The sequence below is a fragment of the Microbacterium sp. LRZ72 genome (assembly GCF_033792225.1).
Classification (GTDB): domain Bacteria; phylum Actinomycetota; class Actinomycetes; order Actinomycetales; family Microbacteriaceae; genus Microbacterium.
Window position 1 is genome coordinate 1 of the sequence record NZ_JANGEX010000004.1, and the last position, 113,243, is coordinate 113,243.

A 113,243-nucleotide genomic window follows, 5' to 3' on the forward strand; every position below is an offset into this window, starting at 1 on the left:
GCGTGCGGCAGCGCCGCACCCAGGATCGCGATCGGCCAGTTGAACGGCACGATGATCGTCACCGCACCCAACGCCCGGTACGACACCTCGGTCGAGACCGGGATCTTCCCCGGCACCACCGGCAGCGTCATCGACTGCTCGACCTCGTCGGCGAGCATCAACGCCAGCTGCCACCGGATCTCGAACACCAGCGCGTCGATCCACGCCTCCATCCGGATCTTCCCGTTCTCCTGCGACAAGACCGCCGCGTCCGCATCCCGGTCATCAGCGATCCCCGCGATCGCGTCACCCATCAACCGGGCACGCTCCTGCGGCGACAACCCCGACCAGCCCGGGAACGCCTCATTCGCCGCAGCGACCGCATCCGCCACATCCGACGCCGACGCCGACGCGGCCTCACCCACGACCACACCCGGCTTACCCGGATCAGCCACACTCAACACCGCATCCGTGAACCGCTCCCGGCCCCCGATAAACAACCCCGTCCGCACACCCGCAGACGTATCCGTCATCGTCATCTCGACTACGCACCTCTCTGTGTTGTCGTCCGGCCCGCGATGGCAGTCTCTCGGCGCATCGTCTTCCGTGGAATCGGGCCACCGGGCGGCAGTTCCCCCGGCACGAATCGAGTTTACGTGCATTCCTGTTTACATGTAAATGGCTTCGTGCTAACGTCATCGCAGTCATCCCGCCGAAGACGGCCGGGAGCCGCAGGATCACGGGTTCGCGAACAGCGCAGCAGCGCCGACGGCGGGCTCGATGTCATCAACGAGGAGGCATGAAATGGTGCCAGAGAGCACGCCGGCTGAAGCCGGACAGCATTCCGTCGCGGAGTTGAAGGACCTGGCCTTCGAGCTGCGGTCCAAGCTGCTGCAGCTGTGCGGCACATACGAGGGCGCCGTGCACATCGGCGGCGATCTGTCGTCCGCCGACATCCTCACGGTGCTGTTCCACTACGGGCTCGACATCGATCCCACTGACATCGCCAACCCGCGCCGCGACCGCTTCGTGCTGAGCAAGGGGCACGCGGCGGTCTGCATGTACATCGCCATGGCGATGCGCGGATTCTTCTCCTACGAGGGCATCGTCGACACCTACGGTCAGCTCGACAGCGCGTACGGGATGCACCCGTGCAAGGTGCAGCTGCCGGGCGTCGAATGCTCGACCGGCTCGCTGGGCCACGGCCTGCCGCTCGCCGTCGGCATGGCGCTCAGCGCACGCGGCCGGGGCGAGAGCCACCGCGTCGTGACCCTTCTGGGTGATGGCGAGACCGGCGAAGGGTCGGTCTGGGAGGCCGCGATGGCGGCCAACTCCAACAAGCTGGGCAACCTCGTCGCGTTCATCGACCGCAACCGGCAGCTCATGACGAGCTTCGATGAGGAGCGGGTCGTGCTCGAGCCGTATCCGGACAAGTGGGCCGCTTTCGGCTGGAACGTCGTCCACATCGACGGCCATGACATGGGTGCGCTCGTCGAGGCGATCGACAACCTGCCTGCCACCGACTCCGACAAGCCGACCGTGGTCATCTGCGAGACGGTCAAGGGCAAGGGCATCGACTTCATGGAGCGCAACCTCGCCTGGCATGCCGGCTCTCTCGGAGCCGAAGACCTCGAGCGCGCATTCGCCGCCCTCGAAGCATCTCGTGAAAAGGAGTCCGTCTGATGCCCGTCACCTTCACCTTCGGAGATTTCCTCGGTGCCCGGTCCGTCATCGGAAGCACCCTCGCCGAGCTCGGCGAAGAGCATGACAACCTGTGGGTGCTCACCCCCGACATCGGAGCGACCCTCGTCGAGTTCCGCGAGAAGTACCCCGAGCGTTTCCTCGATGTCGGTCTCGCCGAGCAGGCCTGCGTCGGCATCGCGGCCGGACTCGCGTACGACGGCAACATTCCCGTCGTCTCCGGGATGCTGCCCTTCCTCAGCATGCGCGCGCTCGAGCAGGTGCGCACCGATGTGTGCTACCCCAACCTGCCGGTCAAGATCATCGGCACGCACGCCGGCCTGGTCGGCAACGGCGGATCGACGCACTACGCCGTCGAGGACCTCGCCCTCATGTGCGCGCTGACCAACATGACGGTCACCTCGATCGGCGATCCCCTGATGGTGGGCGAGGTGCTCCGCCAGTCCATGACGATGTCCGGTCCCATCTACATCCGGCTCGCTGTGGGCAAGAAGGACAAGGTGCTCTACGAGCCGGGGCAGCACGACGTGCAGATCGGCAAGGGCATCGTCGCGCGCGAGGGCACGGATGCGACGATCTTCACGCACGGCACGGTCGTCGCCCAGGCGCTCGACGCCGCGGACGAGCTCGCCAAGGACGGCCGATCGGTGCGCGTGGTCGACATGTTCACCCTCAAGCCGATCGACGAGGAGCTGATCGTGCGTTCGGCCGCGGAGACCGGCGGCCGGTTCATCGTGCTCGAAGACCACCTGGCCTACGGTGGGCTCGCCTCGCGGGTCGCCGACGTCGTGGCCGACCGCGGCCTGCACCTGACGGCCTTCGAGCGTCTCGGCATCCCCCAGGTCTATGCCGGGTTCGGTGAGGACGAACAGCTGCGCGACAAGCACGGCTACGGTCTCGAAGCGACCGTAGCGGCCGCGCGCCGCGCGATCGCGGCCACGCCCTGACCGGGCCCCGCCCACGTCACAACGCTCAACGGAGAGACGAATGAGAACAGTAGCGGTCACCAAGATCGGGAGCCTGCGCGCCCCCGACGAGGACGCGCGCGGACAGATCGGCGTGGTCGACATGCCGGAGCAGCCGCTCGGCCCGGAGGACGTGCGCATCCGCGTCGCGTACGCGGCGATCTGCGGCTCCGACCCGCACCTGGCCGAGGGGTTCTTCGGCACGGACGTGCCGATCGGTCTCGGACATGAGATCTCGGGCGTGGTCGAGGCGCTCGGCGAGCGCGCGACCCGCAACGGGCTGAAGGTGGGCGACCGCGTCTCGGGCAACTTCGTCCGCTTCTGCGGCACGTGCCGGGCCTGTCAGGACGGACGGCAGCAGTTCTGCGAGTACGTGCAGGAGTACAACCGCCCGGGTATGGCCGAGACGGTCACCTGGCACGAGTCCCAGGTCTACCGCCTGCCCGACGAGGTCAGCCTTCTCAAGGGGTGTCTGCTCGAGCCGACGTCGGTCGCGGTGCGCATCGCCGACAAGACGCGTGCGCGCCCCGGCGACCGCGTCGTCGTCTGCGGCGGCGGACCCATCGGTCAGCTCGCCCTGCAGGTGATGCGGATGAGCGGGGCCACCTCGCTGACGATGATCGAGCCGATCGCAGACAGGCGAGACATGGCGCTCCGCCATGGGGCCGAGCACGTCATCGACCCGGTCTCGGAAAATCAGAGGGACCGCACGGACGAGATCACCGGTGGCCGCGGCTACGACGTGGTCATCGACGCATCCGGTTCGACGCGGGCCGTGGCGGGGCTGCTCGACATCGCCGCGAAGGGCGCCACGGTCGTCTACGGCGCCATGTATCCGCACGACTTCGAGATGCCGCTCAACCTCTCGGACTACCTCTACATGAAGGAACTCACTCTCACCGGTGTGTTCATCTCGCCCTACGCCTTCCCGCGCGCGCTGCAGATCCTCCCGAAGCTCGACGTCGACGAGCTGACAGGCGCCGTCTTCGGCATCGAGGAAGCGCCTGAGGCCTTCGCCGCCCACGTCAGCGGGCGGCATCCGAAGGTCATCATCCGCTGCAACGACGGTCTCGATGAGGGGGAACGGTCATGAGCCTGATCGAAGAGCGCCGTGTCGCCGATATCGACCCCGCGCTCGAAGGAGTCGGGATCGTCAAGCGCTTCGACGGTGTCCACGCGTTGAGCGGGGCGAACTTCTCGGTGCGACCCGGCGAGATCCACGCGATGCTGGGAGAGAACGGCGCCGGAAAGTCGACGCTGATCAAGATTTTGACGGGGCTGTACTCGCCCGACGGTGGCGAGATCCGGCGGGATGGGTCGAAGGTCGAGTTCGCGAGCGTCCGCGCGGCCAACAAGGTCGGGATCGTGGCTCTCTACCAGGAGCTGTCGATCATCCCGACGATCAGCGTCGCCGAGAACATCCTCCTCGGCGAGCAGATGCCCAGTTCGTCCGGGATCGTCAGGCGGGCGGCCATGCGGCGGCGTGCGCAGCAGCAGCTCGACCGGCTGAACCAGAAGATCCCCCTGGGAAAGCTCGCGGGTGCGCTCTCCCCGGTGCAGCAGACGATGGTCGCAGTGGCGCGAGCGCTCGCGACGGATGCGCGCGTGCTGATCCTGGACGAGCCGACCGCATCGCTCACCGACCACGAGATCAACGACCTCTTCGGTGTGCTGCGCACGCTGCGCGACGAAGGTGTCGCGATCGTATACGTCTCGCATCGCCTCGAGGAGGTCTTCGAGTTGTGCGACCGCCTGACGGTGATGCGCAACGGCGAGACGATGTTGACGAAGGACGTGGCCGACTCGACGGTCAACGAGGTGATCTCGACGATGGTCGGGCGCGATCCGGGTGAGATGTACCCCGCCCGGGTGACGGCGACGAGCGATGTCGTCCTGCGGGTCGAGGGCCTCACGGGGAACCGTGTGCAGGACGCGACCTTCCAGGCGCACGCCGGGGAAGTCCTCGGTATCGGCGGCCTTGCCGGATCGGGCCGCAGCGAACTGCTCCGATTGCTCTCGGGCGCGCAGAAGCACACGTCCGGCACGATGACCGTCGGCGAAGTGAAGCTGCCGCACGCCCCGGGTGTGGGACGTGCGCTCGAAGCCGGCATCGCGCTCGTGCCGGAGGAGCGCCGTAGTCAGGGCATCATTCTCAGCGCGCCGATCCAGGACAACATCGCGCTGGCGAATCTGCGGACCGTCAGCACCCTCGGCTGGGTCTCGGGCCGCAGTGTCGTGGACCTTGCGCGCGACGGGCTGGCCAACCTGCGCATCAAGGCCCGGGGCCCACGTCAGCCGGTCGGCCAGCTCTCCGGCGGCAACCAGCAGAAGGTCGTGCTGGCGAAGATGCTCGCCCGCAAGCCGAAGGTGCTGCTGATGGACGAGCCCACGCGCGGCATCGACGTCGGCACCAAGGCCGAGATCTACCGCCTGATCCGCGAGCTGGCCGCGGGTGGGACGACCATCATCGCGGTCAGCTCCGAGCTGCCCGAATTGATCGGCATGTCCGATCGCATCCTCATCATGCACGAGGGGCGCATCTCCGGTGAGGTGCCCGCCGTCGACGCGAACGACGAACTCCTGCTTTCCTACGCATACGGAAGGGCCTGAACGATGACCAAGACCGACCCGCTTCCCCCGGCGACGACGCCGACGGAACGCCGGCCACTGTCGCAAATGCTCCTGCAGGGCGGAACGATCATCGCGCTTATCGCGCTGATCCTGTTCTTCTTCCTCATGCGGCCCGATGTCTTCTTGAGCTTCGGGAACGTGCGGAACATCCTCGAGCAGGTCGCGATCCTGACGATCATCGCCGCTGGTGCGACGGTCGTTCTGGTGCTCGGCGACATCGACCTGTCCGTGGGGACGAACGCGACACTGTCGGGAGCCACTGCCGCGGCGCTGATGATCGGCGGCACACCCGTGCCGCTGTCGATCCTCGCCGGCCTTGCCGTGGGCCTGCTCGTCGGGATGGCGAACGGATTCCTCGTCGCGTTCCTCAAGCTGTCGCCGATCGTGGCGACGCTGGCGACGATGACGACTGTGGGCGGTCTGGCGTACATCGTCACGGGCGGCACGACGCTGTACGGGATGCCGGAGAGCTTCGAGTGGATCGGGCAGAGCCGCCCGCTCGGCATCCCCATGCCGATCTTCTTCGCCGTCGCCATCGCCATCATCGTCTGGCTCGTGCTGCGGTTCACGACCATCGGGCGCCGGTGGTACGCGGTCGGCGGCAACGCCGAGGTCGCCCGGCTGTCGGGAGTCAGCGTGCGCACCACCCGGTTCCTCGCGTTCACGGTGGCCGGCTTCGTCTCGAGCATCGGCGGGATCATCCTCGTCAGCCGGCTCGGCAGTGCGAGTGCGTCGAGCGCGAACAATTACATGATCTTCGCTCTCGCGGCGGTGTTCCTGGGTATGACGATCCTCCGTTCCGGTCAGGCGAACGTCGGGGGCACCCTGGTGGGTGTGGGCATCATCGGCGTGATGAACAACGGCCTGAACGTCATCGGAGTGAACACGTATTACCAGGAGGTCTTCACGGGCCTCATCATCATCGCGGCCGTCACCTTGTCGGCCATGAAATCTCGCGACGCCTAGCTTCGGCGGCGTTCGCACCCAGCTGGGCGGGTCACTGGCCCGCGCAGGCACAGAGTACGCAATCACAAGACAAAGGAGTGGATGATGCGTAGACGAATCATTACCGCGATCGCGGCCGGAGCCGCCGCAGCGCTGGCGCTGACCGGATGCGGGAGCGACGCCGGCGGCGGCGAGGGTGGCGGCGACGACACCTTCACCGTGGTGGCCTTCACTGCCGGCTACGGCACGCCCGTCGGCAAGTCGACGATGGATGCCGCCGTCGAGCGCGGCGAGGAGCTGGGGTGGGACATCACGCTCTACACCAGCGACTTCGACTACGACGTGATCAACAGTGACGTGCAGGGCGCGATCACGCGCGGCGCCGACGCGGTGCTGGCGGGCTTCCCCGACCCGCGTCAGATCGGACCGCTCGTGACTGCGGCCGAGAACGCCGACATCCCGATCTTCTCGATCGACGGTGGCGTCGAGCCCAACTCCGACTTCGTCGTCGACGTGACGACCAAGCAGCAGCAGATCGCCGACCTCACCGTCGGGGCGCTCGATGAGGCCATGGGTGGCGTCGAGGGCAAGGATGTCATGGTGATCGGCCACGACCCGCACGTGGGCATCTCGACCCGCAGCGCGATGGCGGAGGAGCTGCTCATCGAGCAGGGCGCCAACATCGCGGGCGGCGAGATCAAGCAGGTGCTCTCGCCGGCGACCTCGCAGGAAGAGGCGCTGCAGTTCGTCACCGACTATCTGCAGGCGAACCCGGACGGGCTCGACGGTGTCTGGGTCGGCTGGGACCACGCCGCGGTGGGCGCCGTGCAGGCCATCAACGAGGCCGGCCGCGACGACATCTTCGTCACGGGTGTGGATGCCGTCGGCATCGCGCTGGCCGAGATCGCCGAGGACGGGCCGTTCTACGCCACCGTCATCCAGGACTGGCCCGCCGTGCTCGACACGGTGCTCGAGTACATGGAGACGTACCGCGAGACCGGGGAGCTTCCCGATGAGGACTTCATCGAGACGGACGTGACCCTGGTCGACCGCTCGAACGTCGACGAGATCGAACCGACCGACTGAGGCTGACGAGGGGTGGCGGGCGTTTCGCCCGCCGCCCCTTCTCTGCCCGACCACTTACGAGATCAGGAAGAAGAAGCCATGCGCCTGGAAGGCAAAGTCGCACTCATCACCGGAGGCGCGAGCGGAATCGGCCTCGCCACCGTCGAGAAGTTCGTCGCGGAGGGCGCTCGTGTCGTCGTCGCCGACATCAATCGCGATCGTGCCGCCGAGGTGGTCGCCGAGATCGACAAGACGCACCCCGGCGCGACCGCGGCGGTCGGTGTCGACGTCTCGGTATACGCCGAGGTCGAGGCCGCCGTGCAGAGCGCCGTCGACGCCTTCGGCAAGCTCGACGTCATCTTCAACAACGCCGGGATCGCTGGTGGAAAGCCCCTGCTCGATCACGATCCCGAGGTCGACTACGCGCCGATGATCCGGGTCGATCAGGACGGCGTGTACTACGGCATCCTCGCCGCCGGTCGGCAGTTCCGTCGGCAGGGAACGCCCGGCGTCATCATCAGCACGTCCTCGGTATACGGAGAGCAGGCGGCCGAGCTGTCGTTCACCTATAGCGCCGCGAAGGCGGCGGTCATCTCCTTCACCCGGTCCGCCGCCTACGAACTGGCCGAGTACGGCATCCGGGCCGTCGCCATCACTCCAGGACGCGTCGGGACGCCCATCATCAATCAGTTCAGTGACGAGTTGAAGACGACGTTCGCGTCGGAGCAGCTGCGCAACAAGATGACCGAGCCCTCCGAGATCGCCAACGTCGTCGCATTCCTCGCGTCCGACGAGGCCAACGTCATCAACGGCACGGTCGTGCAGGTCGAGGATGGCTACTCGGTGTTCAAGCAGCGGCTCGACCTGCCGGCGTTCTAAGGGGGTTGCGATGACGACCGCAGCCGAGACCGCTGACGTCGACCTGGACGTCGCCTGCCACCTGAACGTCGTTCTCGCCGACGTCACCTCTGACCTGCTTCCGGCCGCTCTCGATGCGATCGTGGGGGCCGGCTACCGGCGCGTGGTGCTTCCGCCGCTCGCAATCGGCTTGGACGAGGCGCGTGATCTCGGAGACGTGTTCACTGCGCACGGGGTCAGCCCCATCACGATCGCGGGGCAGATGCCTGGTGCCGATGTGTCGTCCGAGGATGCGTCGGAACGCGCAGCGGGTGCCGAGATGCTGCGCCACACTCTCGACGTGACGTCGGCGCTCCGTGGCGACCAGATGAACGGGGTGCCCTACGGGGTGTTCGGTCATCCGGCGGGTGCGACCACGCCGGCCGCGTTCGAGCGTGCCGCCGTCGAGGTCGGTCGCGTCGCCGACGAGGCGCACGAACGCGGCATCATGATGACGTTCGAGGTGCTCAACCGTTACGAGACGTCGGTCGTGAACACGGCTGCGCAGGCGGTCGCGTTCGTCGAAGCGAGCGGCTCCGAGAACCTGCGCATCCATCTCGACACCTTCCACATGGCGGTGGAGGAGGGTGACCTCGCCGCTGCCATCACGACGGCCGGCGACCGGCTCGGCTACCTCGAACTGGGACAGTCCGGGCGTGGCGGCCTCGATGGCGGCGCGGTCGACGTCGAGGCCCTGGTGCGGCACGCGTTCGACATCGGCTACTCCGGACGCTTCGGCGTGGAAGCGTTCTCGCGTTCCGTTCTGGCGCCCGAGGTCAGCGACATGCTCGCCATCTGGCGGTCTCCGTACGTCGATGGAGTGGGCGTCGCCAACGAGGCGATGCGAGTGATCCGGCGGGGGTTCGCCTCGAGCGTCGCCGGCCGTCGCGCCCAGCGGCTCGCCCGAGGCGCCGCGAACTGAACCGAAACCGACGCCAGCTATCAAGGAGCGCTCATGAGCACAGTGACACACGAGGGTGAGACCCTCATCGACGAGGCGGTCTTCGCGGGAAAGATCTTTATCGACGGCCAGTGGGTTGCCGGTGGCGGGGGACAGATTCCCTCCGTCGAGCCTGCGACCGGACGCACCCTGGCGGATGTCGGACTCGCCGACGCCGCTGACGTGGCCCGAGCGGCCGAGGGCGCTGCACGCGCGCAGAAAGAGTGGGCTGCCATGCCCCACCCCGCCCGCGCAGCCGTTCTGCGCAAGGCCGGCGCGCTCTGGGAGCAGTATGCCGAAGAGATCGGCGGCTGGAACACGCGCGAGGTCGGGGCGATCCCGCCCCTGGCAGGTTTCGCGCTGCACGTCACGGCCTCGGAGTGCTACGAGGCATCCGCGCTTCCCTCTGCGCCGAGAGGATCGATCCTCTCGAGCGAGGAGCCGCGGCTGTCGCTCGCCGAGCAGGTACCCGTCGGCGTCGTCGGTGTGATCTCGCCCTTCAACGTGCCGTTGATCCTCGGCATCCGCGCGGTTGCGCCCGCCCTCGCGCTGGGCAACGCGGTGCTGCTCAAGCCCGACCCCCGCACGGTGATCACCGGCGGCGTGGCGATGGTGCGCATCTTCGAAGAGGCGGGCCTGCCGGCGGGGCTGCTGCAGCTGGTGCCCGGTGGCGCCGACGTCGGTGAGGCGATGGTCGCCGACCCGCACGTGCGGGTGATCGCGTTCACCGGTTCGACGCGCGCGGGACGCAGCGTCGGGGAATCGGCGGGCCGGCATCTCAAGCGAGCCCACCTCGAGCTGGGTGGCAACTCCGCATTCCTGGTGCGAGGGGATGCCGATGTCGACAAGGCCGTGAACCTCGCCACCTGGGGCGCGTTCCTTCACCAGGGGCAGATCTGCATGACCGTGGGTCGCCACATCGTGCACGAATCGATCTTCGAGGAATACGTCGAGAAGCTGGCGGCCAAGGCCGAGAGCATGCACGTCGGCGACCCGGCGGCGGGTCAGGTGCATCTGGGTCCTCTCATCGACGAGGTGCAGCGCGATCGTGTGCATTCCCTTGTTCAGGATGCCGTCGCGCAGGGCGCGGAGCTTCGGGCCGGTGGTACGTACGACCAGTTGTTCTATCGTCCGACCGTGCTCGCGAACACCCCGATCAAGGCCGAGGCCTACTGCGAAGAGGTCTTCGGGCCGGTCGCCTCCGTGGTGCCGTACTCGACGGATGATGACGCGGTCGAACTCGCTGCGGCGACGGAGTACGGCTTGTCGCTGGGCATCGTCACGGCCGACGCGATGGCGGGGCTCGAGTTGGCGCGAAGGATTCCGACGGGGATCGTGCACATCAACGACCAGACCGTCAACGACGAGGCCAACGCTCCCTTCGGTGGTGTCGGGTCCTCCGGGACCGGATCGCGGCACGGAGGGGCGCAAGCGAACATCGACGCCTTCACGGAGACGCGCTGGATCACGATGCGGAGAGAGCCGGGCTCGTACCCGCTGTAGTCCGGGTGTGGCGTAGCGTGGTCGGGGGAGTTCGCCCCGACCACGCCAGGAGGCAGGACACATGAGGTTCACCGCGACATCCGATTGGCGGGACGGCCTCGCTTTCGACACCCCTGCCCTGGTGGCGGACGTTCTTCCCGGGGAGCCCACGCGATGCGTGGGATGCGGCTTGGATTCGCCAGTGCGAGCGCGGACCGAACTCTGGGCCGTCAAGCACCGTCACCCGAACAACCACGCGGGTATCGTGCGGTTCTACTGCATCGACCATCGACCCACCACCACGCCGCCGCCGCGATCTTCTGCCCGGACGAGCGCGGGGTCGCCTCCGGGAGCAGCCAGGCGGGCTCCCGCTCCTCGCGTGCGCGCTGCACCGGAACGAGCACCCGTGGTCTGCCCGGACTGCTTCGTGGAGGTGCCCGCGACGGGCGTGTGCGGGATGTGCGGCGAAGCCGTGGGTCAGGGCACGGCTTCGACGTCGTAGTCGAGCACGATGGCGCCGCCCGAGGCGTAGTTCTCCACGTCGGCCTGAACCGCCTGCCCTGCGGGGGAGGTGATGGCCGCCACCATGGCCTCCTTGTCGACGAAGTCCGCCTCGAAGATCGCGAAGTACGGGCTCTCTCCTTCCGCAGCGTCGACACTCAAGGTGAATCTCTGTCCGAGCGTTCCAGGAAGCTGCTTGGCAAGTGCCAAGTGGGTGCTGCGGTAGTACTCCTCGAACGCCGCGGGGTCGGTCGGGGGCGGGTAAAGGACGATGAGCTTGTGCACGGTGCCTCCGTAGGTCGGTTCCCACACATCCTCGCGCCGGCAGGGTGCCTGCGCGAGCCTCTGGCGCTCGCCGACAAGGACTGTTCGTACGCGGACAAGCTCTGGCGTGCGGTCGCACGGTCCCCCTCGCGCCGCGTTCTGCTTGTGGGTTAGTCTGCTCAGATCGGAAGGGTCCGTCCGAGGAGCAGTCACCGCCGACTGCTCACGTTGAGACGGGCGATGGTGCGCACACGTCGCCGTGGCGCGTCTTCGAGGGAGCAACGTGGCCCACAGAACTATCCAGGAGGCGCCGAGACCCGGCGTGGAATCGGCGAGCGCATCATCGCTCGGCGAATGGCGGGAGGTGGCGGGCAACCGCTTCGTCCCCCTCCAGCTCGCCGCGGACGGCTTCTTCGAAGGATCCATCCGATGGCGCTACATCGACCAGACATGCATCACGCAGATCGCCGCCAGCGCTCATCGCGTCCTCCGCACCGAGTCGCTCATCTCCGCGTCAGATCCCAAGCACTACAAGCTCAGTCTGCAGCTGGAGGGATCCGGAATCGTCGCGCAGGACGGACGAGAGACGGTGCTTCGCCCCGGTGACATCGCGCTCTACGACACGAGCAGGCCGTACACGCTGGAGTTCACCAGCGACGTGAGATGCCTCGTGATGGCGTTCCCGCAGGCGGTGTTCGATGTTCCCTCCACCCTCATCCGACGCATCACCGCGATCCGGCTGCCGGGCGACGTGGGCATCGGCGCGTTGATATCGCCGTTCATGCGGCACCTCGGTGAGAACCTGGACAGCCTTTCCGGGGTGGCAGGAGTCCGAATACTGCGCAGCGTGCTCGATCTGCTCACGGCGCTCGTCTACGCGCAGCTGTCGGAGGAGGACGACCACTGGGGCGAATCACGACGAGTGGAGATGAGGGCTTTCAAGCTCCACATCGACGCGCATCTGAGCGATCCCGGCCTGAACGCCGGGATGATCGCCCGCACCCACTTCATCTCGGTGCGATACCTGCAGTATCTCTTTCGCGAAGAGGGGCTGACTGTGTCCGGTTACATCCGTGCGCGGCGGCTTCAGCATTGCGAGACCGATCTCAGCGATCCGGCTCAGGCGTCGCTCTCGGTCTCCGAGATCGCGCAGCGGTGGGGATTCCCCGATGCCAGCCACTTCAGCAAGATCTTCAAGGCCCATTTCGGGCAGGCGCCGCGAGCTTTTCGCGATGCTCGGCTGGGTGCGTGAACACCTCGGCGCCGGCCGCTGCCACGCACATGTCGGCGTGCGCAGATGGCGAACTGCAGTGCACGAGACGACAAGACGACCGTCTGCTCGCTCGCGCAGACTGAGGGAGTCCACCGCGAGGGTGCGGGGTCCGGTGTGCAGACGCACGGGAGCCTCGAGCACGGGTGCGTCAGGCGAACACGGAGGGATCCACAGTGGTAGTGCGAGACGAACTGTACGAGGTCGGCGTTCAGCAGCGCAGAAGGATGTTCGGCGCGGCCGGTGCCGAGGACCAGGTGGATCACACCACCGATCTGAACGACAAGCTCCAGGATTTCGTGACCCGATACTGCTTCGGCGACATCTGGCAGCGTCCCGGGCTCTCGATCCCGGACCGCAGCAAGGTCACCTTCTCGATGCTCGTCGCGGCGGGCAAGCCGCACGAGATGAAGGTTCATGCGCGTGGCGCTCTCGAAAACGGAGTGACGCCCATCGAGCTGCGCGAGATCGTGGTGCAGTCGGTGCTGTACTGCGGCATCCCCGCCGCGGTCGAGGGGCTGCGCGCGCTCGAGACGGTCTTCGCCGAGATGGGGGTCGCGAGAGACCTCGACGGTGAGGCTGAAGCGACGGCGGGTTCGCAAGAGGCGAAGGCGGACCGATCGTGAGCGCCGGCGGTGAAATCGTCGGCTTCATCGGGCTCGGGACGATGGGGGCCCCCATGGCCACCAACATCGCCGCCGTCGGCTACGACATGCGTGTCTACGACGCCGATCCGGAAGCGGCGACCGCTGTGGCCGATCGCATCGGTGCGACGGCGGTGGCGGACGTGGCGGGTCTCGCCGAGTGCACGATCGTTGTGCTGATGCTCCCCACCAGCGCCATCGTCCGGTCAGTGCTGCTGACTCCCGAGGGTGGATCGCGGATCCCGTTCGAGTCGGGGGCCGTGGTCGTCGACATGAGCTCGTCCGACCCGACGGAGACGGTCGAGACGGGCCGTGCCCTGGCTGCGGCGGGCGTCGCGATGGTGGACGCCCCCGTCTCGGGCGCCCGCGAGCGTGCCGTGGCCGGCACCCTGGCCATCATGCTCGGAACGGACGACGTCGCGGCCGCCGAGCGCGCCGTCCCCGTCATCGAGGCCATGAGCCGGGCCATCTACCGGACTGGGAAGCTGGGCACGGGCCACGCCATGAAGGCTCTGAACAACTTCGTTGCAGGCGCGGCGTTCGTCGCGACGTCCGAGGCCCTCGTGGCCGGCCAGCGATTCGGGCTCGACCCGCAGCTGATGGTCGATGTCTTCAACGACTCGACCGGCCAGAGCTTCTCGACGACGCACGTGTTCGGCCCGCACGTCGTCGACCGCCGGTTCGCCAGCGGCTTCGCGCTGCCACTGATCACGAAGGATGTGCGGATTGCGCACGAATTGCAGCGCGCTGTCGGCCACGACGCACCCGTCTGCGCCGCCGTGACCGCCTCGCTCGAAGACGCGCTCGAGGCGCTCGGACCAGTCGACCACACGGCGGCGTACACGCACTGGGAATCTCGCTAGACGGCACCGCGAGGCCATCGCCCGGCCCGAGGGGAAAACAATGGAACGTTTCGTCATCGCACTCAGCCGGATCATGGCCGTCATCGCCGCCGCGGCGATCGTGGTGCTGATGTCGGCGATCGTCGTCGATGTCACTGGGCGGTACTTCACCAACAGCAGCGTGCCCGCGATGCTCGAGATCTCCGAGGGATCGCTCGTCGTCGCGATCTTCTTCGCACTGCCCTGGGCCGGAGTCACGGGTGCTCACGTCGCGGTGACGATCGTCTCGAGTCGGGTCGGGCCGGGCTGGAACCGCGTCTTCGACCTCGTGGTGTGGGTCTTCTGCTCCCTCGTCGTCGCATGGCTGACGGTTGCTTCCGGCACTCGCGCGATGAGCGCAACGCGTCTGAACGAGACCCGGATGGGTCTCGTCCAGTGGCCCGTCTGGCCCCTGAGGTGGATCATCGCGTTCGGGTTCGCGGTTCTGCTGCTCGTCTGCCTGGTGAACCTCGTCCGCTCGCTGAGGGGGCGTGCGGTGCTCGGAGCGGAGACGAGCGAAGAATCCGTCAGCACCGAGACCGTGTTCCCCCCGGTTCCCACCGAAAGAGAGTAAGGGACGCATCATGCAGATCTACCAGATCGTTGTCCTGACGCTGCTCGTCATGTTCGTTCTGCTGGCGGTCAAGGTCCCCGTCGCCGTCAGCCTCGCGGGCGCTGGTGGGCTAGGGCTTATTCTGCTGCAAGGTTTCGGGTACGCCAGCAACACTCTCGGGGCGGCTCCGTTCACCACCTCCGCGAGCTTCACCCTGACGATCATCCCGATGTTCATCTTGATGGGCATGCTCGCCGTCCATGCGAACATCGCGGACAACGTGTTCGCAGTCGCGAACCATTTCGTGCGCCGGGCCCCGGGCGGACTCGGTGTCGCGACGGTCATGGCGTGCGCCGGCTTTGCGGCGGTCTCGGGATCGAGCATCGGCACCGCCGCGACGATGGCCAGGCTGTCGGTCGAGCAGATGCGTGCGAAGGGGTTTCCCGCGAGCCTCGCGACCGGGATCGTGGCGATCGCGGGGACACTCGGGGTGATGATCCCGCCCAGCACTTTCCTGGTCCTCTATGCGGTCCTCGCCGGCGAATCGGTCGCGGCGATGCTCGCGGCGGGGATCGTGCCGGGGCTGCTCTCGGCTCTCGGCTACATCATCTACATCATGATCGTCGGGCAGCGGACGATTCGCAGGGAAACCGACCATGCGGATCTGGCGCAGGCAGTGGATGCCGCCAGGGCCGAGCTGCGCAGCAAGCGAGGTGCGAGCGGAGCCAAGGGTGCGGCACCGGTCGACACGATGACACCGGTCACATCCGATCACGATGGCCCGGCTGCCAAGCCGAGGCTGCGCTCGCTGCCTTGGCGCGGCGTGGTGTACATCGGGATCTTGTTCACGGTGGTGCTCGGAGGCATGTACTCCGGGGTGTTCACCGCGACCGAGTCTGCAGCGATGGGTGCGCTCGCCGCGCTGATGATCCTGGTCGTAGAGAACCGGCGGAAGGGGCTGCGCAGCATCCTGCGAAGTTTCCGCCGGTCGCTTCTCGATACGGGTGAGACGACCGCGATGGTCTTCTTCATCATCATCGGTTCCGCGATCCTCTCGACGTTCTTCGTCGCCGCCGGTGTGACGCAGGCCATCTCCGACTGGGTGGGCGGACTTCCCTGGCCGCCCATGCTCGTGATGGCCCTTCTTCTGCTGTGCCTCGTTCCGATGGGCATGTTCCTCGAGTCGATGTCGATCCTCGTGATCACGGTGCCCATCCTGTATCCCATTGCGACCGAGTTCGGCTTCGACGGGATCTGGTTGGGGATCATGATCGTCAAGCTGATCGAGATCGGGATGGTCACGCCGCCCGTGGGCATCCTGGCCTTCGTCGTCTCCGGTTCGACCGGGGTCAAACCGGAGACCGTCTTCCGCGGCGTCCTGCCGCTCGTATCCATCGATCTGGTCACGACGACGCTGCTCTTCCTCGTGCCCGCGATCACGCTCTTTCTTCCAACGTTCATCGCTCAGTGACCCTGGTGCGCGCGTATCGGGCTGTCGGTCTTCGCGCGCGGACCACACTCCGTTCGCCGGTGGACAACCAGAAGACGCGCGACAGGGCGAAGGTGGACGAAGACGATGTGGGCGACGTGGATGTCACCTGATCGCGAATGTTCTGACGCACGGAGAGGACGAACAACGATGTTCACACAGCATTCCAGGAAGAACCGGAGGGCTTTCACCCTCACGGCGATCGTGGCCGCGGGCCTGCTGGCGACAGCCTGTTCCGGGGTCGTCGCCGACCCTGACAACGGCGACTCTGCAGGGGACGGAGGTGAGCCGGAGGTTGAACTCACCCTCGTCACGGCCGCCATCGACGGCACGCCCAACGCCGCTGTCCAGGACTGGTTCCTCGACGAGGTCGAGGAACGGAGCGACGGGGCGATCGCCTTCGAACGCACGGAAGCGTATTCGCTCTGCGCCGCGCCCGAGATCGTCGAGTGCGTCCGCGACGGTCGCGCAGACATCGGTGTCACCATCCCCGACTACACGCCGCAGTACTTTCCGACGACGAGTGTCGTCAGCATCCCCTTCATCGGACAGAACTGGCAGGCGATCATGCAGTCGCTGTACGACCTGCACCAGGAGAACCCCGATGCCGAGGCCGTCATGGAAGGCAATGGTCTTCATTACCTGGCCACCTGGCCCGTCGGCCGCCTGCTTCTCGGCACACACGAGCCGGTCACCGATGTGGCGGGCCTGGACGGACTATCGGTGCGCGTGTCGGGACCGCTTGCCCAGGAGCTCTTCGAGGGGGCGGGAGCGAGCATCGTCGCGCTCCCCGCGAACGAGACGTACGAGGGTGTCGAGCGCGGTCTCGCCGACGCCGTCGCCGCAGGTATGGACTTCCCCGTCAACTACAAGCTCAACGAGCTGCTGGAGTACTGGACCGACCCCGGCTTCGGCCAGTACTCGGCGTTCGGGATGTGGCTGTCCAACAGCGCGTACGACGAGCTCACGGACGAGCAGAAGGCTGTCTTCGACGAGGTCGCCGAAGAGCTGAACGCCGGCGCCGGAGCCGAGGCTTACAACGAGACAGCGGCCGCACAATGCCCGCAGATGCTTGAGTCGAGCACGGTCGAGGATCTGACCGCCTGGGACGAGTCGGCCACCGCCGCCTGGGAGGAGGAGACGGGCGATCGCATGCTCGAGTCGTGGGTCGAGCTCGCGAGCGGGCAGGGCCTGGAGAACGCACAGGGCGTCCTCGACGACTACCTCGAGGGTCTCGACACCTACTCCGGCGTCGAGGTGGAGGACGCCACACTCGAGTGCGTCGCGGCATTCGCCGACCGCTGACCTCATCCGCCCCGGGGATGGCTTGCCGGCCTTCCCCGGGGCGCCCCAACGACCGGGGCGGCTTACGCCGCCCACTTGGAGATCGATCCCCGAGGAGGGAATGAAATGAGTACGAGTACTGACACTTCGGCGCTGCTCGACGCGATCACGGTCGCGCCCGAGCACGGCCGGGCGGTGCCCGACGCGGCATCCGGCGAGACGATCGGATACGTGCGCGAGCAGACGGCCGCCGATCTCGATCGTGCCATCGACCGCGCCCGTGCCGCACAGCCCGGCTGGGCCGGTCTCGGCCACGAGGAACGCGCGCGACTGCTGCATCTCGCCGCCGACGAGGTCGACGCGCATGCCGAGGAGCTTGCACTGATCATCGCGCGGGAGCAGGGCAAGCCCCTGAACGGCCCGGGCGCCCGCTTCGAGGCGGGTGGTTGCGCCGTCTGGATCCGCAGCGCGGCAGACACGGTACTCGAGACCGAAGTGCTCTTCGAGGCCGAGGGCACGCGGTCCGAGCTGCACTACGTGCCCCTCGGCGTCGTCGCCGCGATCGGACCGTGGAACTGGCCCGCGCTCATCGCGATCTGGCAGATCGCGCCCGCACTCAGAATGGGCAACACGGTCGTGGCCAAGCCCAGCGAGTACACGCCGCTGAGCGTGCTCGCCGTCGTAGAACTCATGAATCGCCACCTGCCCGCCGACGTGCTCCAGGTCGTCACGGGCGGGCGCGAGGTCGGCGCCGCCATCGCAGCGCACCCCGGCGTCGACAAGGTGATGTTCACCGGTTCGACCAAGACGGGGCGCGAGATCGTCAAGGGATCGGCGAACAACCTCGCCCGCCTCACGCTCGAGCTCGGCGGAAACGACCCGGGGATCGTGCTGCCCGGCAGCGACGCGAAGGCGATCGCCGAGGGGCTCTTCTGGGGTGCGTTCATCAACACCGGACAGACGTGCGCCGCGCTGAAGCGCCTCTACGTCCATGACTCGGTCTACGAGGATGTGGTGGACGAGCTCTCGAAGATCGCCGCGTCGATGCAGCTCGGCCCCGGCACGAGCGAGGACAGCCAGCTCGGTCCGCTCTCGAATCGACAGCAGTTCGACATCGTCACGCGGCTCGTCGAGGACGCGCGCGCGCGGGGGGCCCGGATCGTCACCGGTGGGGAGGCGGCTCCCGAGCTCGGAGCGCATTTCTATCGGGCGACCATCGTGGCCGACATCGACGACGGCGCGCCTCTCGTGGACGAGGAGCAGTTCGGCCCGGTTGTGCCCGTCATCCGGTACACCGACGTCGAGGACGCGATCACGCGCGCGAATTCCTCTGAGCAGGGGCTCGGTGCGTCGGTGTGGGGCGACCCCGTCGAGGCGCGCCGTGTCGCCGAGCGGATCGACAGCGGCACGGTGTGGATCAACCAGCACGGCACTCTCAACCCGATGGTCGCATTCGGCGGGGTGAAGGGCTCCGGATACGGTCTGGAGTTCGGCGCGCACGGGCTGAAGGCGGTAGCCGCCCCGAAGGTCATCACGATCTGATTCGCATGGGCTGAGCGAGGTGCGGTGCGCCCCGCTCAGCCCATGCGGGGCGGGGCCAGCATCTCGGGCACCAGATTCTCGACGGCGGGGGCGCCGAGCAGTGCCATCGTCCGTTCCAGCCCGGTCTGCAGCATCCGCCCTGCGCGTACGGCGCCGGCCTCGCCTCCCGCCATCAGCCCGTATACGTAGGGTCTGCCCACGAACACGGCGTCCGCGCCCGCCGCACGTGCGGCGGCGATGTGCGTCCCCGAACGGATGCCGCCGTCCACGTACACTTCGGTGCGATCGCCGACGGCGTCCCGCACCCCCGGGAGGGCGTCCCACGTCGCGACCGCGTTCTCGAGCTGTCGCCCCCCATGGTTGGACACGATCACGGCGTCCGCTCCCCGCCGCACCGCCTCCGTCGCATCGGCGGGGGAGAGAACTCCCTTGACGACCAGGGGGCCGGACCAGATCGACCTCATCCACGTCAGGTCGTCGAACGTCGTCGAGGGATCCAGGATCCGATTCGACTGCTCGGCGAACCCGCCCCGCTCGACATCGAGGGCGGCGAACCCCAGCGGCTCGCTCGCGAGCGTGCGGGCAAGCCAGCGGGGATGCAGCGCGAGCCGTGCCGCGGAGCGCAGGGGAAAGCTCGGTGGAAGCGTCATTCCGTTGCGGGCATCGCGTAGCCGCTGCCCCGCCACCGGCACATCGGCCGTCAGGACGAGGGCTCGATAGCCGAGTTCGGCGGCATGCCGGACGAGGGCCTCGGACGCGACGCGGTCCTTCCACAGATAGAGCTGGAACCAGCGATCCGCTTCGGGCGCCGCCTGCGCGACCGCCTCAAGGGATGACGACGTCATCGTGGAGAGGATGTAGGGCACGCCGAGTTCGCGCGCCGCACGGACGGCTGCCAGCTCGCCGTCGGGGTGCGCGAGCCGCGTCATGCCGACGGGAGCGAGGCCGAACGGCGAGCCGGCGCGCGTGCCGAGGAAGTTTGCACCGGTGTCGATCCGCGAGACGTCGCGAAGCACCCGGGGGAGGAGCGACACCCCGCGGAACGCCTCCGTGTTCCGGCGCACGGTGACTTCATCGCCTGCGCCCCCGTCGATGAAGTCGAAGATGGGGCGAGGGGTTGACCGGTGAGCGAGAGTGCGCAGGTCTGCAATCGTATGCGTTGTGGTGAGGGCATCGGAGGCTGCCGAGCGCCGTCCGGGCCATTGAATCATTCCCGCGATCTCGGCCAAGCGCAGACGGCGGGGGCGAAGCGACGGCGCGGCGCGTTCTCGGGAGCTCACCGCGCGAACACCTTGCCCGGGTTGAGGATGCAAAGAGGGTCGAAGACCTCCTTGATGCGGCGCTGGAGCTCCCACTGATCATCCCCGAGCTCGTCGGCGAGCCACCTGCTCTTCAGCACCCCGACTCCATGCTCGCCCGTCAGAGTCCCTCCCAGGCGCAGCGCCGAAGAGAACATCTCGCTCGCCGCCGCCCACACGACATCCGGTACTTCGGGTCCTTCGAACACGAAGCTCGGGTGCAGATTCCCGTCTCCCGCGTGCGCAACGGTCGGGATGACAAGGCCGAATTCGCGCTCGATGCGCGCGATCTCATCGAACATCGCCGGAAGGGCGCTGCGCGGTACAGCGATGTCCTCGAGGAGCGTGTCGCCGAGTGCCTGCATCGCCGCATGAGCCGACCGGCGGATGGCGAGCAGGCGCTCACCCTCCGTCGGGTCGTCGGACATCACCGTCTCGCCGCCGCGTGCCCCGAGGACGGCGGCAATGGCCTCGGCCTCGTCCGCCGCGGCCGGGCCGTCCGTCTGGATCGTCAGGTGCGCGGTGCCTTCGGCGGGTCGGACGAGTCCGAGGAGGTCGTGGACGGCCGCAAGGGCGGCGCTGTCCATGAGCTCCATGAGCGCCGGCTGCAGGCCCGCCGCGGTCACCGCCGCTGACGCCGCAGCGGCGGAGCGGACGTCCGGGAACGTTCCGAGGATCGTGCGTTCGGCGCCGAGGGTCTTGCGTCTCAGCTTGAGAGTCGCGCGCACGATGACCCCCAGAGTTCCCTCGGAGCCGACCATCAGGGCGGTCAGATCGAGCCCCGTCACTCCCTTGACGCTACGGTGGCCGAGTCGCAGCAGGCGTCCGTCGGGCACGACGACATCGACGCCGAGCACGGCTTCGCGCACGGCGCCGTACTTGGCGCAGAGCAGCCCCCCGGCGCCGGTGGCGATGTTTCCGCCGACGGTGGATATCTCTCGGCTTGCCGGATCAGGCGCCCACCACAGGCCCTGCTCCGCCAGGACGGCGTTGAGTTCGCCGTTGAAGATGCCCGGGTCGACGACCGCGAGCAGATCGTCCGGCCGGATCTCGTGAATGGACGTCATCCGCAACGTCGAGAGCACGATCTGGCCGGCCCCTGCGATAGCGCCGCCCGCCGCCCCTGTGCCGGCGCCGCGCGTGACGACGGGTGTGCGGGTGTCCGTTGCGATCCGCATCGTGGCCTGCACGTCCTCGACGCTCTCGGCCGAGACGACGGCCAGGGGCGATGCGCCGGAGCGATGGCCGGAGGCATCCGTCCGCGTCGTTTCAAGATCGTCGGGATCGACGCTCACGCGCACCCCCAGCGCGTCTCGCAGACGGGCGACGACCTCGTCGCGACCCCCATCGGTCCCTCGCATGGGGCTCAGCCTACGTGTCGCCTCACGCGTACCCGCGGCCGTGCGCGCACAGACAACAATCGGTCGGTCGTGTCATGTGTGAAGGCGGGATGCTCTCGTAGAGTCGGACACGTTGTGGCTTTTCGCGTGCGCATCGAGGGGGATGGATCATGCACATCGGATCGATCGAGCAGGACGGCGACCGGAGGGTCGTGGTGCGAGAGTCCGACGACGTCGGTGTCGTGCTTCCTGCGGAGTATACGGACGTGGAGAGCGTGCTGCTCTCGCCCGCGGAACGCTGGCGTGAGGCCGCCGCCACTGCGATGCACGAGGGCCCCCGCATCGCGCTGGCCGATGCCGCATGGCTGCCGCCCGTGCACCGACCGGGCAAGGTGCTTTGCGTCGCGCTCAACAACAGCGCGAATCCCGACCGGATCCTCTCCGGCCCCGACACGCCGGCGATGTTCGTCAAGCCGTCCTCCTCGCTCATCGGGCACGCCCGCCCGATCCGGCTGCGTGCCGAGTTCGGCCGCGTCCACCCCGAGCCGGAACTCGCCGTCGTCATCGGGCGAGGCGGGACGGATATCGCCGCGGAGGATGCACTCTCGCACGTGTTCGGCTACACGATCATCAACGACCTCACCTCACCGACCATGCGTGGCGAGGACACCTTCCACTATCGCGCGATCCACCCCGATCCGACCGCCGACGACGGCATCCGCTACGTCGAGAGCTGGGTCAGCTATCCCGCGCGATACAAGGGCACCGACACGTTCGGCCCCATCGGGCCCTGGGTCGTCACATCCGACGACATCCGTGATCCGCATTCGCTGCGCATCACCTGCAGCCACGACGGACGCCTCGTGACCGACGACAACACAGCCAACCTGCGCTTCAGCGTCGCGGAGGTGGTCTCCTTCGCATCGAGCTATCTCACCCTCGAAGCGGGCGATGTCATCGCCATGGGTACTGCGCTGAAGCGCTCCGCGGCCGGAGGGGCCGTGCAGAACGTCGATCTCACGGCGCTGGGGGGTGTGGTCGAGGTCGCGATCGAGGGCATCGGCACGCTGTCCAACCCGGTGCAACGCCGATGAACGCTCCCGATCTCGAGACGCGGGCGGCGATCGCGGACCTCAATGCGCGGTTCGCCTGGGCGCTCGACCTGCACGATTACGATGCCCTCCGCGACATCCTGACCGAGGACGTGCACTACGTCAGCGTCGGTCGCGAACTGCACGGCGTCGACGAGGTCGTCGCGTCGTTCCATGCGCGGACAGGAGTACGGACGACGCGGCACGGCCTGGGGAACCTGCTCCTCGCGGCCGAATCGGCCGGCGTGGTGCATGGGCGCAGCAGCTGGCACACCTTCGCCAGCAATGCCGATCCGCCCGTGGGCGTCGACCTCTACATGGTCGCCGACTTCGATGACGTCTATCGCCGCATCGACGGGCGGGGATGGCGGATATCGGCGCGCAGAATCCGTCCCGTCTTCCGTGTCTCCGGCCTCGCGCCGGATGCCGCGCCGACCCCTCAGTGAAAGCAGGAGAGATGACCACTCACCCCACCGAGCCCATCCGCGACCTCGCCCATCTGGGCCATCATGCTGTCTTCACGCCCGAACCCGAGGCGACATTGTCCTATTTCACCGAATTGCTCGGGATGAACGTCGTAGCCGTCGACGGCGACGCGCACTACCTGCGGGCTTTCGGGGACTACGAGAGCTGGTCGTTGAAGATCGTGGCCTCGGATGCCGCGGGTCTCGGGTACGTGTCGTGGCGCGTCGTGAGCCCGCAGGCACTGGAACGGCGCGTGTCGTGGCTCGAGGCGAACGGACACGGCGGGCGGTGGGTGGAGCCCGATCACGGCATCGGGCCGTCCTACGAGTTCTCTGATCCCGACGGGCATCTCTTCCGTCTCTACTACGAGACCGAGCGATACACGGCCCCGGCAGGCGAGGCCCCCGTCATCCCGACGAACTTCCAGAGGTACGCCGGGCGGGGGGCGAACGTGCGGCACGTCGACCACGTGAATCTCCTCGCGCGCGACGTGCGCGCGTGTCGCGCGTTCTGGGAGGAGGGATTCGGGCTGCGGACCTACGAGATCATCCGACTTCCCGATGATTCGGAGGCGGGCGCCTGGATGAGCAGCTCGATCCAGGGTCACGAACTGATCTACACGCAGGAGAAGACCAGCGGCAGCGGTCGCCTGCACCACTTCGCGTACCTCGTGGACACGCGCGAAGAGGTGTTGCGCGCCGCCGAGATCATGGCGGACGCGCGGGTCTACATCGAGGCCGGACCCTCTCGCCATACGGCGATCCAGGGGTTCTATCTCTATACGCGCGAGCCGGGTGGAAACCGTATCGAAGTGGCCAACGGCGGGTACCTGGTGTTCGCACCGGATGCGCAGCCCTATGTCTGGACTGCGGAGGAGTGGGCGAAGAAGCCGGGGTGGGGAGCGCCGATACCGCCGGAATTCCACATCTACGGGACCCCCATCGTCGAGGACTGACGCACGCGCGGACTCGGGAGCGGTGGGCGGCCTCGGCTTGTTGCGCGGAAGTCAGACGACGACCGCGTCGGCTCCCGACACGGGGTGACCGCCCATGCGGGCTCGGGAGAGAAACGTGTGGAGGGCGTTGTAGCGGGCTGATCTCGGTGCCCCCAGGGGGCGGGCGAGGCCGACGACGGTCGTCGGCACGGGATCGATGATCTCTAGAACGCGCACCTCGTGCCCGTCGTAGGTGAGGGGTGTCGCCGGACGCTGGAACATGACGGCGTATCCGATCCCGTAGCCGACGAGGCATCGCACGGCCTCGAAGCTGCTCGTGACGTGCCCGATCGTCGGTGACAGACTCAGCTGCTCGAAGATCCCGCGCGTGTTCTGCCGGGTGGGCGGGACGTCGAGGACGATCAGGGGTTCGCTGATCAACTCGCCGAGCGAGACCGCGCCCCGGTTCGCCAGCGGGTGGTCGTAGGGAACGATCACGTGCGGGCGGTATTCGAGCACGGGCTCGAAGGTGAGTGCGTGCGGCACGTCGACGCTGTAGAGCAGCGCGGCATCCACCCTTCCCTGACCGAGCTGCTCGTGCAGTTCACCCGCTGATGCGGCCTTGAGCTCGATCTGCACGTCGGGGTAGTCCCGTCGGAACTTCTCCACGATCGGCGGGAGGAAGAACGGCGTGAGGGTGGTGAAACACCCCACGGTAAAACGCCCCGAGACCGATCGCGCTGCCCGTAGTGCATCATCCGACAACGCCTCCGTCCTGCTGAGCACGCTTCGCGCATGCGTGAGGATGCGGCTGCCCGCGGGGGTCAATGTGACGCCACGTCCTTTGCGGCGGATCAGCAGCTGGAGGTTGAGGTGACGCTCAAGGTCATCGATGGCGAGAGTGAGAGCCGACGGCGTGACGCGGCAGCGTTCGGATGCAGCGGTGAGGGACCCTTCGCTGGCCACCGCTTCGAAGTACTCCAGCTGACGAAGGGTGAAGGAGGGGTAGCCCATGTATTTAAGTATTCCTCATTTGAATAGTTGAATAGTTATGGTTTACGAAATTGCCGTGCGCGTCAAGACTGAAGACCATGCCGGCCCAGGTGCCGGCCGTCACATTCAAGGAGGAAAACGTGCCGAAGAATCTCGAAGAGGCGATTGCCGAAGCCGGGAGCGCTCAGTCGCTTCTGTGGGAGTCGCAGAGCCCGCCCGCAGTCGTGCCGCGTGTGGTGCCCGAGTTCACCAACTGGCGGGACGAGCAGCTTGCGTGGCGCAGGACGGCTGTGCTCTACGACCAGTCCCACCACATGGCCGACCTCAACATCAAGGGCCCCGACGCTCTGAAGCTGATCAGCGACCTCGCCATCAACAGCGTCGCGAACTTTCCCGTCGACATGGCCAAGCAGTTCGTCGCGGTCAACCATGACGGGTATGTGATCGGCGACAACATCCTCTTCCACCTCGAGGAAGACGAGTACCAGGCTGTGGGCATCCCGCCGTCGATCAACTGGATGCACTACCACGCCGTCGCCGGCGACTACGACGTGCGCGTCTGGCGCGACGACAACTCCCTCTACCGCAAGGGCGACCCGGTCGTCTACCGCTATCAGGTGCAGGGTCCCGGTGCGCTCGAGGTCATCCGCGAGGCCACGGGCGAAGAGCCGCCGAAGCTGAAGTTCTTCCACATGACGCGGTTCCAGATCGGCGGCAAAGAGGTTCGCGCCCTGCGTCACGGCATGGCGGGGGAGCCCGGCTTCGAGCTGTGGGGCCCCTGGGAGGACAACGAGGTGGTGCACGCCGCCATCCTGAAGGCCGGCGAGAAGTACGACCTCACGCAGGTGGGCGGTCGGGCGTACCACACCAACGCTCTGGAATCGGGTTGGCTGCCCCGCCCCCTTCCCGCGATCTACACCGACGAGCGTCTGGCGGACTACCGCCGCTGGCTCACGGAGAACGCGTACGAGACGACCTCGCCGCTCGGCGGCTCCTACTTCTCAGAGCGGATCGAGGACTACTACGTCACGCCGTTCGACCTGGAGTACGGTCGCCTCGTCGCATTCGATCATGACTTCATCGGTCGCGAGGCGCTCGAGAAGATGATCGCGGACGGGACGTCGAAGGCCCACCAGAAGGTGACACTCGTGTGGAACGGCGAGGACACCGGTGCTGCATTCGCCTCGATGTTCCAGGAGGGTCCCGGCGCGAAGTACTTCAATCTTCCGATGGCCCTGTACGACACCTTCCATTTCGACCGGGTCGAGATCAACGGCAAGCAGGTCGGTGTCTCGACATGGACGGGGTACTCCTCGAACGAGCGGGCCATGCTCTCCCTCGCCGTGGTCGACGCTGACGTCGCGGAGCCGGGCACCGAGGTCACGGTGGTGTGGGGCGAAGACACTCCGTCATCGAAGGCGCAGGTCGAGGACCACGTGCAGGTGAAGATCCGCGCGACGATCCAGCCGGCACCTCTGACGGAGAAGGCACGCACGTCCTACCGCGCTGACGCATAGCGCACAGGCAGGAAGGAGGGGCCGAGGCGATCGCCTCGGCCCCTCCTTCCTGCCATTCGTGTCAGCCCTGAGTCCGGCTATGCGCGCAACAGCACGATGTCCCTCCGTGCCACGTTGAAGGTCTGCGGCTGGACGGGGACCTCTTGGTCGACGGGGATCCGGGCGACGATGTCAGTGCCGGAGGCCGTGACGAGGTGAAGCATCGTCTCGTCGCCGATGTAGGCGTGTCGGGTCGGGGTGCCTTCGAAGACGACGGCGGCGTCGGCAGCTGGACCGGTGCGGAGGACGCCGCTGCGGAACGCGATGGCGTCACCCTTCTGTGCGCCGTCCAATCCTGTGAACTGCAGCTCTCCCGCGCTGCCCGAGGTCCCGTCGGGCGAGACCTGATCGATCTCGAGGATGTTCTCGTAGCCGATGAAGTCGGCGACGTAGCGGCTGGACGGCGCGGAGAATATCTCGCGGGGGGTGCCCGCCTGCTCGATGCGGCCGCCATTCATGATCACGACGCGGTCGGAGATCGCAAAGGCCTCCTCCTGATCATGCGTGACGTAGATCGACGTGTGCTCGAACTCGTTGTGGAGTCGACGAACCTCGTCGCGCATCTTCACGCGCAGCTTGGCGTCGAGGTTGGACAGCGGCTCGTCATACAGCATCACCTCGCCGGCTGCCACGAGACCGCGGGCGAGTGCGATCCGCTGCTGCTGACCCCCGGAGAGCTCGTGCGGGTACCGGTTTGCGTATGCAGACATACCCACGGCATCCAACGCCCGCTCGGCCGCCGCCTTCTGCTCGGCGCGCGTGCCCTGCTTGTGGCGTTTGAGGGGGAACGTCACGTTGGACAACGCCGACATGTGGGGCCAGATCGCATAGCTTTGGAAGACCATGCCGACGCGCCGTTTGTGGGCAGGCACCGACGCCGCGCGGGCGGTGTCGACGACCTTCTGCGGGCCGATGCTGATCCGCCCCGATGTCGGTGTCTCAAGGCCGGCGACACAGCGCAGCGTCGTCGTCTTCCCGCAGCCGCTGGGGCCGAGCAGCGTGACGAACTCTCCCTCCTTTATGTGCAGGTCGAGCCCGTGCAGCACGCGCGTGGAGTTGAAGGTCTTCTCGAGGCCTTCGATCAGTATTTGTCCCATGGGATCTCCCTCGTTCGGGTGGCGTGCTAGAGCGCGCCGCCGTGCTGCTCGATCAAGTGCTTCGTGGCTTTCTTGACGAATCTGACCTGTTCTCGCACGATGCGCGAGGCGTTCTCGGCGTCACGGACCGTAATGGCCGCGACGAGTTCCGGGATGAGCGGGTGCCCGAGCTTGTCTTGCCACACTTCCGCTTGGTAGGTGTCGCGCCATACCGTGGAGATGCTCAGCTGGCGGAACTGCGAGACGAGCTGCCGGGAACCGGCGAGGCCGACGATCGTGCAGTGCAGGTTCAGGTTCGCCGCGAGAAATGCGTCAAGCTCCTCGGAGGTCTCCGGCTTTCGCGACACAAGGTCTTGGGCGATCCGGACGATCTCGGCGATCGTCTCCTCGGGCGCGTCAGCCAGGTACTGCTCGATGACGCCGGATTCGATGCTCTCGCGGGCGCCGTACAGGTTGTCGATCATGGCCGCGGAGACAGGGGTAGGGGCGAAGCCTCCTGCCGCGGTGCGTGTGACGAGGTCCTCCGTGGCCAGCCGAACGAGTGCGTTGTAGACGAAGGTCGGAGCGCTGCCGGTGTGGTCCGAGAGTTCGTCGACGGAGATCTCCTGACCGATCGGGGTGTGGCGCCGCAGGACTGCGGATCGCACTCTGTCGTAGGCGGCGGCCTCGTTGGATGGTTCGAGGGAGCCGAACTGGCCTCGGAAGTAGGCGAGCGGCTCTCCGGGACGCGCTTGAGCGTCGATGACCTCACCGAGGAACACGGTGTGCGTGCCTCCGCTGGCTGTCTCGACCACTCGGCACTCGATGGTAGCCAGCACTCCGTCGATGAGCGGCAGTCCTGAGTCGCTCACCGAGTGCGACACTGTGGCGAACTTGTCGGCTCCCTTGCGGGCGAAATGTGAGGCGATCTCACCCTGGTCGACGGCCAGGATATTGATGGCGTAGCGGCCCGCGGCCGCAACGTGGTCGTGTGTCGAGCTCGACGTGTTGAGGCAGACGAGCATCATCGGTGGATCCATCGACAGCGACGAGACGGCTGAAGCCGTCGTCCCGAAGAGGTCGGGTCCGTCCTGGGTCGTGATGACGGTGACGCCAGAGGCAAAGTGTCCGACCACGTTGCGGAAGACGTCCTGGTTCATGCTGTTGCTCATTGCGTCCTCCATCGTCGGGGGGGGGGTCACGTGTTGACGGCGCGGCCAGGTCCGTAGACCTCCGCGCGCGGGCTTGCCATCAGCTTCCCCAGCAGTCCCAGGAGGATCTGCTGCTCGGGTGGTGAAAGCGGCTCAAGCCATTCCAGAGTGAGCTGGAGGTGGCGTGCGTACGTCTCTTCGGTGTGGGCGATGCCTTGGGGCGTGAGCGAAAGGACGATCGAGCGCTGATCGTTCGTCGACCCCACACTCGTCACGTAGCCGCAGTCGACGAGAATCTTGCGCGCAGCGGATACCGACGCTCGGCTCATCGAGGCGAGCTGTGCAACCCGGTGTGGTTCCATGGGCCCTCGAACCCATAGCGAAAAGCAGACGCGGAAGCTGGCCCAGGTGAGCCCTTCAGGTAGCAGAACCTCTTGTTCAGCGTCGACCGCCATGAGCCTGTTGACGCGACGCATGAGCAATCCGATGGGCACGGCTTGGCTTCGCCCGAGCTCTCCGAAGCGTTCTCGCGCGCGGTCCTCTGCATCAGCGACGAAGGACTCGAACGTGTGCTGGCCGTGGCCACCCGGTGACTCAGCCACGCCGAGCACCGTCCAGGCCGATCACTTTCAGCTCGCAGAAGGCGTCGAGTCCCGCAGCCCCGCCTTCCCGGCCGATGCCGGACTCCTTCGTGCCCCCGAAGGGCACGGTGGGGTCGGGCATGGGGGTGCGGTTCACCCATGCCATCCCCACATCCAGGCGTCGAGTGAGCGGACGTGCTTCCCGCTCATCCCCGGTCCAGATCGTTGCGCCCAATCCGTACGGCCCCCCATTCAGCGTCTCGACGAGGTCGTCAAGATCGTCGTAGGCGATGAGCGGCACCACGGGGCCGAACTGCTCCTCATCCACCAGGGCGCTTCCGGCCCCGAGGCCGGTGACCACCGTAGGGCGGATGTAGAGACCGTGCTCGGGATCCTCCGCGCCACCGGTGAGCACGTTCGCCCCCTCCTGGCGGGCGCTGTCGATGAGCGAGACGACACGCTGGTACTGATCCCTGTTCGTGAGTGCCGGATGCGTGGCCTCGGCGTCATAGGGGCTGCCCACCCGGCTCGCGTCGGCGAGAGCGACGACCCGTTCGGTGAGCCCGTCGATCATCTCCGCGGGTACATACACCCGCTTGGTGGCCACACAGGCTTGGCCGCTCGAGGAGAACGCCGAGCGGAAGATGTGAGGGGCGATGGTGTCGAGGTCGGCGTCGGGAAGGATGATGGCAGGATCGTTTCCCCCCAGCTCGAGCTGCACGCGGGTGAGGTTCCTCGCGGCCGCAGCCATCACGGCTTTGCCCGCTCGCCTGGAGCCCGTGAGCGTGATCATCCCCGTCTTCGGGTTCTCCACGAGGAGCGCGCCGATTTCGGCGCCTCCGGTGACGACCTGGAAGACATGCGGGGGAAATGCCTCTGCGGCGAGTGACTCGAGCAGGAGGGCTGACAGAGGGGTGTACGGAGAGGGCTTGGCGACCACGGTGTTGCCCGTGAGTGCAGCCGTGGCGAGTTTGTTGACCAGCATCAGCAGCGGCATGTTCGCCGGAGTGATGGCCAGGACGACACCGATCGGCTCGCGCACCAGGTGCAGGCGCCCCGTCTCGTCTTCGCGAAGGGTCTCCGAGGGAATCGGCGTCCGTGCGGCCAGTCGCAGCGACCCCATCGATGCCCGGACCTCCATGGTCGCCGCGGGCAGGAGCTTGCCGTTCTCGAACGAGATCAGATTGATCAGCAGGTCGGTTTCGCCCTCGAGAACGTCGGCCAGCGCAGCCAGTGCGCGCCGGCGGGCGTCCTCGTCTCTGCTCCATTCACGCTGGGCGTCCGCGGCGGCTTCCACCGCGGCATCCGCGTCCGCGGGGGTCGATTCGACGTGCGAGAAGCCCCAGTTCGGACGCCAGGGCACGCTGACCCGGACGGCCCCGGGTGTGTCAGATCCGACGATAAGTCCGCGCGTGGCGAGGGTCTCGTTCAGCCGCTGGTACCAGTCCTCTGCGGCGCGCTCGTCGTGCATGGTGATCCTTCTTCCGTCGGGTCAGCGGGCGATGTCGGGGTTGCGGCGCAGGAAGCGATCGGCGATCGCGAGAACCGTGAGAAGGGTATTCGCCGATGCGACAGTCGGCATCACCGAGGCGTCCACGACGCGGAGTCCGTCGACGCCCTGCACTCGCAGATCCGGGTCGACGACTGCGTCGCGGTCGCCTGCGGCGCCCATCCGCGCTGTCGATGTCAGATGCATCGTGTCCTTCACCGTCGCGCGGAGTTCTTCGTCCGACCGAGGTGCGTTGACGGGACTCTGAGCGCGTGACGTGAAAGCCGGGTGCGACATCAGTTCCAAGGTTCGGGCGACTCCGTCGCTCGCTCGCGCCAGGTCTCTCTCGTCCTCGAACATGCGGAGTTCGAAGTGGGGATCCTGCAGCGGGTCGGCAGAAGCGAGGCTCATGTACCCGGTCGTGAGCGGCTGTTCGATCGAGATCGCGACTCCCGCCGTGGGCTGACCGAACCAGTAGTTGTGGTTGGTCGCCAGCAGCATCATGTCGTTCTCCCTGCCGCCGGACATGCCGGAGGAATACCGGACGATGACGTTGGTCGGCCGGTTGCCGACGCACAGCTGCTCGCTCTCCGGCACGCTGACCTCGGCGAAGACCACGGGGTGATCCTGTGCGTTGTACCCCACGGGCAGGTCCGCGACGAGGTCGACGCCGAGGCGCGCGATGTCGTCTGCCGGTCCGATGCCGGAGCGCCAGAGAATCGGCGGGCTGTGCACCGCGCCGGCGCAAAGGATCACCTCGCCACGGGGGCCGACCCGGTATTCGACGCCGTCGGCGTCGACGACGCCGACGGCGCGATCGTTCTCGAAGAGCACACGGTCGACGGTCGTCTCGCCCTGGATCGTGAGGTTCGTGCGTCCGCGGGCTGTGTCGAGCCAGGCGTGGTTGCTCGACACGCGCAGTCCGTCGCGGATGTGCATAGCGAACGGTGAGACGCCGGACGACGTCGGATCATTGTGGTCGGGAGACCAGTCGTGTCCGGCATCGAGCGCAGCGTCGCGCAGCGCCTTGTCGATGCCTCCCCACCCGGTCTCGGGCTCGCGGTAGACAGGGAAGGGGCCGTCGGTGCCGTGCCACGGCGCATCGGGGAAGTCATGCTCGTCTTCGATCGCGATGTAGCTCGTTAGCATTTCCTCGGGGCCCCACCCGCCGGCTCCGAGTGCCTCCCAGTGGCGGAAGTCATCCGGCACTCCGCGGATGGCATAGAGACCGTTCACGGTGGAGGAGCCGCCCAGGCCCCGTCCGCGGCGGTAGGAGAACACATCGTGCCCGGCCCCTCGTCGAGCGGTCGGGCCGTGAAAGTAGAAATGCGGGCTGCGCATCGTGGGCGGGGTTGCCAGCTGCATACCCAAGCCCCGGGTGCGGTCGCGAAACTCCTCCGGTGTGTCCTTGCCGAGGTAGTCGGTCCCCGCTTCGAGTACCAAAACGCGCCGGTCGGAGTCCTCGGTCAAGCGGTTCGCGATCACTGCGCCCGCGGATCCGCCGCCCACTACGATCACGTCCCACATGTCGTCGACTCCTTCGTCATTACTGGCGCGCCTGCCCGCCGCATCGCGGTCGGCATCACTGTAGTCCGCTGATCATATTTAGTAAAGCAATGTCCTAGTTCGGGGGCGGTAGTCATCCAACAATCCCTTTATTTCAGTGGTTTCCGTCCGAGAAGTAGTTTCCAAGGTTGACTAAATCGACCACACTCCCTAGCGTCTACCTCAGTTCTCGCCGCGTGTGCCGGCCCGGTGATCGGGTCGTCTTCGGCAGGACGCACGCAGCGCAGCGCAGCACAGAGCGGAATGACAATGACGTTTGATCGACGAACGCCCCTGCAGGCGGGGGCTCGGCAGCCCGAGGGCGCAGGTCGTCCTGGCTGCGCGCTGTTTCTCGGCGCCGGCCGACGGCCGCGCGCGCGACGAGGGCGTTGCCTCGCCGTGCGGTTCGGCCGCCACGGCGGCCTCTCCCGAGCGCACGCCGAGCATGCTCGGCGGTCCCGCTCCCCCCACAACCGACCCCAAGGAGTATCACGATGACCGCCTCAATCTCAGACAGCACGATTGCGGACCTGCTCGAGCGGGTCGACAGGCTGGAGTCCGTGCAGGCGATCACCAAGCTGCACAACGACTATGTGCGCAATCTCGCCGTGCGCAACTGGTCAGCGGTGGCCGATGCGTACACCCACGACGCGATCTGCGACATCCGGCATCACGGCGTGCACAAGGGCCGCGACGCGATCGAGGAGATGTTCACGCAGGACCTGCTCCCGGTGGTGCACTCCAAGGACGGCTACATCCTCTCTTCGCCCAACATCACGGTCGACGGCGACACGGCCCACGCGATCTGGACCTGGCACCGCCTCCAGGCGGACTTCAAGACCTCGTTGGGGTGGACACGGATCTGGGGGCCGTGGTCAGAGGGGGCGTATGACGTGGAGTACGCACGTGAAGCGGGCGAGTGGAAGATCTCCAAGCTGTGGTTCCGCGTGCACGCGCCCGACCACGACGACGAGATCGCCGCGGCCAAGGCGGCCGGCGGCGTGGTCGGCGCGCGCAGGGCCGAGCTGTGAGGAGAGCCGCCCCTGCGCGTGCGGTCAATTCGGTTCGTGCAGCCTTTCTGAACCCACAGCTGAGTGCGGTGATCGTGTGCGCGATCTGCTTCATCGCCCCAGCGGTGATGGTGATCCAGGGGGCGTTCCGTACCTCTGCCTTCGGGGAATCCGAGTGGACGACCAGTGCTGTGACGGGCGTCCTCACTCGGCCGCGCACGTGGGAGGTGGTCTGGACCACGGTCGCGATGGGTGTGACGACCGTAGTGATCTCGACCCTTCTGGCGGCAACTTTCGCGGCGATCTACACCCGGACCAACACACCGTTGCGCCGTCTCATCCTGGTGATCATGGGGCTCGTGGTGGCCACCCCCGGGCTGTTCTTCGCCATTTCGTGGGGCTTGCTCGGCAACCCTCGGATCGGACTGATCAACGAGGGACTGGCGACGCTGTTCGGCGAGGGCGGACGTGTCATCGACATGGAGTCGTGGTGGGGCGTGGTCTTCGCCTCGGCGTTGAGGCTGGTCGCTCTTCAGTTCTTCCTCCTGCTCGGCCCCTTCCTGGCGATGGACAACTCTCTCGACGAGGCGGCGCAGATGAGCGGCGCGAGCCCGACGCGCGCGTTCTTCCAGATTCAGCTCCCCGTGTTGCTGCCGGCGATCTCCGGCGTCATGATCCTCGCCTTCATCCTCTTCCTGGAGGCCTTCGATGTGGCCCAGGTGTTGGGGGTGCCCGCCGGCATCTACGTCATCCCGACCGAGATCTACGCGTATCTCTCGCAATCGACAGGACCGCAGTATGGCGAGGCCAGCACCGTTTCGATGATGCTCATGGTGGTGCTGCTGATTCTGGTGCTGGTCCAGATCAAAGTCCTGGGGCGGCGTTCGTTCACCACCGTTGGCGGCAAGGAGGCGCGCGGGCTGCTGCGCGACGTCGGCGGGTGGAAGTGGCTTTTCACGGGGCTGATCGTGGCCTTCACCTTGCTCGCCGTCGTTCTGCCGCTGGTCCAACTCGTGGTCGTGTCGCTCTCGCCCTTCCTCGGCTCGCAGGGTGTGTACAACTTCGACAACTACGCGCAGATCTTCGCCTCTGATCAGATGCTCGAGGCGTATGGGAACACAGCGCTGATCGCGTTCTTCGGCGGGCTGCTCGCCGTTACGGCGTCGATGATCCTCAATTGGGCGGCGCGATTCCGCAGGGGCCCGCTTGCCCGTGTCATCGAGTTCAGCCAGTGGATCGGATTGGCCATGCCGGGCCTGGTGCTCGCGCTGGGTGTGCTGTGGCTGTTTCTCGCGCTGCCGTTCCTTCATGGGTTCTACGCGACCCCGGTGATCCTGATGTTCGCGCTCTTCATCATCACGATTCCGATCGCCAGCCGGGCCACGGGTGGTGCGATGGCGCAGATCCCGCGTTCACTCGAGGAGGCGGCGTGGACCAGCGGCGCGTCGAAGGCGCAGGCGCTGTTCATGATCATCGGGCGACTGATCCTGCCCAGCTTCATCAGTGGCTGGATCCTCTGCTTCGTCATCATCTCCGGCACCCTTTCGGCTCCGCTGCTGCTGTCCGGTCCCCGAGCGACATTCCTCTCTGTCGAGGTGTTCGAGCTCTACTCCGAAGGCCAGGCGCCGGTTGCCGCCGCCGCTTTCGTGCTCTTGATCCTGGGCTTCGTGGTGCTCTATGGCATCGCGGTTCTCGTCCGCCGCCTCGCCGCCGGGCCGAGAGCGCGAACACCGAGGGCCTCGTCCGCTGCTCCTCCGTCTGCCGATACGAGCGCGACGAAAGCCATCGCCACAGGAAGCCGCCGGGGCTGACCCAGACCATCAGAAGGAAGGCATGACATGAGGCAGATGCACTTGACGACGTTCGTGATGCCACTCGGATACCACCGCAACAGCTGGTGTCGCCCTGGGAGCAGGGCTGAGGAAGTTCCCGGGTTGGATTTTCTGACGGATATCGCCCAGATGGCCGAGGCCGCGAAGCTCGACGCTCTTTTCTTCGGGGACGTCGCGCACGCCACGGCGACGCTTCGCGGGGACACCATGATGAACGGCTTTTACGAGCCGATGACCACCCTCTCCGCGCTGGCCGCGGTCACCCGGAACATCGGTCTGATCGGCACTCTGTCCACCTCGCTGAACGAGCCCTACAACGTGGCCCGTCTCCTTGCGTCGCTCGATCACCTCTCGGGCGGGCGGGCCGGCTGGAACATCGTCACCAGCGCGGACGGCTATCGCAACTTCGGGATCGACGCGGCTCCCGACCCCGCCGAGCGTTATCGCCGTTCGGAAGAGTTCGTCGGCGTCGTCGAGGCGCTGTGGGACAGCTGGTCCGACGATGCGGTCATCGTCGACCGTGACAACGCACGCTGGCTCGATACTGCCAAGCTGCGCAAGATCGACTTCTCCGGCGAGTACTTCGATGTCGAGGGTCCGTTGAACATGCCCCGTCCGCCACAGGGGCGCCCTGTGCTCGTCCAGGCCGGTTCCTCCGGCCCCGGCATGAATCTCGGGAGTTCCGCCGCGAATGTGATCTACACCGCTCAACCGGATCTTGCGCAGGCTGTCGAGTTCTACGCGAACATGAAGGAACTCGTGGCAGGCAAGGGCCGGGCGCCCGAAGACGTGAAGATCATTCCCGGCATCGTCCCCGTGGTCGCCGATACTCAGGCGGAGGCGGACGAGCTGACCGCCGAGCTGAGCTCGTACCTCGACGTCGAGCAGGGCCGTCTGCAGATCGCGGGCGACCTGAACGTCGACCTGAGTGACGTGGAACTGGACGACCCGATCCCGGCAGAACGCTTCGAAGGAATCGGCGCCCTGTCGAGCCGCCAGGGGATCTATCGGCGCAAGTCCGTGGAGCAGGGGCTCTCGCTGCGGTCATTGATCTTCGACCGGGCACGGTCGACAGGTCATCAATGGGTCGCTGGTACGCCTGCGACCATCGCGGACCGGATGCAGGGTTGGTTCGAGGGGCGCGCGTGCGATGGCTTCAACCTGAACTCGCCCTTCAACCCCGAGGGCTTCGAGCGCATCTGCACGAAGCTCATCCCCGAGCTTCAGAACCGGGGGCTCTTCCGCACCGAGTACGCGGGACCGACTTTGCGTGACCACTTCGGCATCGCGCGGCCCGACAACATCTTCTGAGTGCACGCGAGCCGTTCAAGGAGGAACGCCATGACTGAGGACACAACGCCCGGCGTCATTACGCGACCGGGGAACGACCCGGCGACCGTGGTGGGGAAACCACCTCCGCCACCCCTGAGGCACGAGACGATCGCGTACGAGGGTATGGTCCTCGAGAAGGACGCGGCCGTCACGTTGCGCGACGGTGTGACGATTTACCTGGATGTCTATCGTCCCTCCGAGCACGCCACGGACCTTCCCGTCCTGCTGGCATGGGGCCCCTACGGTAAGCACTGGGTGTCTGATCGCACGTTCGCGGGCTCCGGCGTGGACCCGGCGTGGATCTCGCCCTTCACAGGGTTCGAGTCGCCGGACCCGGTCTACTGGACCCGTCACGACTACGCCGTGGCACTCGCCGACCCCCGCGGGCTCTGGCACTCCGAAGGAGACTTCCCGCACAACGGACCACAGGAGCGCGAGGACCTTTTCGACACGATCCAATGGCTCGGTGCTCGCCCGTGGTCGAATGGGAGTGTCGGGATGCTCGGCGTATCATACCTCGCGGGGAGCCAGTATCAGGCCGCCTCGATGCGACCCCCTGCGCTGAAGGCGATCAGTCCGTGGGAGTGTTTCGCCGACTGGTACCGGGAGTTCGCGACACACGGGGGAATCCCCGAGACTGGATTTCGTGATCGTGTTTCCCAGAACGTCTCCTACGGCTTGGGTCGCACCGAAGACACCGGCGAGAATCTTCGAGCTCACCCCTTCGACGACGACTACTACGAGCAGAAGTACGGCGCGTTCGAGCACATCGACGTCCCTGCCTACGTCGTCGCCTCATGGAGCGATCACGGGCTGCACTCGCGCGGCACTCTCAACGCGTACGCGCAGATGGGCTCAGAGCGCAAGTGGCTCGAGGTGCACGGCGAGAAGAAGTGGCGCTACTTCTACCAGCCGGAAAGCGTCGAGCGCCAGCGTGCGTTCTTCGATACCTTCCTGAAGGGCGAAGAGCGGGGTATCCACGATTGGCCCGCGATCCGTGTGGAACTGCGGGACACCGGCGATCCGACCGAGAGCACCTGGCGGGAGCTGCCCGCGTGGCCGGTCGAGGGTGAGGTCCGGCGATTGTTCCTCGATGTCCTCGACGGCGCGCTCGTCGAGGACATTCCGGCGGATGAGTCTTCGACCACCTTCGACCCGATGACCGACGCCGCGAGCTTTCGTCACGAGTTCGCCGAGGACGTCGACGTGGTCGGCCCGATGGCCCTGACGCTGTGGCTGAGGGCAGACGAGGCGACGGATGCCGACGTGTTCGTCGTCGTGAAGAAGCTCACGGCAGACGGCGCCGAGGTGCAGTTTCCGTTCAATGCGCTCTTCTCCGACGGCCCAGTGGCGCTGGGCTGGCTTCGCGCCAGCCATCGTGCCCTCGACGAGGGGCGCTCGAGCGCACTCGTGCCCTACCACCCGCACGACGCGGAAGTGCCGCTCGTGCCGGGCGAGCCGGTTGCGCTGGACATCGAGATCTGGGCGTCGGGAACGCGCTTCCACAAGGGGGAGTCGCTCGCGGTGACGGTGCAGGGCCGTGACTACATCAAGCGTCCGCCGGCGGAGGGCGTGCCGCCGCTCCAGATCTTGCACGAAGACCTGCGCAATCGGGGTACTTGGACGGTCCTCTGCGGGCCTCAGCACCCGAGCCAGCTGCGCCTTCACATCGACCCGGCCGCCAGCGTGTCGCAGTCGTAGCCGGCACAGTCCATCGGGGCGCGATGCCCCGGTACGAGAAAGAAGCAGAAGGAGAAAAGCACATGTCAACGAAGAATGTGAGCAAAGGGGCGCTCCTCGCAGTGGGGGCACTGGTCCTGGCGGGATGCTCGGGGTCCGGCGACGGTTCGGGAGGGTCCGCTGACGGCGGGCCGAACTGGGAGCCACTTGCCGTGACAGACGAGGCGCAGGCCGAGATGCAGGAGCTCTACGACGCAGCGCTCGAATCAGGTGAAACCACGGTGATGTTGTACGCCGGTCATCACGACGAGTTCATCCCGGTCTACGAGGCGTTCGAAGAGGATTTCCCGGGCATGGAAATCGATACTGCGACCTACGTCGGAGCGGAACTCGCCGCCACACTCGAGGCCGAGGCAGAGACCGGACAGCATGAGGTGTCGGTCGTCTCGAATCCCAACGCCGACCGATACGCGGACTTCGCAGCCCCCTACGTTCCTGCCACGTTCGAGATCAATCCCGACCTCGAGGACCGGATCGCGACCGATCAGGTCCTTGGTGAGGGCGACCTCTACACGGCGGCGTGGGCGCTGATGTTCAACATGTCCTACAACACCGATCTCATCGACGAGGACGAGATGCCCGAAACCTGGGCGGACCTCGCGGAGGCGGAGTGGGACGACAGGATCACCTTCATGAACCCGATCACCCCCGGCGGCGTGCAGACGATCGTAAGCCAGCTGCTTCTCGGCGACGTGCTCACCGAGGACGACGTGCGCGCGATCGCCGCGAACGGCCGCGCCGTTGCCAGTGATCAACTCGCGTTGCAGTCGATCAGCAGCGGTGAGTACCCGGTTCAGCCCTTCTCGGCGGTGACGTCGATCCTGTTGGCGGCAGAGAATGGTGCGCCCGTCGAGTCGTATTTCCCCGACGAGAACAACGTGATCGCGACGGAGAAGTGGATGCTGGTGAAGGATGCGCCGTCGCCGGACGCGGGCAAGTTGTTCCTGAACTACCTGCACACGAAGCAGACGCAGGAGATCGTGATGGAAGCGGGGAACTTCCCGGTCAATCAGGATCCTGACCTCGAGTCCCCGTACGGGTACCCGGCTCTCCAGGATCTGAACTTCCTGCCGCTGGTACCGCAGAGTGAACTCGCCCCGGCGATCGTGGGCAACGCGGAGTTCTTCGAGTCGGTCTTCGGCGACTGATCATGCTCGATGAGGGCGCCCGCCGGTATCGGTGGGCGCCCTCATCGCGCTCTGGTTTCCCGCTCATCTATCGGCCTGCTCGTCCGACTGGCGTTCTCCCGTCTCCGACTCTTCTTCCTGCCCCCGGTGCCGCATCATGTGCCGGCACTCCTGCGGCGAACGCCGACTCTTGCCGCAGCGGCGCTCACCGCCGCCGCGGCGCTCGTTCTGAGCGGCTGCACCGATTCCGGGGCCAGCCCGACTTCCGCACCCGGCGACGAAGACGGCGGCGAGGCCCGCAGCGTCCGGGTCGCGGCGCTGCCGATCGCCGAGACCGGCGCCCTCTGGGCAGCCATCGACGAGGGCATCTTCGCCGACTACGGCCTGGAAGTCGAGGTCGTGCCCGCACAGGGAGGGGCGCAGGCTATCCCCGCGCTGCTCTCGGGCGACATCCAGTTCGCGGTGGGTCAGGCGTTCGGCCCGTTCCGCGCGGACCTGCAAGACCTCGGCGTGGTGATCTTCAGCAACTACGCCGCGAGCCTCCCCGACGGGCAGGACGTGAACGCCGTCGTGGCGCTCGGGGACTCAGGTATCGAGGGTCCCGCGGATCTCGAAGGCAAGCGCGTCGCGGTCAACAGCCTCGGCGCCGCCGGCGACGCGACGATCATGCAGGCCGTCGAAGACGCCGGCGGAGACCCTTCGACGATCGAGTTCGTCGAAGTCGCTTTCCCCGACGCCCAGGCACAGCTCGAGGCCGGCAACATCGACGCCGCGTGGGTGCCGGACCCCTTCATGTCGCAGGTGGTCGGTGCCGGGGGGCGCGATCGTCGTGCACCCGTACCAGGCGACCATCCCGGGCCTGACGGTGCTGACCAACTTCACCACGCAGGAGCTGCTCGACAGCGACCCCGAGCTCGTGGCCGACTACGCGGCGGCCATGAGCGAGGCGCTCGAGTTCGCGCAGGGCAACGAGACGCCGTAGCAGCAGCAGTACCTCGTGCGGGGCGCCTTCGCGGGCGCCCCGCACGAGCCGCAAGGAAAAGACGCCCCACATGTCCGCACCCCCCGCTGAGAGCGCCGCGGCGCCGACGGCTCGCCGGCCCCGGCGCCCGAACCGATCCCTGCGAAGGGCCACTTTCTCCTCGTCTGGCAGCTCGTCCCGACGCTCGGCATCATCTCGCCCCAGTTCCTGCCGTACGCCACCGAGACGCTGGCCCGCCTCGCGAACGAAATGCGCGATCTGGAGTTCTGGCGCGACGTCGGCCGCACGATGACCGCTTGGTTCATCGGCCTCTTGATCGCCACGGTGGCGGCCGTCGTCCTCGGCACGATCATCGGTCTCGTGCCGTTCCTCCGGCGCGCCACGCACACGACCGTCGAGTTCCTCCGCCCGATCCCGTCCGTGGCTCTGATCCCGCTGGCCGTGCTCGTCTACGGCATCCAGCTCCCCGCCGCCCTCGTCATCATCGTCTTCGCCAGCTTCTGGCAGCTGTTCGTGCAAGTGCTGTACGGCGTCGCCGACGTGGATGCGGTGGCCCGCGACACCGCGCGCAGCTACGGGCTGCCCGCCGGATCGCGCATCAAGGACCTGGTGCTGCCCACCGCGCTGCCGTACATCATGACCGGCTTGCGCCTCGCCGCCGCCGTCGCCCTGATACTCGCGATCACCGCCGAGATGGTGATCGGAACGCCCGGACTGGGCCGCTCGATCGTCTTCGCGCAGTCGGCGGGAGATTGGGTCGGGGTGTACTCGCTCGTGATCGTTGCGGGGCTCCTCGGGCTGGTCGTGAATCTGATCTTCCGCTTCATCGAGAGGCGTTCGCTGTCGTGGCATCAGTCCATTCGAGGGGAGGAGCTGCTGTGACTCTGTACACGAGCACGGTGGTGCGCCCGCGGCGGCGCTCCCGCGTGTGGACGAAGATCGGCGAGAACATCGCCTTCGCCCTCGGACTGCCGATCCTGCTCCTGGTGCTCTGGGGGGTGTGGTCGACGATCTCGCCGGCGCAGTTCTTCCCCGGTCCGCTGACGATCCTCGAAGCCTTCGTCGACACGTGGGTGGGACCGGCCTTCGTCACCGACGTGCTTCCCAGCCTCGGCCGCCTCGCGCTGGCGATCGTCCTCTCGATCGTCATCGGAATCGCGGCGGGAACGATCATCGGCCTCGTACGATGGCTGCGGGATCTGCTCGAGCCGCTCCTGGAGTTCTTCCGAGCGATCCCGCCGCCGGTGCTCATCCCCGTCGTCACACTCCTGATGGGGATCACCGACAGCATGAAAGTGGTCGTGATCATCGCGGGCGCGATCTGGCCCGTGCTGTTGAACACCATCGAGGGTGTGCGGGCGACGGACAGCGTGATGACCGAGACGGCGCGCTCGTTCGCCCTCACGCGTGCGGAGCGCATTCGGTACCTCGTGGTGCCGGCGGCGAGCCCGCGGATCATGGCCGGCGTGCGTCAGTCGATGTCGGTCGCCCTGATCATGATGGTGATCTCGGAGATGTTCAACTCCTCCTCCGGGCTCGGCTATCGGATCGTGTACTTCCAACGGAATTATCTGATCGCCGAGATGTGGAGTGGCATCGTGCTGCTCGGCCTGATCGGCATCCTGCTCGCAGTGATCTTCAGCGTGACCGAGCGTCGGGTGCTGCGCTGGTACCACGGAATCAAGGAGGTGGAGCGTGCCTGAAACGCTTCTGCACGTCGAGAACCTGAAGAAGGTCTACGAAGCATCGACGGGAGACGTCGAGGCGATCGGTGACATCAGCTTCACCATGAAAGCGGGCGAGCTGGTGGTCATCGTCGGGCTTTCGGGCTGTGGCAAGACCACGCTGCTGAAGTGCATCGCCGGGCTGTTGGCGCCCACCTCCGGCCGCGTCGAGCTGCATGGCACCCAGGTCACCGCGCCACCGCCGAACATGGCTCTGGTGTTCCAGGAGTATGGTCGCAGTCTCTACCCGTGGCTCACCGTTCGCGGCAACGTCGAGCTGCCGCTGAAGCACAAGAAGCTCAGCCGAGCCGACCGTGAGCGCCTCATCGATGACGCGCTGCTCGCGGTCGGGCTCGAGAACGCGGCGAAGAGTTATCCCTGGCAGCTCTCTGGCGGGATGCAGCAGCGGGTCGCCATCGCGCGCGCGGTGGCATACCAGCCGGAGGTGCTCATCATGGATGAGCCGTTCGCGGCCGTCGACGCGCAGACCCGCGCGGATCTCGAGGACCTCGTGCGCCGGCTTCACCTGGAGCGAGGGATGTCGATCCTCTTCGTGACTCACGACATCGATGAGTCGGTGTACCTGGGGGAGCGGGTCGTCGTGCTGTCGAAATCGCCCACCTGGGTGCAGGAGGACCTCACGATCGACCTCGCCGCCGACCGCGACCAGATCACCACCCGCGCGCTGCCCCGATTCACCGAACTGCGCACGCATGTGTACGAGCAGATTCAGCGTGCCAAACGCGGCGAGGCCGTGCGGCCGGGGGCGTGAGCAACACGACGGGGCCGGGGTGGCCGCGCCGGCAACGCGCGCGACCCTGGCTCGGATGACCCGGGGCGGGTTCCTCAAGAGGGTCCGCCTCGGCCGCGAGATCGGGTTCTCGCTGTCGGACGATGCGGCGGTGGTGCTCCGCGAGGCCGCGGAGAGGGTGCACGCGCAACGGCCGTTCGACCCGAAGGGGAGCGGCTGGACCCTGGTCACGTTCTCGGTGCCGGAGGCGCAGCGGAGGGTGCGGCATCGCCTGCGCTCGAGCCTGTCCTGGGAAGGTTTCGCCCCTCTGCGGGACGGCCTGTGGCTGGCGGCGGGAGAGGTGAATCTGGATGCTGCGCTCGAGCCCCTCGCCGACGCGCTCGTGCCACACGCCGTGACGGCTTTTCGAGCCGTCGATCTGCCCGCATATCCGGTTTCCCGTTCCGTTCGCGAGGCGTGGGACGTCGATGCGATCCGGGCCGAGCATGAGGAGTTCATCTCGACCTGGAGTCGCGACTCCATCCGGTGCCTCTCCGAGCTGTCGGAGTTCGTCTGTCTCATCGCGGACTGGTTGAGTCTGCTCAGATCCGACCCGTGTCTGCCGCCGGAGTTCCTCGAACAATCGTGGCCTTCTGAGCGTTCGGTCGCTTTGTACCATCTCCGTCGCGCGCAGCTTGCGACGGCGGCTCGAGCGCAGTTCTCGGCGGCCGCGGACCGGCCGCGCGAACTCGTCGAGGACTGACGCTCGCCATCCGGCTCTCAGACGCTCGCGCCGAAACGCGCCCGCAAGTCCGCCTTGCGCACCTTTCCTGAGGCCGTACGTGGCAGCTCGTCGACAACCACGACGTTCTTCGGGATCTTGTAGCGCGCCAGCTTGCCGTCCAGATGGGCGCGCACCGCGTCCGTGTCGGCTTCCGCGCCGTCACGCACGGTCAGAACCGCCCAGGGTGACTCGCCCCACTTGTCGTCCGGCACGCCGATGACGGCGACGCCCGTCACCCCGTCGATGTCGCTGATCAGATTCTCGACCTCGGCGGGGTAGATGTTCTCGCCGCCCGAGATGATCATGTCCTTCAGACGGTCGGCGATATAGAGGTAGCCGTCGTCGTCGAGGTAGCCGAGATCCCCGGAGCGGAACCAGCCGTCGGGGGTGAACGCCTCGGCCGTCGCCTCCGGCAGATTCAGATACCCTGCGAACACGTTGGGCCCGGCGATCTGAACCTCACCGACCTCGCCGGTCGGCAGCGGCGACCCGTTCTCATCGGCGACGCGAACGTCGGTGAAGAACTGCGGCAGCCCGACGCTGCCCTGCTTGACGCGTGACATCGTCGGCGGAAGGGTGGTGCCCCCGGGCGACGTCTCGGTCATCCCGTAGCCCTGCGCGAACGACAGCCCACGATCCTCGTAGGCGTTCAGGATGCGGGTGGGCACGGCGGATCCGCCGCAGGTGAGCTTCTGCAGCGACGACAGATCGGCGTCGTGCCAGTGCGGATGGTCGGCCATCAGCTGATACGTCGTAGGGACGCCGCTCAGCATCGTGATGCTGTGCCGTTCGATCAGCTCGAGCGCTCTGCCCGGCTCGAACCCCTTCTCGAGCACGAGCGTGCCGCCCTTGAGGATGAGTGGCAGCGCGCCCATTCCGAGGGAGGCGACGTGGAACAGGGGCGAGATCATCAGCGCGACATCCGTCGATACGACGTCGTAGTCGATCACGCAGTTGAGCGAGACGAAGGTGAGGTTCTGGTGCGTGAGCACCGCGCCCTTCGGCTTGCCCGTCGTGCCCGACGTGTAGATGATGGCGGCCGGGTCGTCGCGCTGCATGACGGTCGACGCAGGCAGCGGCTCCTTCGATGCGAGCAACGTCGTGAGCCCAGGCGCATTGCCCGTTCCCGCCCCCGTGCGGATCGTCGTCGGTGCTTCACCGCCGGAGAAGATGGCGGCGAGGCGGTCGTCGAACTCCGGGTCGTGGACGACCAGGCGCGCTGCGCTGTCGGTGAGCACGTATGCGATCTCCGGCGGGGCGAGCCGCGTATTGACGGGGACGAAGACGGCGCCGAGCTGGACCGTGCCGAACAGGACCGCCAGGAGGTGGGGGCTGTTCTCGCCGACGTAGGCGACGGTGTCGCCCTTGCGGATGCCGTGGGCGGCGAGCAGCGCCGAGACCCGTTCCGCCGTGTCCGCGAAATCGGTGTAGGTCCACGCTCCCCCATCGAAGACCAGCGCGAGCTTGTCGGGGGCGCGCAGGCGCCGGCGGGCGAGCCACCCGCCCAGACCGAGTTCGTTCATTTCGTATTCCTTCGTTGGAAAGCTGGTGCTGGGCGGGCGTCCGGGGGGCGCCCGCCCCTGGTCCGTCAGGCGTAGAAGCGCTGCAGGCTGCGCGCGACCACAGCCGGCTTGGTGCCGCCCTCGATCTCGATCGTGGCATCGACGGCCATCTGGATGCCGCCGCCCGCCTCGGTCACCTCGGCGACGCTCGCGCTGAGCCGAATGCGCGAACCCGCCGGCACCGGCGAGACGAAGCGCACTTTGTCGAGTCCGTAGTTGACCTTGGTCGTCGCACCCTGCACGTCGAGCAGGTCCACCCAGAGCGGGATGAACAGCGCCAGCGTGAGGAAGCCGTGGGCGATGGGCGCGCCGAAGGGGCCGTCCTTCGCCCGCTCGGGGTCAACGTGGATCCACTGGTGGTCGTCGGTGGCGTCGGCGAAGGTGTTGATGCGCTCCTGAGTCACTTCGAACCAGTCCGAGTGGCCCAGGTCCTTGCCGACGAGGGTGCTGAGGTCGGCGAATGCGACGGTCGTAGTCATGTGCGTCTCCTTTGTGATGGGTATGTCGGTCAGGCGAAGGCTGACTGGCCGGTCAGGGCGCGCCCGACGATGAGCGCGTTGATCTCGTGTGTGCCTTCGTAGGAATACACCGCCTCGGCATCCGCGAAGAAGCGGGCGGCGCCGTGTTCGAGCAGGATGCCGTTGCCGCCGAGCACCTCGCGGGCGAGTGCGGCCGTCTCGCGTGCGCGCAGCGCGGTCCACATCTTGGCCAACGCGGAGTTCTCGTCGCGGTGCTCGCCGGCGTCCTGCCGGGCCGACAACTGCACGACGGTCCCGAGCGACGCGGTGAGATTCCCGAGCATGCGCGCGAGCTTCTCCTGCACAAGCTGGAACCCGCCGATCGGACGGCCGAACTGCTCGCGCTCGCGGACGTACGCCACCGCAGCATCCAACGCGCCGGCCTGCAGCCCGGTCGCGATCCACGCCACGTCCGAGCGCATGGCGCCGAGGATGCGCGAGACGTCGCGCCAGCCGTTCACGCCCTGCAGGCGCGCCGACTCAGGCACGCGCACTCCCTCGAGCAGCACACGGAAGTTCTGCATCGGGCGTAGCGAGACCTTGCCGTGGATCGTCTCGGTTCGAACCCCCGCGGCGTCCCGGGGGACGAGGAACGCTCTGACCTGCCCGTCGTCGGTGTCGCGCGCGAAGACCGCCAACACGTCTGCGGTGGCGGCGCCGCCGATCCACATCTTGGCTCCGTCGAGGACCCATTCCCCGCCCCGGCGCTGGGCTCGAGTCGCCATGCCGCCGGCGATGTCCGAACCGTGATCGGGCTCCGTGAGGCAGAAGGCTCCGCGCAGGTCGAATGACGTGACGCGCGGATCGAGCTCCGCGGCCTGCTCTGGCGAGCCGCCCAGGCGCACGGCGGTGCGGAACAGGCCCGACTGGGCGTTGTAGAGCGTGGCGACCGAGACGTCGGTGCGTGCGAGGACGAAGTTGCGAAAGCCGGCGAACATGCTGCTGTCCGCCTCGCTCGACTCGACGCCCTCGGGGTGCATGAGATCCAGCGGAACGAGCGCATCCAGGACGCCGGAGGGCATCGTCGCGCTCTCCCACGCGTCTGCCAGCAGAGGGTGGATGTCGCTCTCGAGGGTGCGTTGCAGCTTGTGCAGTGTCGTGCGCGCCGCCTCGGTGAGATGCGTGCCCGCGAAGTCGTACGGGTCGAAGCCGAACACGCTGTCGGCCGCGAGGACCGGCATGCTCAGCCTCCCAGCCCCAGCAGCCGTGCGGCGTTGTGCTTCATGATGCCCGGCATCACCTCGGGCTTCAGGGCCGTCTGCTCGACGTCGCGGCGCCACCGGTCGGGGGTGAGCAGTGGGAAGTCCGATCCGAACAGCACTCGCGTCTTCAGCAGCGAGTTCGCGTATCGAACCAGTTCGCCCGGGAAGTACTTGGGGCTCCACCCCGACAGGTCGATCCACGTGTTGTGCTTGTGCGTGGCGACCGAGAGCGCCTCGTCCTGCCACGGCACCGAGGGGTGGGCCATGATGATCTGCAGGTCGGGGAAGTCGGCGGCGACGGGATCGAGCAGGATCGGGTTCGAAAGTCCCAAGCGAAAGCCGCGACCACCCGGCATGCCCGCGCCGATCCCGGTCTGGCCGGTGTGGAACAGCGCCACGACGCCCGCCTCTTGCAGGGCCTCGTACAGGGGGTAGTGCGCCTGGTCGCTCGGGTCGAACCCCTGCACCGTGGGGTGGAACTTGAAGCCGCGCACGCCATGGTCCTCGATCAGACGGCGGGCGATGTCGATGGCCGCGGGTCCCTTGCGGGGATCCACCGAGCCGAACGGGATCAGCACGTCGTTGTTGCGCGCCGCGCCTTCGGCGATCTCCGCGCTCGACAGCGGTGGCTGCCCCAGCTGCGTCTCGGAGTCGACGGTGAAGACGACGGCGGCCATGTTGCGCTCGCGGTAGTAAGCGGCTACGCCGTCGATATCGGGCTTGTCGACATCCGCGGTGAAGTATTTCGCGGCGGCCTCGACGAGGTCGGGCGGCAGAGAGGAGTGTCCGTGCGCATCGACCTCGATGTGCACGTGCACGTCGATGGCCTCGATCGCCTCGACGTCGATGGCGGGTTCGTACCGGGTCATGTCATTCCGATTCGGTGGTCTTCTGCAGTTCTTCGGGCAGCGGCGGGAACGTCTCGCCGACCCCCTGGAGTGACCCGCCGAACTCCTCGTCGAACGATTCGTTCAGCGCGGCGTAGCTCCATCCCCCGTCGCGGTATGCGGTGACGACCGGCTGCGGGTGGGACCAGAGCTGCATCCGGTCGCCGCCGACGCCGATGGCCTGACCGGTGACGCCGGCTGCAGAATCCGATGCCAGGTATGCGATGAGTCCTGCGACGTCGTCGGACGTACCGAAGCCGAGGTCACGCCGGAAGAAGGCCGGCATCGGCTCGCCCTTCGCGTCAGCCTCCATGGCCGCCGCGAAGTACGGGATCGTCTCGGTCATCGCGGTCGCGGCGACCGGAATGACGGCATTGGCCGTGATGCCGGCCTTCTTGAGCTCCAGAGCCCACGTGCGCACCATGCCGACGATGCCGGCCTTGGCCGCGGCGTAGTTGGTCTGGCCGAAGTTGCCGCGCTGCCCCGTGGGCGAGCCGATGCAGACGATGCGGCCGCCCTGGGCCTGTTCGCGCATGCGTACCGCGGCCTCACGCACGCAGGTGAACGTGCCGCGCAGGTGCACGTTGATGACGGTGTCGAAGTCCTCGTCGGTCATCTTCCAGAGCGTCTTGTCACGCAGGACACCGGCGTTGGTCACGAGGATGTCGAGGCGTCCGTAGTTGTCGAACGCGGCGTCGACGAGCTGCGTGGCGGTCTCGGTGGGCCCGACCGGCGCGACGACGGCGACGGCGGTGCCGCCGGTCTCCGTGATGGACGCGACCGCGGCATCGGCGGTGGACTGATCCACGTCGTTGACGACGACCGATGCTCCTTGACGGGCGAGCTCCTGGGCGTATGCGAGCCCGAGGCCCCGGCCTGAACCCGTGACGATGGCGACCTTGCCGTCGAGTGACATAGTGATGCTCCTTCGTTGAACTCACTCCAGGAAACCAGTATCGATTGACGATGTCAATGATTGACGTTGGCCACGTTTTGTTAGGATCGGCGCATGACGAGTGAGGGAACGCCGGGTCCGGCGACCGCCGCCGACCTTGCGGGCGACATCAGCTTTCTGCTGGCGCGGGCGAACGCCCTCTCGGTCGCCTCGGGCAACGCCGCGCTGGCGCCCTTCGGGCTGAAGGTGCGCTCGTACGCGGTGCTGGCGCTCGCCGCCCAGGACACCCGCCCCTCGCAGCGCGAGATCTCGGAGTACCTGCGCCTGGATCCGAGTCAGGTCGTCGCGCTCGTCGACGACCTGCAGAACCGGAGTCTCGTCTCCCGCCAGCCCGACCCCGCGGATCGCCGCGCGAATGTGGTGCTGATCACTTCCGAGGGCCGGGAACTCTTCGGGGCGGCCGAACGCTCCGTGGCCGAGGCCGAACGCGTTCTGCACGGGGAACTCGACGAGCGCGAGCGCGCGCAGCTGTCTGAGCTGCTGGGCCGTCTCGCATTCCCGCGCGACGCCCGCGGCTGACGCACCCGCGCTCTCCACCCCAGCATCCGGGCCTCCTGCGGTCCCGCCGCCCCCACGCACCGTTGCGGCTGCACTTTCCTGCGCCGGCTGCACCTTTTCGTGGCGCCCGCGCCCAAAACTGCCGCCGCAACGGGGAGCGGAAGATAGCGGGAGGTGCAGGGAGGGGTGCGGCTCGGCGGGGACTCAGCGCTCGAGCACGAATCGGGAGCGTCCGACCGCGAACCCGATGCCCGCCTGGGTGAGGAGCGTTGCCAAGAGGAGCCCCAGGGACGCCTGCCATCCCCCCACCGCGCTGTGCAGAGCACCGAACGTGATCGGTCCGGCTGCGCCGATGATGTAGCCGATCGACTGGGCCATCCCCGACAGTGCGGTCGCCGTCGCGTGGTCGCGGGCTCGGGAAGCCATCAGCGTCAGCGACATGCCCAGGGCGGCGCCCGTGGAAAGGCCGGCCAGCATCCCCCAGAGCGTGAGCGTGGACGGCGCCGTCAGAAGGCCGATGGTCCCCGTGATCGCCAGTGCCGGCAGCATCCCCGGCACCCAGCGCTCGAGGCGCCCCCGCAACAGGGTCGGGAGCGTGAGCGAGCCGACGATGGTCATCAGCTGGAACAGCATGACGTCGAATCCCGCGACCACCTCGCTGCGGCCCTCGGAGATGGCGATGGGAGCGAGCCAGGTGACCAGCATGTAGAACGCCGCCGACTGCATGCCCATGTAGCCACCCACGAGCCAGGCGGTCCTGTCCGCCCAGATCCCCGTGCGCGCGCGGGGACCCGGTGCGCGGATGTCGTCTCGGCGTGGATTCCGTCGCTGGGCGATCACCCACAGGATGATCGCGAACGGCAGGAGTGCGCCCGTCGCCAGCAGCGCCACACGCCATCCTGCCTCACCGCCCGGCGTGGGCAGGTGCGAGATCGGCACGACGATCCCGGATGCCACGGCGCCCATGCCACCGAGCAGGGCGGTGTAGACCGAGGTGACGACCGGCACGCGTGCGGCGAAGTCGCGCTTGATCACCGCGGGCATGAGCACGTTGGCGACCGAGAGCGCAGCGCCGATCACGACGGTGCCGGCCCACAGACTGGCCGTGGGTCCGGGCAGGGATCGTAGGACGGTCCCCGCGGCCAGGGCCACGAGCGACCACAGCACGACGCGCGTCAGGCCGAATCGCTGGCTGAGATCGTGCGCGAACGGCGAGACCAGGGCCCAGATGACCAGGGGCACCGATGCCAGCGCGCCCAGGGTGGCGGCCGCGAGCCCGGTGTCGGCCTCGATCTGCTCCAGCAGCGGGCCGATCCCGGTGATCGTCGCGCGCATGTTGGCCGCGATCAGGCACACCGCCAGGAACAGCAGTATGCCGGGACGCGGGACGTCCTCGTGTTGATCGCTCACGAGGACGTGACTATACCCCGCGCGCGGCTTCCCGGAAGCTGCCCCGACGCGTTCAGGACTCGAAGGGCCATCCCGTGTAGGCCTCGGCGAGGTACGCCCGCCCCGCCTCGGATTCCACCACGCTGCGCAGCTCGCCGGTCTGCCGCAGGCGGTCGAAGTCGGTGGCGTCGGGCGCGACGTGCAGCATGCTCGTCATCCACCACGAGAAGTGCTGCGCCTTCCAGATGCGCCGCGAGGCGGTCTCGGCGAAGGCGTCGATGAGACGCTCGTCCCGCTCCGTCAGCAGCGCACGCAGGGCCTTCTCCAGCAGCAGCACATCGGCCACGGCGAGGTTCATGCCCTTCGCGCCCGTGGGCGGAACGGTGTGGGCGGCGTCGCCGATCAGCGCGACGCGCCCCCGGCGCAGCTGGTGCGCGACGAAGCTGCGGAAGCGCAGCACGTCGCGCTGGAAGATCGGTCCCTCGTTGAGGGTGGTGCCGGGCACGCGCGACTGCAACTCGTGCCAGATCTGCTCGTCCGAGAGGGCGTTCGGGTCGGCCTCGGGGTCGCATTGGAAGTACATCCGTTGCACCGTGGCGCTGCGCTGGCTGATCAGGGCGAACCCGTTGGCGGAGTTGCTGTAGATCAGCTCCTCCGAGCTCGGCGGCGCCTCGCACAGGATGCCGAACCACGCGAACGGGTATTCGCGGAAGTACCCGCCGGTCTGCGAGCCGGTCACCGCCGTGCGGGCGACGCTGCGCGATCCATCCGCGCCGACGACGAACTCCGCCTCGATCTCGAGGGCGGCCCCCTCGGCGTCGGTGGCGATGACGCGCGGGCGGTCGGATGTCGCATCCTCGACACTGGTCCCCGTGACGCCGAAGCGCAGGTCCTGGCCGGCGTTCAGGCGGGCGTTGATGAGGTCCTTCAGCACCTCGTGCTGCGGGTAGAGCCAGACGCTGCGCCCCGCAAGGGCGGCGAAGTCGATGCGATGACCCTCGCCGTCGAAGCGCAGCTCGATGCCGTCGTGCTTGTTACCGACGGTGAGTACGCGGTCTGACGCACCGGACTCGTGCAGCACCTGCACGGTGCCATGTTCGAGGATGCCGGCGCGGATCGTCGTCTCGATCTCGTCGCGGGTGCGCTGGTCGATCACGACCGATTCGATCCCGGCACCGGCCAGAAGGTGCGACAGCAGCAGCCCGGCCGGCCCGGCGCCGATGATGGCGACGCGGGTGCGGATGGTCTCGGTCATGGGTCGTCTCCTTCGACGTCGATGGATGCTGCATTCCAGCATCCCGGGACCGACAGCCGCACCGCACAAGATGCCCATTCAATGGGTATGCAGATGGATTCAGGGCCGGGATGCCGCCAGCGCCGCCTCGATCCCGTGGGATGCGAGCCGCAGCTCCTCGATCGCGCCTCCCGTCGGCGCCTCGCGCGGCAGCACGACCGCGAGCGCGGCGATCACCGGACCGCCGTGGCCGTCGCGCACGGGCACCGCGACGCCCGTCGAGACCTGCTCGATCGACCCGGGGGCGATCACGTGGCCCTCGCGGCGGATGCGGACGAGCGCGGAGCGGATCTGCGCGGCATCCGTGACGGTCTCGGGTGAGAGCGCGCGCAGGGGACGGGCGAGCACGCGCTCGCGCACCTCCTCGGGAGCGTGCGCGAGCAGCACCAGCCCGGCAGAGGACGCGTGCAACGGCAGTCGCCCGGCGACCCGGGTGATGTTCGCGCCCGCCTGGGGGTGCGAGAGTCGCTCGAGGAACAGCGCCTCCTCCTGCTCGAGGACGGCCAGCTGGGTGTGCTCGCGGATGCGGGCCTGCACGCGCTCCATGTGCGGCAGCGCCACCTGCCGCAGGCGCAGCGCGAGTGATCCTCGCAGCGCGAGCTCCCACAGGCGCAGCCCCAGGCGCACCCGGTTCTCGTCGTCGCGTTCGAGCAGTCCGGCCTCGACCAGGTCGGCGACCAGTCGCTGCGCGGTGCTCGAGGGCAGCCGGGCGCGCCGGCCGATCTGTGCGGCGGTCTGCACCGTGCGGTCCGCGTCGAAGGTCTCGAGCACGCGCACGACCCGATCGGTCATCGAGTCACCGGAGGGCGAGTTCGCCATCGCCCCAGCATCCCACTCCTGCACGATGCCGCATCCCGTACCACGCGGCGCGACGAACCACCGTTCGCGCGAGGCCCGCGCTACGCGGGTGGTCTCACGCGAACGGTGGTTTTCTCGACGCCATGGCACGCGGGAGTAGCCTCGAGGCGACGGGTGAGGAGGGCGCGTGGACGATGGCGACGCGGTGGGCATCCTCGCCCGAGCCATGCGCGTGCTGTCGTGCTTCACCGACGACGAGCCGGCGCTCACGGCGGCGCAGGTGGCGGAGCGGTCGGGGCTGGCGTCGTCGACCCTGCATCGGCTGCTCGGGCAGCTGATGGAGCACGGGCTGCTCGCCCGGGCGCCCGCGCATCGATACACCGTGGGAGTGCGACTGTGGGAGCTCGGGGAGCTCTCGCCCCTCGCGTTGCGGCTGCGTGAGACGGCTTTGCCGCACATGTCACGGCTGTACGAGGCGACGGGCGAGAACGTGCACCTGGCGGTGCTGGATGCGCCGCGTCCCGAGCGCGCCGCCGCACTCTACGTCGGTCGTGTTTCCGGGCAGGCGTCCTACCCGACGCTCAGCCGCATGGGCGGGCGGCATCCGCTGCACACGACGGGTGTGGGCAAGGCCCTGCTCTCGACGCGCGACGAGGCGTGGCTCGCCGACTACTTCTCGGTGCCGCTCGAACGCGAGACCACGCACTCCATCACCACCGAGGCGGGGCTGCGGGCCGACCTGGCTCGCGCCCGGGCCCGGGGCTACGCCGTGACGCGGGAGGAGATGACGCTGGGCAACCTGTCGGTGGCGGCCCCGCTCGGACGCATCGGGGGGCTGCCGCCGACGGCCATGGGCATCGTGGTGCGGCTCGAGGGTGCGGACGAGCGGCGCCTCGGCGCACTGGTCACGCAGGCGGCTGCGGACCTGACGCGCTCGCTTCGCCAGCCCTGATTCCCACTGAGTGGGATTCGATCATGGATGCCGCCGCTACGGCCCCCATGCTGGAAGCACGTGATTGTCGAAGGAGACACGATGTCCACCACCTCGAATCAGGCGGCGGCCCCAGAGTCGCTGCTGGCCGGCCCCGATCAGGCGTCGCAGTCCCAGATCACCGACGAGATCCGCGCGATCCACGCCGATGCGAAGCGCCGTGCGGATGCCGGTGAGGACGTACCCGCGACGCTGTACGACTTTCCGCCGTACCGCTCCAGCATCCTGCGCCACCCCACCAAGAACCCGCGCCTGGTCGACCCCGAGACGATCGAGCTGTACTCGCCCGCCTTCGGGCAGCGCGACGTCGCGGCGATCGAATCCGACCTGACGCTGCAGCACCGTGGCGAACCCCAGGGCGAGCGCATCACGGTGACCGGCCGGCTCATGGACTCGTGGGGTCGTCCGATCCCGAACCAGCTGATCGAGATCTGGCAGGCCAACGCGGCCGGGCGCTACATCCATCAGCGCGACCAGCATCCCGCCCCCCTCGACCCGAACTTCACGGGTGCCGGGCGCATGATCACGAACGACGACGGCGAGTACTTCTTCACGACGATCAAGCCGGGCCCGTACCCGTGGAAGAACCACATCAACGCCTGGCGGCCCGCGCACATCCACTTCTCGGTGTTCGGCCGTGGCTTCACGCAGCGGATCATCACGCAGATGTACTTTCCGGGCGACCCGCTGTTCGCGCTCGACCCGATCTACAACACCATCCGCGACCAGAAGGACCGCGACCGCTTGATCTCGGTGTACGACCACGACCTCACGGTCCCCGAGTTCTCGATGGGGTATCGCTGGGACATCGTCGTCGACGGTCCGGATGCCACGTGGTTCGAGTCCGAGGGAGAGCACTGATGAGCGAGCGCGACATGATCAACGACCCGTCCGGCGGGATCAGCGACCGTCCCTCGGTCACCGAGGCGTTCCGCGCCGAGGGTGAGCGACGAGCGCACCGCGCGGTGACCCGCAGCCGTGGTCCGGCGACCCACGCCCCGACGTCGGGTCAGACGATCGGTCCGTTCTTCGCCTTCGGCCTCGACTACGACCGCAAGCACGAGGTCGCCGCACCCCACAGCCCCGGCGCCATCGTGCTCGGCGGCGGGGTCTACGACGGGCAGGGGGCGGCGATTCCCGACGCCATCGTCGAGATCTTCGCGGCCGACACCGACGGCTCCGTGCCCCGCGCCCGCGGCGCCCGGCGCCGCGACGACCACACCTTCACGGGCTTCGGTCGCGCCGCGACGACCGACGACGGCCACTACGAGTTCTGGACGCGCAACCCGGGAGCCGACGAGGGCAAGGCCCCCTTCTTCGCCGTGGTCATCTATGCCCGGGGCCTGCCGAACAAGCTGCACACGCGCATCTATCTTCCCGAGGACGAGCAGGCGCTGGCCGCCGATCCGCTGCTGACTCAGCTGAGCGACGACGAGCGCGCTACGCTCGTCGCAACGCGCACGCCCGAGGGGTACCTGCACCACGACATCTGGCTGCAGGGCGAGAAGGAGACCGTCTTCATTGGCTTCTGAGGCAGCACCCGAGAGTGCATCCGGCCGTGCGCCGGAAGCGCTCGATTCGGGGTTGCTCTCGCCGGTATCGGCCGGTCTCGATGACGTCGTCTCGGATGCCGCCGTGCTCTCCGCGCTCGTCGCGGCGGAGGTCTCGCTGACGCGGGCGTATGCGGCGGCGGGACTCGCCCCCGCGTCGGTCGCCGAGGCCGTCGCGGCGCGGTTCGGGTGGGACGAGGCGGGAGCGCGCTGCCGCGGGCACGGGCTGGATGCCGGTGAGCTCGCGCGCGCCGCCGTCGTCGGTGGAAACCCCGTCATCCCCCTGGTCGGGATGATGAAGGATCGTGTGCCCGCGGAAGAGCGGGCCTGGATCCATCGCGGCGCGACGAGTCAGGACATCGTCGACTCGGCGCTCATGAGGGTGGCCGCCGACGCGGCGGACGAGGTGCTCGCCTCGCTCGGCCGTGCCGAAGCGGCCCTGCGTTCGTTCATCGGAGAGCACGCCGACGACGTCGCCGCCGCGCGCACGCTCACTCAGCACGCCGTCCCGACCACGGTGGGCCTGCGCGCCGCGAACTGGCTGCGCGGCGTCTCGCGCGCGCGGGCGGCGCTCGCGGGCGCACGCGCCGCGCTCCCCGCTCAGCTGGCCGGCGCAGGCGGAACGCTCGCCTCGTTCGTTGAGATCACCGGTTCCGTCTCCGCGACCGAGGAGCTCGTGCGCTCCTTCGCCCGCTCCCTCGGGCTCGCCGCCCCCGACGCGCCCTGGCACACCACGCGATGGCCGGTCACAGAGCTCGGCGACGCCCTGGTGCAGGCGGTGGATGCCGCGGGCAAGATCGCCGCGGACGTCGCCACGCTCTCGCGCACCGAGATCGGCGAAGTCGCCGAGGGCACCGGTGGCGGCTCCTCGGCGATGCCGCAGAAGCAGAATCCCGCGCGGGCGGTGCTGATCCGTTCGGCGGCACTGCGCGCGCCCGCGCTGTCTTCGACCCTCCACCTCGCCGCCGCACTCGCCGTGGACGAGCGGCCGGATGGGGCCTGGCACGCCGAGTGGCCCACGCTGCGCGAACTGCTCCGGCTCGCCCTCGGCGCGTCGTCGCACACGGCGCAGCTCGTCGCCGGCCTGCGTGTCGACCCCGACGCCGTGGCCCGCAATCTCGCAGCCACCCGAGGCCTGATCCTCTCGGAACGGGTGTCGATCGTGCTCGGCCCCCTCATCGGCCCCGAGCGGCTGAAGGAGATCGTCGCGGCGGTCGGCCGCGGCGACGACCTCGCCGACCGCATCCGGCGGCTTCCCGAGGCGGCCGCGCTCGACGTCGACGCGCTGCTCGATCCCGCGGGGTACACCGGGCTCGCGGCATCCCTCACCGAGAACGTCCTCAAGGAGCGCTCATGACCGTCCCCGAGATCCGACTCACCGCACCGGAGGGGCCGGCGCAGGCCCCCCTCGTGGTGCTCGGCCCCTCTCTCGGCACGTCGACCATCCTCTGGGAGGACGTCGTCCCGCTGCTGCGCGGGCGCTATCGGGTGACCGCATGGGATCTGCCGGGGCACGGTGTCTCCCCGGCGGCGACCGCAGGCTTCACCGTCGGCGAGATCGCGGATGCCGTGGCCGCCGCGGTGCGCGACCATGCAGGCGCCGGCCCCGTCCTCTACGCCGGAGTATCGCTCGGGGGAGCCGTCGGTCTGGAACTGCTGCTACGGCACCCGGACCTGGTGGGCGCCGCGGCCATCGTCTGCTCGGGCGCGAAGCTCGGCCAGGAGCAGGCGTGGCACGAGCGCGCCCAGACCGTGCGCAGCCGGGGCACGGGCGCACTGGTGATCCCCTCGGCCGAGCGCTGGTTCGCCCCGGGATCGCTCGAGCGGCGCCCCGAGATCGGCGGGCGGCTGCTGCATGCCCTGCGCGACGCGGATGACGAGAGCTACGCCCTCTGCTGTGAGGCGCTCGCCGCCTTCGACGTGCGCGACGGGCTGGGCGAGATCGCCGTGCCGGTCCTGGCGATGTGGGGCGAGCACGACGCCGTCACCCCCGAGACGTCGGCCGCCGAGATCGCCGCGGGCGTGCAGAACGGCCGCGCGGGGCGCATCGCGGATGCCGCACACCTGGCCCCCGCCGAGCAGCCCGAGGCGTCGGTGGCCGAACTGCTCGACTTCTTCGATGCGGCCACAGGAGGCGCGAGATGACCCGACCCGACGGCGATGGACTGACCGACGAGCAGCGCTACGACCAGGGCATGGGGGTGCGCCGGGAGGTGCTCTCGGACGCCCATGTCGACCGGGCTGTGGCGAACACCACCGAGCTGACGGCCGACTTCCAGGACTTCATCACGCGCGTCGCCTGGGGCGACGTCTGGTCCCGGCCGGGGCTCGATCGGCGCTCGCGTTCGGTCGCCGTCCTGACGGCGCTGATCGCCCTCGGGCACCATGAGGAACTCGCGATGCATCTGAAGGCGGCGCTGCGGAACGGCCTGACCGTGGACGAGATCCGCGAGGTCATCCTGCAGTCGGCGATCTACTGCGGCGTGCCGTCCGCGAACACGGCATTCCGGATCGCGACCGAGGTCTTCGCCGCCGACTCCTGAACGCACGTGGCGTCCCGATTCACGAGCCGACCCGGAACACCCGGAGCTGGAGGGCGAGGGTCGAGTAGTAGCCGACGAGGGTCGTCAGCTCGAAGATCGTGGCCTCGCCGAGGTGGACCTGCGCGGTCGACCACAGTTCATCGGATAGATCGCCCGCGAGGAGCTCGAGCACCGTACGCGCGATCATCTCTTCGCTGCCGGTGAAACGGCTCGCGTCCGAGCGTCGGGTCGCCTCGATCTCGTCCGGGCTGAAGCCGGCGGCCCGCGCGATGGCCTCGTGGGATTCGCGTTCGAAGTCGCAGTCCCAATGGGTGGCGACGAGCAGGATGGCGAGTTCTCTTTCGCGGGGTGCGAGCTCCGCGCGGTATCGGATCGCCGCGCCCAGCCCCTGCAGCGCACCGCCGACGCCGGGGGAGCGCAGCAGCGCGTCGAAGGGGCCGCGCAGTGAGCCGTCATCGGCGGTGAGGGCGAAGTGCTGGGGGCCCTGGGCGCGCGGACCGGTCATGATGTCGTCGTAGAGCGCCCGCTGCTCCGCCGACATCCGATCGGGCCGCAGAGGTTGCAGTCGGTGACTCATCCCGGGTTCCTCTCGCAGGCCGATCGTCGCCGCCAACCCTATTCCCATCGCCCTCGCTAGGCTGGCGCCGTGACTTCGACCCCTCGCGCCGTCGGACGGGACGATCGCATCACTCTGCGCTTTCTCGCCACCCCCGCTGACACTGCGGCAGGGGGACGATCGGTAGCGGCCGGCAGCGTCATGGAATGGATAGACAAGGCCGGGTACGCGTGCGCGGTCGGCTGGGCCGGCGCCTATTGCGTCACGGCATACGTCGGCAACGTGCGCCACCGGCGGCCGATCCCACCCGGCAGCCTGATCGAGGCCGAGGCGCGGCTCGTTCACACCGGACGCACGAGCATGCACGTTCTCGTCACGGTGTCCTCGAGCGGTGTCGACGAACACCGCTATCGTCCCGCCACGACGTGCATCCTCGTCTTCGTGGCGAAGGGCGCCGACGGGCGCACCGCCGAAGTGCCGGTGTGGCAGCCGCGCTCCCGCGCCGACCACAAGCTGGCCGCGGCGGCTGCGGACCGCATCGCCGCGCGCGCCGAGATCCGGCAACTCATGCTCGAGCAGGTCCACAGCGACGACACCGCTGCGCCACGGGCGACGATGCGCTTTCTCGTGCCGACCGGCGTCGTCAACTTCGGCGGCAAGGCGCACGGCGGCACGGTGATGCGGTGGATCGACGAGGCCGCCTACGCGTGTGCCGCCTCCTGGGCGAAGGACGGCGAGACGTCGAGCGCTGCCGTCGCCGTCTACTCGGGCGGCATCCACTTCTTCGCTCCCGTGCGCATCGGCGACCTCGTCGAGGTGGACGCCCGACTCATCCATACGGGCGGGCACAGCATGCACATCAGCATCCGCGTCTCGTGTGCGGACCCGCGCGAACCGGGCGAGTGGGTGCTCACGACGCAGTGCATCAGCGTCTTCGTCGTGCCCGGCGCCGCGGGAGTGGCGCTCCCAGTACCACGGTGGCAGCCGCGCACCGAGGAGGACCGCGGTCTCGACGCGCACGCTCGCGAACTGATCGCGCTGCGTGAGCACATCGTCCCCATTCCGGCGTCACTCTCGCTCGAGCCGTGATGCCACAGGGGCCGGGCGGCTGCTGCGGTGACGCTGGTGCGTGGCCGGAGGGCGCGCTAGAATGGACGCTATACGAACACCTGTGCGCATAGCGAACAGGTCTGAGGAGGACGTGTGATCGACAAGACCGTTCCCACCGTCGATGAGGCGGTCCGTGACATTCCCGACGGCGCGACCGTGATGATCGGCGGTTTCGGGCGGGCCGGCCAGCCCGTCGAACTGATCGACGCCCTGATCGCCCACGGAGCCGGCGACCTCACGATCGTGGGAAACAACGCCGGCAACGGCGACACCGGGCTCGCGGCCCTGCTTGCCGCGAGGCGCGTGCGCAAGATCATCTGCTCCTTTCCCCGTCAGAGCGATTCCTGGGTCTTCGACGGGCTGTACCGCGCGGGCGAGATCGAGCTCGAACTGGTGCCGCAGGGCAACCTCGCGGAGCGCATCCGCGCGGCGGGAGCCGGGATCGGTGCGTTCTTCTCGCCGACGGGCGTCGGGACGCAACTGGCCGAGGGCAAGGAGGAGCGCGAGATCGACGGGCGTCGCTACGTGCTCGAATACCCGATCAAGGCCGACGTCGCGTTGATCAGCGCCCTCCGGGGAGACAGATGGGGCAACCTCGTCTACCGCGAGACCGCGCGCAATTTCGGGCCGATCATGGCCTCGGCGGCCGCGACGACGATCGCCCAGGTCGACGACACCGTGCCCCTCGGCATGCTCGACCCCGAGTCGGTCGTCACACCGGGCATCTTCGTCGACCGTGTCGTCGCCGTGGGTTCGCGCCGGTGGGTGGAAGACGGCGAATTCATCGGCGGCGTCGACCTCGAAGGGCGCCCCCTCGAGATGGTCGCCGACACGAAGGAGGACGTGAAGTGAGCACCCGGATCAGTCGCGACGACCTTGCGCGGCGCATCGCCGCCGACATCCCGGAGGGTGCATACGTGAACCTCGGCATCGGGGCGCCGACGCTCGTCGCCAACTTTCTGCCCGCCGACCTGGAAATCATCCTGCACACCGAGAACGGCCTCCTCGGCATGGGGCCGGCGCCCGAGGAGGGGCGCATCGATCCCGACCTCATCAATGCCGGCAAGCAGCCGGTCACGGCCCTGGCCGGCGCCGCATACTTCCACCACGCCGACTCCTTCGGGATGATGCGGGGCGGTCACCTCGATGTCTGCGTTCTCGGGGCTTTCCAGGTCGGACAGAACGGCGACCTGGCCAACTGGTCGACGGGCGCCCCCGGCGCGATCCCCGCCGTGGGCGGCGCGATGGATCTGGCCATCGGCGCCAAAGACGTCTACGTCATGACCGACCTGCTCACCAAGCAGGGCGAATCCAAGCTCGTCGAGGCCTGCACCTATCCCCTCACGGGCGTGGGGTGCGTGAGCCGGGTCTACACCGACCACGGCATCTTCGACGTCACGCCGGATGGGTTCGCCGTGCGCGAGGCGTTCGGTGAGAACACGGTCGAGTCGCTCGCGGAGCTGACCGGACTTGCGCTGGTCACGGCGATTGAGCGAGCGCAGCGAGACGAAACCGAGGAGGCTTCATGACCGGCACCTACATCTACGACGCCGTGCGGACCCCGTTCGGCCGAGCGGGAGGCGCATTGGCCGGCGTCCGCCCCGACGACCTCGCCGCCATCGTCATGAAGGCGGCGGCCGAGCGCACGGGCCTGGATCCCGCCCGCATCGACGACGTCATCTTCGGCGACGCCAATCAGGCCGGTGAGGACAACCGGAACGTCGCACGCTTCGGTGCGCTGCTGGCGGGCTTCCCCTCGTCGGTCCCGGGCGTGACGGTCAACCGCCTGTGCGGTTCGGCTGTCGAAGCCGTGATCCAGGGGTCGCGCGCAATCGACGCCGGCGACGCCGGCGTGATCCTCGCGGGCGGTGTGGAATCGATGAGCCGAGCCCCGTTCGTGGTCGAGAAATCGCCGAAGCCATGGCCGGCCGGCAACCAGACGATGTGGAACACCTCGATCGGCTGGCGCATGGTCAACCCGAACCTGCGCGAGGACTGGACGATCAGCAACGGCGCGTCCGCCGAGAAGCTCGCGGCGATCTACGAGCTCTCACGCGAAGACCAGGACGCTTTCGCGCTGCGCAGCCACCGGCTGGCGGCCGAGGCGTGGGATGCCGGGGTCTACGATCGCGAGATCGTGCAGGTCCCGGGGGCGGAGATGCCCCGCGACGAGGGGATCCGCGGCGACACGACGCTCGAGAAGCTCGGCGGGCTTCGCGCGTTGTTCGCGAAGGACGGATCGGTGACGGCGGGCAACGCGTCGTCGATCAACGACGGTGCATCCGCGGTCCTCCTGGGTGCCGAGGGTGTGCTGGCGGCGGAGCCGCTGGCGCGAGTGACGGGTCGGGGCGTCTTCGGCAACGATCCCGATGTGTTCGGCGTCGCGCCCGTCGAGGCGGCCAACAGGGCCCTCGCCCGCGCCGGCCGAACCTGGGCCGACGTCGACTTCGTCGAGCTGAACGAGGCCTTCGCCTCGCAGTCGCTGGCCTGCCTGAAGCTCTGGCCCGAACTCGATCCCGACAAGCTCAACATCCACGGCGGCGCGATCGCGATGGGGCACCCGCTCGGCGCATCCGGCGGTCGCATCATCGGCCACGCGGCCCACGAGCTGGCGCGCCGCGGCAGCGGGGTGGCGGTCGCCGCGATCTGCATCGGCGTCGGTCAGGGGCTCGCCGTCGTGCTCGAGCGGTGACGCGGGGCGTTTCGTCTCGCCTCCGGCTCGCTCAACGACCGGTCCCTTCTGGGCGTTGAGCGAGCGAAGCGAGCCGAAACGCCGATGAGAGGATGACGCGGTGAGTACCGAGAAGCTCGACGGCGTGGACGCCGCGACGTCCGGCGATTTCGTGCAGTCGCTCGCCCGGGGACTCGCGGTCATCCGTGCGTTCGACGCCGAGCACCCCGAACTGACCCTCAGCGAGGTCGCTCGGCGCGCCGGCCTCACGCGCGCGGCCGCGCGACGGTTCCTGCTGACGCTCGTCTCGCTGGGCTACGTGCGCACCGCCGACGAGGCGGGACGCTCCTTCGCACTGACGCCGCGCGTGCTCGAGCTCGGGTTCAGCTATCTGTCGTCGCTGTCGCTGCCCGAGATCGTGCAGCCGCATCTCGAACGGCTCTCGCGCGACGTCGACGAGAGCGTCTCGGCCGCCGTGCTCGACGGGAACGACATCGTCTACATCGCGCGAGTGCCCACCCGCCGCATCATGAGCGTGCGCATCACGATCGGATCCCGGTTTCCCGCCTACGCCACGAGCATGGGACGTGTGCTCCTGGCGCCCCTCGCCGGGGACGAGGCGCGGGCCGTGCTCGACGCCGCGCCGCGCCGCTCCTTCACTCCGCACACCCTCGTCGGGATCGATGACCTGCTCGCCGAGCTGCGCCGCGTCGCCGAGCAGGGATGGTCGCTCGTCAACGGCGAACTCGAGGAGGGGCTGCGCTCGCTCGCGATGCCCCTGCACGATCGCGCGGGACGGGTCGTGGCCGCGGTCAACGTGTCGATGAATGCGTCGGCCGGCGGCCCTTCGGAGACCGCGGCGCGGTACCTGCCCGCGCTCCGTCAGTCGGCACAGGCCATCGAACGCGAGCTGCACTTGCTCTAGCCTCGCGACTGCCGAGAACGCGCCTATGCCCCGAAACTCTCACGAAGACCGCGGCGGGCCCGCAACGAAGTGACGTCCGTGGGGGTGAACCGCTCGTGTCGCGACGTGGTGGACTGGCCGTGGCCGTTGAAAAGAAGCGCATGCCCTACGCCATCGCCGACACCGTCGAACCGTTCACCCTCCCGCGTGCGTCACCCTCGATCCCGCCGCCTCCGAGGCGACCGTCGTCGTCTGGACGTGCAATCACTGCCCTTACGCACTCGCGTGGCACGACCGCATCCAGCAGGTCGCCCGCGACTACGGCGAGCGAGGCGTGCGTGTGATCCAGATCAACGCGAACGACGCGGTCAGCCACCCGCATGACTCCTTCGAGGCGATGGAGAAGCGGGTGGCGGCGGGTGAGTTCGCTTTCGACTATCTGCGCGATGACGAGCAGACGATCACGCGTCAGTGGGGGGCGACCGTCACGCCGGATGTCTTCGTGCTCGACGCCGCAGGTCGCGTCGCTTACCACGGTGCCCCGGACGCCGACCACGACGACACCGCACAGGGGGCCGCCTACCTGCGCCGGGCCCTCGACGACGTGCTTGCGGGCGTGCCGGTCTCGCAGCCTGAGACCACGCCCCGGGGATGCGGCATCAAAGGGGCTGCGGGCACGCAGCCTCCTGCGCATGGCTGAGCCGCGTATCGTCCTCTGGAGCTGGTCCGGGTGCCCATCTCACGAGGATGCGCTCGCGCGCGTGTCATCGGTCCTGGCGGAGCTGGGGCGGCCCGATGAGCCCATCGACGTGCGCTGGGTCGAGACTCAGGCGGATGCCGAGGCGCACCGGTTCGTCGGATCGCCCACCGTGCGCGTCGACGACCTCGACGTGGTCGAGCCGGACGAGCAGCCGTACGGCCTGACGTGTCGTGTCTACCGCAAGGCCGGTGGCCGCTTCAGTCCGCTGCCGGACCGCGACGTGCTGCGGGAGCGCCTGCGCGAGCTGCGGGGGGAAAGTTCACCGCACGCCCTTCATGAGCCGGAGCACCGGTCGCACCGACAGCAGCAGGGCGATGCCGACGACGATGGCCAGGATGCCGAGCAGCGAGAAGTAGGGCACCTCGTCGTTCTCGGTGAAGAACTGCGCCAGCCAGCCGGCGATCGCCGTGCCGAGCGCCACCGACAGGAAGAACAGCGCCACCATCTGCGTGCGGAACCGCTCGGGCGCGAGCTTGGTCGCCACCGACAGGCCGACGGGTGAGAGCAGCAGCTCGGCGATCGTGAAGACGAACAGGATGCCGACGATCGCCACCAGGGGCGTGGAGTGCTGGCCGCCGCCGGCGAAAGGTAGGAAGAGCAGGAAGGCGATGCCCATCACGATGGCGCCGAGCGCGAACTTGACGGGCGTCGAGGGCTGACGCCGGCCGAGCTTCAGCCAGAGCGCCGAGAAGACGCCCGAGAGGATGATGATGAACACCGGATTGATGGACTGCACCCACGACACCGGCATGGTCCAGCCGAAGATGTCGCGGTTGAGCTGTTCGTCGGAGTAGATGGTCAGCACCGTGAACTGCTGCTGGTACAGCGACCAGAACGCCACGCTCGTGATGAACAGCGGAATGAACCCGAGCACGCGGGAACGCTCGACGACCGTGATCTGCCGACTGCCGAGGATGACGACGAAGTAGGCGACGGCGGCGATCAGCGTCAGGCCTATCACGAGCACCGAGAGAGTGCCGGCCTGGATCCATCCGAGCAGCACGGCGACGGTGACGGCGGCGACGCCGGCGACGGCGATACCGACCACCGTGGCGTAGCGCGAACGGGGCAGAGGGTTCGGCACCCGCTTGGACTCGGCGGGCAGCCCGCGGCGGCCGAACGAGTACTGGATCAGCCCCAGGGCCATCCCGACCGCGGCGAGCCCGAACCCCCACTGGAAGCCCAGGCTCGTCTGCAGCAGCCCGGTCAGCAGGGGGCCGAGGAACGCGCCCAGATTGATGCCGAGGTAGAACAGCGAGAAGCCGGCGTCGCGGCGCGGATCGTCGGCCGCGTAGAGCGTGCCGACGACCGACGTCGCGTTGGCCTTCAGCCCGCCCGAGCCGATCGCGATGAGCACCAGCCCGACCCCGACACCGGTGAAGCCCGGCAGCAGCGACAGGGCGATGTGGCCGAGCATGATGATCGTGGCGCTGATGAACAGCACGCGTTCGGCTCCGAGCAGGCGGTCCGCGATCCAGGCGCCGAGGATCGTCGACAGGTACACCGCGCCGCCGTAGGCGCCGACGATGCTCGCGGCGACGGGCTGCGGCATCCCGAGCCCGCCGTCGGTCGTCGAGTAGTACAGGTAGATCAGCAGGATTCCCTGCATGCCGTAGAAGCTGAAGCGCTCCCACATCTCGACGCCGAAGATGTGCGCCAGTGCCCACGGCTGGCCGAAGAACCGGGCGTCGCCGGGCGCGGCCCCGGATGCTGTCTCGGGATCGCTCGCGGTCTGCTGCTCTGCCTCGTCCGCGGGGGGCTGCGTCATTGCGCCAGATTAGTCGGCGGGCGTCGCGGGATGCTGCTCCACACTCGCGTGGCGAGGGATGAACAGCGTGAGCACGAGCGCGAACAGCGCGGCCGAGCCGGCGATCCAGAACGACAGCTCGAACGCCGCGGCCGTCGGCACGGGGACTCCCTCGAACGGCACGGACATGAACGCGAGCACGCCGCCGAGCACGGCGGCCGCGCTGCTCGTGCCCACGGAGCGGAACAGGGCGTTGAGTCCGTTGGAGGCGCCCGTCTCGTCGGCGGGCACCGACCGCATGATCAGCAGGGGCATCGCGGCGAAGCTCAGCCCGATGCCCACGCCGACCAGCATGTTGGCCATGACGATGTGCCAGACCTCGGTGCCGAGCGCCAGCGCGACCACATAGGCCAGCACCACCGCAAGCGCGCCGAGGGTGAACAGCAGGCGCGGGCCCACCGTGCGGGCGAACCAGCCCGAGAGCGGCGAGATGAGCATCATGATGATGCCCGAGGGCATCACCACCAGGGCCGCGCCGATGAGGGAGAGGCCGAAGCCCACCCCGGAACCGGTGGGCAGCTCGAGCAGCTGCGGGAACAGCACGTTGCTGCCGAAGAGCGCGAAACCCATGCCGATCGACGCCAGGTTGGTCAGCAGCACGGGGGTGCGCGCGGCGACCCGCAGATCGAGCAGCGGCTCGCGGGTGCGCAGCTGGTAGCGGCCCCACACGAGCAGGACCAGGATGCCGCCTATTCCGCAGCCGAGGGTCGGGGCCGAGAGCCAGCCCCACTCGCCTCCGCGTGAGACGGCGAGCAGCAGCCCGGTGAGGCCGGCCGCCAGCCCGAGGGCCCCCACGAAGTCGAAACGGCCGGGAAAGCGGAGGAGGCTGACCGGCACGATCCACAGCACCAGGGCGAACACGACCACGCCGATGCCCGCCGACATCCAGAACAGCATGTGCCAGTCGGCGCGCGCGGTGACGATCGCGCTGAGGGGCAGCCCGATCGCACCGCCGACGCCCATCGTCGCCGAGATCAGGGCGACGGCGGTGCCGAGATGGTCGCTGTGCACGATGTCGCGCAGGATCGCGATCCCCAGCGGCACGACGCCCGTGACAGCCCCCTGCAGGGCGCGCCCGATGACGATGCCGATGATGCTGGTCGAGAGCGCGGCGATGACGGAGCCGACGACGAGCAGGGCGAGCAGGATCAGCACGATGCGGCGCTTGCCGTACATGTCGCCGAGCCGCCCCGAGATCGGCGTCGCGACGGCGGCCGTCAGCAGGGTCGCGGTGACGACCCAGGCGGTGTCCTCCCGCGGGGCGTCGAGCAGTTCCGGCAGCTGCGCCTGGATCGGGACGACGAGCGTGAACATGAACGACGCGCACAGGCCCCCGAGGGCGAGGACCGCGACGACGGCCCACTGCGGGTAGTACCGGGTCAGGCGCTTCCGTCTGCCCGCATCGCCTGAACCCACCTCCTCACGCTATCGCCCCCCGGAGGGCGGGGCCGACCACGCCGAACCCGCAGACGGCCGGCCGGCGAGCGGTCGCCCGGTCAGGCGGGCCGCAGCCGGCGCAGGTCGGGGCGTCCGCCGAGCCGACCCACGGTGGCTGCCGCGGCGGCGGCTGCCAGCCGCCCGGCGTCCGGTGGATCCCATCCCTCCACAAGTCCCGTGACGAGTCCGGCGAAGAAGGCGTCGCCCGCCCCCGTCGGGTCCACGACCTCTTCCGAGCCGTGCGGGAGCAGCCGGTCGCCGCCGGGCCAGGCGACGAGGTCTCCGACCGCGGGCACCGCCACCGCCACCACGCGCGGACCCGCCGCGAGCAGGCACGCCGCGGCGTGTCGGGCATCGTCGATCGTGTCGACCGGCGCGTCCACGAGTTCAGCGGCCTCGGCGGCATCCGCCCGCACGACATCGGTGTGCGCGAGCAGCTGTTCGCGGTCCGGTCCTCCCGTCCCGCCGTCGACGGCCACGAGCGCACCCGTCTCGCGCGCCGCGCGCGCTGCCGGCAGCAGTGCGTCGACCGGCTGCTGCAGCTGCAGGCAGACGGCATCGGCGCGTTCGATCATCTCGTGCGCCGGCGAGAGGTCGGCGGCGGTCAGCAAGGCGGATGCCGGGATGTGCTCGAGCAGGCGACGTTCTCCGGCGGCGGCGACGACATCGATGAACAGGGATGTCGTGCCGCGTCGTGCCACCGCCCGCACGTCGATCCCGTCGCCGTGCGCCTGCTCCAGGACCGCGTCGCCCTCGGCGTCTTCGCCGACCACGCCGACGAGGGCCACCTCGGCACCCAGCTGACGCAGACCGACCGCCTGATTGGCGCCTTTGCCGCCGAGAAGCTCGGACCTGCGGGTGATGCGGGCCGGGTCGCGCGCGGCGATCTCGCCGTCGATCCTCAGCACCAGATCGCGGCCGATCGGGCCGAGGACCACGAAGCGCGACGGGGCGGGCATGGCACCACTGTAGGCGCGAGCGGCGGCGGCTGAGGGGGCCGTCCATGCTAGGAAGGACGCACGCCGATGACACGCGACGACGTCGCCGCGGGACCGGCGGCCGCCGGGAGCGGCAGGAGCAGCAGGCGCGGCAGCGCAGCTTCACGGCGCTCTCGCAACGATGGGAACGAGGAAAGATCATGCGCGCGAACGATGCACAGCCCGGGCGGAACGACGACGCGGGAGCGAGGGGTGCGGGGCGGCCCGAACGCGGTGGCGGTGGCGGGGGCGGCCGGCGCCGTGGGACGCAGCTGGTCTTCGAGGTCGTGCGCACGGAGCGGCTCTCGTCGAACCTCGTGCGCGTGCACCTGGGCGGCGACGCCTTCGACACGTTCATCGCGAACGCCGACGCGGAGCGCCTGGCCAAGACCGACAAGTACGTCAAGCTGCTCTTCGCCAAGCCCGAGCTCGGGCTCGAGCCGCCGTACGATCTCGATGCCCTGCGCGAGCGCCTGGCGCCGTAGGACATGCCTGTGCGCCGCACCTACACCGTGCGCTCGGTCGATCGCGACGCGCGCACGCTCGCGATCGACTTCGTCGTGCACGGCGACGAGGGCGTCGCCGGCCCATGGGCCGGCGCGGCATCCGCGGGGGATCGCCTGACCTTCTCGGGTCCAGGCGGGCAGTACGCACCGTCGGATGAGGACGTCGAGTACCTCTTCGTCGGTGACGAGTCCGCCCTCCCCGCGATCGCGGCGGCACTCGAGGCGCTGCCCGAGGCGGCGTACGGGCGCGCGCTGATCGAGGTGGGCGGCCCGGACGGCCAGATCCCCGTGACCGCGCCGGCCGGGGTCGAGGTGACGTGGCTGCATCGGGTCGGCGGCGACGGCGCAGCGGCCGCCGACTACGGGGTGCCGCTCGTCGAGGCGGTCGCCGCCCTGCCCCGGCCGACGGGTCCGGTGGATGTCTTCGCGCACGGGGAGCGCGAGGCGATGAAGAAGCTGCGCGGCATCTTCCACGAGGAGTGGGGCATGGAACGACGAGCGCTCTCCCTGTCGGCCTACTGGGCAAGGGGCGGTCCGAGGATCGCTTTCAGGAGGAGAAGCGGGAGCCGGTCGGCCAGATCTTCGACGCGTGAGGTGACGTCGACGGGCGCCGGTGTCAAGGGGGTCGTGGCCGTCCCCCGCGCGACGTAGTTTTCCCCGCATGAAGGCACTCACGTGGCAAGGAAAGCGCTCGCTCGCCGTCGAGGAGGTCCCCGACCCCGTCATCGAGCAGCCGACGGACGCGATCATCAAGATCACCTCGACCGCCATCTGCGGATCGGATCTGCATCTCTACGAGGTGTTCGGTCCGTTCCTCGACGCCGGCGACATCCTCGGCCACGAGCCGATGGGCGTCGTCGTCGAGGTGGGCTCGGGCGTCACGGAGCTGTCGGTCGGCGACCGCGTCGTGATCCCCTTCACCATCTCGTGCGGCACCTGCTTCATGTGCCGCAACGGTCTGCAGTCGCAGTGCGAGACGACGCAGGTGCGCGAGTATGGCAGCGGCGCGTCGCTGTTCGGCTACACGAAGCTGTACGGTCAGGTGCCCGGCGGCCAGGCCGAGTACCTGCGGGTGCCGCTCGCCGACTACAACCACATCCGCGTCGGTTCGGAACTGCCCGACGACCGCTACCTGTTCCTCAGCGACATCCTGCCCACAGCGTGGCAGGGCGTCGAGTACGCGAACGTGCCCGAGGGCGGCACGCTCGCCGTGATGGGGCTCGGGCCGGTCGGGCAGTTCGCCGCGCGGGTCGGCGTGCATCGTGGCTACCGCGTGCTGGCCGTCGAGCCGCAGGCGGAGCGCCGCGCGATGGCGGAGCGTCACGGCGTGACGACGTACGACCTGACCGACACCGTCGTCGACGAGCTCCGGGACCTCACGGACGGGCGCGGCCCCGACGGCGTCGTCGATGCCGTCGGGTTGGAGGCCCACGGCAACCCCGGCGTCAAGCTCGCACAGGACGCCATCGGCCTTCTGCCCGATGCGATCGCGCAGAAGTTCATGGACAAGGCCGGGATCGACCGACTCGCCTCGCTACACGCCTCGATCGACTTGGTGCGCCGCGGCGGCACCGTCTCGCTGAGCGGCGTCTACGCCGGCGAGGCCGACATCCTGCCGATGAAGACGATGTTCGACAAGCAGATCTCGCTGCGGATGGGGCAGTGCAACGTCAAGCGGTGGACCGACGAGCTGCTCCCCCTGGTAGAGGACCCGACCGATCCGTTCGGCGTGATGGATCTCGTGACCCACCACGCCCCGCTGGCCGACGCCCCGCAGCTGTACGAGACGTTCCAGAAGAAGGAGGACGGCTGCATCAAGGTCGTGCTGCAGCCGTAGACGAGTAAGTCCGGGTTCAGTGGTCGTCGGTGATCGCCAACGGACTACCGGCGCAGGACACGAGGCCTCCGAGCGATGGAGCACATGCGGGAGGCGCTCAGAACGGCGCCGCTCAATACGGCGCCGCTCAATACGGCGCCACTCAGTACGGCGCCACTCAGAACGGCGGCGGCTCCGCCGGGTCACTGAAGCGCACCATCGATGGAGGTGTGTCGATGTAGATCAGCCCGCCCGGCGACGTCCATTCGAGGACGCCGTGGTCGTGTTGTTTCACTTTCCAGGGTGTTTCGCCTTTGACGGTGTGGTGTCGTCGGCAGAGCGCCGCCAGATTCCGCACTTCGGTTCTGCCGCCTGACGCGTAGTCGTGGGTGTGGTCGTAGTCGCACCGGTGGACGGGTTGTCGGCAGCCGGGGAACCGGCAGTGCTGGTCCCGCACCCGCAGGTGCCGTTTCATGTCTGCGGAGGGTGTGTATCGGTCGACGGCGAGGATCCCGCCGCTGATCGGGTCGGTCAGCACCCGCTCCCACCCGGGGGCGCGGCCGGCGAGTTCGCGGGCGGTGTCGATGTCGACCGGCGCCCGCCCCACCAGCTCGGCGGGTTCGTCGGTGATCCCGGCCAGCGCGGTCGCCGAGACCGTGACGTTGACGACCGCGGTGATGGATCCGAGCCCGCCATAGCCGTCGGCGAGTCCTTCCCCGGTGTCAATATCCGGAGTGGAGGTGAGGAGGGTGTCGGCGGCGATGTCCGCGCGGATCTGATCCACGGTCCGCGGATCGTCTGGGTCGGCGTTCTTGATCTCTTTCGCCTGTTCGGTGAGGCGGTCCTGGATGCCGCGGACAAGGGTGATCGGTTGCACGATCAGGATCCCTCCCATCCCGTCCTCCAGGTCCTGCACCGACGTGCCCCGCGTCGCCCGCGCCTCCTGGTGCCGCTCGGTCAACGACCGCGGTTGCAGGTCCTCCGACAACCGCCCGAGCGCAGCCCGCAACCGCCCGGGCGTCGTCACCGCCGCGCGCTCCAAAGCCTCCCGTTCGAACATGGCCCGTGCGGCCCCGTCCTGGATCGGCATGCCGTGGTCGACGATCGCCGTCACATGCCCCCGCGCCACAGTGCCCTGCTCCCACGCGTCCAGCGTGGTGGGGAAGTGCCGGGCGATCATCGCCGCCTCGTCCATCCGCCGCTGCACGGTCCGGTCGGGCTCCCGCGCCGCCGCCCCCAGCTCCGCCGCCAACGCCCGCACCGGCAACTCCGCCTCCCGCGCCGCCGCAGCGCGCAGCGCCGCCACCCGTTCCTCGGCGAGGGTCTCGGCCTCGGCCAGCACCCGCGCCACCCCGGCCTGCGCCGCCGCTTCGGCCCGACACGCGGCCGCATACCGCTCCGCAAGGTCCCGCGCGGCGAGATCCGTCTCGGCCTCGAAACCTGCCCCGACTTTCGTATTCATGTTCGAACTCTACGGGTGGCCTCGGACATTGAACCCCGGAAAGACGGCGTTCTCTGGCGACCCGTCAAAACTTCTTCATGAAACTTCTCTCATCTGCCGTCGCGAGCCGGCTCACCGACCTGCCCCGCCCTCGATACCCGCCGAACCCCTCCGCTGGCGGCGCGGGATCGCCAACGCCGGCGGTGCTGTCGAGGATGCCCTCCGCACTGACAACCTCGTGATCAATACGGCGTAGCCGCAGTTGTAGCCTCCCGCAGACCATGCTCAACCGCATCAAGCCAGGCCCTCACGTTTCGCCTGGCCTCGGCGGTGTCGGGGTAGCGGCAGCGCAGGTGCAGGCCGTCCTCGCCGATGATGAACCAGATCATCACGCCATCGGTGCGGATGACGGCCGAGACGTATTGGATGCCGCGTGCGGACGGCGCGGCGGGCAGCCTGCGCGTATCGAGCCACGAGATGGCGAACATGCCGGGAGTGGCCGGCATCCCTCCCCAGGGCTCGAGCAGGGGTGCGAGGGGGTAGGAGCCGAGCGTCAGCGCCTCTTTGATCGCGGCGGCGCAGGCCCGCGGTGCAGGGTCGGCGCACTCGATGACGGAGTTGGTGATGTACCACCCGACGGAGTCGTGCCAGCGCGGTTCATGCCGGCTGTGCACGGGGAACACCGCACGCAACGGGGCGCCGGCCAGCTCGCGCGTGACCGTCGCGAGCACCGACATTGCGTACGCGCTGACCCGGGTGTCGTGCTGCGCCGCGCGCTGCTCGAGGGCGCGGGTCTGCGCCGCGTCGAGCACGTCGCGCACCTCGACGATCTCGTCGTGCGCGGTGGCCACGTCGCCGAGTGGCAGGGGGAAGGTGGGCATCCGGCCGCCTTCGGCCTCGAGGATGGCGGCCCAGCGCGCGTGCACCTCGCCGGGAGCCGGCGGCATCCGGTCGAGGTGTGCCGTGTGCTCCGAGAACGGGGCGACCTCGGGTGCCGCGGGCTCGGTGTCGCCCTCGATAGCGGCGATGCGCTCGAGCAGGTCGCGTGCCAGTAGAAGAAGCGACCACATGTCGACGTGTGCGTGGTCCGAGCCGATGACCACGGCGGGCGCCTCGCCCGATCCCTCGGCGGGCTGCACGATGCACAGGGCGTGCGACGGTCGCTCGAAGGGGGCGCAGAGGCGATCCAGCACGGCGCGGAGCGCATCGCGTGTCGACGCTCCGTCGGGCACGGGATGCTCGACCCACTGGCCCTCGCCGAGTTCGATCTCGTGCAGGGCGAGCACCCCGCCGAGCGTGCGCGAGAAGGCGGTGCGAAGCGTGCCGTGCCGCGCGATCATCTGCGCCCAGGCCCGGGCGAGCACCGGGGGCGACACATCACCCGGTGGATGGAACGCGATCGCCATCCACGAGCCCGGCCGATCACCCTCGCCGACGTGGCGGCGCTGGTCGAACGACAGTGGCAGGGCGCGCCCGACCTGCCCCGACGGCCGGGGCGAATAGCTCCACAGCCGGCCCGGCGGCAGAGACATCTGTGCGACGTTGGTCAAGCGCATCGCGCGTAGTCTAGAGGCCCGATATCACCCGCTTGTGACGACCCGGAGGCGCCGTGCCCACACTCGAGGTAGCGGATGCCGCCATCGACTACGACGTCACCGGCGAGCGCGGCCCCCTCGTCGTGCAGCTGCACGGGCTCACCTCCAGCCGCGCCCGCGACGCCCAGCTCGGGCTCGACCTCGGGCGGGCGCTGCGTGACCACCGCGTGCTGCGCTACGACGCCCGGGGGCACGGCGGTTCGACCGGGCCCCGGCATCCGCCCGCCTATCGCTGGGAACGGCTCGCGGATGACCTGCTGGCCCTGCTCGATCACGTCGCGCCCGGCGAACGCGTGCACGGCGTCGGCCCCTCGATGGGCACGGGAACCCTGCTGCACGCCGCCGTGCGCGATCCCGCGCGCTTCGCGAGCCTGACGCTCGTCGTTCCCCCGACGGCCTGGCAGACGCGCCGGTCGCAGGCCGAGACGTACCTGAACGGCGCCGATGTCGTTGAGCGGGAGGGGATCGGAGCGTTCGTCGAACTCGGCAGCACGGCCCCCGTGCCGCCCGCGCTCGCGCACGCCCCCGCGACGCGTCCGACTGTGGCGGACCACCTGCTTCCGATGGTGCTGCGCGGTGCGGCGGCGACCGACTTTCCCGAGCGCGAGGCGATCACGGCGATCGACGCGCCCACGCTGATCCTCGCCTGGACGGGTGATCGCACCCATCCGATCAGCACCGCGAAGCACCTGCACGAGCTGATGGCGGGCAGCCGGCTCGAGATCGCCCGCACCCCCTACGGCGTGATGGCGTGGCCGGGGCTCTTCGCCGAGCACGTGACGATGTCGTCCTGACGTCGCGCCACGGCGCCCCGTGTGGGGCGCCGAGAGGGGCGCCGGTAGGATGGGGCGGATGCCGCGGCCGCAGCCGCCTGCGCGATTCGCGCCCCCTCCCTCCGACACCTCACCTGGAGCCACCGTGGCCGAACAGTCCCGTCTCGACAAAGTGATCGCCCTCGCCCGCCACCGCGGGTTCGTCTTCCAAGCGGGCGAGATCTACGGCGGGTCGCGCTCCGCGTGGGACTACGGTCCGCTCGGCACCGAGCTCAAGGAGAACGTCCGCCGCGAGTGGTGGAAGACGTTCGTCCGCTCGCGCGGCGACATGGTCGGGCTCGACTCCTCGATCATCCTCCCCAAGCGTGTCTGGGAAGCGTCCGGCCACGTCGCGACGTTCACCGATCCCCTCGTTGAGTGCCTCAGCTGCCACAAGCGCTTTCGCGCCGACAACCTCATCGAGGATTTCGAGGCGCGCAAGGGCCGCCCCGCCGAGAACGGCCTCGCCGATGTGCCGTGCCCCAACTGCGGCAACCGTGGCGAGTACACCGAGCCGAAGGCGTTCTCGGGCCTGATGAAGACCTACCTCGGCGTCGTCGATGACGAGTCGGGCGTGCACTACCTGCGGCCCGAGACCGCACAGGGCATCTTCGTCAACTTCACGAATGTGCTCACGGCCGCCCGGCGCAAGCCCCCCTTCGGCGTCGGTCAGGTCGGCAAGGCGTTCCGCAACGAGATCACGCCCGGCAACTTCATCTTCCGCACCCGCGAGTTCGAGCAGATGGAGATCGAGTTCTTCACCCCGCCCGACGAGGCGGGCGCGTGGTTCGAGCACTGGGTCGAGGCCTGCTGGGACTGGTTCGTCGAGCTCGGCGTCGACCCCGCGCACATGCGCCGCATCGACGTTCCGGAGGAGGAGCGCGCGCACTACTCGGCCGGCACGATCGACGTCGAGTACCGCTTCGGCTTCCCGGGCAAGGAGTGGGGTGAGCTGATGGGCATCGCGAACCGCACCGACTACGACCTCAAGAGCCACTCCGAGGCCTCCGGTCAGAGCCTGTCGTTCTTCGATCAGGCGTCGGGCGAGCGGTACACGCCCTACGTCATCGAGCCGTCGTTCGGGCTCACCCGCGCCATGATGGCGTTCCTCGTGGACGCCTACCGCGAGGAGGAGGTGCCGAACGCCAAGGGCGGCACGGACACCCGCACGGTGCTCGCGCTCGACCCGCGTCTGGCGCCGGTCAAGGTCGCCGTCCTGCCCCTCTCTCGCAACGAGCGGCTCTCGCCCCTCGCCCGCGAGGTGGCCGAGAGCCTGCGCGGCGACGCGAACATCGATTTCGACGACGCGGGCGCGATCGGGCGCCGGTATCGCCGACAGGACGAGATCGGCACCCCGTTCTGCGTCACGATCGACTTCGACTCGCTCGATGACCGGGCCGTCACGGTGCGCGAGCGCGACACGATGGCCCAGGAGCGGGTCGCCATCGATGCGCTCCCCGGGTATCTGTCCGACCGCCTGCGGGGCGCCTGACCGGTTGTGCTCGACGCGGGCAGGCCGCGTTCGCGCGTCAGCCGGTGACCGTCAGGTGCGCGTATTCGCCCCCGCCGTCGGTGACGTAGCGGAACGAGCGAGCCAGGATGCCGCGCAGCACGTCGAGGTCGACTGCCGACACGTCCTGCAGGTAGAGGCAGCCGACGCCGGTCTTGTGCGGGCCGAGCGCGTCGAGCACCTCGCGGTGAGCGTCGATGCCGTCGAGCAGGTAGATCGTCGACGCCTGCTTTCGGGGCGCGAAGCCGATGATCGGAGAATCGCCCTCGTTGCCCGTCGGGTAGCGGTAGTGGCACCGGCCGAAGCCGATGATCGAGCCCCAGAGCTCGGGCTCGTGGCCGCTGACCTCGCGCATCAGGTCCACGAGCGCGACGGCGTCACGACGCCGCGCCGCCGACCCCGCCTTGGCGATCAGCGCCCCGACATCGCCACCGGTCGGCTTCATCGGGCCTCCCCTCGAGCCGCGGCGTTCTTCATCGCCTTCTTGTAGCTGCGCACCCGCACGAGCGACTCCGGTCCGGTGATGTCGGCGACGCTGCGGTAGGCGCCCTCGTCGCCGTATGGGGCGGATGCCTCGCGCCACCCCTCGCCCTGATAGCCGTACTGCTTGCCGAGCAGAGCCAGGAAGATCTTCGCCTTCTGCTCACCGAACCCGGGGAGCGCCTTCAGGCGCTGCAGCGTCTCGCGCCCGTCGGGATCGCCGATGGTCCAGATGTTCTCGGCGCGCCCCTCCCAGTCGTCCCTGATGCATACGCACAGCGACTGCACCCGCGCCGCCATCGAGCCGGGGAAGCGGTGGATCGACGGCGTCTGCTTGAACGCCTCCGTCAACTGCTCAGGATCGAGCGCGGCGATCGTCGACGCGTCGAGGTCGCCCACGCGCGCACGCATCTTGTGGGGGCCCGCGAACGCCGTCTCCATCGGAACCTGCTGGTCGAGCAGCATCCCGATGATCAGCGCCAGCGGTTCCGCGGTGAGCAGCTCGTCCGCGGCGGCGTCGCCGGTGATATGGAGGGTCATGACCCCAGTGTCGCACTGAGAGGCGCCGAGCACACGGATCGCGCGTGCGCGACCGGGAAGCTCACGCGCTGGCGGCGTCGCGTCCTTCGGCGTCGCCGCGCTCCTGCGGCATCGCCGGGGTGATGCCGAACAGAGCGTCGAGAGCGGCGACATAGTCGGCAGCGCGGCCCTGTGTCGCGAGCTCCTGGGCGCGTACGGTCGGCGTGTGCACGAGCCGGCCGACGAGATGCCGCAGAGCCTGCTCGGTGCGGCCGTCGTCGTCGCGCAGGCGCTCGATCTCGCTCTCGAGAATGCCGAAGACGTGTGCGCGCAGTGCGACGACCGCGGGGGTGAGGTTCTGCCGCTCACCGACCTGCGCGAAGCGCGCCGCAGCGTCGCGAACGATCTCGCGTGCGGCGTCGGTGGCCTGCAGCTCGTCGAGCGGGGCGTGCAGGCGGATCGTCTCGAGGTCGAGCAGATCGACACCGGCGACAGTCGCGACATCGGGGTCGACGTTGCGCGGCAGGCCCAGGTCGACCACGAGAGTCCTGCCGCCGCCATACGCCCCCGGCATCGCCGGGCATGCCGACGCGGCTTCGGCGGCGGCCGGCATCTCCTCCGCCAGCGCCCCGCGCCCCTCGGTCAGGACCCGGGCGTCGAGCACGTGATGATCCGCGCTCGTGCAGGTGATGACCAGGTCGGCCGCGGCCGCGGTGCGGGCAAAGCCGGCGGCATCCGTCCACGCGAGGCCGTGCTTGGTCGCGAAGCGGTGACCGCGGCCGGACGGGGAGTGCACGGTGATGTGGTCGGCGCCGCGGTCGCGCAATGCCGCGAGGGTCGCGGCAGCGTAGGCGCCGGTGCCGACCAGAAGCACCTGCAGGTCCGACCAGTCGGTGACGCGGCTGTCGGCCAGGTCGAGCGCCAGGCGCACGAGCGATCGCCCGGCGCGGCTGAGTGCGGTGGCGTTCTTGACGCCGCGCTGGGCCTCGCTGGCGCGCTGGAACAGCCGCTCGAGTTCGGGGGAGGACGTGCCGTGGCGGCGTGCCTCGCCGAGCGCGCGCCGCACCTGACCGGCGATCTCTCCCTCGCCGACGACGACGGACTCGAGCCCGGATGCCACCGAGAACAGGTGCTCGGCCACGGGTGGACCGGTGACGACGCGGTAGGACCCCTCGAACTCGTGGGCATCGACGCCCGTCGCGGCTTCGATGGCGAGCAGGGCGGCCTCGACGCCGACGGCTTCGACCGCCGTGACGGGGTCGTCCATGTCGAGGTAGGCCTCGAAGCGGTTGCAGGTCGCCAGAACGACGGCTCCGCGCACGCACGCGTCGTGCTCCGCAATCAGGGGAGCGATGTCCGACGTGTGCACGCTGAGCCGTTCCAGCAGATCGAAGTCGGCGGTCTTGTGACTCGCCGTGACGCACAGCAACACGCACTCAATAGTACCGGCTCCGCGGCTGCCCGCGGCCCGGACCGGGATGGGAGGATGGGCAGATGCCAACCGATGACGCGCCCCTGCTGCGGGCACTGTCCGGCGACCGACCCGAACGTGCTCCCGTGTGGTTCATGCGGCAGGCGGGGCGCTCGCTGCCCGAGTACCGCGAGCTGAGGGTCGGCACCCGCATGCTCGACGCCTGCCTGAACCCCCAGCTGGCGGCCGAGATCACGCTTCAGCCAGTGCGGCGGCACGGAGTCGACGCGGCGATCTTCTTCAGCGACATCGTCGTTCCCCTGCGTCTGGCGGGCGTCGCGGTCGAGATCGAACCCGGTCGCGGGCCGGTGTTCGCCGAGCCCGTCCGCTCCGTCGCGCAGATCGACGCGCTCACCGCGATAGATCCCGCCATGGTCGCCGCGGCGGCGCAGCCCGTCCGTGACGCGATCGCCCTCATCACCGCCGAACTCGGCGACACCCCCCTGATCGGATTCGCGGGTGCGCCCTTCACCCTCGCGGCCTACCTGGTGGAGGGGGGGCCGTCGAAGGAACACCTGCGCGCCCGCGCCCTCATGCACGCCGAACCCGACGCCTGGAATCGCCTGGCGAACTGGCTCGCGCTGATCGCGGGTGAATTCCTGGGCGCGCAGGTGGATGCCGGCGCCTCGGCCGTCCAGCTGTTCGACTCGTGGGCCGGCTCGCTTTCGCCCGAGGACTACCGGCGCTTCGTGGCGCCCCACGCGCACACGGCGCTGGCCGCCGTGCGCGGCCGGGTCCCGCTGATCCATTTCGGGGTCGGCACGGGCGCGATCCTCGCCGACATGAGGCTCGACGGCCTCGTGGATGCCGTGGGCGTCGACTGGCGCACGCCGCTCGACGCCGCGGCCGAGGTGCTCGGGCCGGACGTGACCGTGCAGGGCAACATCGACCCGGCTCTGCTCCAGGCGCCGTGGCCGGTGCTCGAAGCCCACGTGCGCGATGTGCTGCGCCGCGGTCGGCACGCGCGGGCGCACGTGGTCAACCTCGGCCACGGCGTGCCGCCCGAGACCGACCCGGACGTGCTGACCCGCCTCGTGCGCCTGGTCCACGAGGAGCGCGGGTGAGCGCCGACGCTACCGCCGACCTGCTGCGGCGGGCGCACGACAGTCGCATCATCGTGATCGGCGGGGGGATCGCCGGGCTGGTCGCCGCGTGGGACTGCGCCAAGGTCGGTCTGCGGGTGAGCGTGCTCGAGGCGGCGGACGAGGCGGGCGGCGCGATCCGCACGCGCGTGGTGGCCGGTGTGCCGCTCGACGTCGGCGCCGAGAGCTACGCCACCCGGGGCGGGCACGTGCGCGCGCTGCTGTCGGAGCTCGGGCTCGACGGCGAGATCGTCAGGCCGCGGGGCGGTCGGGCCTGGCTGGCCGGAGTGCCGCGCGTGGGAGCGGCTCCGCTGCCGGCCGGGGGGCTGCTCGGCATTCCCGAGAACCCCTTCGCCGATGACGTGCGCCGCGTCATCGGCTGGCGGGGGGCGTGGCGCGCATACGTCGACCGCCTGCGCCCGGTGCTGACGATCGGTCACCAGCACAGCCTGGGGACCCTCGTCTCGTCGCGGATGGGGGCGCGGGTGCTCGAGCGTCTCGTGGCGCCGGTCGTGCAGGGGGTGTACTCCGCCCGGCCGGAGGAGATCGATGTGGATGCCGCCGCGCCCGGGCTGAACGCGGCCCTCACGCGCGTCGGCACGCTGTCCGGCGCGGTCGTCGCGATGCGCGGCGACCGCGACCCGAAGCTCGCGCCCGGCGCAGCCGTCGAGGGGCTGCGCGGGGGCATGGGGCGCCTGGTCGACGCGCTGGTCGAGCGCATCCGCGAACTCGGCGGCGAGGTCGTCACCGGCGCACCGGTGCGGAGCATCGCGCGCGGCGAGGACGACTGGGTCGTGCGCCGCGAGGCGGATGACGCGGCCGAGCGCCGCGGCGATGCCGTGGCTACCCCGGCCGAGGCGCTCGAGGATGTGCGGGGCGACGCCGTGATCGTTGCGACCGGAGAGGAGGCGGCGCGCCGCCTCCTCTCGCCCCTGGTGCCCGCGCTCCCCACCGACGCCGGGGTGCATCCGGTCGTAGAGGTCGTCACCCTCGTGGTCGACGCGCCGGCCCTCGATGCCGCTCCCCGCGGGTCGGGGGTGCTGACGGTGCCGGGCAGTCACGTGGCCAAGGCGCTCACCCACGTCACGGCGAAGTGGCAGTGGGTCGCCGACGCGTTTGGGGAGAGTGGCCGGCATGTCGTGCGGGTCTCCTTCGGTGCCCAGGGCGAGGCGCCGGCGACGGCGGCGCTCTCAGATGACGACGCCTTCGACCTTGCGCGCGAGCAGGCCTCCGTGCTGCTCGGTGTGTCGCTGCCGGCCGATGCCGTGGTCGACGCCCATCGGGCGAGCTACGCCCAGAGCCAGCCGGCGTCCGCCATCGGTCTCGCGGAGTCGGCGGCTCGTGCACGCGCGAGCGTCGCGGACGCGGGGACCATGGCGGTCGTGGGAGCCTGGCTCGCGGGCACCGGCCTGGCGAACGTCGTGCCCGATGCGCTGGCCGGTGCCGAACGCATCCGCACCGAGGTCCTCTGGCGATGATGCACGCAAAAGTCAAGGGTGGATGCCGAGAAAGGCATACGGGTCTACGCTGGTGACCTGACCGAAAGCAATCCAACCGGCCACGAGCGGGAGGAGACCCCATGCGGGGCAAAGTAGGACTGGTGATCGGCCTGGCGGCGGGCTACGTGCTCGGAAGCCGTGCCGGACGAGAGCGGTACGAGCAGATCAAGGCGCAGACCGACAAGGTCTGGAATCTCGACGGCGTGCAGAAGCAGGTCGACAAGGCCAAGGACCTCGCAGCAGACGCGGCCAAGGCCGTGCCGGGTGCCCTGTGGGACGGCGCGAACAAGGTGACCCGCGCCGTCACGCAGAAGGGATCTGCGGGCGAGAAGCTCGACGCGGCCGTCGACGCCGGCAAGGAGTCGAGCGCCGAGGTCAAGAAGGCCGCCGCCAATGCGCGCAAGGACGCGGAGAAGGTCGCGGATGCCGCTGAGCAAGCCGCGGACGAGGCGGCGAAGGCCGCCGAAAAGGCGGAGCGGTCGTCGTCGGGCGAGAACTGACCATGGTCGGTCCCGGCAGGATGCGCGATCGCGCGGATGACAGCCTGCTCACCCTGATCGGCGACGTCCCCGAGCTCGTCCGCAACCTCGTGCTGGCGGAGGTCGCGCAGGCCAAGGCGTGGGTGGCGAGCACGGCCAAGGACTACGGCATCGGGGCAGGCTGGCTCGTCGGCGCCCTCATGGTGCTGTTCTGGTCGATCCCCGTGTTCGGCACCGCGGCGATCGCGGGACTCGCGGTCGCGTGGCCCGTCTGGCTGTCGGCCCTGGTGATCGGCGCCGCGATGATCCTGATCATCCTGGTGCTCGTGCTGCTCGGCCTGGCTCGGTTCAAGAAGGCGGCGGCGCGGGAGAACCCGCTGCAGGCCGCCAAGGAAGACGTCAGCATCGTCCGAGAGGCCCGCGATGAGTACTGATCCGACCCCCGCCCCCGACGCCGTTCTCGTGGCGCAGCCGCGCACGGTGGTCCCGCCCCTCGACGATCCAGTGGCGCGGGCACGTGCGGAGCTGAAGGCCGCGCTCGCCGCGATCGAAGAGAAGGCGAACGTGCCACGCCGCATCGCTTTCGCGACCGACCGGTTCACCGTCAAGGCCCGTGCGTTCGCGCGCCGGCAGCCGGTCCTGGCGATCGGCGCCGCCGTCGGCGCCGCAGCCGTCGCCGGCGTGGCCGTCTGGGGCGCGGTCTTCGTCTACACCGCTCCCCGTCGGTGAACGCCGCCGGGCCCGAGGTGGGGCTTTCGCGGCGTTTGGAGATCGGCCTGCGTCGGACGAGACTGGACCCATGACCGAGAGTCACGCGAGCGTTCCGAATCCAGATTCTCCGCAGGCGGCGCCGGATGCGGCATCCCCGTCGGGATTCACGCTGTGGGCGGTCTGGCGGCGCAACCCCGCCGCGGAGGTCGCCGAGACGGACGCCACCGAGCTGGAGGACATCGTCGGCCTGGTCGAGGACGGCGGCGTCTCGGTGCGCGGCTTCTACGACGTCAGCGGTCTGCGTGCCGATGCCGACCTCATGGTGTGGCTGCACGGCGACACCGCCGAGGGGCTGCAGCGCGATCTGCGGCGACTGCGCCGCACGGAGTTGCTGCGACCGCTGCTGCCGACCTGGAACGCGATGGGCGTGCACCGCGACGCCGAGTTCAACCGGCAGCACGTACCGGGATTTCTGCGCGGCCTGCCCCCGCGGGACTGGCTGTGCCTCTACCCCTTCGTGCGCTCGTACGAGTGGTACCTGCTTCCCGAGGAGGACCGGCGACGGATGCTGGCCGATCACGGGCGGCGCGGCGCCGCGTTCACCGGCGTGCTGGCGAACACGGTCGCCTCCTTCGCGCTCGGGGACTACGAGTGGCTTCTTCCCCTCGAGGCGGATGACGTCGTCGAACTCGTCGACCTGATGCGCGACCTGCGCGCCACGGAAGCGCGCCGGCACGTGCGCGAAGAGGTGCCCTTCTTCACGGGACGCCGGCTTCGTCTGGATGAGGTGCCCGAGGTGCTCCAGTGACCCTGCGTCTCGGCACACGACGCAGCGCGCTCGCGACGGCGCAGTCGGCGCAGGTCGCGAAGGCGATCACGGACGCGACGGGCACGCCCGTGGAGCTGGTGCCGATCGTCTCGGAGGGCGATGTCTCGCGGGCATCACTGTCGCAGATCGGCGGAACCGGGGTGTTCGCCACCCGCCTGCGTGAAGCGCTCGCGGCGGGCGAATGCGACCTGCTCGTGCACTCGCTCAAGGACCTGCCGACGCAGCCGGCACCCGGCCTTTCGATCGCCGCGGTCCCGCCGCGGGCAGACGCGCGGGACATCGTGGCCACGCGGGGTCCCGCCTTGATCGAACTGGGCGAGGCCGCCGAGGTCGGCACCGGCTCACCCCGCCGCATCGCCCAGCTGCGTCGTCGGGCTCCGCGTGCGACGCCTCGCGACATCCGGGGCAACGTCGAGTCGCGACTGGGTCGCGTGCGAGACGGCGAGCTCGCGGCCGTCGTCCTCGCCGCCGCGGGCCTGGCGCGGGCAGGGATCATCGAGCTTCCGGCCCCGGGAGAGACGCTCGCTGCGGGCAGCGAAGACTGGGCAGGGTTGCGCTTCGAGGCCCTGGGCCTGGCCGAGTGGCCGACCGCGGCCGGTCAGGGCGCCTTGGCCGTGGAGATCCGCGAGGACGCGTCGGAGGACGTGCGCGCGGCCGTGTCGGTGCTCGAGCACGAGGCGACCCGCATCGCCGTGACCATCGAACGCAGCCTGCTCGCGGGACTGGAGGCGGGCTGTCACTCGCCGGTCGGCGTGCATGCCGTGGTGGACGGCGATGAGGTGCGCGTGCGCGCGGTGGTCTACGGCGTCGGCCACGCCGACCGCGTCGGCCTCGATCTGACCGAGTCGCTGACACAGGGGTATATTCAGGGATCGGGCGACGGCGAAGGCGCGAACGTCGCCGACAGTGCGGACCCGACCGCGCGTGCAGCGCTCATCGGGTCGGCGATCGCTCGTCGGCTGCTCGAAGAAGGGGCGGCTGACCTCGTATCACGAGAGTCTGCTTCATGAATTCGACACCCACTGGACCCAACGCGATCCCCAAGCCGTTGAGCGGCTGGCGGGTTCTCGTCCCCCGCGGGGGGCCGTGGGGCGATGGCGTCGCCGCCACGCTGCGGGCCCAGGGGGCGGTGCCGGTCGTCGCGCCCCTCATCAACTTCGCACCGACGAGCGATCAGGCGGCGCTGGACGCGGCCCTCGCCGACCTCGAGGACGCCCGGTTCGACTGGCTCACCGTCACCAGCGCGACCACCGTCGACGTGCTCTACGCGCACCGTGTCTCGATCCCGGCGACGACCAGGGTGGCGGCGGTGGGAGAGACGACCGCCGCCGCGCTCCAAGCCGTCGGCTACCGCGTCGACCTCGTGCCGGCACAGGACAATTCGGCCGCCGGAATGGCGGAACAGCTCATCGCGCTCGAACCCGAGCCGCGTCGCGTGCTGACCCTGCGCAGTGAGATCGCCAAGCCCGTGCTCACCCGCAAGCTCACCGAGGCCGGACATGACGTGCGCAGCGTCGTCGCGTACCGCACCATCGGGGTGCCGGTCACCGAGCGCATCGCGCGGGACGTGGGGAACGGCCGGATCAACGCGATCCTCGTGACGAGCGGCTCGGTCGCCGAACAGGTGCGCGAGCAGTTCCCCGAGATCCCCGACGCGACGGTGATCGCCGCGATCGGGCCACGGACGGCCAAGGACGCCCGGCGCGCGGGCCTGCCGGTGAACGTCATCGCCGAGCAGCAGACGGTCGGCGCGCTCATCGATGCGGTCTCTCGGCTCGCCCTGCCGCACGCCGCCGACGAGTTCCAGCTGTGAGCTTTCCGGAGCGGCGCCTGCGACGCACCCGGCACTCCCCGGCGATGCGCCGGCTCGTGCGCGAGAGTCACCTCGTTCCCTCGCAGCTGGTGCTGCCGATGTTCGTGCGCGAGGGGTTGAGCGAGCCTGCCCCGATCGGGTCGATGCCGGGAGTCGTGCAGCACACGCTCGATTCGCTGCGCACAGCGGCGGTCGAGGCCGCCGAGGCCCGCATCGGGGGGCTGATGCTGTTCGGCGTGCCCGCGACCCGCGACGCCTGCGGGTCGGGCGCCGACGCGGAGGACGGCATCCTGAACGTGGCCACACGCGCGGTCGCAGCCGAAGTGGGCGATGAGCTGGTCGTGCAGACCGACCTGTGCCTCGATGAATTCACCGACCACGGGCACTGCGGCGTGCTCGATGCCCGGGGCCGGGTCGACAACGATCAGACCCTGCGACGGTATGAGGCGATGGCGCTCGCGCAGGCGCGAGCGGGGTCGCAGCTGCTGGGTCTGTCGGGGATGATGGACGGCCAGACCGCGGCTGTGCGCGCCGCCCTGGATGCGGAGGGTTTCACCGACACCGGCATCCTCGCCTATGCGGCGAAGTACGCGGGTGCCTTCTACGGCCCGTTCCGGGAGGCCGTGGATTCGCAGCTGACGGGCGACCGCCGCACGTACCAGCTCGACCCGGCGAACGGGCGCGAGGGCGTGCGCGAGGCCGTCACCGACGTGGCCGAGGGGGCGGATGTCGTGATGGTCAAGCCGGCGCTGCCGTACCTCGACGTGCTCGCCGAGGTGCGCCGGGCCGTCGACGTGCCGGTCTGGGCGTACCAGGTCTCGGGCGAGTACGCCATGATCCACGCGGCCGGCGCCAACGGCTGGATCGACGGGCGGGCGGCGATGTTCGAGGCGCTGCTCGGCATCCGGCGTGCCGGCGCCGATGCGATCCTCACCTATGCCGCCGTGGATGCGGCGGGGTGGCTGCGCGAGCAGCTCTGAGCCGTCCGGGCGTTTCGTCTCGCTGCGCTCGCTCAACGACCGGCGACTGCGCGGGCGTTGAGCGAGGAGCGAAGCGACGAGTCGAAACGCCTTCCGGCGGGACGCGCGAGAATGGAAGCATGACCCACCGCAACGACGACCTGTTCGCACGTGCCCGCACGCTCATCCCGGGGGGTGTCAACTCGCCGGTGCGGGCATTCGGATCGGTGGGCGGCTCTCCCCGCTTCGTCGCGTCGGCACAGGGAGCCCGGGTGACCGACATCGACGGCGAGGAGTTCGTCGACCTGGTCGCGTCGTGGGGCCCGGCCCTCCTGGGGCACGCACACCCGGCCGTCGTCGAGGCCGTGCGCGAGGCCGCCGCGCGGGGCCTGTCGTTCGGGGCCCCGACCGAGGGCGAGGTCGAACTGGCCGAGCTGATCGCCGAGCGGGTGTCCGTCGGCGACGACCGCCCGATCGAGAAGGTGCGGCTGGTCTCCACCGGCACCGAGGCGACCATGACCGCGATCCGGCTGGCACGCGGCTACACCGGTCGTGATCTGCTGGTCAAGTTCGCCGGGCACTACCACGGCCACTCCGATGGGCTGCTCGCCTCGGCCGGCTCCGGCCTCGCGACGCTCGGTCTGCCGGGTTCGGCGGGTGTTCCCGCGCCCGTCGCCGCGCAGACCCTCGTCGTGCCCTACAACGACCTCGATGCGCTCCGCGAGGTCTTCGCCGTGCACGGCGACCGGATCGCCGCCGTCATCGTCGAGGCCGCGGCGGCGAACATGGGCGTCGTGGCGCCCCTGCCCGGCTACAACGCGGCCCTCGCCGAGGTCGCGCACGAGCACGGCGCCCTCGTCATCCTCGACGAGGTGCTCACCGGCTTCCGCGTGCACCCGGCCGGGTACTGGGGGCTGCAGGCATCCGCCGGCGAGCGGTACGCACCCGACCTGTTCACCTTCGGCAAGGTCGTGGGCGGGGGCATGCCGCTGGCCGCGCTCGGCGGTCGTGCAGACGTGATGGACCGGCTCGCCCCGCTCGGTCCCGTGTATCAGGCGGGCACCCTGTCGGGAAACCCGCTGGCGGTGGCGGCGGGGCTGGCGACGCTGCGCCACGCCGACGCCGACGTCTACGCGCGGGTGGATGCCGCGGCATCCACGATCGCCGATGCGCTCGGCGGTGCGCTCGCCGCCGCCGGCGTCGCGCACGTGGTCCCCCGCGCCGGCAACCTGTTCGGGGTCGCGTTCACCGACCGGATGCCGCATGACAACGAGGGCGTGCAGGCCCAGGAGGCCTGGCGCTACCCCGCCTTCTTCCACGCCATGCTCGACGCGGGAGTCTCGCTGCCGCCGAGCGTCTTCGAGGCGTGGTTCCTGACCGCCGCGCACGACGACGCCGCTCTCGAGGTGATCGTCGCCGCGCTGCCGGCCGCGGCCCGTGCGGCGGCCGCCGCGGCGCCTTCCGCACCGTGAGCGCGTCTCGACGCGTCGTCCTGCTCGCCGGAGGTGTGGGCGGGTCGACGTTCGCCCGGGGCTTGCGGGAGCACCTGCGGCGCACCGACCCGCACGCGCGCATCACGATCGTCGCCAACACGGGCGACGACATGTGGCTGACGGGTGTGCGTCTGCAGCCCGACGTGGATTCGCTGCTCTACGCACTGGCGGGTGTGAACGACACCGAGCGCGGCTGGGGACGCGCGGGCGAGAGCGAGCGTGTCTCGGCGGAGCTGCGTGCGTGGGGCGCGGGCTGGCCGTGGTTCACCCTGGGCGACCTCGACCTGGGCACCCATCTCGCGCGCACCGGGTGGCTGCGCGAGGGGGCCGGTGTGGCCGAGGTCGTGCGTCGGCTCTGCGGCCGATGGCCGATCGGCGCCGAGATCCTGCCGATGACCGAGGCGGAGGTCGACACGATCGTGACCGTCCGCGACGGTGCGGACGAGCGGCCGATGCATTTTCAGGAGTGGTGGACCAGATATCGCGCCTCGCTCGAGCCGGTGCGCTTCGACAATCCGGGCGTCGCCGAGGCTGAGCCTGCGCCCGGCGTGGCGCGGGCGATCGCCGACGCCGACGTCGTGGTCGTGGCGCCGTCGAATCCGGTGGTCTCGGTCGGGCCGATCGTGGCCGTGCCCGGCATCCGGGTCGCCCTGCGTGAGACGGACGCCCCCGTGGTGGGTGTCTCGCCGATCATCGGCGGACGCGCCGTGCGCGGGATGGCGGAGGTCTGTCTCGCGGCGATCGGCGCGGAATGCTCGGCATCCGGCGTCGCCCAGCTCTACGGTGCGCGCGACGACGGCGGGCTTCTGGACGCCTGGCTGGTCGCGGAGGAGGATGCCGGGGCCGCCCCGGCTGTCGATGCCCTCGGCATCCGCGCGGGTGTCGCTCCCCTGTGGATGCGGGACCTCGAGACCTCGGCGGCGCTTGCGGCGGCGGCGCTCGAGCTCGCTCGAAGGGGTTCTGCCGGTCGTTGAGCGACGAGCGCCGCGAGGAGTCGAAGCGTCACTCGCGTGTCGTTGCTTCGACTCGCTGCGCTCGCTCAACGACCGTGTGGCGCGGTGGCCTCGAGCAGGCCCGCCGTGCGTGGACCCAGGCCCAGGCCGCGGGCCTGATCGAGATGGGCCGCGGTATCGACGTCGCGCCGCAGCGACGAGGTCGCGGGGATGTCGAGGGCGCGGCATCCCGCAGCGACGTGGCGATGCAGCGAGTCGGGGCCGAAGGCCGTGATCAGCTCGACGCCCGCCGCCGCCGTGACGAGCGTCGAGCCGACGCCCTCGGCATCCGGCGCGACCGCACGGGGGAGCGACTCGGCCTGCGCCAGCGCCTCGTCGAGGTCGTGCGCAGTCAGCGCGGGCAGGTCGCCGAGCAGCGCGGCGCGCGGCCGGTCCGTGCCGGCGTGCCGCGCACCCCGAGCGATCGCCGCGTTCAGCCCGTCGCCCCCGTTCTCGGGGAGGACGCGAACGCGGGGGACCGAGGCGAGCGCGGCCGCGACATCGGCATCGTCGGTCACGACGACCACCCGAGCCACGTCGGCGGCCGCGACGATCGTGTCGAGAGCGATCGCGCGCGCCAGCCGCTCGCGGTCGACCCCGCCGACGCGAAGCCGGGACTTGCCGCGGACCGCGGGCTTGACCGGAACGATGACGACCCAGTCGAGGCGATGCGCCAGGTTCATCCCTCCGCTCGCGCCCGCAGTCGCGGCAGGATCTCGGTGCCGTACCGGCGCAGGAACTGCTCCTGGTCGTGGCCGGGGTCGTGGAAGACGAGGTGCCGGAAGCCGAGATCGAGATAGCGTTCGATCTCGGCGACGTGCTCGTCGGGATCGTCCGACACGATGAAGCGCGAGGCGGCGCGCTCGATCGGCAGCTCGGCGGCCAGCCGCTGCATCTCGAGCGGGTCGTCGACGCCCATCTTCTCCTCGGGCGAGAGGGCGAGCGGCGCCCAGAAGCGCGTGTTCTCGAGCGCCTCGGCGCGGACGGGGTGGAAGGAGACCTTCACCTCGATCAGACGGTCGACGTCGTCGCGGGTGCGTCCGGCTTTGCCGAGCCCGTCGTCGAGCGCGGGCAGCAGCGTCTCGGTGTACAGCTCGGGCTTCTTGCCGCTCGTCGTGATGTAGCCGTCCGCGATGCGGCCCGCCAGCCGCGTCGCGGCGGGCCCCGAGGCGCCGATGTAGATCGGCACCGGATGATCGGGCCGGTCGTAGATCGTGGCGTTCGACGTCGAGTAGTAGGTGCCGTCGAAGGTGACGCGGTCCTCGGTCCACAGCGTGCGGATGAGCCCGATCGCCTCCTTCATCCGCTGGAAGCGCTCGGGCGGGTCGGGCCAGTCGAGCCCGAGCGTGACCTCGTTGAGGGCCTCACCGGTGCCCACCCCGAGGATGACGCGGTCCGGGTACAGCGCGCCGAGCGTCGCGAACGCCTGCGCGACCACACCCGGGTGATAGCGGAAGGTCGGGGTCAGCACCGATGTGCCGATCAGGATGCGGGAGGTGCGTGAACCGAGCGCCCCGAGCCAGGGGATCGCGGCGGGGGCGTGCCCGCCGTCGTGCATCCAGGGCTGCAGGTGATCCGAGACGAAGACCGAGTCGAAGCCCACCTCCTCGGCCAGCACGGAGTACTCGAGCAGGTCGCGCGGGGAGAACTGTTCGGCGGAGGCCTTGTAGCCGAATCGGATGGGAACGCTCATGTTGCTCCTTCCAGAAGTCCCGCGGGGGCGGGGTCGAAGCCATCGGATTCGAAGTCATCCGGGCCGATGCGCGCGAGCCGATCGCGGAATGCCGCGACGGTGCCCGGCCAGAGCAGCGTCAGGCGGCCGCTGCGCTCGTCGACGTACCAGTTGCGGCATCCGGAGGCGAGCCAGGGCGTGCCGGCGCTGCGGGCGACGATCTCGCGCGTGTAGGCCCGCTCGGCTTCGGCTCGCACCCGCCGGGGCGAGCTGCGGCGTTCGTCGAGGCAGCGCACGACGAACGCCGCCTGCTCCTCGGCCATGAGCACCGCGGAATTGTGCCCGAGCGACGCGTTCGGCCCGTTCAGCACGTAGAGGTCGGGGAACCCGCTCACCACCGTCGAGCCGAGCGAGGTCATGCCGTCCGCCCAGTGCTCGGCCAGCGTCAGGCCCCGTTCGCCCTCGACGAGGTCGGCGTAGGGCTGGCGCGTCGTCTCGAACCCCGTCGCGAGCACGAGCGCGTCGGCCTCGTACGCCGCGCCGCTCGCCGCGATCAGCGTGTGGCCCTCGACGCCGACGAGAGCGGACGGCTCGAGCGCGACGGCGCCGGATGAGAGCGCGGGATAGAAATCGTCCGAAAGCAGCACCCGCTTGCATCCGAACGGATACCGCGGAGTGAGCGCATCGCGCAGGGCGCCATCCGGTACCTGGTGCTGCAGGTGCGCCAGTGCCGCGCCACGTGCCGATGCCGAGGCCTCGGCATCGCCCGAGCGCGAGGCGAAGCGCGCTTCGCCCTCGTCGAAGAGGTGCTCGCGCACGCGGGCCAGCGCCTGCGGATCCTCGGCCAGCCGGCGTTGCTCGTCCGCCCCGACGGCGGCGCCGCCCCGCGGCATGATCCAGGCGGGCGTGCGCTGGAAGAGCGTCACGCTCGCGCCGCGGCGCACGAGCTCGGGCACGAGCTGCACGGCGCTCGCGCCGGTGCCGACGACGGCGATGCGCCTGCCCGCGAGTGGCATCGTGTGGTCCCACCGTGCGGTATGCACGACGGGACCGGGGAACGCCGCGATCCCCGGCACGCCGGGCAGGCGCGGCTGTGTGAGGCGCCCGCACGCCAGCACGAGGGACTGCGCCCGCAAGGTGCCCGCATCCGCCCCTCCGGTCTCGATGCGCCACGCGCCGCCGGTCCAGCGGGCGCGCCGCAGCGGGGTGTTCAACCGGATGCGGGGCGAGAGCCCTCGCGCCCGGACGACGTCGCCCAGGTACTCCTGGATCTCGGTTCCCGGCGCGTACGTGTGCGACCAGCTCGCGCGGGGATGGTCGGAGAAGTGGTACAAGTGGGCGGGCACATCACAGGCGATGCCGGGGTAGGTGTTCTCGCGCCACGTGCCGCCCACATCGTCGGCGCGTTCGAGCACCGCGAACGACTCGTGCTGGGCGTTCTGGAGGGCCAGCGCCATGCCGAGTCCGGCGAAGCCCGCGCCCACCACCGCCACATCGACATCGACATCGACGTCGGTCATCGTGCACCGGCCGGTGCGTCGCGGTAATCGGTGGCGCGGCGGCGCAGGGGGCGGGAGAGAGCACCGGCCAGCCGTTCCGCTCGGTCGAGTGTCAGCTCGTGTCCGTGCTCCACACCCGCCCGCGGCAGCACTCGCCCATCGAGCAGGGTGCCACCCAGGTCGTCGGCCCCGGCGCGCAGAAGCGCCCGCACCGTCGGGTGGTCCAGGCGGGTCCACGGCACCTGGATGTGCGCGATCGAGCCCGAGAGCATCAGGCGCGAGACGGCGAACATGGCGCGGTGCTCGTCGGCGGCCGAGCGCCCGGGCACGAGGGCGGCGCCGTGGCCGGGCAACGGGATCGGCACGAACTCGGTGAAGCCCCCGGTCTCGGACTGGATCGCGATCAGTCGTCGCAGATGCGCGATCCGCTCCTCGGCGGTCTCGGCATGCCCGTAGAAGAGCACCGAGGTCGAGCGGAATCCGGCGCGGTGCGCCGCCGTGACCACCTCGAGCCAGCGGTCGACCGGGATGTCGTCCGGCGCGACCAGGCGGCGGATGCGGTCGTCGAGGACCTTCACGCCGGTACCGGGCACGGTGTCCACGCCGGCGTGCGCCATGGCATCGAGTGCACCCTCGAGCCCGAGCCCCGTGCGGCGGGCCAGGTCGTCGATGTCGGCCGGCCGGAAGGCGTGCAGGTGGATGCCGGGTGCCGCTGTGCGGATCGTCCGAGCGATCTCGAAATACGCCTCGGGTGCCTCGGTGGCGGCCGTGTTGCCCTGCACGCAGAGCTCGGTCGCACCCAGCTCGACGGCGTCTCGGGCGATGTCGGCGAGCGCCGCGGCGTCATAGGTATCGGCTTCCGCCGTGCGGGACGCGCGGTACAGGCTCGAGGAGACGTTGCGGTTGACCACGATGCTCACGGCCTCGCCGACGGTGAACCGGCGCAGCTGATCGGCGGTCTCGGTGAGCGCGTCGAGCGCGGTGTCCCGCGCGGTCAGCAGCTGCACCCACTCGACGTCCTCGAGTGAGGAGGGGTCGGTGGCGGCGCGATCGAGCAGCCTCCCCGACGGCTCGCGCTCGGCGGATGCCCCGGTGGCCGCACCTGTGCCCGCGGGGGCCTGTGCGACGCGAGCCTGTTCGCGACTCGCGAGTCCGGTGGCCGGGTCGGCCAGCGCGAGCGTCGCGGGCAGGCACTCCCCGTCGATCCACCGCTGCGCGTCCCGGACGTACTCGGGATGGGCTGTCAGGCGCTCGCGCAGGTCGAAGCCGAGCTCGGCGGTGCGAGCGCCGAGGTCGTCGAGCTGCGGCCAGGGGCGCTCCGGGTTGACATGGTCGGCGGTGAGGGGCGACACGCCGCCCCAGTCGTCGGCGCCCGCCCGCACGAGCAGACCGAGTTCGCCCGGATCGGAGAGGTTCGGGGGAACCTGGATGCGCATGTCGGGCCCGAGCACGAGGCGCGCCACCGCGATCGTCGTCGCGTAGTCGAGCAGCTCGGCGTCGGGGGCGCCGCGCATCGCCGTCCGCGGCTTGGCGCGGAAATTCTGCACGATCACCTCTTGGATGTGGCCGTGCCTGGCGTGGGCGTCCCGGATCGCGAAGAGCGATTCGGCGCGGTCCCGAAGGGTCTCGCCGATGCCGACCAGGATGCCGGTCGTGAACGGCACCCGTGCCACTCCGGCATCCTCGATCACCTGCAGGCGCACCGCCGGGTCCTTGTCGGGCGAGCCGTGATGCACCTGGCCGGGCTCCTCGTAGAGCCGCCGCGAGGTCGTCTCGAGCATCATCCCCATCGACGGGGCGGCGGGCCGCAGCGTGCGGATCTCGTCGAGGGTCATCACGCCGGGGTTCAGGTGGGGCAGCAGGCCCGTCTCGTCGCGAACGAGACGGGCCATCGCACCGACGTAGTCGAGCGTGGAGGCGTAGCCGTGTTCGTCGAGCCAGGACCGCGCCTGGGGCCAGCGGTCTTCGGGGCGGTCGCCGAGGGTGAACAGCGCTTCTCTGCACCCGAGGGCGGCGCCCCGGCGCGCGACGGTGAGCACCTGCTCGGCAGTCATGAACAGCGGCTTGTGCGCGCGCTGCAGCTGCGCGGGGGTGTCGACGAAGACGCAGTAGTGACAGCGGTCCCGACAGAGCGTCGTGAGGGGGAGGAAGACCTTGCGCGAGTAGGTCATGACACCGGGACGGTCGGCCCGCGCCAGTCCCTCATCACGCATCTCGCCCGCGCGCGAGAACAGCGTCTCGAGTTCGGTGCCGCGGGCCGCGAGGAGGCTCTCGGCCTCGGCGTGGGTCAGGTGGGCGGTCGCCACGGATTCCATCGTTCCATTCTCGCCCGAGGGGAGCCCGAGCGAACCGGGTGGACACGGTCGGTGCGCAGGTGACACAGAAACGTCATGCCGGGGAAACACCGAGGGACTCGCCGGCATGGGCGGCGGCGAGACCCTCGGCGTAGGCCTCGGCGGCCCCCTGACGGAACATGTCCTTCTCGGGGGGACGCACGATCGAGCGCGCCCCCGGCAGATCGAGGTCGCCGACCAGGTCCGGCCGCCCGCGCACGACGGCGACGGGACGGCCCGAGGCCTTGCCCTTGACCAGGTCACCGGCGGCGGCGAGTTCATCGGCGACGCAGGGCAGCGTCGCCACGAGCGGGCGCCCGTGCGCGTCGACCCCGCCGCGCAGATCTTCGAAGACGCGCACGCCGGCCGCGCCGATCGCGCTGTCGGTCTGGCCCTCGCGCCAGGCGCGTCCGAGCGTGTCGGAGATGAGCACGCCGATCCGCGCACCGAGTCGCGCCCGCAGCCCCGCCGCGAGCGCGCGCGCCGAGGCATCCGGGTCGCGGGGGAGCAGCAGCACGGTCCCCGCCGGTGTGTTGCTGGCGTCGACGCCGGCGGCGGCCTGCACGATGCCCAGGTGGTTCTCCACGATGCGGGTCGTGTGGGCGCCGTCGGTGCGCGAGGCGACGAGACGCACCGTCTCGGCGGTGATGGCGGCCTCGCGGTCGTCCGCGGCGACGACGCGTCCCTCGGCCTTCGAGACGATCTTCGAGGTCACCACCAGGATGTCGCCATCGCGCAGACGGTGCGCATCAGCGGCCGTCACCCGCACGACCTCGGCGACCAGATCGTGACCGGGCTCGATCTCGCGGATGCCGTCGAGGGCCCAGATCTGCAGCATCCCCCGACTCTACGCTCAGGGCGGGACGGCGCTCGGCGCGAGGTCGGAGGATCGTTGCGCGTCTGTGAGCGAAAGCGGCCACGACGCCGAGGGCGAGTACGGCAGACTGGGAGCATGGTGACCCTGCTGCTCGATTCGGACCGGCTCGAGGTTGCGCTCTCGCCCGTCGAACGGCTGCTCACCCGTCGCCGCGGAAACGTTCACGTGGCGCGCGAGCACATCGCCAAGGCCATGCTCACCGACGACATCTGGATCTGGCTGCGCGGTGTTCCGAGCCCGGGCACCACGGTGCCCGGCGTCATCGCGATGGGCACGTGGTCCACGGGCGCCGGCGACGACTTCGCGGTCGTCCGCAAGCGCCGACCGAGCGTGATCATCGAACTCGACGGTCACGACGAGTTCCACCGGCTGCTCGTGACCACCCGTCACGGTCGCCAGCTGCTGCACGCGCTCCGGCTCGAGGGTGCGGCACAGCCCGAGGACGTCGCTGACGTCCCTCCGCCCGCGTGACCTGCGCGTCGCTCAGGTGACGTCGCGAGTCCAGGTCGTGATGTAGCCGATCAGGAGCAGCACCAGCGCGTACGCGACGAGGACCAGCCCTCCGCCCCACCAGACGAGCGGTTCCGTGCCGCCGGCGCCCATCACGTCATAGATGCTCGTGCCGACGAGGGCATCGCTGGCCGCACCGGGCAGAAAGCGCGCCGCTTCGGCGAGCCCGTCGACGAAGCTCGCTGCCAGCCGCAGCAGCGGCTCGAGGAACTGCGTGAACGCGAGCACCACGACGACGGCGACGACCTGATTGCGCACGAGCGTGCCCACGCCGATGCCGACGAGCGCCCAGAGGGTCAGTGCCAGCACCGTGCGTCCGATCAGCGCCCAGGTGTCGCCGGTGCCGAGTGTGGTGTCGAGGCCGAAGGCGGCGAGCACCCCCGCGGCCGGCCCGACCGCCGAGACCACGGCGACCACGCCGAACAGGGCGCCGGCGAGCAGGCCCATCAGCACCTTGCCCCACACGACGGTGCCGCGACGGGGCACGGTCAGGAAGGTCGGAGTGAGTGTCTGATGCCGGAACTCCGTCGTCACCATGAGCGTGCCGATCAGCAGCGGGAACACATATCCGAACGACCCGGCCAGGCTGTACAGCACGGGTGCGAGGCCCTCGCTCGGCACCTGCGCGTCGGTCGCTCCGGGCAGCGAGCCGGATGCGGAGGCGCCGAAGATGGCGGCCATTCCTCCGGCGGTGCTCCCGACGTAGACGACGAGCACCAGCGCCAGGATCCACCATCCTGCCGTGGAGAACAGCTTGGTGCCTTCGGAGCGGGTCGCGGCGAGGAGGCTCATCGGTTCTGCCCTTCGTCGTCGTCGGCATCATCGGTGTCGGATGCGGGCGGCACGATCTCGATGACGCCCGTGGAGGCGACGGAGAAACCTCCGTGCTCTTCCGATTCCGATTCCGATTCCGGCTCCGGCTGCGGCTGCGGCTGCGCGGATGCCGTCTCCGGTCCGGCCTCGTCCGGCTCTCGTTCGTCGGGCTCGCGTTCGTCGGGCTCGCGTTCGTCGGGCTCCGTCGCGTCGGCTGCGGCGGCGCCCTGCTCGGCCGGCTCGTCGGGCATCGCGAGGATCTCGATGTCGGGATCCTCGCTCGGCAGCATGTCGTCGAGGTCCTCGTCGTCCGAGGTCTGCACCGGGGGCGCGGCGGATTCGGTGGCCCCGTCGGCCACAGGCTCGGCCACGGCATCCGACGCTCTCTCGTCGGCGTCGGTGTCGGCGTCGGCGTCGGCGTCGGCGTCGGTGTCGGGCGGTGTGTCGTGCTCGGGCTCGGTCACCGCGGCGACCGGGGCGCCGTCGGCAGGGGATACGGATGCCGAGGCATGCGTGCGCACGCCATTGACCAGGTCGAGGAAGACCTCTTCGAGCGACGGTCCCCGCCGGTGCAGGCTCGACAGCGGCACCCCGGCCTCGAGAGCCACGCGACCCACCTCGGCAGGGTCGCCGCCGCGGATGGTCAGTCCCGAGCGCAGCACTTCGGTGTCCCACCCCGCCGCGGTGAGGGCCGCCGCGAGGGCGGCGCGGTCGGGGGCGTCGACGACGACCGACTGGTCGGCCGGGTCGGCGAGCTCATCGACCCCGCCGTCGAACACGAGGCGGCCGTGCGAGATGATCAGCAGCCGTTCCGCCGTCTGCTGCACCTCTGAGAGCAGATGAGAAGAGACGAAGACGGTGCGCCCCTGCCGCGCGAGCGTGCGCAGCAGCCCGCGCATCCAGATGATCCCCTCGGGGTCGAGGCCGTTGGCCGGCTCGTCGAGCACGAGCACCCCGGGGTCGCCGAGCAGGGCGAAAGCCAGACCGAGTCGCTGGCGCATGCCCAGCGAGAACCCGCCGACCTTGCGCCCGGCGACGTCGCTGAGGCCGACGGCATCCAGCGTCTCGTCGATGCGCGTGCGCGGCAGCCGCGCTGCGTCGGCATAGATCTTGAGGTGGGACGCGGCGGTGCGGCCCGGGTGGAAGCTGGCGGCCTCGAGCGCCGCACCCACGCTGCGCAGGGGCGATTCGAGGTCGGCGTAGTGCTTTCCTCCGATGCGCGCCGCTCCCGACGATGCACGAACCAGACCGAGCAGGATCCGCATCGTGGTCGTCTTGCCGGCGCCGTTCGGGCCCAGGAAGCCCGTCACGACACCCGGCTCGACCCGCGCGGAGAAATCGGTCACGGCCGATACGGCGCCGAAACTCTTGGTGACGCCGGAGAACTCCAGCACCTCTCCTGAGGGCATGCCCAACCTCTCGTTCGCGGACCTTGCCCTCTCATCCTGCCGGAAAACGGCCGCTGATCGCGCATTCCGCGTTCGCGGCGTTCGTCCAGGCCGCCGCCTGAGGGCGGTAGCGTGCGAGGGTGTCGAACCACGTCGACGGCCATGAAGGCGTCCGCATCCGCAGCGCACGCGGCCTCGGCCGGCTCACGCTCGACCGGCCGCGCGCCATCAACGCGCTCGACCGCGCCATGGTGGGCGCCCTCACCGATGCGCTCGATCGATGGCGCGACGACCCCGACGTCGAGCGCGTGCTGATCGACGGCGCGGGCGAACGCGGGCTGTGCGCGGGGGGCGACGTGCGCGGCGTGGTGCAGCTGATCGCCGCGGGCAGGCTCGAGCAGGTCGCCGACTTCTTCCGCGCCGAGTATGCGCTCAACGCCCTCATCGCCGGCTATCCGAAGCCGATCGTCGCGTTCGCGGACGGCGTCACGATGGGGGGCGGCATCGGTCTGGCCGGACACGCATCGGTGCGCGTCGTCACCGAGCGCTCGCGGCTCGCGATGCCCGAGACGCGCATCGGCATGTCCCCGGACGTCGGCGGCACCCGTCTGCTCGCCCGCGCGCCCGGCCGACTGGGCGAGTACCTCGCGCTGACCGGCGCGACGATGGATGCCGCCGACGCCATCCACGCCGGGTTCGCCGACCACCTCGTGCCCTCCGAGCGTCTGCCCGACGTGCTCGACGCGCTCGAGACGCGTGCCGATCCGGCGGGCGCCGCCGAGCTGATGATGCTGTTCGACGAGACCCCGGATGAGGCGGCGCTCGCCCGGGCGCGGCCGTGGATCGACGACTGCTTCTCCGCACCGACCCTCGCGCAGATCATCGAGCGTCTGCGGGCGCGGCCCGAACCGCAAGCCGGCGCCGCTGCCGATGAGCTGGCGCTCATGTCGCCGACGGCGCTCGCCGTCGCGCTCGACGCGGTGCGCTCGGCCCGACGGCTGCCCCACCTGCGAGCCGTGCTCGAGCAGGAGTACGCGATCATGATGTGGTTCGCCGCGACGCAGCCGGATCTGCCCGAGGGGGTGCGCGCGCTGCTGGTCGACAAGGACCGCTCGCCCCGGTGGAACCCGCCCCGCATCGGTGATGTCGCCTCCGACGCCGGCGCGCAGGCGATGGCGTTCGTACCGGCCCTCCCGCTGTGGTGAGAGTCTCGTCGTGGTGATGGACCCGCCGTCCCGGCGACCGGGCTCCGCGCGCGGATCGCTCTAGAGTGAGCCTCATGGAGGGGTCCGATGCGCCGCGTCCGCCGCGGCGGGGGTATTCGCTGGGGCTCGCGCTCGACTGGTTCTTCTTCGTCTTCGCGGGGGCCGCCGCGATCTGGCTGGCCTACCTCAGCCTGACCGAGTCGTTTCAGGTCGGGTGGTGGGGCATCCTCGTCGGGATCGTGTTCTGGGTGATCCTGGCCTACCTCGTGCTGCCGCGGCTGCACCGCATCCTCACGACGATCTACGTGCCCGACTACTTCATCGGCCGGGCGCGGACGAGCGACGGCCTGCTCGGCGACCCCGTGAACCTCGCCTTCCTGGGCGAGGGGGAGCAGATCGACGAGGCGATGCGGCGGGCCGGCTGGACCCGCGCGCACGAGGTCACGTTCGCCTCGTCGTGGCGCATCGTGACATCGACGCTGCGGCGGCGCAGCTATCAGGAGGCCCCGGTGAGTCCGCTGTTCCTCTTCTCCCGCCAGCAGGACGTCGCGTACCAGCAAGAGGTCGACGGCAACCCGGCCAAGCGCCATCATGTGCGCTTCTGGCGCTGCCCGGAAGGATGGATGCTGCCCGGCGGCATCCGCGTGGACTGGCTCGCGGCCGGCACGTTCGACACCGCCGTGGGGCTGTCGCTGTTCACCCTGCAGGTGACGCACCGCATCGACGCCGACACCGACATCGAGCGCGACCACATCGTCGCGACCCTCACGCGTGCCGATCCCGAGATCGCCGTGCGGATCATCGAGGACTTCTCGACCGGGTACCACGCCCGCAATGGCGGCGGCGACAGCATCCGCACCGACGGCGATCTGCCGATCGTCGACGTGCGCACCGTGCATGTGCCCGCCGCGGCGGTCCCGCCGGGTGTGGAGGTGCCGGCGTGACGGATCCCGGAAAGCGCCCGGCGTTCGAGTCGCCGATCGGCCTGGTCTCACCCGTCGGTCACGACCCGCAGATGGCGCGGCCCGCCGCGACCAAGGCGGGCGCGGCGCTCGTCGCGCTGCGGGCACTCGCAGGCATCGCCTGGCTCATCGCCCTGGCGGCGAGCTGGCCCGAGATCGTCGGGGAGCTCGACGAGGACGGGATCGAGCTCGACGCGGAGTCGACCCAGATCGCCCTCATCCTGATCATCATCGGGTACGGCCTGGTCATCGTCGTGGATGCCGCATTCGCCGTGCTGATCTATCTGGGCTTCAACTGGCCGCGAGTGATCGTCATGCTGGTCTCGACGTTCTCGATCACGATCGGCTTCACGCAGTGGTGGCTCGGCGGCCAGGAGATCCATCTGACCACGACGCTGCTCACCCTCGGGCTCGACATCCTGCTCCTGCTGGCGCTGTCGAGCCGCAGCGCTGCTGCCTATGCCCGCCGCAACCAGCGCCGATAGTCCGCAGCCGGGATAGCCTGGACTGCGCCCGCGTCGCGCAACGAAGAAGGGGAGGCGGATGTTCGACAGTCCGCTTTCGGCTTCGGCGTACGAGGTGCTCGGCGTCGCCCCCGATGCCGACGAGGAGTCGCTGCGCCGGGCCTATCGCTCCAAGCTGCGCTCGAGCCACCCCGACACCGGGGGCAGCGCGGCCGCTTTCGTGCGCGTCCAGCGCGCCTGGGATCTCGTCGGCACCCCGCAGGCACGCGCCGACTACGACCGGGGCCACGGTTTCGCGGCTTCCGCTCCCGCCGCACCCGGCGCCGCGTCGTGGCGCCCGGCATCCGCCCCCGACACGAGGCCGAAGGCGCGCGTGCACGGCCACCCGGGCGGTTGGCGCCGTGAGCGCTACCTGACGCTGATGCGGGAGTGGGTCGGCCGCGGCGCCGACCTGGACGACCCCTACGACCCCGCGCTCGTGCGGCGCGCCCCGCACGAGATCCGCCGCCTGCTCGCCGATGCGCTCGCCGAGGAGGACACGGCGATGACCGTCGCCGAGCTCGGGATGGGGTTCACGATCTGGCACGACGTGGCCGCGGGCAAGCCGGGCGAGACGGCGGACGCGAAGCTCGACCACATCGTGCTGGGGCCGAGCGGGCTCTACGCGGTGCTGTCGGAGGACTTCGGCGGCCCCGTCGGCGTGCGTCGCGGCGAGATCGTCGGCGACGGGGTGGACGGCACGCCGATCGCGTCGCTCGTGCGCCGGATGCGCACGGTCGGACGCCTGGCCGGCGTGCGGTTCGGTGGAGCCATCGTGGTGCTGCCCGACGAGGACCTCGAGCAGACGATCGTCGAGGTCGGCAAGGTGAAGGGTCATCCCGTGGTGATCTGCACTCGCTCCGCGCTCTCGTCGGTGCTGCGCCGGGGCATCGGGGGAGCACGCGACGTCGGCGGCAACGAGCTCTTCGACGTGCGCAGCCGGCTGCAGCAGGTCGTGCGCTTCGTCTGAGGCCGGCACCCGGCCCCGGCATCGCGTGGTCCTCTCCCGCCCTTCCCGCCGGTCGCCACAGGATGCTGTCTGCGCGGGGGTGAGGGGACATTTCCTGGTGACCCGCGGGGTGCGTGCGGCAGCGGGGAGGTGCGAGTGGCGGTGCGGGGCGCGCTCGGCCATCATTGGCCGCATGAGCGCATCCCCCCAGCCGCCCGCCCCCGACGACACAGAGGTCCTGCGCGAACGCATCGCCGCACTCGAAGCCGAGAACGCCCGCCTCGCCGAACGTGCGGCCTCGTCGCCGGGTGATGACGGCTCCGGCCCGCCACGCCGGTCGCGGCGCGACGGATGGCGCGCCTTCGTCTCGGCGGTGTGCCTCATCCTGGCGGCCGTCATGGTCCCCGTGTCGATCGCGGGCTCGTGGGTGCGGGCGGAGCTCGTCGATACCGATCGCTTCGTCGCGACGTTCGCACCGCTCGTCGATGACCCGGCCGTGCAGTCCCTCGTGATCGACGAGGCCACCGGCGCTATCCGCGAGCAGCTCGACATCGACGCCGTGACGAACGACCTCTTCGACGGCCTCGAGACCTTGGATCTGCCACCGCGGGCACTGACCGCGCTCGACCTGCTGCGCGAACCCGCCGTGCAGGGCGTCGAGAGCATCATCACCGAGGCCGTCACGCGGGTGGTGGTGTCGGACGTCTTCTCAGACGCGTGGGCGGCAGCGTTGCAGGCCAGCCACCGCGGACTCGTCGCCGCGGCCACGGGCGGCGATGAGGGTGCCGTCGTGATCGGCGACGACGGCACGATCGGCCTGCAGCTCGCGCCGATCATCGCCGAGGTGAAGGACGGCCTGCAGCAGCGCGGCGTGGGCTTCGCCGCGATGATCCCCGAGGTCGACACGACGATCGAGCTCGCGCAGAGCGACACCCTGGTGACCGTGCGGACCGTCTATGGCCTCGCTGTGACCGTCGGCTGGTGGCTGCCGTTCCTCGCGCTCGCCCTGCTCGGTGCGGGTGTGCTCGTCGCCCGGCGTCGCACATCGGCGCTCATCGGCGCCGGAGCCGCCGTGTTCTTCGGCGGGGCGACCCTCGCCCTCGGACTCGCCGTGGGCGGTACGGTCATCGGCCTCGCCGCCGCCGAGGCCGGAGTGCCCGGGCCCGCGCTGGCGGCGATCTACGAGCAGGTGATCGCCTCGATGCGGCAGACCGCCGTCGTGATCACGGTCATCGGTCTGGTGGTCGCGGTGCTCGCCTGGACCCAGGGACGCTCGCGGGGTGCCGTCGCGGTGCGAAGGACGGGGCGTGCGCTCACCGATCCGGTGCGCGGGGCGCTCGTCTCACGCGGGGTCGACACGGGCTCCTTCGGTCGCTGGGTCGATAGTCAGCGGGTCGTCGTGCGGGCCGGAATCGCGGCTCTCGCCGTGCTCTGGCTGTGGCTCTGGAGGCCGCTCGAGGTCAGCGACGTGATCGTCGTGCTCGTCGTGGCGCTCGCGGCGTGGTGGGTGAGTGAGGTGGTGCGACCGGCGTCGGCCGTGGCTGTCGAGAGAGCGTGACGCAGTGGGAGGGGTTGCTCGTGAGAACGCAGTGTTAGGGATTTATAGCAGTTTTATTCATTTTCAATAAAACACCCTAAAACCAATAACATCGTAGTGTGCAAGCGCTCACCAACCCATACACGCCCAATGCTGGTGCTGAACCGCAGGCGGTGGTCGGTCGTGACGACCAACTCGGCTCATTCGACCTTCTCCTCGCGCGTATCGAGCGGGGCCGCACAGAGCAATCGATGATCATCACCGGGCTGCGTGGCGTCGGCAAGACCGTGCTGCTCGGGCAGTTCCGCGCGAAGGCCCTCAAGCGGGACTGGGTTGTGGTCGAGCTTGAGGTGAGCAAGAACGACGAGACGCACTTCCGCAGCGCTCTTGCAGCGAAACTGCGAACGGCGCTGTTCGAGCTTTCCCCGAAGGCACGGTGGACGGATGCCTTCAAGCATGCCGCGGCGGTCCTGCGATCCTTCACCGTCAGCTTCGACGCATCCGGAACGTGGTCAGCGGGACTGGACGTTGACGCAGCGGAGGGTTTCGCTGACCACGCGAACCTCGCTCTCGATGTGACGGATGTGTTCGTCGCGCTTGGCGAGGCCGCTCAGGAGAAGGAGCGGGGGGTGGTGCTGCTCCTGGATGAGGTCCAGTTCCTCAGCAAGCAGCAGCTCGAGGCCACAATCGAGGCGCTGCACAAGATGGTGCAGCGGAAGCTCCCGGTGACCCTTGTCGGTGCTGGGTTGCCGCAGATCGCGGAGCTTGCCGGTGACGCGAAGTCGTACGCGGAGCGACTGTTCAAGTTGCCGTCAATCGGCAACCTGTTAGAGGAGGACGCCAAGGCAGCGTTGACCAAACCGGCTGCGGACGAGGGCGTCGCATACGACGCTGATGCGCTTACCGCGGCTTTGGATGTGACCGGGGGATACCCCTACTTCCTCCAAGAGCTGGGCTATGTCGTCTGGACGGTGGCGGATGGCCCCGTCATCTCCCGCGCCGACATCGTGACCGCCGGCCCGGGGTACGAAGCCAAGCTCGACGAGTCGTTCTTTCGCGTCCGACTCGACCGTGCAACCGAGATGCAACGCGCCTACCTTCGCGCGATGGCAGGACTCGGCTCCGAACCGCAGAAGGCCTCGGACGTGGCAGACGTCATGGGGCGCACTTCTCAGAACCTCGGCCCCACGCGGGCGGAGCTTATCAACATGGGGCTGCTCTATACCCCTGAGCATGGCTACGCCGCGTTCACGGTCCCCCACTTCGACAAGTTTCTCATCCGCGCGATTCCAACCCTCGAGGTACCGGCGTTGAAGCCACGGAAGCCAAAGGACTGATCGCGTTCAGCCCGCGAGCCCCAGCAGCTCGAGCGGGTGCGTCAGCCGCCACCACGGCGAAGGATCGGCGACGGGCTCGGCGAGCACCGCGTCCACCTGAGCGCTGTCGGCCGGACCTGCCACACGCAGCGAACCCGCTGTGTCGCCCTCGTCTCGCTCATCCTGCAGGGCGACGGTGGGCGTGGCGGATGCGGTGCCCCCGTTCCACAGCACCACCGACGCATCCTCGCCGGTCACGACATCCACCGGCGCACCCCACCGGGTGCTGATCCGGCCCACCACCGTGCCGGCAGGCACCGCGACCGTCGGCTGCACCTGGGTCGAGAGCTCGGCCAGCACGGCGCGCGCGGCATCGAAACGACTCTCCGAGTCCGGTTGGCCGAGCACCGCGACCACCGTCTGCACGACGGTGTCGCCGACGGCGACCTCCTGCGCGGCCAGGAGGTTGTAGTCCTCGAACAGTGACCCGGTCTTCACCCCGACGACGCCGGGTTCGTCGAGCAGGATGTTCGTGTTCTCCACGGTGCCCACCTCCGGCAGCTGCACCTCGGCCGCGGCGACGATCTCGGCGATCACGGGCTCGGCCAGCGCGCGCTGGCCGAGCGACACGGCGGCGGCTGGGGTCGCGGTGTTCGCGGGGCTGATTCCCGAGGGGTCGACGACCTCGATGTCGACGAGACCGTGCGTCGTCAGCCACTGGGTGGCCGCCAGTGCGTATGCCTCCTCGGTCGGGTAGACCAGGCCCGCCAGGTAGTCGGCGTAGTTGCCGGCGGAGCCCACGAGCATGCCCTGCATCAGCTGCACCTGCGTCAGCGACGCGGTCTCGGGAAAGGGCAGTGCAGACTCCCCGGCGGCGAGATAGTCCCAGTAGGACTGGCGTTCGGCGGCGTCGAACGAGAACGAGGGCCCGGTCTCACCCTCGTCCAGGGGAAGCTCGTCGAGCACGACGAGTGCCGTCACGAGCTTGGTGATGCTCGCCATCGGAACGACCGCATCCGAACTCGACACCGTGGGTCCGAGTCCCGTCGCGGCTGCGGCAGCCGCACCCGCCTCGGGCCAGGCCGGATCGCTGGCCGGCGCCGCGGCGCTCTCGACCGCGAACGTCTCGACCGTGGGGGCGACGGATGCCAGGGGCCAGAGCAGCATCGTCACCACGTAGGCCGCGATCACCGCGGTCGTCGTCGCTATCGGCAGGAGCACCCCGGGGCGCCACGGCGAGCGCCGGGGCCACCGCTCGACGAGCGGGCGCGCGGGTTCCGGCGGCTGCGTCTCGGTCAGCCGGCCGACGGAGTCCTCCGAGACCCAGGCGAGAGCGCGCCCGCCCCTGGAGGAGGAGCCGTCCTCGCGCTCCAGGACATCGGGGCTGCGTTCGGCCAGCGCGACGCCCGCTCCCGTGTCCGTGCCGGGCGAGGACGACCCGTCGCGCAGGGCGCGACGGGTCAGTGCGTGCTCGGGAGGGGGGTCGCTCGAGGTCACACGCCTAACCTATCCGTCCCCTGCCGCTATACTCGTCGTGTCCACACGGGAGTCCGGTATGCCGGGCTGAGAGGAAGCGAACCACGCTTCGACCGTCGAACCTGATCTGGGTCATGCCAGCGCAGGAAGGAGATTCAATGAACACGTCTGTCCACACCCCGAATCCCACGCGTGAGCGTCGCGGTTTCGCTGCCATCACCTGGCGGTGGCGCGTCGTCGACATCGTCGTCGCCAGCGTCATCGGCGTCGCATGCGCGGCGCTCTTCCTGGTCTGGAACATCGGGTACGAGGGCCCGAGCGCGCTGCTCACGCCCCTGCTCCCCGGCCTGCAGGGCCTGCTCACCGGCCCCTGGCTGATCGCCGGCGTGCTGGGCGCGCTGATCATCCGCAAGCCCGGCGCCGCGCTCTACACCGAAGTGCTCGCGGCCGTCATCTCGGCGCTCGTGGGCAATCAGTGGGGCCCGCTGACGATCGTCTCGGGCATCGTGCAGGGACTCGGGGCCGAGCTCGTCTTCCTGCTGTTCGCCTACGCGATCTGGCGGCTCCCCGTCGCGATCCTGGCCGGTGCCGGAGCCGGACTCGCCGCCGGTATCAACGACCGCATCCTCTGGTACGCCGGCGCCGATGCCCTGTTCACCGTCGTCTACATCTGCGCCACCACCGTCTCGGGCGCGATCATCGCCGGACTGGGAGCGTGGCTGATCGCACGGGGACTCGCTGCCACTGGTGCCCTGGGCCGATTCGCCGCGGGGCGCGAGGTCAGTCGTCGCGTCTGAGATGCCCGGCATCCGTCGCGCCGACGGCGGCACCCGCACGACGCCGGCGGGCGTCGTCGCCTCCGGCTGGGGGTGGCGCTACGCCTCCCGGCGGGCATGGGCCGTCGCCGGGGCGACGCTGCGCATCGAGCCCGGCGAGCGCGTGCTGCTGCTGGGTGCCTCCGGCTCCGGAAAATCGACGCTGCTGCATGCCCTCGCCGGCGTGCTCGGCGGCGACGACGAGGGCGAGTCCACCGGCATCCTGACCATCGACGGTCGTGAACCGGGCGACGTGCGCGGTCGTGCGGGGATGGTGCTGCAGGATCCCGACAGCCAGGCCGTCATGGCGCGCGTGGGTGACGATGTCGCCTTCGGGTGCGAGAACCTGGGCGTGCCGCGGGACGAGATCGCCTCGCGGGTGCGCGAGTCGGTGCGCGCCGTAGGGCTCGACGTGCCGCTCGCCCACCCGACATCCGCACTGTCGGGCGGGCAGAAGCAGCGCCTGGCGCTCGCCGCGGCAGTGGCGATGCGTCCCGGCCTGCTGCTGCTGGACGAGCCGACAGCGAACCTCGACCCGGCGGGTACGGCGGAGGTGCGCGACGCGGTCGCCGAGGTCCTTGAGACGACGGGGGCCACGCTCGTCGTCGTCGAGCATCGCCTCGATGTGTGGCTGCCGCTCGTCGATCGCGTCATCGTCCTGGGGGGCGGTGGTGTCCTCGCCGACGGGTCGCCCGCCCAGGTGCTGGGCGAGCACGGGCGCTCCCTGGCCGCGGGCGGTGTGTGGGTGCCGGATTTCCCGCCACGGCACCCCGCACCGCCCGTGCGATCGCCCGGCGGCGCCCTCGTGCGCGCCGACCGGCTTCAGGTGTCGCGCTCGCGCGGTCGGCCGATCGCCGGCCCCCTCGATCTGGAGGTGCGGGAGGGGGAGGTTCTCGCGATCACCGGCGCGAACGGGGCGGGAAAATCGACCCTGGGGCTCACTCTCGCGGGGCTGCTGCGGCCCGAGGCCGGAGCGGTCGTCGCTTCGCCCGCTCTTGCCGCGGGCGCGAAGGGGCAGCCCACGCGGTGGTCGTCGCGTCAGCTGCTGACGCGCATCGGCACCGTGCTGCAGGACCCCGAACACCAGCTGCTGGCTACGACGGTGCGCCGCGAGCTCGAGGTGGGCCCGCGGGCGCTCGGCCACGACGAGGTGGCCGTGACGGCACGCGTGGACGATCTGCTCGCCCGCCTGCGTCTGGACCACGTGGCCGATGCCAATCCGTACACCCTCTCGGGCGGTGAGAAACGCCGGCTCACGGTGGGGGCGATGCTCGCCACACGACCGCGCGTGCTCGTCCTGGACGAACCGACGTTCGGGCAGGATGCCGTGACCTGGCGAGAGATGGTCGCGCTGATCGCCGACGTGCGCGACGACGGTGCCGCCGTCGTCGTGATCACCCACGACGCGGACGTGCTCGCGGCCCTGCACGCGCGGCCTTACGCGCTTGCACCCGCCGGCGGTGCCTCGTGAGCATCCAGGCGCTCGACCGCCCCCGGGCGCGGCGGGGTCCCGTCGCCACGGTCAATCCGGTGGCCAAGCTCGGGGCGGCGCTGCTGATCGCCTTCCCGCTCGTGCTGACGATCGACGTGGTCTCGGCGCTGACGGCCCTCGTGCTCGAGACCGTGCTGTTCGTGCTCGCCGGCGTCGGGTGGCGGGAGTTCTGGCTCCGCACCGCACCGGTGTGGATCGCCGCGCCCCTGACGGCGCTCACGATCGCGCTGTACGGCGCGGCATCCGGGGATGTCTACGTGGAATGGCTGTTCGTGCGGGTCAGCGAGGGGTCGCTCGACCTGGCGCTGGCGACCCTGTTCCGCATCCTCGCGATCGCTCTGCCCGGCGTGGTGCTGTTCATCTCGGTCGACCCCACGGACCTGGCCGACGGGCTCGCGCAGCGCGTGCGGCTGCCGGCCCGGTTCGTGCTCGGGGCCCTGGCCGGCATGCGGCTGCTCGGCCTGCTCGTCGACGACTGGCGGGCGCTGGCGCTGGCCCGCCGGGCGCGAGGCGTCGCCGACGCCGGTCGGCTGCGGCGCGGCATCGGCATGGCCTTCGCGCTGTTCGTGCTGGCGATCCGGCGGGGCACCAAGCTCGCCACCGCGATGGAAGCGCGCGGGTTCGGGGCGCCCGGACCACGCACCTGGGCCCGGGTCTCGCCCTGGGGCGCCGGCGAGTGGTGGCTGCTCGCCGCGGGTGCGGCGATCTCGGCCTGCGCCGTCACGGCCGCGCTGCTGACCGGCTCGTGGAACCTCATCCTCGGTCCTTCCTGACCCGGGCACCTCCCCGGGGCAGGACGGGGCGGGACAGGACGGGACAGGACGGGACAGGACGGGACGGGCAGGACGGGACGGGGCAGGACGGGATGGGGCAGGACGGGACGGTGCGGCATCGTGCGCGTACCCTGGGTCGGGATGCTGCGGTGCGTCGCACCGCGTGTGCCGCCGACGAGTCACGTTCGAGGGAGAACCGCATGCACGCCGACAGGACCGGCGCCCTGGTGGCCGGTGGGGCCAGCGGGCTCGGCCTCGCCACGGCACGACGACTGGCCGCCGACGGGGCGGTCGTGACCGTGCTCGATCTGCCCTCGTCGTCCGGCGCCGAGGTCGCGGCCGAGGTCGGCGGGATCTTCGTGCCGGTCGATGTCACGAGCGACGAGCAGGTGCGCGCCGCCGTGGCGCAGGCCGCCGCGCAGGCCCCGCTGCGGGTCGCCGTCAACTGCGCCGGCATCGCCCCGCCCGCGAAGCTGCTCGACCGCGACGGTTCGCCGACGCCGATCGAGGACTTCGAACGGGTCGTGCGCGTCAACCTGCTCGGCAGCTACACCGTCACCGCGCACGCCGCCGCCGCGATGGCGGCCAACGAGCCTTCAGCCTCCGGCGACCGGGGCGTCATCGTGAACACCGCAAGCGTCGCGGCGTTCGACGGCCAGGTCGGCCAGCCCGCCTATGCGGCAAGCAAGGGGGGAGTGCATGCGATGACCCTGCCGCTCGCCCGCGAGCTGGCGCGCCACGGCATCCGGGTCATGACGATCGCGCCGGGCATCATGCAGACCCCGATGCTCGCGGGGCTGCCGGAGGCCGCGCAGCGTTCGCTCGGCGACCAGGTGCCGCACCCCTCGCGGCCCGGGCGCGCCGATGAGTACGCGGCGCTCATCGCGCACATCGTCGCGAACACCTACCTCAACGGCGAGACCATCCGACTCGACGGAGCGATCCGGATGGCGCCGCGATGAGGCCGGCGACTCGCCATTCGACCACTGGCCGCGAGGAGCTGTCATGAGCGACCCGATCCTGCTGAACATCCACGACGGGCTCGCCCGGATCACCCTCAATCGTCCCGAGCGGCTGAACGCGTTCGACGAGGCCATGGCGCACGCCTGGGAGCTCGTGTGCGTCGATGCCTCCCACAGCGAGGATGTCGGGGCGATCCTCATCGAGGGCACCGGGCCCGCGTTCTGCGCGGGGGGAGACGTCGTGGCGATGTCGGAGACGGTGCGCTCCGGGCGCGAGGTCGCTGGCCTGGCCCGCCACATCCATGCCGGGATCCGGGCGCTGCTGCGCTCGCGCGTGCCCGTGGTGGCAGCCGCGCACGGCACGACCGTCGGCGGCGGTCTCGGAATCCTCCTCGCGTCGGACTACGCGATCGTCGGCGTGGACTCCCGCCTGGGCAGCCGATACGCGAACGTGGGTCTGACGCCCGATCTGTCGGTCTCGGCGCAGCTGGCCCGCGCCGTCGGCGAGCGCCGCGCGCTCCAGCTGCTGCTGGGCGATCGCCTGCTCACCGCCGAAGAGGCGCGCGAGTGGGGACTCGTGGCCGAGGTCGTCGACCCGGGCGAGGTGGCGAGCCGCGCCGAGGCCGTCGCCCGCGGGTGGCTCGAGGGGGCCACCGACGCGTACGGCGAGGCGAAGCGCCTCGTGCGCAGCGAGCGCGAACGCACACTGGCGCAGCAGCTCGACGAGGAGGCCCGCACGATCGGCGCCGCGTTCGACACCCCCGACGCCAGGGCGCGCATCGCCGCGTTCGTCCGCTCATCCGCACGAAAGGACGCCCCATGACGCACGACGGCTCCGCCCCGGCTGATTCCCCGGCCGCCACCCGCTCCCTCGCCGGCCGCACGATCCTGATGTCGGGCGGCAGTCGCGGCATCGGCCTCGCGATCGCGCTGCGCGCGGCCCGCGACGGCGCGAACATCGCCCTGCTCGCCAAGACCGACTCCCCGCATCCGCGCCTGGAGGGGACGGTGCACACGGCGGCGGAGCAGATCGAGGCGGCCGGCGGACGCGCGCTGCCGATCGTGGGCGACGTGCGCGACGACGATGCCATCACCGAGGCGGTGCTGAAGACCCAGGGCGAGTTCGGCGGCATCGACATCGTCGTCAACAACGCCAGCGTCGTCGACCTCTCGGGCTCGCAGGAGCTGACGGCGAAGAAATACGACCTGATGCAGGACGTCAACGTGCGTGGCACGTTCATGCTCAGCCGCACCGCCGTGCCGATCCTGCGCGAGAGCGAGAACCCTCACATCCTCTCGCTCTCGCCGCCGCTGAACATCACACCCCGCTGGCTCGGCGCCCACACGGGCTACACCCTCGCCAAATACGGCATGACGATGGCGACGCTGGGCCTCGCCGCCGAACTGGCCGACGCCGGCATCGCGGCCCACACGCTGTGGCCGCGGACGACGATCGCGACCGCCGCGGTGCAGAATCTGCTGGGCGGCGATCGGGTCATGGCGGCGAGCCGCACCCCCGAGATCTACGCCGACGCGGCATACGAGGTGGTCACCCGGCCCGCCCGGTCAAGCACGGGACGGTCGCTCATCGTCGAGGATGTGCTGACGGAGGCGGGGGTGACGGACTTCGCCCGCTACGCCGCCGTGCCGGGAACCCCGGACGAGGCCCTGTATCCCGACATCTTCCTCGACTGAGTCCACCGCCGGAGAGTCCTCGCCGCCGGGTGTCCGGGCCGGCCGCGTCGACAATTCAGTCTCGCGGCGGTGGCCACTGGCCGGGGCCCGCGAGAATACGCGGCCGTCGCGGGGCGGGTCCCCGCGGAGACTGGATTGTCGGCGCCGCCGTCGGCGCATCCCGCACAGGCGATCGGGAGCGTGACGCGGCTACCCTGGTGTCCATGACCGATTCCCCTCCCGTGCGCACGACGAAGCCCCGTCAGGTGCGCCCGCAGACCGAGGGCTGGTCGCAGAAGAAGGATGCCGAGGGTCGGCCCCTGCTGCAGTTCGCCTCGCCCAAGCGCGGCAAGCCGCCGGTGCACCTGGCCGATCTGACCCCCGCGCAGCGCGTCGAGAAGGCGACCGAGCTGGGGTTGCCGGGCTTTCGTGCGAAGCAGGTCGCGGCGCACTACTTCACCCACTTCACATCGGACCCGGCGCGGATGACCGACCTGCCCGCCGCACAGCGCGACGAGCTGGTCGCGGGCCTGCTGCCGCCGCTGTTGACCGAGGTGCGGCGCCTGCAGACCGACGACGGCGACACGATCAAGTTCCTGTGGAGGCTGCACGACGGCGCCCTCGTCGAGTCCGTGCTGATGCGGTACCCGGGCCGCATCACGCTGTGTGTGTCGAGCCAGGCCGGCTGCGGCATGAACTGCCCGTTCTGCGCGACCGGACAGGCCGGCCTGACCCGCAACATGTCGGCCGCCGAGATCATCGATCAGATCGTCCGCGCCAACGCCGTGATCGCCGCGGGGGAGCTCGGCGGGCGTTCGACCCGCTCCGCTCGCTCAACCGCCGGGAGTGGGCTCGAGCGGGTCTCGAACATCGTCTTCATGGGCATGGGGGAGCCGCTCGCCAACTACGCCCGCGTGATGCAGGCGGTCCGCGTGATGATCGCCGCGCAGCCGGAGGGGCTCGGGATGAGCGCCCGCGGCATCACGGTCTCGACGGTCGGGCTCGTGCCCGCGATCGGAAAGCTCGCCGATGAGGGCATCCCCCTCACGTTCGCGCTGTCGCTGCACGCCCCCGACGACCAGCTGCGCGATGAGCTGATCCCCGTGAACTCCCGCTGGAAGGTCGATGAGGCTCTGGATGCCGCGCGCGCCTACTTCGAGAAGACCGGGCGGCGCGTCTCGATCGAGTACGCGCTGATCAAGGACATGAACGATCACCCGTGGCGCGCCGACCTGCTCGCCGAGAAGCTCAACGCGCGCGGGCGCGGATGGGTGCACGTCAACCCGATCCCGCTGAATCCCACCCCCGAGTCGGTCTGGACGGCCTCGGAACGGCCCGTGCAGAACGAGTTCGTGCGCCGGCTCAACGCCGCCGGCATCCCCACCACACTGCGCGACACGCGCGGCAAGGAGATCGACGGAGCGTGCGGTCAGCTGGTCGCGACCTCGGAGTGAGGAGGGCGTTTCGTCTCGGTTCGCTCGCTCGACGCCCGGCTCCGCTCGCTCGACGCCCGGCCTTCGGCTGCTGCGTCGGCGGATAGCGTAGGGGCATGGTCAACTATCGCTACCTCGGCAACAGCGGTCTCAAGGTCTCGGAGATCACGTACGGCAACTGGGTGACGCACGCGTCACAGGTCGAGAACGAGGCGGCGATCGCGACCGTGCATGCCGCCCTGGACGCCGGGATCACGACCTTCGACACCGCCGACACCTACGCGAACACCGCCGCCGAGACGGTGCTGGGTGACGCACTCAAGGGCCAGCGCCGCGAGTCGCTCGAGATCTTCACGAAGGTGTACTTTCCGACCGGCCCGCAGGGGCCGAACGACACGGGCCTGTCGCGCAAGCACATCATGGAGTCGATCAACGGCTCGCTGACACGGCTCGGCACGGACTACGTCGACCTGTACCAGGCGCACCGCTTCGACTACGAGACGCCCCTCGAGGAGACCTTTCAGGCCTTCGCCGATCTGGTGCGGCAGGGCAAGGTGCTCTACATCGGCGTCTCGGAGTGGACGGCGGAGCAGCTGCGCGAGGGGCACGCCCTGGCGAAGGACCTCGGCATCCAGCTCATCTCGAACCAGCCGCAGTATTCGATGCTCTGGCGCGTGATCGAGGGGCGGGTCGTGCCCACGTCCGAGGCGCTCGGCATCTCGCAGATCGTGTGGTCGCCGATGGCGCAGGGTGTGCTCTCGGGCAAGTACCTTCCCGGTCAGCCCCTGCCGGCAGGCTCCCGCGCGACCGATGAGAAGAGCGGCG

General features: G+C 69.6%; 110 protein-coding genes, 2 pseudogenes and 1 riboswitch (1 of these 113 running past the window's edge). Of the genes and pseudogenes, 76 read left to right on the top strand and 36 right to left on the bottom strand.

Translation table 11 applies throughout. From position 1 onward, the window contains the following. The coding region (locus tag M4I32_RS05930; protein ID WP_319033556.1) for an aldehyde dehydrogenase family protein at positions 1-512 on the bottom strand (512 nt) is incomplete at its 3' end. Between the two features lie 271 nt (positions 513-783). Here M4I32_RS05930 and M4I32_RS05935 point away from each other — a divergent pair. From M4I32_RS05935 to M4I32_RS05975, 9 genes are all read left to right on the top strand, one after another. Then, complete coding sequence (locus M4I32_RS05935) at positions 784-1,662, top strand: transketolase (protein WP_319033557.1); 879 nt, start codon at positions 784-786, stop codon at positions 1,660-1,662. After that, a complete protein-coding gene (locus M4I32_RS05940) occupies positions 1,662-2,627 on the top strand; it encodes a transketolase family protein (RefSeq protein WP_319033558.1) in 966 nt (321 codons plus the stop codon). The genes M4I32_RS05935 and M4I32_RS05940 overlap by 1 nt, the downstream gene beginning before the upstream one ends. 40 nt (positions 2,628-2,667) lie before the next feature. After that, positions 2,668-3,738 (top strand): zinc-dependent alcohol dehydrogenase, encoded by a 1,071-nt coding sequence (locus M4I32_RS05945; protein ID WP_319033559.1) that lies wholly within the window; start codon positions 2,668-2,670, stop codon positions 3,736-3,738. After that, positions 3,735-5,255: a sugar ABC transporter ATP-binding protein gene (locus tag M4I32_RS05950; RefSeq protein ID WP_319033560.1), complete on the top strand. Its 1,521-nt coding sequence runs from the start codon at positions 3,735-3,737 to the stop codon at positions 5,253-5,255. Before M4I32_RS05945 ends, M4I32_RS05950 begins: the two co-directional genes overlap by 4 nt. Before the next feature lie 3 nt (positions 5,256-5,258). Next, positions 5,259-6,242, top strand: coding sequence for an ABC transporter permease (locus M4I32_RS05955; protein ID WP_319033561.1), 984 nt, complete (start codon positions 5,259-5,261; stop codon positions 6,240-6,242). An 84-nt stretch (positions 6,243-6,326) separates the two neighbouring features. Then, entirely contained in the window at positions 6,327-7,307 is a 981-nt protein-coding gene (locus tag M4I32_RS05960; RefSeq protein WP_319033562.1) for a sugar ABC transporter substrate-binding protein, read from the top strand. A 78-nt stretch (positions 7,308-7,385) separates the two neighbouring features. After that, positions 7,386-8,165: an SDR family NAD(P)-dependent oxidoreductase gene (locus M4I32_RS05965; protein ID WP_319033563.1), complete on the top strand. Its 780-nt coding sequence runs from the start codon at positions 7,386-7,388 to the stop codon at positions 8,163-8,165. A gap of 10 nt (positions 8,166-8,175) precedes the next feature. After that, complete coding sequence (locus M4I32_RS05970) at positions 8,176-9,105, top strand: sugar phosphate isomerase/epimerase family protein (protein ID WP_319033564.1); 930 nt, start codon at positions 8,176-8,178, stop codon at positions 9,103-9,105. Positions 9,106-9,138: 33 nt separating this feature from the next. Then, positions 9,139-10,626 (top strand): aldehyde dehydrogenase family protein, encoded by a 1,488-nt coding sequence (locus tag M4I32_RS05975; RefSeq protein WP_319033565.1) that lies wholly within the window; start codon positions 9,139-9,141, stop codon positions 10,624-10,626. 456 nt (positions 10,627-11,082) lie between these two features. Here M4I32_RS05975 and M4I32_RS05980 read toward each other — a convergent pair whose 3' ends face one another. Next, positions 11,083-11,391: an EthD family reductase gene (locus M4I32_RS05980; RefSeq protein WP_319033566.1), complete on the bottom strand. Its 309-nt coding sequence runs from the start codon at positions 11,389-11,391 to the stop codon at positions 11,083-11,085. Between the two features lie 262 nt (positions 11,392-11,653). Here M4I32_RS05980 and M4I32_RS05985 point away from each other — a divergent pair, with 262 nt between their 5' ends. The 8 genes from M4I32_RS05985 (at position 11,654) to M4I32_RS06020 (ending at position 19,033) form a co-directional block, all read left to right on the top strand. Then, positions 11,654-12,622, top strand: a complete 969-nt coding sequence (locus M4I32_RS05985; RefSeq protein WP_319033567.1) for a helix-turn-helix domain-containing protein — start codon at positions 11,654-11,656, stop codon at positions 12,620-12,622. Positions 12,623-12,822: 200 nt separating this feature from the next. Continuing rightward, positions 12,823-13,266 carry a carboxymuconolactone decarboxylase family protein gene (locus tag M4I32_RS05990; protein WP_319033568.1) on the top strand — a complete coding sequence of 148 codons (444 nt, stop codon included), beginning with the start codon at positions 12,823-12,825 and terminating at the stop codon, positions 13,264-13,266. Next, positions 13,263-14,147 (top strand): NAD(P)-dependent oxidoreductase, encoded by an 885-nt coding sequence (locus M4I32_RS05995; protein ID WP_319033569.1) that lies wholly within the window; start codon positions 13,263-13,265, stop codon positions 14,145-14,147. Before M4I32_RS05990 ends, M4I32_RS05995 begins: the two co-directional genes overlap by 4 nt. Positions 14,148-14,187: 40 nt before the next feature. Continuing rightward, entirely contained in the window at positions 14,188-14,739 is a 552-nt protein-coding gene (locus M4I32_RS06000) for a TRAP transporter small permease (RefSeq protein WP_319033570.1), read from the top strand. A 10-nt stretch (positions 14,740-14,749) separates the two neighbouring features. Then, positions 14,750-16,189, top strand: a complete 1,440-nt coding sequence (locus M4I32_RS06005; RefSeq protein ID WP_319033571.1) for a TRAP transporter large permease — start codon at positions 14,750-14,752, stop codon at positions 16,187-16,189. Continuing rightward, entirely contained in the window at positions 16,186-16,320 is a 135-nt protein-coding gene (locus M4I32_RS06010) for a hypothetical protein (RefSeq protein WP_319033572.1), read from the top strand. The genes M4I32_RS06005 and M4I32_RS06010 overlap by 4 nt, the downstream gene beginning before the upstream one ends. Before the next feature lie 37 nt (positions 16,321-16,357). After that, positions 16,358-17,512 (top strand): TRAP transporter substrate-binding protein DctP, encoded by a 1,155-nt coding sequence (gene dctP, locus M4I32_RS06015; RefSeq protein ID WP_319033573.1) that lies wholly within the window; start codon positions 16,358-16,360, stop codon positions 17,510-17,512. Between the two features lie 105 nt (positions 17,513-17,617). Beyond that, entirely contained in the window at positions 17,618-19,033 is a 1,416-nt protein-coding gene (locus M4I32_RS06020) for an aldehyde dehydrogenase family protein (protein ID WP_319033574.1), read from the top strand. 35 nt (positions 19,034-19,068) lie between these two features. Here M4I32_RS06020 and M4I32_RS06025 read toward each other — a convergent pair whose 3' ends face one another. Beyond that, entirely contained in the window at positions 19,069-20,244 is a 1,176-nt protein-coding gene (locus M4I32_RS06025) for an alpha-hydroxy acid oxidase (protein WP_319033575.1), read from the bottom strand. A gap of 65 nt (positions 20,245-20,309) precedes the next feature. Further along, the gene (locus M4I32_RS06030; protein WP_319033576.1) at positions 20,310-21,692 is read right to left on the bottom strand and encodes an FAD-binding oxidoreductase; all 1,383 of its coding nucleotides are present in this window, start codon (positions 21,690-21,692) and stop codon (positions 20,310-20,312) included. A 149-nt stretch (positions 21,693-21,841) separates the two neighbouring features. On the opposite strand from M4I32_RS06030, the gene M4I32_RS06035 reads away from it, so the two are divergent. From M4I32_RS06035 to M4I32_RS06045, 3 genes are read left to right on the top strand one after another with little or no spacing between them, the layout of a single operon-like run. After that, complete coding sequence (locus M4I32_RS06035; RefSeq protein WP_319033577.1) at positions 21,842-22,765, top strand: fumarylacetoacetate hydrolase family protein; 924 nt, start codon at positions 21,842-21,844, stop codon at positions 22,763-22,765. Next, the gene (locus M4I32_RS06040) at positions 22,762-23,208 is read left to right on the top strand and encodes a nuclear transport factor 2 family protein (RefSeq protein WP_319033578.1); all 447 of its coding nucleotides are present in this window, start codon (positions 22,762-22,764) and stop codon (positions 23,206-23,208) included. The genes M4I32_RS06035 and M4I32_RS06040 overlap by 4 nt, the downstream gene beginning before the upstream one ends. Positions 23,209-23,219: 11 nt before the next feature. Beyond that, positions 23,220-24,182: a VOC family protein gene (locus tag M4I32_RS06045; protein WP_319033579.1), complete on the top strand. Its 963-nt coding sequence runs from the start codon at positions 23,220-23,222 to the stop codon at positions 24,180-24,182. 51 nt (positions 24,183-24,233) lie between these two features. Here the strand turns inward: M4I32_RS06045 and M4I32_RS06050 are convergent, their stop codons facing one another. After that, positions 24,234-25,175: a LysR family transcriptional regulator gene (locus tag M4I32_RS06050; RefSeq protein WP_319033580.1), complete on the bottom strand. Its 942-nt coding sequence runs from the start codon at positions 25,173-25,175 to the stop codon at positions 24,234-24,236. Positions 25,176-25,294: 119 nt separating this feature from the next. Here M4I32_RS06050 and M4I32_RS06055 point away from each other — a divergent pair, with 119 nt between their 5' ends. Further along, complete coding sequence (locus M4I32_RS06055; protein ID WP_319033581.1) at positions 25,295-26,671, top strand: aminomethyl transferase family protein; 1,377 nt, start codon at positions 25,295-25,297, stop codon at positions 26,669-26,671. 77 nt (positions 26,672-26,748) lie between these two features. Here M4I32_RS06055 and M4I32_RS06060 read toward each other — a convergent pair whose 3' ends face one another. The 5 genes from M4I32_RS06060 to M4I32_RS06080 are packed head-to-tail and all read right to left on the bottom strand — an operon-like array spanning position 26,749 to position 32,534. Next, positions 26,749-27,807, bottom strand: coding sequence for an ABC transporter ATP-binding protein (locus M4I32_RS06060; RefSeq protein ID WP_319033582.1), 1,059 nt, complete (start codon positions 27,805-27,807; stop codon positions 26,749-26,751). Between the two features lie 26 nt (positions 27,808-27,833). Beyond that, on the bottom strand, positions 27,834-28,958 hold the full coding sequence (locus M4I32_RS06065; protein ID WP_319033583.1) for a flavin reductase: 1,125 nt from the start codon (positions 28,956-28,958) through the stop codon (positions 27,834-27,836). A gap of 26 nt (positions 28,959-28,984) precedes the next feature. Continuing rightward, positions 28,985-29,539 carry a MarR family winged helix-turn-helix transcriptional regulator gene (locus tag M4I32_RS06070; RefSeq protein ID WP_319033584.1) on the bottom strand — a complete coding sequence of 185 codons (555 nt, stop codon included), beginning with the start codon at positions 29,537-29,539 and terminating at the stop codon, positions 28,985-28,987. After that, entirely contained in the window at positions 29,532-30,989 is a 1,458-nt protein-coding gene (locus tag M4I32_RS06075; RefSeq protein ID WP_319033585.1) for an aldehyde dehydrogenase family protein, read from the bottom strand. Before M4I32_RS06075 ends, M4I32_RS06070 begins: the two co-directional genes overlap by 8 nt. Before the next feature lie 21 nt (positions 30,990-31,010). Continuing rightward, complete coding sequence (locus M4I32_RS06080) at positions 31,011-32,534, bottom strand: GMC family oxidoreductase (protein WP_319033586.1); 1,524 nt, start codon at positions 32,532-32,534, stop codon at positions 31,011-31,013. Between the two features lie 512 nt (positions 32,535-33,046). Here M4I32_RS06080 and M4I32_RS06085 point away from each other — a divergent pair. The 11 genes and pseudogenes from M4I32_RS06085 (at position 33,047) to M4I32_RS06135 (ending at position 43,792) form a co-directional block, all read left to right on the top strand. Further along, the gene (locus tag M4I32_RS06085) at positions 33,047-33,583 is read left to right on the top strand and encodes a nuclear transport factor 2 family protein (protein WP_319033587.1); all 537 of its coding nucleotides are present in this window, start codon (positions 33,047-33,049) and stop codon (positions 33,581-33,583) included. Next, positions 33,490-35,373, top strand: a complete 1,884-nt coding sequence (locus tag M4I32_RS06090; protein ID WP_319033588.1) for an iron ABC transporter permease — start codon at positions 33,490-33,492, stop codon at positions 35,371-35,373. Before M4I32_RS06085 ends, M4I32_RS06090 begins: the two co-directional genes overlap by 94 nt. A 36-nt stretch (positions 35,374-35,409) precedes the next feature. Further along, positions 35,410-36,705, top strand: a complete 1,296-nt coding sequence (locus M4I32_RS06095) for an LLM class flavin-dependent oxidoreductase (RefSeq protein WP_319033758.1) — start codon at positions 35,410-35,412, stop codon at positions 36,703-36,705. Positions 36,706-36,735: 30 nt separating this feature from the next. Then, positions 36,736-38,427 carry a CocE/NonD family hydrolase gene (locus M4I32_RS06100; RefSeq protein ID WP_319033589.1) on the top strand — a complete coding sequence of 564 codons (1,692 nt, stop codon included), beginning with the start codon at positions 36,736-36,738 and terminating at the stop codon, positions 38,425-38,427. Beyond that, on the top strand, positions 38,346-39,614 hold the full coding sequence (locus M4I32_RS06105; protein ID WP_319033590.1) for an ABC transporter substrate-binding protein: 1,269 nt from the start codon (positions 38,346-38,348) through the stop codon (positions 39,612-39,614). The genes M4I32_RS06100 and M4I32_RS06105 overlap by 82 nt, the downstream gene beginning before the upstream one ends. Before the next feature lie 9 nt (positions 39,615-39,623). Then, a pseudogene (locus tag M4I32_RS06110) lies at positions 39,624-40,343 on the top strand (ABC transporter substrate-binding protein); the annotation flags it as partial. Positions 40,344-40,422: 79 nt separating this feature from the next. Further along, positions 40,423-40,575: a hypothetical protein gene (locus M4I32_RS06115; protein ID WP_319033591.1), complete on the top strand. Its 153-nt coding sequence runs from the start codon at positions 40,423-40,425 to the stop codon at positions 40,573-40,575. A 249-nt stretch (positions 40,576-40,824) separates the two neighbouring features. Continuing rightward, entirely contained in the window at positions 40,825-41,457 is a 633-nt protein-coding gene (locus tag M4I32_RS06120) for an ABC transporter permease (RefSeq protein WP_319033592.1), read from the top strand. Then, complete coding sequence (locus M4I32_RS06125; protein WP_319033759.1) at positions 41,454-42,278, top strand: ABC transporter permease; 825 nt, start codon at positions 41,454-41,456, stop codon at positions 42,276-42,278. Before M4I32_RS06120 ends, M4I32_RS06125 begins: the two co-directional genes overlap by 4 nt. Further along, positions 42,271-43,071, top strand: coding sequence for an ABC transporter ATP-binding protein (locus M4I32_RS06130; RefSeq protein ID WP_319033593.1), 801 nt, complete (start codon positions 42,271-42,273; stop codon positions 43,069-43,071). The genes M4I32_RS06125 and M4I32_RS06130 overlap by 8 nt, the downstream gene beginning before the upstream one ends. A 19-nt stretch (positions 43,072-43,090) precedes the next feature. Then, positions 43,091-43,792, top strand: a complete 702-nt coding sequence (locus M4I32_RS06135) for a PaaX family transcriptional regulator C-terminal domain-containing protein (RefSeq protein ID WP_319033594.1) — start codon at positions 43,091-43,093, stop codon at positions 43,790-43,792. Between the two features lie 17 nt (positions 43,793-43,809). On the opposite strand, the gene menE is transcribed toward M4I32_RS06135, so the two are convergent. The 5 genes from menE to M4I32_RS06160 all read right to left on the bottom strand — a co-directional run bounded on the left by menE (position 43,810) and on the right by M4I32_RS06160 (position 48,898). Then, positions 43,810-45,336: an o-succinylbenzoate--CoA ligase gene (gene menE, locus M4I32_RS06140; RefSeq protein ID WP_319033595.1), complete on the bottom strand. Its 1,527-nt coding sequence runs from the start codon at positions 45,334-45,336 to the stop codon at positions 43,810-43,812. Between the two features lie 65 nt (positions 45,337-45,401). Continuing rightward, a complete protein-coding gene (locus M4I32_RS06145; RefSeq protein ID WP_319033596.1) occupies positions 45,402-45,854 on the bottom strand; it encodes a MaoC family dehydratase in 453 nt (150 codons plus the stop codon). A 29-nt stretch (positions 45,855-45,883) separates the two neighbouring features. Beyond that, positions 45,884-47,074, bottom strand: a complete 1,191-nt coding sequence (locus tag M4I32_RS06150) for an acyl-CoA dehydrogenase family protein (protein WP_319033597.1) — start codon at positions 47,072-47,074, stop codon at positions 45,884-45,886. A 2-nt stretch (positions 47,075-47,076) separates the two neighbouring features. Further along, entirely contained in the window at positions 47,077-47,964 is an 888-nt protein-coding gene (locus M4I32_RS06155; protein ID WP_319033598.1) for an amidohydrolase family protein, read from the bottom strand. Position 47,965: 1 nt separating this feature from the next. Beyond that, positions 47,966-48,898, bottom strand: coding sequence for an SDR family NAD(P)-dependent oxidoreductase (locus tag M4I32_RS06160; RefSeq protein ID WP_319033599.1), 933 nt, complete (start codon positions 48,896-48,898; stop codon positions 47,966-47,968). A gap of 93 nt (positions 48,899-48,991) precedes the next feature. On the opposite strand from M4I32_RS06160, the gene M4I32_RS06165 reads away from it, so the two are divergent. Continuing rightward, on the top strand, positions 48,992-49,456 hold the full coding sequence (locus M4I32_RS06165) for a MarR family winged helix-turn-helix transcriptional regulator (protein WP_319033600.1): 465 nt from the start codon (positions 48,992-48,994) through the stop codon (positions 49,454-49,456). Positions 49,457-49,639: 183 nt separating this feature from the next. On the opposite strand, the gene M4I32_RS06170 is transcribed toward M4I32_RS06165, so the two are convergent. From M4I32_RS06170 to M4I32_RS06180, 3 genes are all read right to left on the bottom strand, one after another. Beyond that, positions 49,640-50,845, bottom strand: a complete 1,206-nt coding sequence (locus M4I32_RS06170; RefSeq protein WP_319033601.1) for an MFS transporter — start codon at positions 50,843-50,845, stop codon at positions 49,640-49,642. Between the two features lie 52 nt (positions 50,846-50,897). Next, on the bottom strand, positions 50,898-52,079 hold the full coding sequence (locus M4I32_RS06175) for a 4-hydroxybenzoate 3-monooxygenase (RefSeq protein ID WP_319033602.1): 1,182 nt from the start codon (positions 52,077-52,079) through the stop codon (positions 50,898-50,900). Between the two features lie 99 nt (positions 52,080-52,178). Then, the gene (locus M4I32_RS06180) at positions 52,179-52,910 is read right to left on the bottom strand and encodes an IclR family transcriptional regulator (RefSeq protein ID WP_319033603.1); all 732 of its coding nucleotides are present in this window, start codon (positions 52,908-52,910) and stop codon (positions 52,179-52,181) included. A gap of 193 nt (positions 52,911-53,103) precedes the next feature. Here M4I32_RS06180 and M4I32_RS06185 point away from each other — a divergent pair, with 193 nt between their 5' ends. The 6 genes from M4I32_RS06185 to pcaC all read left to right on the top strand — a co-directional run bounded on the left by M4I32_RS06185 (position 53,104) and on the right by pcaC (position 58,000). Further along, positions 53,104-53,868: an IclR family transcriptional regulator gene (locus M4I32_RS06185; protein WP_319033604.1), complete on the top strand. Its 765-nt coding sequence runs from the start codon at positions 53,104-53,106 to the stop codon at positions 53,866-53,868. Positions 53,869-53,949: 81 nt separating this feature from the next. Further along, positions 53,950-54,768 (top strand): protocatechuate 3,4-dioxygenase subunit beta, encoded by an 819-nt coding sequence (gene pcaH, locus M4I32_RS06190; RefSeq protein WP_319033605.1) that lies wholly within the window; start codon positions 53,950-53,952, stop codon positions 54,766-54,768. Then, positions 54,768-55,439: a protocatechuate 3,4-dioxygenase subunit alpha gene (gene pcaG / locus M4I32_RS06195; protein WP_319033606.1), complete on the top strand. Its 672-nt coding sequence runs from the start codon at positions 54,768-54,770 to the stop codon at positions 55,437-55,439. Before pcaH ends, pcaG begins: the two co-directional genes overlap by 1 nt. Next, the gene (locus M4I32_RS06200; RefSeq protein ID WP_319033607.1) at positions 55,429-56,814 is read left to right on the top strand and encodes a lyase family protein; all 1,386 of its coding nucleotides are present in this window, start codon (positions 55,429-55,431) and stop codon (positions 56,812-56,814) included. The genes pcaG and M4I32_RS06200 overlap by 11 nt, the downstream gene beginning before the upstream one ends. After that, the gene (locus tag M4I32_RS06205; protein ID WP_319033608.1) at positions 56,811-57,602 is read left to right on the top strand and encodes an alpha/beta fold hydrolase; all 792 of its coding nucleotides are present in this window, start codon (positions 56,811-56,813) and stop codon (positions 57,600-57,602) included. Before M4I32_RS06200 ends, M4I32_RS06205 begins: the two co-directional genes overlap by 4 nt. Then, positions 57,599-58,000: a 4-carboxymuconolactone decarboxylase gene (pcaC, locus tag M4I32_RS06210; RefSeq protein WP_319033609.1), complete on the top strand. Its 402-nt coding sequence runs from the start codon at positions 57,599-57,601 to the stop codon at positions 57,998-58,000. The genes M4I32_RS06205 and pcaC overlap by 4 nt, the downstream gene beginning before the upstream one ends. A gap of 19 nt (positions 58,001-58,019) precedes the next feature. On the opposite strand, the gene M4I32_RS06215 is transcribed toward pcaC, so the two are convergent. Then, on the bottom strand, positions 58,020-58,577 hold the full coding sequence (locus M4I32_RS06215) for a carboxymuconolactone decarboxylase family protein (RefSeq protein WP_319033610.1): 558 nt from the start codon (positions 58,575-58,577) through the stop codon (positions 58,020-58,022). Positions 58,578-58,646: 69 nt separating this feature from the next. Here M4I32_RS06215 and M4I32_RS06220 point away from each other — a divergent pair, with 69 nt between their 5' ends. From M4I32_RS06220 to M4I32_RS06245, 6 genes and pseudogenes are all read left to right on the top strand, one after another. Next, entirely contained in the window at positions 58,647-59,645 is a 999-nt protein-coding gene (locus M4I32_RS06220) for an acyl-CoA thioesterase (protein WP_319033611.1), read from the top strand. A gap of 114 nt (positions 59,646-59,759) precedes the next feature. Beyond that, positions 59,760-60,518, top strand: coding sequence for a 3-oxoacid CoA-transferase subunit A (locus M4I32_RS06225; RefSeq protein WP_319033612.1), 759 nt, complete (start codon positions 59,760-59,762; stop codon positions 60,516-60,518). After that, positions 60,515-61,195 (top strand): 3-oxoacid CoA-transferase subunit B, encoded by a 681-nt coding sequence (locus tag M4I32_RS06230; protein WP_319033613.1) that lies wholly within the window; start codon positions 60,515-60,517, stop codon positions 61,193-61,195. Before M4I32_RS06225 ends, M4I32_RS06230 begins: the two co-directional genes overlap by 4 nt. Continuing rightward, positions 61,192-62,358 carry a thiolase family protein gene (locus M4I32_RS06235; protein ID WP_319033614.1) on the top strand — a complete coding sequence of 389 codons (1,167 nt, stop codon included), beginning with the start codon at positions 61,192-61,194 and terminating at the stop codon, positions 62,356-62,358. Before M4I32_RS06230 ends, M4I32_RS06235 begins: the two co-directional genes overlap by 4 nt. Before the next feature lie 100 nt (positions 62,359-62,458). Next, positions 62,459-63,262 carry an IclR family transcriptional regulator C-terminal domain-containing protein gene (locus M4I32_RS06240; protein WP_319033615.1) on the top strand — a complete coding sequence of 268 codons (804 nt, stop codon included), beginning with the start codon at positions 62,459-62,461 and terminating at the stop codon, positions 63,260-63,262. A 226-nt stretch (positions 63,263-63,488) separates the two neighbouring features. Beyond that, positions 63,489-63,941: pseudogene (locus tag M4I32_RS06245) on the top strand (thioredoxin family protein); the annotation flags it as partial. Between the two features lie 319 nt (positions 63,942-64,260). Here M4I32_RS06245 and M4I32_RS06250 read toward each other — a convergent pair. The 3 genes from M4I32_RS06250 to M4I32_RS06260 form a co-directional block, all read right to left on the bottom strand. Further along, positions 64,261-65,769, bottom strand: coding sequence for a peptide MFS transporter (locus M4I32_RS06250; RefSeq protein WP_319033616.1), 1,509 nt, complete (start codon positions 65,767-65,769; stop codon positions 64,261-64,263). Between the two features lie 9 nt (positions 65,770-65,778). After that, complete coding sequence (locus M4I32_RS06255; protein WP_319033617.1) at positions 65,779-67,224, bottom strand: MFS transporter; 1,446 nt, start codon at positions 67,222-67,224, stop codon at positions 65,779-65,781. 80 nt (positions 67,225-67,304) lie between these two features. Continuing rightward, entirely contained in the window at positions 67,305-68,204 is a 900-nt protein-coding gene (locus M4I32_RS06260; RefSeq protein ID WP_319033618.1) for a PfkB family carbohydrate kinase, read from the bottom strand. A 44-nt stretch (positions 68,205-68,248) separates the two neighbouring features. Between M4I32_RS06260 and M4I32_RS06265 the strand changes: the two genes are divergently transcribed. From M4I32_RS06265 to M4I32_RS06275, 3 genes are read left to right on the top strand one after another with little or no spacing between them, the layout of a single operon-like run. After that, positions 68,249-68,707: a hypothetical protein gene (locus M4I32_RS06265; RefSeq protein WP_319033619.1), complete on the top strand. Its 459-nt coding sequence runs from the start codon at positions 68,249-68,251 to the stop codon at positions 68,705-68,707. 9 nt (positions 68,708-68,716) lie between these two features. Beyond that, positions 68,717-69,379: a siderophore-interacting protein gene (locus tag M4I32_RS06270; RefSeq protein WP_319033620.1), complete on the top strand. Its 663-nt coding sequence runs from the start codon at positions 68,717-68,719 to the stop codon at positions 69,377-69,379. 10 nt (positions 69,380-69,389) lie between these two features. Continuing rightward, the gene (locus M4I32_RS06275) at positions 69,390-70,565 is read left to right on the top strand and encodes an alcohol dehydrogenase catalytic domain-containing protein (protein WP_319033621.1); all 1,176 of its coding nucleotides are present in this window, start codon (positions 69,390-69,392) and stop codon (positions 70,563-70,565) included. A 44-nt stretch (positions 70,566-70,609) separates the two neighbouring features. Here the strand turns inward: M4I32_RS06275 and M4I32_RS15205 are convergent, their stop codons facing one another. The 3 genes from M4I32_RS15205 to M4I32_RS06285 all read right to left on the bottom strand — a co-directional run bounded on the left by M4I32_RS15205 (position 70,610) and on the right by M4I32_RS06285 (position 73,541). Beyond that, positions 70,610-70,696, bottom strand: a complete 87-nt coding sequence (locus tag M4I32_RS15205) for a hypothetical protein (RefSeq protein ID WP_413466793.1) — start codon at positions 70,694-70,696, stop codon at positions 70,610-70,612. A gap of 26 nt (positions 70,697-70,722) precedes the next feature. Further along, the gene (locus tag M4I32_RS06280) at positions 70,723-72,006 is read right to left on the bottom strand and encodes an HNH endonuclease signature motif containing protein (RefSeq protein ID WP_319033622.1); all 1,284 of its coding nucleotides are present in this window, start codon (positions 72,004-72,006) and stop codon (positions 70,723-70,725) included. 221 nt (positions 72,007-72,227) lie between these two features. Beyond that, the gene (locus M4I32_RS06285; protein ID WP_319033623.1) at positions 72,228-73,541 is read right to left on the bottom strand and encodes a condensation domain-containing protein; all 1,314 of its coding nucleotides are present in this window, start codon (positions 73,539-73,541) and stop codon (positions 72,228-72,230) included. Between the two features lie 53 nt (positions 73,542-73,594). On the opposite strand from M4I32_RS06285, the gene M4I32_RS06290 reads away from it, so the two are divergent. Both M4I32_RS06290 and M4I32_RS06295 read left to right on the top strand, forming a co-directional pair. Next, positions 73,595-74,374 (top strand): alpha/beta hydrolase, encoded by a 780-nt coding sequence (locus tag M4I32_RS06290; RefSeq protein ID WP_319033624.1) that lies wholly within the window; start codon positions 73,595-73,597, stop codon positions 74,372-74,374. Between the two features lie 124 nt (positions 74,375-74,498). Continuing rightward, positions 74,499-75,884, top strand: coding sequence for a glycine--tRNA ligase (locus tag M4I32_RS06295; RefSeq protein WP_319033760.1), 1,386 nt, complete (start codon positions 74,499-74,501; stop codon positions 75,882-75,884). Positions 75,885-75,921: 37 nt separating this feature from the next. Here M4I32_RS06295 and M4I32_RS06300 read toward each other — a convergent pair whose 3' ends face one another. The 3 genes from M4I32_RS06300 to M4I32_RS06310 form a co-directional block, all read right to left on the bottom strand. Beyond that, positions 75,922-76,347 (bottom strand): DUF1801 domain-containing protein, encoded by a 426-nt coding sequence (locus M4I32_RS06300; protein ID WP_319033625.1) that lies wholly within the window; start codon positions 76,345-76,347, stop codon positions 75,922-75,924. Further along, a complete protein-coding gene (locus M4I32_RS06305; RefSeq protein ID WP_319033626.1) occupies positions 76,344-76,922 on the bottom strand; it encodes an HhH-GPD-type base excision DNA repair protein in 579 nt (192 codons plus the stop codon). Before M4I32_RS06305 ends, M4I32_RS06300 begins: the two co-directional genes overlap by 4 nt. 61 nt (positions 76,923-76,983) lie before the next feature. After that, the gene (locus M4I32_RS06310) at positions 76,984-78,333 is read right to left on the bottom strand and encodes a glutamyl-tRNA reductase (RefSeq protein WP_319033627.1); all 1,350 of its coding nucleotides are present in this window, start codon (positions 78,331-78,333) and stop codon (positions 76,984-76,986) included. Positions 78,334-78,395: 62 nt separating this feature from the next. Between M4I32_RS06310 and hemE the strand changes: the two genes are divergently transcribed. The 11 genes from hemE to cofD all read left to right on the top strand — a co-directional run bounded on the left by hemE (position 78,396) and on the right by cofD (position 88,211). Further along, the gene (hemE, locus tag M4I32_RS06315) at positions 78,396-79,436 is read left to right on the top strand and encodes a uroporphyrinogen decarboxylase (protein ID WP_319033628.1); all 1,041 of its coding nucleotides are present in this window, start codon (positions 78,396-78,398) and stop codon (positions 79,434-79,436) included. Next, positions 79,433-80,932, top strand: coding sequence for a protoporphyrinogen/coproporphyrinogen oxidase (locus M4I32_RS06320; protein ID WP_319033629.1), 1,500 nt, complete (start codon positions 79,433-79,435; stop codon positions 80,930-80,932). Before hemE ends, M4I32_RS06320 begins: the two co-directional genes overlap by 4 nt. A gap of 101 nt (positions 80,933-81,033) precedes the next feature. Then, positions 81,034-81,453: a hypothetical protein gene (locus tag M4I32_RS06325; protein WP_319033630.1), complete on the top strand. Its 420-nt coding sequence runs from the start codon at positions 81,034-81,036 to the stop codon at positions 81,451-81,453. A gap of 2 nt (positions 81,454-81,455) precedes the next feature. Continuing rightward, on the top strand, positions 81,456-81,866 hold the full coding sequence (locus tag M4I32_RS06330; RefSeq protein WP_319033631.1) for a phage holin family protein: 411 nt from the start codon (positions 81,456-81,458) through the stop codon (positions 81,864-81,866). Further along, entirely contained in the window at positions 81,856-82,161 is a 306-nt protein-coding gene (locus tag M4I32_RS06335; RefSeq protein ID WP_319033632.1) for a hypothetical protein, read from the top strand. Before M4I32_RS06330 ends, M4I32_RS06335 begins: the two co-directional genes overlap by 11 nt. 70 nt (positions 82,162-82,231) lie before the next feature. Next, on the top strand, positions 82,232-82,951 hold the full coding sequence (gene hemQ, locus M4I32_RS06340) for a hydrogen peroxide-dependent heme synthase (RefSeq protein ID WP_319033633.1): 720 nt from the start codon (positions 82,232-82,234) through the stop codon (positions 82,949-82,951). Then, on the top strand, positions 82,948-83,982 hold the full coding sequence (gene hemC, locus M4I32_RS06345; RefSeq protein ID WP_319033634.1) for a hydroxymethylbilane synthase: 1,035 nt from the start codon (positions 82,948-82,950) through the stop codon (positions 83,980-83,982). The genes hemQ and hemC overlap by 4 nt, the downstream gene beginning before the upstream one ends. Then, positions 83,979-84,785 carry a uroporphyrinogen-III synthase gene (locus M4I32_RS06350; RefSeq protein WP_319033635.1) on the top strand — a complete coding sequence of 269 codons (807 nt, stop codon included), beginning with the start codon at positions 83,979-83,981 and terminating at the stop codon, positions 84,783-84,785. The genes hemC and M4I32_RS06350 overlap by 4 nt, the downstream gene beginning before the upstream one ends. Continuing rightward, positions 84,782-85,765 (top strand): porphobilinogen synthase, encoded by a 984-nt coding sequence (gene hemB / locus M4I32_RS06355; RefSeq protein ID WP_319033636.1) that lies wholly within the window; start codon positions 84,782-84,784, stop codon positions 85,763-85,765. Before M4I32_RS06350 ends, hemB begins: the two co-directional genes overlap by 4 nt. Positions 85,766-85,884: 119 nt before the next feature. Further along, entirely contained in the window at positions 85,885-87,216 is a 1,332-nt protein-coding gene (gene hemL / locus M4I32_RS06360) for a glutamate-1-semialdehyde 2,1-aminomutase (RefSeq protein ID WP_319033637.1), read from the top strand. After that, positions 87,213-88,211, top strand: a complete 999-nt coding sequence (cofD, locus tag M4I32_RS06365; protein WP_319033638.1) for a 2-phospho-L-lactate transferase — start codon at positions 87,213-87,215, stop codon at positions 88,209-88,211. Before hemL ends, cofD begins: the two co-directional genes overlap by 4 nt. 65 nt (positions 88,212-88,276) lie before the next feature. Here the strand turns inward: cofD and cofC are convergent, their stop codons facing one another. The 5 genes from cofC to cofE all read right to left on the bottom strand — a co-directional run bounded on the left by cofC (position 88,277) and on the right by cofE (position 94,571). After that, positions 88,277-88,912 carry a 2-phospho-L-lactate guanylyltransferase gene (gene cofC / locus M4I32_RS06370; RefSeq protein WP_319033639.1) on the bottom strand — a complete coding sequence of 212 codons (636 nt, stop codon included), beginning with the start codon at positions 88,910-88,912 and terminating at the stop codon, positions 88,277-88,279. Next, positions 88,909-89,922, bottom strand: coding sequence for a glucose-6-phosphate dehydrogenase (coenzyme-F420) (fgd, locus tag M4I32_RS06375; RefSeq protein WP_319033640.1), 1,014 nt, complete (start codon positions 89,920-89,922; stop codon positions 88,909-88,911). Before fgd ends, cofC begins: the two co-directional genes overlap by 4 nt. After that, the gene (locus tag M4I32_RS06380; protein ID WP_319033641.1) at positions 89,919-91,421 is read right to left on the bottom strand and encodes an NAD(P)/FAD-dependent oxidoreductase; all 1,503 of its coding nucleotides are present in this window, start codon (positions 91,419-91,421) and stop codon (positions 89,919-89,921) included. The genes fgd and M4I32_RS06380 overlap by 4 nt, the downstream gene beginning before the upstream one ends. Continuing rightward, a complete protein-coding gene (cofG, locus tag M4I32_RS06385) occupies positions 91,418-93,715 on the bottom strand; it encodes a 7,8-didemethyl-8-hydroxy-5-deazariboflavin synthase CofG (RefSeq protein WP_319033642.1) in 2,298 nt (765 codons plus the stop codon). Before cofG ends, M4I32_RS06380 begins: the two co-directional genes overlap by 4 nt. A gap of 73 nt (positions 93,716-93,788) precedes the next feature. Next, entirely contained in the window at positions 93,789-94,571 is a 783-nt protein-coding gene (gene cofE, locus M4I32_RS06390; RefSeq protein ID WP_319033643.1) for a coenzyme F420-0:L-glutamate ligase, read from the bottom strand. A 114-nt stretch (positions 94,572-94,685) separates the two neighbouring features. Between cofE and M4I32_RS06395 the strand changes: the two genes are divergently transcribed. Further along, positions 94,686-95,081 carry a hypothetical protein gene (locus M4I32_RS06395; protein ID WP_319033644.1) on the top strand — a complete coding sequence of 132 codons (396 nt, stop codon included), beginning with the start codon at positions 94,686-94,688 and terminating at the stop codon, positions 95,079-95,081. A gap of 12 nt (positions 95,082-95,093) precedes the next feature. On the opposite strand, the gene M4I32_RS06400 is transcribed toward M4I32_RS06395, so the two are convergent. Both M4I32_RS06400 and M4I32_RS06405 read right to left on the bottom strand, forming a co-directional pair. Continuing rightward, positions 95,094-95,912, bottom strand: coding sequence for an ABC transporter permease (locus M4I32_RS06400; protein ID WP_319033645.1), 819 nt, complete (start codon positions 95,910-95,912; stop codon positions 95,094-95,096). Continuing rightward, entirely contained in the window at positions 95,909-97,342 is a 1,434-nt protein-coding gene (locus M4I32_RS06405) for an ATP-binding cassette domain-containing protein (RefSeq protein WP_319033646.1), read from the bottom strand. The genes M4I32_RS06400 and M4I32_RS06405 overlap by 4 nt, the downstream gene beginning before the upstream one ends. Before the next feature lie 119 nt (positions 97,343-97,461). On the opposite strand from M4I32_RS06405, the gene M4I32_RS06410 reads away from it, so the two are divergent. The 6 genes from M4I32_RS06410 (at position 97,462) to M4I32_RS06435 (ending at position 103,814) form a co-directional block, all read left to right on the top strand. Next, positions 97,462-98,526: an enoyl-CoA hydratase/isomerase family protein gene (locus tag M4I32_RS06410; RefSeq protein ID WP_319033647.1), complete on the top strand. Its 1,065-nt coding sequence runs from the start codon at positions 97,462-97,464 to the stop codon at positions 98,524-98,526. Between the two features lie 74 nt (positions 98,527-98,600). Beyond that, entirely contained in the window at positions 98,601-99,470 is an 870-nt protein-coding gene (locus tag M4I32_RS06415) for an LssY C-terminal domain-containing protein (protein WP_319033648.1), read from the top strand. Then, positions 99,467-99,973, top strand: coding sequence for a hypothetical protein (locus tag M4I32_RS06420; protein ID WP_319033649.1), 507 nt, complete (start codon positions 99,467-99,469; stop codon positions 99,971-99,973). Before M4I32_RS06415 ends, M4I32_RS06420 begins: the two co-directional genes overlap by 4 nt. A 58-nt stretch (positions 99,974-100,031) precedes the next feature. Further along, positions 100,032-100,961, top strand: a complete 930-nt coding sequence (locus M4I32_RS06425; RefSeq protein ID WP_319033650.1) for a J domain-containing protein — start codon at positions 100,032-100,034, stop codon at positions 100,959-100,961. 172 nt (positions 100,962-101,133) lie between these two features. Then, the gene (locus M4I32_RS06430; RefSeq protein WP_319033651.1) at positions 101,134-102,498 is read left to right on the top strand and encodes a hypothetical protein; all 1,365 of its coding nucleotides are present in this window, start codon (positions 101,134-101,136) and stop codon (positions 102,496-102,498) included. A 98-nt stretch (positions 102,499-102,596) separates the two neighbouring features. Beyond that, positions 102,597-103,814 carry an ATP-binding protein gene (locus tag M4I32_RS06435; RefSeq protein ID WP_319033652.1) on the top strand — a complete coding sequence of 406 codons (1,218 nt, stop codon included), beginning with the start codon at positions 102,597-102,599 and terminating at the stop codon, positions 103,812-103,814. Between the two features lie 6 nt (positions 103,815-103,820). Here M4I32_RS06435 and M4I32_RS06440 read toward each other — a convergent pair whose 3' ends face one another. Next, positions 103,821-105,290 carry a D-alanyl-D-alanine carboxypeptidase gene (locus M4I32_RS06440; protein ID WP_319033653.1) on the bottom strand — a complete coding sequence of 490 codons (1,470 nt, stop codon included), beginning with the start codon at positions 105,288-105,290 and terminating at the stop codon, positions 103,821-103,823. Positions 105,291-105,325: 35 nt separating this feature from the next. Then, a riboswitch (TPP riboswitch) is annotated at positions 105,326-105,435 on the top strand. Between M4I32_RS06440 and M4I32_RS06445 the strand changes: the two genes are divergently transcribed. The 8 genes from M4I32_RS06445 to M4I32_RS06480 form a co-directional block, all read left to right on the top strand. Further along, on the top strand, positions 105,428-106,066 hold the full coding sequence (locus M4I32_RS06445) for an ECF transporter S component (protein WP_319033654.1): 639 nt from the start codon (positions 105,428-105,430) through the stop codon (positions 106,064-106,066). Its footprint overlaps the riboswitch before it by 8 nt. Position 106,067: 1 nt before the next feature. After that, positions 106,068-107,555 (top strand): ABC transporter ATP-binding protein, encoded by a 1,488-nt coding sequence (locus M4I32_RS06450; protein WP_319033655.1) that lies wholly within the window; start codon positions 106,068-106,070, stop codon positions 107,553-107,555. Beyond that, the gene (locus M4I32_RS06455) at positions 107,552-108,349 is read left to right on the top strand and encodes an energy-coupling factor transporter transmembrane component T (protein WP_319033656.1); all 798 of its coding nucleotides are present in this window, start codon (positions 107,552-107,554) and stop codon (positions 108,347-108,349) included. Before M4I32_RS06450 ends, M4I32_RS06455 begins: the two co-directional genes overlap by 4 nt. 200 nt (positions 108,350-108,549) lie before the next feature. After that, positions 108,550-109,311: an SDR family NAD(P)-dependent oxidoreductase gene (locus tag M4I32_RS06460; protein WP_319033657.1), complete on the top strand. Its 762-nt coding sequence runs from the start codon at positions 108,550-108,552 to the stop codon at positions 109,309-109,311. 43 nt (positions 109,312-109,354) lie between these two features. Further along, positions 109,355-110,134 carry an enoyl-CoA hydratase/isomerase family protein gene (locus M4I32_RS06465; protein ID WP_319033658.1) on the top strand — a complete coding sequence of 260 codons (780 nt, stop codon included), beginning with the start codon at positions 109,355-109,357 and terminating at the stop codon, positions 110,132-110,134. After that, complete coding sequence (locus tag M4I32_RS06470) at positions 110,131-111,006, top strand: NAD(P)-dependent oxidoreductase (RefSeq protein ID WP_319033659.1); 876 nt, start codon at positions 110,131-110,133, stop codon at positions 111,004-111,006. Before M4I32_RS06465 ends, M4I32_RS06470 begins: the two co-directional genes overlap by 4 nt. Positions 111,007-111,209: 203 nt before the next feature. Next, positions 111,210-112,439 carry a 23S rRNA (adenine(2503)-C(2))-methyltransferase RlmN gene (gene rlmN, locus M4I32_RS06475; RefSeq protein WP_319033660.1) on the top strand — a complete coding sequence of 410 codons (1,230 nt, stop codon included), beginning with the start codon at positions 111,210-111,212 and terminating at the stop codon, positions 112,437-112,439. A gap of 95 nt (positions 112,440-112,534) precedes the next feature. Then, a protein-coding gene (locus tag M4I32_RS06480) for an aldo/keto reductase family protein (RefSeq protein ID WP_319033661.1) crosses the window boundary here: on the top strand, positions 112,535-113,243 show its 5' portion. The gene runs 305 nt beyond the window's last position; 709 of the gene's 1,014 nt are visible here — the first part of the coding sequence; the start codon lies at positions 112,535-112,537; the stop codon falls past the right edge of the window.

Excerpts from the sequence above, each read along its gene's own strand:
- M4I32_RS05935 (WP_319033557.1), top strand. The coding sequence starts at position 784 with ATGGTGCCAGAGAGCACGCCGGCTGAAGCCGGACAGCATTCCGTCGCG.
- M4I32_RS05940 (WP_319033558.1), top strand. The coding sequence starts at position 1,662 with ATGCCCGTCACCTTCACCTTCGGAGATTTCCTCGGTGCCCGGTCCGTC.
- M4I32_RS05945 (WP_319033559.1), top strand. The coding sequence starts at position 2,668 with ATGAGAACAGTAGCGGTCACCAAGATCGGGAGCCTGCGCGCCCCCGAC.
- M4I32_RS05950 (WP_319033560.1), top strand. The coding sequence starts at position 3,735 with ATGAGCCTGATCGAAGAGCGCCGTGTCGCCGATATCGACCCCGCGCTC.
- M4I32_RS05955 (WP_319033561.1), top strand. The coding sequence starts at position 5,259 with ATGACCAAGACCGACCCGCTTCCCCCGGCGACGACGCCGACGGAACGC.
- M4I32_RS05960 (WP_319033562.1), top strand. The coding sequence starts at position 6,327 with ATGCGTAGACGAATCATTACCGCGATCGCGGCCGGAGCCGCCGCAGCG.
- M4I32_RS05965 (WP_319033563.1), top strand. The coding sequence starts at position 7,386 with ATGCGCCTGGAAGGCAAAGTCGCACTCATCACCGGAGGCGCGAGCGGA.
- M4I32_RS05970 (WP_319033564.1), top strand. The coding sequence starts at position 8,176 with ATGACGACCGCAGCCGAGACCGCTGACGTCGACCTGGACGTCGCCTGC.
- M4I32_RS05975 (WP_319033565.1), top strand. The coding sequence starts at position 9,139 with ATGAGCACAGTGACACACGAGGGTGAGACCCTCATCGACGAGGCGGTC.
- M4I32_RS06000 (WP_319033570.1), top strand. The coding sequence starts at position 14,188 with ATGGAACGTTTCGTCATCGCACTCAGCCGGATCATGGCCGTCATCGCC.
- M4I32_RS06005 (WP_319033571.1), top strand. The coding sequence starts at position 14,750 with ATGCAGATCTACCAGATCGTTGTCCTGACGCTGCTCGTCATGTTCGTT.
- dctP (WP_319033573.1), top strand. The coding sequence starts at position 16,358 with ATGTTCACACAGCATTCCAGGAAGAACCGGAGGGCTTTCACCCTCACG.
- M4I32_RS06020 (WP_319033574.1), top strand. The coding sequence starts at position 17,618 with ATGAGTACGAGTACTGACACTTCGGCGCTGCTCGACGCGATCACGGTC.
- M4I32_RS06025 (WP_319033575.1), bottom strand. The coding sequence starts at position 20,244 with ATGATTCAATGGCCCGGACGGCGCTCGGCAGCCTCCGATGCCCTCACC.
- M4I32_RS06030 (WP_319033576.1), bottom strand. The coding sequence starts at position 21,692 with ATGCGAGGGACCGATGGGGGTCGCGACGAGGTCGTCGCCCGTCTGCGA.
- M4I32_RS06035 (WP_319033577.1), top strand. The coding sequence starts at position 21,842 with ATGCACATCGGATCGATCGAGCAGGACGGCGACCGGAGGGTCGTGGTG.
- M4I32_RS06040 (WP_319033578.1), top strand. The coding sequence starts at position 22,762 with ATGAACGCTCCCGATCTCGAGACGCGGGCGGCGATCGCGGACCTCAAT.
- M4I32_RS06045 (WP_319033579.1), top strand. The coding sequence starts at position 23,220 with ATGACCACTCACCCCACCGAGCCCATCCGCGACCTCGCCCATCTGGGC.
- M4I32_RS06050 (WP_319033580.1), bottom strand. The coding sequence starts at position 25,175 with ATGGGCTACCCCTCCTTCACCCTTCGTCAGCTGGAGTACTTCGAAGCG.
- M4I32_RS06060 (WP_319033582.1), bottom strand. The coding sequence starts at position 27,807 with ATGGGACAAATACTGATCGAAGGCCTCGAGAAGACCTTCAACTCCACG.
- M4I32_RS06065 (WP_319033583.1), bottom strand. The coding sequence starts at position 28,958 with ATGAGCAACAGCATGAACCAGGACGTCTTCCGCAACGTGGTCGGACAC.
- M4I32_RS06075 (WP_319033585.1), bottom strand. The coding sequence starts at position 30,989 with ATGCACGACGAGCGCGCCGCAGAGGACTGGTACCAGCGGCTGAACGAG.
- M4I32_RS06080 (WP_319033586.1), bottom strand. The coding sequence starts at position 32,534 with ATGTGGGACGTGATCGTAGTGGGCGGCGGATCCGCGGGCGCAGTGATC.
- M4I32_RS06085 (WP_319033587.1), top strand. The coding sequence starts at position 33,047 with ATGACCGCCTCAATCTCAGACAGCACGATTGCGGACCTGCTCGAGCGG.
- M4I32_RS06095 (WP_319033758.1), top strand. The coding sequence starts at position 35,410 with ATGCACTTGACGACGTTCGTGATGCCACTCGGATACCACCGCAACAGC.
- M4I32_RS06100 (WP_319033589.1), top strand. The coding sequence starts at position 36,736 with ATGACTGAGGACACAACGCCCGGCGTCATTACGCGACCGGGGAACGAC.
- M4I32_RS06120 (WP_319033592.1), top strand. The coding sequence starts at position 40,825 with ATGCGCGATCTGGAGTTCTGGCGCGACGTCGGCCGCACGATGACCGCT.
- menE (WP_319033595.1), bottom strand. The coding sequence starts at position 45,336 with ATGAACGAACTCGGTCTGGGCGGGTGGCTCGCCCGCCGGCGCCTGCGC.
- M4I32_RS06145 (WP_319033596.1), bottom strand. The coding sequence starts at position 45,854 with ATGACTACGACCGTCGCATTCGCCGACCTCAGCACCCTCGTCGGCAAG.
- M4I32_RS06150 (WP_319033597.1), bottom strand. The coding sequence starts at position 47,074 with ATGCCGGTCCTCGCGGCCGACAGCGTGTTCGGCTTCGACCCGTACGAC.
- M4I32_RS06155 (WP_319033598.1), bottom strand. The coding sequence starts at position 47,964 with ATGACCCGGTACGAACCCGCCATCGACGTCGAGGCGATCGAGGCCATC.
- M4I32_RS06160 (WP_319033599.1), bottom strand. The coding sequence starts at position 48,898 with ATGTCACTCGACGGCAAGGTCGCCATCGTCACGGGTTCAGGCCGGGGC.
- M4I32_RS06165 (WP_319033600.1), top strand. The coding sequence starts at position 48,992 with ATGACGAGTGAGGGAACGCCGGGTCCGGCGACCGCCGCCGACCTTGCG.
- M4I32_RS06175 (WP_319033602.1), bottom strand. The coding sequence starts at position 52,079 with ATGACCGAGACCATCCGCACCCGCGTCGCCATCATCGGCGCCGGGCCG.
- M4I32_RS06180 (WP_319033603.1), bottom strand. The coding sequence starts at position 52,910 with ATGACCGATCGGGTCGTGCGCGTGCTCGAGACCTTCGACGCGGACCGC.
- pcaH (WP_319033605.1), top strand. The coding sequence starts at position 53,950 with ATGTCCACCACCTCGAATCAGGCGGCGGCCCCAGAGTCGCTGCTGGCC.
- pcaG (WP_319033606.1), top strand. The coding sequence starts at position 54,768 with ATGAGCGAGCGCGACATGATCAACGACCCGTCCGGCGGGATCAGCGAC.
- M4I32_RS06205 (WP_319033608.1), top strand. The coding sequence starts at position 56,811 with ATGACCGTCCCCGAGATCCGACTCACCGCACCGGAGGGGCCGGCGCAG.
- pcaC (WP_319033609.1), top strand. The coding sequence starts at position 57,599 with ATGACCCGACCCGACGGCGATGGACTGACCGACGAGCAGCGCTACGAC.
- M4I32_RS06215 (WP_319033610.1), bottom strand. The coding sequence starts at position 58,577 with ATGAGTCACCGACTGCAACCTCTGCGGCCCGATCGGATGTCGGCGGAG.
- M4I32_RS06235 (WP_319033614.1), top strand. The coding sequence starts at position 61,192 with ATGACCGGCACCTACATCTACGACGCCGTGCGGACCCCGTTCGGCCGA.
- M4I32_RS06250 (WP_319033616.1), bottom strand. The coding sequence starts at position 65,769 with ATGACGCAGCCCCCCGCGGACGAGGCAGAGCAGCAGACCGCGAGCGAT.
- M4I32_RS06260 (WP_319033618.1), bottom strand. The coding sequence starts at position 68,204 with ATGCCCGCCCCGTCGCGCTTCGTGGTCCTCGGCCCGATCGGCCGCGAT.
- M4I32_RS06265 (WP_319033619.1), top strand. The coding sequence starts at position 68,249 with ATGCTAGGAAGGACGCACGCCGATGACACGCGACGACGTCGCCGCGGG.
- M4I32_RS06275 (WP_319033621.1), top strand. The coding sequence starts at position 69,390 with ATGAAGGCACTCACGTGGCAAGGAAAGCGCTCGCTCGCCGTCGAGGAG.
- M4I32_RS06280 (WP_319033622.1), bottom strand. The coding sequence starts at position 72,006 with ATGAATACGAAAGTCGGGGCAGGTTTCGAGGCCGAGACGGATCTCGCC.
- M4I32_RS06285 (WP_319033623.1), bottom strand. The coding sequence starts at position 73,541 with ATGCGCTTGACCAACGTCGCACAGATGTCTCTGCCGCCGGGCCGGCTG.
- M4I32_RS06300 (WP_319033625.1), bottom strand. The coding sequence starts at position 76,347 with ATGAAGCCGACCGGTGGCGATGTCGGGGCGCTGATCGCCAAGGCGGGG.
- M4I32_RS06305 (WP_319033626.1), bottom strand. The coding sequence starts at position 76,922 with ATGACCCTCCATATCACCGGCGACGCCGCCGCGGACGAGCTGCTCACC.
- hemE (WP_319033628.1), top strand. The coding sequence starts at position 78,396 with ATGCCAACCGATGACGCGCCCCTGCTGCGGGCACTGTCCGGCGACCGA.
- M4I32_RS06325 (WP_319033630.1), top strand. The coding sequence starts at position 81,034 with ATGCGGGGCAAAGTAGGACTGGTGATCGGCCTGGCGGCGGGCTACGTG.
- M4I32_RS06330 (WP_319033631.1), top strand. The coding sequence starts at position 81,456 with ATGGTCGGTCCCGGCAGGATGCGCGATCGCGCGGATGACAGCCTGCTC.
- M4I32_RS06335 (WP_319033632.1), top strand. The coding sequence starts at position 81,856 with ATGAGTACTGATCCGACCCCCGCCCCCGACGCCGTTCTCGTGGCGCAG.
- hemQ (WP_319033633.1), top strand. The coding sequence starts at position 82,232 with ATGACCGAGAGTCACGCGAGCGTTCCGAATCCAGATTCTCCGCAGGCG.
- M4I32_RS06350 (WP_319033635.1), top strand. The coding sequence starts at position 83,979 with ATGAATTCGACACCCACTGGACCCAACGCGATCCCCAAGCCGTTGAGC.
- hemL (WP_319033637.1), top strand. The coding sequence starts at position 85,885 with ATGACCCACCGCAACGACGACCTGTTCGCACGTGCCCGCACGCTCATC.
- cofC (WP_319033639.1), bottom strand. The coding sequence starts at position 88,912 with ATGAACCTGGCGCATCGCCTCGACTGGGTCGTCATCGTTCCGGTCAAG.
- fgd (WP_319033640.1), bottom strand. The coding sequence starts at position 89,922 with ATGAGCGTTCCCATCCGATTCGGCTACAAGGCCTCCGCCGAACAGTTC.
- M4I32_RS06380 (WP_319033641.1), bottom strand. The coding sequence starts at position 91,421 with ATGACCGACGTCGATGTCGATGTCGATGTGGCGGTGGTGGGCGCGGGC.
- cofG (WP_319033642.1), bottom strand. The coding sequence starts at position 93,715 with ATGGAATCCGTGGCGACCGCCCACCTGACCCACGCCGAGGCCGAGAGC.
- cofE (WP_319033643.1), bottom strand. The coding sequence starts at position 94,571 with ATGCTGCAGATCTGGGCCCTCGACGGCATCCGCGAGATCGAGCCCGGT.
- M4I32_RS06395 (WP_319033644.1), top strand. The coding sequence starts at position 94,686 with ATGGTGACCCTGCTGCTCGATTCGGACCGGCTCGAGGTTGCGCTCTCG.
- M4I32_RS06400 (WP_319033645.1), bottom strand. The coding sequence starts at position 95,912 with ATGAGCCTCCTCGCCGCGACCCGCTCCGAAGGCACCAAGCTGTTCTCC.
- M4I32_RS06405 (WP_319033646.1), bottom strand. The coding sequence starts at position 97,342 with ATGCCCTCAGGAGAGGTGCTGGAGTTCTCCGGCGTCACCAAGAGTTTC.
- M4I32_RS06415 (WP_319033648.1), top strand. The coding sequence starts at position 98,601 with ATGGAGGGGTCCGATGCGCCGCGTCCGCCGCGGCGGGGGTATTCGCTG.
- M4I32_RS06425 (WP_319033650.1), top strand. The coding sequence starts at position 100,032 with ATGTTCGACAGTCCGCTTTCGGCTTCGGCGTACGAGGTGCTCGGCGTC.
- M4I32_RS06430 (WP_319033651.1), top strand. The coding sequence starts at position 101,134 with ATGAGCGCATCCCCCCAGCCGCCCGCCCCCGACGACACAGAGGTCCTG.
- M4I32_RS06445 (WP_319033654.1), top strand. The coding sequence starts at position 105,428 with ATGAACACGTCTGTCCACACCCCGAATCCCACGCGTGAGCGTCGCGGT.
- M4I32_RS06450 (WP_319033655.1), top strand. The coding sequence starts at position 106,068 with ATGCCCGGCATCCGTCGCGCCGACGGCGGCACCCGCACGACGCCGGCG.
- M4I32_RS06460 (WP_319033657.1), top strand. The coding sequence starts at position 108,550 with ATGCACGCCGACAGGACCGGCGCCCTGGTGGCCGGTGGGGCCAGCGGG.
- M4I32_RS06465 (WP_319033658.1), top strand. The coding sequence starts at position 109,355 with ATGAGCGACCCGATCCTGCTGAACATCCACGACGGGCTCGCCCGGATC.
- M4I32_RS06470 (WP_319033659.1), top strand. The coding sequence starts at position 110,131 with ATGACGCACGACGGCTCCGCCCCGGCTGATTCCCCGGCCGCCACCCGC.
- rlmN (WP_319033660.1), top strand. The coding sequence starts at position 111,210 with ATGACCGATTCCCCTCCCGTGCGCACGACGAAGCCCCGTCAGGTGCGC.